Below are 114,346 nucleotides of genomic sequence, written 5' to 3' on the forward strand. Positions count from 1 at the left end.
GAGACGGTCGAGGGTCGCGGCGATCGCCGTGCCGAAGCGGCCGAGGCCGATGACGAGGACGCCCGCGTCCTTGCGCGGGGCCTTCGCCTCGTCCCGGCGCGCGCGCTCCGCGCGGCCGCGCTCGACGATGCGCTGGGCGACGGGGTCCGCGGACGCGCCGTCCTTCCCGTCGGCGGCGCGGGTGAACGGGTCGGTCACGGTGGGGCCTTTCGTCGGTCCGGTGGTGCGGTGTCTGGCGTGTCGGTGAGGTCTCGTGCGGCGGTCGCGTCCGGCCCGACGGCGGTCGCGCCGCCGGGCGGGGCTGCTCACCCGATGATGGGGCGCTCCTCGGGGTAGCGCACGATGCGGCGGCGGTCGCGCAGCGCGAGCGCGGCGGCGAACGTCATGGTGCCCGTGCGCCCGACGAACATGAGCGCGATGAGGACGTACTTCCCGGCGTCGGGCAGGTCGGGCGTGATGCCGGTCGACAGGCCGACGGTCGCGAACGCCGAGATGGTCTCGAAGAGGATGACGTCGAGCGTCTCGCCGGTGATCTCCAGCAGGAGCAGGCTCGACAGGAGCACCGCCGTCGCGCCGACGAACGACACCGCGACCGCGAGCCGGAGGGTGTCGCGCGGGATGCGCCGCCCGAAGGCCTCCATGTCCCGGTCGCCGCGCGCCTCGGACACGATGGCGATGAGCATGACGGCGAGCGTCGTGACCTTGATGCCGCCCGCGGTCGACGCGGAGCCGCCACCGACGAACATCAGCGCGTCGGTGATGAGCCAGCTCGCCTCGTGCATGCCGCCGGTGTCCACGGTCGAGAAGCCGCCGGAGCGCGGCATGACGCCCGCGAAGAGCGACGCGAGGAGCTTCTCGCCGAGGTCGAGCGGCCCGAGGGTCCGCTGGTTCCCCCACTCGACGGCCGCGAAGAGCACCGTGCCGACGACGACGAGCGCCGCGCTCGTCGTGAGCGTGAGCTTGGTGTGCAGGCTCCACTTGGAGGCGCGGCGGCGGTTGCGCATGACGTTGAGGATGACGGGGAAGCCGAGCGACCCGATGAACACGCCGAGGATGATCGGCAGGCACAGCATCCAGTCGCCGACGTACGGGGCGAGGCCGTGCTCCGTCGGGATGAACCCCGCGTTGTTGAAGGCGGAGATGCCGTAGAAGATGCCGTGCCACGCGGCCTCGCCGAACGTCTCCTCCAGCACGACGAACCGCGGCAGCAGGAGCAGCGCGATGAGGAGCTCGAGCGACGTCGAGGTGATGATGACGACCCGCACGAGCGAGCCGACCTCGCCGAGCCGCGTCGTCTTCGTCTCCGACGCGGTGAGGAGCTTCTGCGTGAGGCCGATGCGCCGGGACACGGCCATGCCGAGGATCGACGCGAGCGTCATGACGCCGAGGCCGCCGATCTTGATGCCGAGCAGGATGACGACCTGCCCGTACCCCGACCAGTAGGTCCCCGTGGGGACCACGACGAGACCGGTGACGCAGACGGCCGACGTGGCGGTGAAGAACGCGTCGACGAACGGCGCGGACCGGCCGCTCGCCGTCGCCCAGGGCGCCATGAGCAGGGCGGTGAAGACGGCGATGACGGCGGCGAACACGGTGACGGCGAGGCGGGCGGGGGACTGCCGGGCGAGGCGGTCGACGATCTCCCGCCCCCTGAACAGGCGCCCGGTCATGCTCGTCGGCATGGAGCCTCCCTCACCACTCGCGCCACTCTGCCACGGGCCCGGTGGCCCGTCATGTCGCCGCTCCGGCGCCGGGACATCATGCCCGCTCGCGGGCCCGGACGCCGCACCGGGGGCTCCCGGTGACCCGGCGGTGGCCCGGACCGGCGGCCCCGCGCGGTCCGGCGCGCGGTCGGTGGGGCGGGGGCGCGCCGTCGGGCGTTACCGTGAGCCATGCCCACGACCGACCCGACGTCGTCGCCCGCCCCGACCGGGGCGGCTGCGGCGCCCGGAGCCTGCGTCGTGTGGAGCCCCGAGCTCCTCGGCTACGACTTCGGTCCCGGCCACCCGATGGCGCCGGCCCGGCTCGACCTGACGATGGGGCTCGTGCGCGCCCTCGGCCTGCTCGACGACGACGCGGACCTGCGGGTCGTGCGGCCCGAGCCCGCGCCCGACGACGTGCTCGAGCTCGTGCACGAGCCCGCCTACGTCGCGGCGGTGCGCGCGGCGTCCGAGCACGGCACGCCCGACCCGGCCCGCGGCCTCGGCACCGAGGACGACCCGGTCTTCCGAGGGATGCACGAGGCCGCCGCGCGGATCGTCGCGGGCTCGTACGAGGCGGCGGGCGAGATCGCGGCGGGCCGCACCCGGCACGCGGTGAACGTCGCGGGCGGCATGCACCACGCGAAGGCGGGCGCGGCGTCGGGCTTCTGCGTCTACAACGACGCGGCCGTCGCGATCCGGCGCCTGCTCGACGACGGCGTCGAGCGCGTCGCGTACGTCGACCTCGACGCCCACCACGGCGACGGCGTCGAGGAGGCGTTCTGGGACGACCCGCGCGTCCTCACCGTCTCCGTCCACCAGAGCGGAGCGACGCTCTTCCCCGGGACGGGCCACCCGACCGACCTCGGGGGCCCCGGCGCCGAGGGCACGGCGGTCAACGTCGCGCTCCCGCGCCGCACCGACGGCGCCCGCTGGCTGCGCGCGGTCGACGCCGTCGTGCCGCCCGTGCTGCGCGCGTTCCGCCCCGAGGTGCTCGTCACCCAGCACGGGTGCGACGCGCACGGCGAGGACCCGTTGTCCGACCTCGACGTGTCCGTCGACGCACAGCGCACGGCCACCACCTGGATGCACGGGCTCGCGCACGAGCTGACCGACGGGCGGTGGCTCGCGCTCGGCGGGGGCGGGTACGCGATCGCGCGCGTCGTGCCGCTCGTGTGGTCGGCCGTCGTGGGGGAGGTCGTGCACCGGCCCGTCACCGCGGGCGTGCCCCTGCCCGCGGAGTGGCGCGAGCGCGTCGCGGAGGTCGCCGGGTTCGACGCGCCGCTCGCGTTCGGGCCCGAGGTCGAGGTCCGGCGGTGGAGCAGCGGGTACGACCCGGACGACGACGTCGACCGCGCCGTCGCGGCCACGCGCCGGGCCGTCTTCCCGCTGCTGGGCCTCGACGCGCACTTCGACTGAGACGCCCCGCGACCGGTCGCGTACCGGGGCACGGGCGCGAGCGGGTAGGCTAGGGGGCGGATTTCTCTCGTGTTGGTCGGCTTGCGGCGCCCTCGTGGTCGCCGGGGCCCCGATCAACCGTGGACCACCCGCGGCCGGTCGACCGGTCGCCGACCGACACGCCGCTCGAGCATTGCGAGGACCGTATGGGCTCCGTCATCAAGAAGCGCCGCAAGCGCATGGCCAAGAAGAAGCACCGCAAGCTGCTTCGCAAGACGCGTCACCAGCGTCGCAACAAGAAGTGACGTCGCGCGCGTCCTGACGCGCCGACCCGTCGTCGAGCCCGGCCCCTCCCGAGGGACCGGGCTCGACGCGTCTCCGGGCGCGGCTCGGGCGGGGTCAGAGGCGGGCGATGCGCCGGTCGACGGCGCGGCGCACCGAGCGCAGGACGAGCGCCGCGGCCCAGGCGGCGCCGGCCCAGCTCGCGGTGCGGACGCTGCTGCGGGCGACGCGGCGCCGCCGCCCGCGGAACTCGCGGATGGGCCAGCCGACGTCCTGCGCGTGGCGGCGCAGCCGGGCGTCGGGGTTGATGGGGCACGGGTGCCCCACGGCCTCCATCATCGTGACGTCGTTGAGCGAGTCGCCGTACGCGTACGACGCCTCGAGATCGATGTCCTCGCGCTCGGCGAGCGCCCGCACCCCGGCGGCCTTCGCGCGGCCGTGCATCATGTCGCCGACGAGCCGTCCCGTGTAGAAGCCGTCCGCGTGCTCGGCGACGGTGCCGAGCGCGCCCGTCGTCCCGAGCCGGCGCGCGATGAGCTCGCCGATCTCGACGGGGGTCGCGGAGACGAGCCACACCTGGTGCCCGGCGGCGAGGTGCTCGTCGAGCAGGCGGCGCGTGCCGGGGTAGATGCGCAGCGACAGGACGGTGTCGTAGACCTCCTCGCCGATCGCGGTGACCTCGGCGACGGAGCGCCCGGCGATGAGCGCGAGCGCGCGCGATCGGATGCGGTCGATCTGCTGCTTGTTCTCGCCGAACACGAGGTACCGGGCCTGGTGCACGGCGAAGCGCACGATGTCGAGCGTCGAGAAGAACTCGCGCTGGTACAGGGCACGCGCGAGGTGGAACGACGAGGCGCCGCGGATGATCGTGTTGTCGACGTCGAAGAACGCGGCGGTGCGGTGCGGCGGCCCGGGAGCGCGCGCGGGCGCCTCCTCGGGGAGCGTCGGCCGGGAGGTCGGGTCGGGGCCCGGGCCGGGAGACGTCGCCATGCCTCCACTCTAGGCGGTCGGGCTGCCGGGGCCTCGTACCCTGGGAGGCGTGAGCACCTCCGACGCCCCCGCCCCCGTCCTGCTGTTCGGTCGCGCGGGCTGCCACCTGTGCGACGACGCGCGGACGGTCGTCGAGGCCGTGTGCGCCGACGCGGGCGTCGCGTGGGCGGAGGTCGACCTGGACGCGCCGGGCACGGACCCGGCGCTGCGCGAGCAGTACGGCGAGTACGTGCCGGTCGTCACGGTCGGCGGGGTGCAGCAGGGGTTCTGGCGCGTGGACGCGCGCCGGCTGGCGCGTGCGGTGGCCCGGATTTCGGCGCCGCGCGCGGACCTGGGATGATTCCTCCCGTGGAGCGTGACCGTCGACGAGGACGGTCCCTGGACGACGGAGTGACGGTGGCTGAGCAGGTAGTCGGTGAGGTGACGGCGCCGGGGATCCCGAGCGCGACGGTGGCGCGGCTCCCGTCCTACCTGCGCGCGCTGCGGGACCTCGTGGCGCGGGGCGTCGGGACGACGTCGTCGGTCGAGCTCGCGGAGCTGTCCGGCGTGGGCCCGGCCCAGCTGCGCAAGGACCTGTCGTTCCTCGGCTCGTTCGGCACGCGCGGCGTGGGCTACGACGTCGACTCGCTGGCGCAGTACATCACCGAGGCCCTGGGCCTCGTCGACGAGCACCGCATCGCGATCGTCGGGATCGGCAACCTGGGGCACGCGCTCGCGAACTACTCGGGCTACGAGCAGCGCGGCTTCCACGTGGCGGCGCTCCTCGACGCGTCGCCGGACGTCGTCGGGACGCGGGCCGCGGGCCTCGTCGTCGAGCACGTCGACGCGCTCGAGGAGGTCGTGGAGCGCGAGAAGGTGTCGATCGTCGTCCTCGCGACGCCTGCGGCGCACGCCCAGGCGGTCGCGGACCGCGTGGTCGCGGCGGGGGTGCGCGAGATCCTCAACTTCGCGCCGCGCGCGCTCCAGGTCCCGGCGGACGTCGACGTGCGCGGCGTCGACGTGGGCAGCGAGCTGCAGATCCTCGCGTTCCACTCGCAGGCCCGCGCCCTCGCGGCGTCGCAGGAGCGCTGAGCGGCCCCGGCGCCCGGACCCGGGGACGACGAAGGGCCGCGTGCCGGTGCACGCGGCCCCTCGGGGCGGCACCCCTGCCGGAGGGCGCCGGTCTCGCCCGGGACGTGCCCGGGACGACGGTCAGGCCTGCTTGATGGCCGAGACGTCGAGCGCGATCTTGATCTTGTCGCCGACGAGCACGCCGCCGGTCTCGAGCGCGGCGTTCCAGGTGAGGCCGAACTCCTTGCGCGAGATCTCGGTGGTCGCCTCGAAGCCGGCGCGCGGGTTGCCGAACGGGTCGGTCGCGGTGCCCGCGAACTCCGTCTCGAGCTCGACCGGCTTGGTGACGCCGTTGATCGTCAGGTCGCCGGCCACGACGTAGTCGTCGCCGTCGCCCGTGATGCGCGTCGACGTGAACGTCCACGTCGGCTTGTTCTCCGCGTCCCAGAAGTCGGCGCTGCGCAGGTGGTTGTCGCGGTTCTCGTCGCCCGTGCTCACGGACGCGGCGTCGAGCTGGGCGGTCACGGACGTCGACTCGAGGTCGTCGCCGACGGTGATCGTGCCGTCGGTGATCGCGAGGGTGCCGCGGACCTTCGAGATCCCGGCGTGGCGGACGGTGAACGACGCCTGCGAGTGCGACGCGTCGAGGGCGTAGGTACCGGCGGTGAGGCCGGCGGGCAGCGACGAGGCCATGGGTGCTCCTGCGGGTGGTCGGGGTCCTGGCGGACCAAGTGGTTGAACGTTCAACTTCGGAACGAGCGTATCAACAGCACCCCTCGGTCCGTCTATTCCCGTGGAGTGGAACAATGTTCCGACGCCCCCACGCCCCCAGCCCCTCCCGCACCGCCGAGGACCCATGACCCGCAACGACGTCGACACCCCGACGGCGAGCACCGTCCGCACCCCCGCAGTCCCCGCCGTCGAGCCGCGCTGGCTCGACGCGGAGCAGCAGCGCCTGTGGCGCGCGTACCTCGACGGGACCGTGCGCTTCATCGAGGCGCTCGGCCGGGACCACGAGGAACGGTCCGAGGTGTCGCTCAACGAGTACGAGCTGCTCGTGCGCCTCTCCGAGAGCCCCGACCACACCCTGCGCATGTCGGCGCTCGCGGACGGGCTCGCCCGCTCGCGCAGCCGCGTGACGCACACCGTCGCGCGCATGGAGGCGCGCGGCCTGGTCCGGCGCTCCGCGAGCTCGGGCGACCGCCGCGGCGTGAACTGCGCGATGACGAGCGAGGGCTACCGCGTGCTCGTCGCGTCGGCGCCCGCCCACGTCGCGGCCGTGCGCCGGTACCTGGTCGACGTGCTCACGCCGGAGCAGTTCCGGGCGCTGGGCGAGGCGATGGCGGCCGTCGCGGAGGCGTGCAAGGCCGACCGCGACGCCTGACCACCCGTCCCGGCCCGTCGCGCCGACCCGCGGTGGCGTGCGCTCGCCCCGAGTGCGGGACACTGGTGGGCATGGTCTCCACCATCGTCCACCTCCTGCGCCACGGCGAGGTCCACAACCCCGACGGCGTCCTCTACGGCCGGATCCCCGGCTACCACCTCTCCGAGCGCGGCCACGAGATGGCCCGCCGCGTCGCCGCGCACCTCGCGGGCGAGCCCGGGCCCGACGGCACGTCGCGCCCCCGCGCCGACCTCACGGTCGTCGTGGCCTCGCCGCTGCAGCGCGCGCAGGAGACCGCGACGCCTGCCGCCGAGGCGTTCGGGCTCGAGCTGGGCACGGACGAGCGGCTCATCGAGGCCGCGAACCACTTCGAGGGCAAGACCTTCGGCGTCGGGGACGGCTCGCTGCGGCACCCGCAGCACTGGCCCTACCTGTGGAACCCGTTCCGCCCCTCGTGGGGCGAGCCGTACGTGGAGCAGGTCGCGCGCATGCGGGCCGCCGTCGCCGACGCGCGGGACAAGGCGGCCGGGCACGAGGCGCTGCTCGTCAGCCACCAGCTCCCGGTGTGGCTCACGCGCCTGAGCTTCGAGAACCGCCGGCTCTGGCACGACCCGCGCAAGCGCGAGTGCTCGCTCGCGTCGCTCACGTCGCTGCACTTCGAGGACGACCGCCTGGTCGGCCTGCACTACACCGAGCCGGTCGCGGACCTCCTCCCGGGCGCGGCGACCGTCTCCGGGGCGTGACGTCGGTCATGTCCAGCGCTGTCGCCACGGCCGTCGCGCCCGAACTGCACGGTTCGGGCGTGGCGGAGGTCACGTCTCTCAGGTCCCGTTCAGGAAGCGCGGGCAGGGTGCGTCCCGTGATGCCGTCGTGACCGCCGACTCGCGCGCGCGTGCCGCGCGCCCCCTCTCCGTCGAGGCGCGGGCCGCTGCCCTGCCGTCGCGTCGGCGACCCGTGCGCCGCGCGCTGGCGGGCGCCGTCGTGCTCGCCGCGACCCTCGGTCTCGCGGCGTGCGCCCAGGACTCCGGCGCCACGACCGACGTCGTGGGGCAGGGCTTCGTCTCGGGCGACGGGTCGGTCCGCACGTGGGACGCGGACGAGCGCGGCGACGTCGTCGCGCTCACGGGCACGGACTACGAGGGCGAGCAGGTCGACACGAGCGCGTGGCTCGGGGACGTCGTCGTGCTCAACACCTGGTACGCGGCGTGCGCACCCTGCCGTGCCGAGGCGCCCGACCTCGTGGCGCTCGCCAACGACCGCGCCGACGACGGCGTGCAGGTGCTGGGGATCAACACGACCGACGAGGCGGGCGCCGCTCAGGCGTTCCAGCGTCGGTTCGACGTCCCCTACCCGTCGATCGACGACCGGTCCGGCGAGGTCGTCGCGGCGCTCTCGGGCACCGTCCCGCTCCAGGCCGTGCCGTCCACCGTCGTGCTCGACCGCGAGGGCCGCGTCGCGGCGCGCGTCATCGGGCTCGTCGAGGGGTCGACGCTCACCGCCCTGGTCGACGACGTCCTCGCCGAGAGCTGACCGTGCCCGTCCTCACGCCCCTCGCCGCCGCGGTCCCCGCGGGCGCCGCGTCGAGCATCGGCGACACCTTCGCGACGACCGTGTGGAGCGGCTCGATGCTGCTCGCGGTGCCCGTCGCGGTCATCGCGGGCCTCGTCTCGTTCGCGTCGCCGTGCGTGCTGCCGCTCGTGCCGGGGTACGTCGGCTACGTCTCGGGCATGGCCGCCGCCACCACCGGCGACGGGGGCACGGCGTCCGGGGGCACGACGACGGCCACCCGGGTCGCGGCACCGAGCCGGGGCCGCGTGCTCGCGGGGGTCGGGCTGTTCGTCGCCGGGTTCACGCTCGTGTTCGTGGCGCTCATGTTCGCGGCGGGCGCGATCGGCGTGCACCTGGTCCGCTGGGAGGACGTCATCACGCGCGTGCTCGGCGTGGTCGTCATCCTCATGGGCTTCGCGTTCCTCGGCGCGCTGCCCTTCCTCCAGCGCGAGCGGCGCCTGCACGTGAGCCCGCAGGCCGGGCTGTGGGGGGCGCCGCTGCTCGGCATCGTGTTCGGGCTGGGGTGGACCCCGTGCCTCGGCCCGACGCTCGTCGCCGTCCAGGCGCTGTCGCTCAGCGAGGCGTCGGCGGGGCGCGGCGCGATCCTCGGCGTCGCGTACTGCCTCGGGCTGGGCGTGCCCTTCCTCCTCATCGCGCTGGGGCTGCAGAGCTCGCAGCGCATGCTCGGGTTCCTGCGCCGGCACCGTCTCGCGATCATGCGGATCGGCGGCGGGCTGCTGGTGCTCATCGGTCTGGCGCTGGTCACGGGCCTGTGGACGACGTGGACGACGTCGCTGCAGGGCTGGATCGGCGGATACGTGACGGTGGTGTGAGATGAGCCGGCGGACCGGGGAGCCCGGGAACAGCGAGCAGGCCGAGCAGGTCGAGAAGGCCGAGAAGGCCGGCACGACCGTGCGGACGGGCTACCGCCCCGAGGGCATCGACGACGCGTTCTCCGCGGGCGACGGCCCGGGGGAGCGGACGCCGTCGGGCGGGAAGGGCGGCGCGGGGGGCGACGGCGGCCCGGCGCTCCCGTCGCTCGGGTGGCGCGGTGCGCTGCGCTGGACGTGGCGCCAGCTCACGAGCATGCGCGTCGCGCTCATGCTCCTCATGCTGCTCGCGGTCGCGGCGGTGCCCGGGTCGGTCCTGCCGCAGCGCCCGCAGGACCCGGCGGCGGTGCTGCGCTACCTCCAGGAGAACCCCACGACGGGGGAGTGGCTCGACCGGCTCGGCTTCTTCGACGTCTACGCGTCGGTGTGGTTCTCGGCGATCTACATCCTGCTGTTCGTGTCGCTCGTCGGGTGCATCCTGCCGCGCACCAAGGCGCACCTCCAGGCGCTGCGCTCCCGCCCGCCCCGCACGCCCCGCCGCTTCGACCGGTTCCCCGCGCAGGGCCGCGCTGTCACGGACGCGACGCCCGACGAGGTCGTCGAGGCGGCGAGCACGCACCTGCGCGGCCGTCTGTCCTGGCTCCCGACCTTCCGCGTCGACACCGGCGCCGAGGACGCGACGCCCGCCCGCGGGCGCGCCGCCGCCCGGCCCGCCGCGCGGACGGTGTCCGCGGAGCGCGGGTACCTGCGCGAGACCGGGAACCTGCTGTTCCACCTGTCCCTCGTCGGGCTGCTCGTCGCGGTCGCGACCGGCCAGCTCCTGCACTACCGCGGCCAGGCCATCGTCACCGAGGGCCGCGGCTTCGCGAACGCGGTCGTCGACTACGACACGTTCGAGAACGGCGCCTGGTTCCGCCCGTCGTCGCTCGTCCCGTTCTCCATGACGCTCGACGCGTTCGAGTCGGAGTTCGCGGCCGACGCCGCCGCGTTCGCCCAGTCGCGCGACTTCACGGCGTTCGTCACGGTGCGCGACCCCGACGGCGCCCGCCACGAGGAGACCATCAAGGTCAACCACCCGCTCACCGCGGGCGGCGCGAAGATCTACCTCCAGGGCAACGGGTTCGCGCCCGAGGTGACGGTGCGCGACGCCGACGGCGAGACCGCGTTCTCGGGCCGCGTGCCGTTCCTGCCGGAGGACACGATGTACACGTCGCGCGGCGTCATCAAGGTGCCCGACGTGTCGGACGGCCTCGACCAGATCGGCCTCGTCGGGTACTTCCTGCCGACTGCCGAGATCAGCGAGGACGGCGAGACGGCGGCCTCGATCTACCCGCAGCCCATCAACCCGCTCCTCGTGCTCGAGGTGTACCGGGGCGACCTGGGCCTCGACGAGGGCCTGCCCCAGAACGTCTACCGCCTCGACACCGACGACCTCACGCCGTCGGTCGACGAAGACGGCGAGCGGGTGAAGATCCTCGTCGCGCCCGGCGAGACCGTCGACCTCCCCGACGGGCTCGGCACCATCACGTTCGACTCCCTGCCGCGCTACGTGGCCCTCGACCTGCGGCACGACCCGTCGCTCACGTGGGTGCTCGTCTTCTCGCTCGGCGCCCTGCTGGGCCTCGCCGTCTCCCTGTTCACGCCCCGCCGCCGCGTCTGGGTGCGCGCGTGGCGCGAGGAGGTGCCCGGCACGGGCGACGACGACGCCCCGCGCGAGCGGACCGTCGTCGCCGTCGCGGGGCTCGCCCGGGGCGACGACGCCGGGCTGCAGGGCGAGGTCGACTCGCTTCTCGCCGCGCTCCCGGGCGTGGCACCATCGGACGAGGGCGACCTCACCTCGTCGCCGGGGCGTGCCCCGGCGGACGGCACCTGCCCCACCGGGCGTCCCGCACAGGACCCGACCTCGCGCGACCGCGCACGAAAGGCTGACCGATGACCCTCGCCGAGCTGAGCCAGGACCTCGTCTGGGCCGCAGCGACCGCGCTGACCGTCGCGCTCGTCGCGTTCGCGATCGACCTCGCGCGCCTCGCGGGCCGCGCGGACCTCGAACGGGCCGACGCCCGGGCCGGCGCGCGCGAGCGCTCCGGGGACCGCGCCGAGGTGCTCACCGCTGCGGGCGCCTCGTCGGCCTCTCCGTACGGGCCCGGCACGACGGACGCCGCCGACGCGGACCCGTCGGACGCCGCGCCGCCGTCGCGCAAGGCCGCGAACATCGGCGTCTCGCTGACGTGGCTCGGTACCGCGCTGCTGCTCGTCGCGATCGTCACGCGCGGGGTCGCGGCCGGGCGCACCCCCTGGGCCAACATGTACGAGTTCACGCTCGTGGGCACGTTCGTCGCGCTCGCGGCGTTCCTCGCCGTCTCCCTCAAGCGCGACGTGCGCTTCCTGGGCTCGTTCGTCACGGGGCTGTCGGTCCTGTTCCTCGTGCTCGCCCAGAACGCGTTCTTCGTCGTCGCGACGGGCGTGCAGCCGGCGCTCCAGTCCTACTGGCTCGTCATCCACGTCGGGGTCGCGATCATCGCGACGGGCATCTTCACCGTCGCGTTCGTCACCTCGGTGCTCCAGCTCCTGCGCGACTCGCGCGACTCGGGCAACGCGTTCCTCGGGGCCCGCGGGTGGCGCTGGCTCGACTCGACGCCAGGCGCTCTCCAGCTCGAGGCCCTGAGCTTCCGGCTCAACGCGGTGGCGTTCGTGCTGTGGACGTTCACGATCATCGGCGGGGCGATCTGGGCCGAGCACGCGTGGGGCCGCTACTGGGGCTGGGACCCCAAGGAGGTCTGGAGCTTCGTCGTCTGGATCGTCTACGCGGCGTACCTGCACGCGCGCACGACCCGCGGGTGGTCCGGCCGCCGCGCGGCGTACTTCGTGATCGTCGGCTACGCGTGCGTGCTCTTCAACTTCACCGGCGTCAACCTGCTGTTCAACGGCAAGCACTCGTACTCGGGCCTCAACCCGGGCGACTGACCGACCGCTGCGCAGCACGACGGCGCAGCACGACGAAGGGGGCCGCCGTCCGATCCGGACGGTGGCCCCCTTCGTCATGCCGCGGGCTGGGTGGGGCGAGACTCGTGGTGCTGCGGGCTGGGCGGTGCGAGCGTCGTGGTGTCGCGGACGGCGGTGCGAGCCTCGTCGTCGCGGGAGCCTCGGGTCGCGCCAGGCGCCTCAGCGCGTCGCGTCGTCGCCGTCCTCCGAGGGGTTGCTCGCGCCGGGGCGGCGCGCGTCGCCGTCGTCGGTGCGCTCGTCCCCGGGCGTCGCGTCCGTGGCCGGAGCGTCGTCGGCGGGCGCCGGGGAGTCGTCGCGCGCCTGGCGGCGCTGCTGCTGCTCGAGCCGCCAGAGGAACTCGGGGTCGTCGTCGGGCGCGACGGGCGCGTTGCGCCGACGCCGCGCGCCTCCGGCGGCCGAGCCGGGGCCGGGGCGGCCGGCGGGGCGGGAGCGCGCACCGGACCGCGACGCCGAGCGCTTGACGAGGATCCACGCGATGGGACCGAGGAACGGCAGGAGGATGATGAGCACGACCCACAGCCCCCTGGGGATGCCGCCGCGCTCGTCCTCGTCGCTCGAGGCGAGGTCGACGAGCGCGTAGACGGCGAGACCGACGGCGAGCAGCGGGAGCAGGACGCGGAGCATGGCTCCAGCCTACGGGCCGTACCCTGGAGTCGTGCCTGTCGTCGTCTACTCCGTCCTGCGTCTGCTCCTCTTCGCGGTGGCGCTCGGCGCCCTCTGGTTCGCCGGCCTGCGCGGCTGGCTGCTCGTGCTCGTCGCGGCCGCCGTCGCGCTCATGCTGTCGTACCTGACGCTGAGCAAGCCCCGCGAGGCGGCCTCGCGCTACCTCGCCGCCCGGGCCGAGCACCGCGCCCGCACGGGCGAGCGGTTCTCCCGGGAGATCGAGGACGACGCGGCGGCCGAGGACGCGGCCGTCGACGGCGCCGCGGCTGCCGCCGGGTCCGCGGACCCCGCCGCGGCGGACGGGACGTCCCGCCCCGAGGCAGAGGCCGAGGCCGACGCGACCGGCCGCCCGGGAGCCTCCCCCGCACGCTGACCGGGGACACCGGAGCCGGTCCGGGCCGATCCCGCCCGCCCCGAGCCCGCCCGCCTCGAGCCCGCCCGCCCAGAGCGGGCCGCGCTCAGAGCGCCAGCCCGGCCCCCAGCAGGACGCCGTAGCCGAGCTCGAACAGGCCGGTGCCCGCGAGCACCGGGACGAGCAGCGGTCCGCGCGCACCCGCGACCACCGGGACGGTGAGGAGCGCGGCGGGCAGCAGGAGCACGAGCGTGCCGAGCGCCCACGGCGACGCGAACGCGCACACCACCGCCAGCAGGAGCGGCACCCAGATCATCGCGACGTAGGCGCGACGCGCCCGGAAGTCGCCGAGCCGCACCGCGAGCGTGCGCTTGCCCGCGACGACGTCGGTCGGGATGTCGCGGATGTTGTTGACCATGAGGATCGCGCACGCGAGCAGCCCGACGGCGACCGCGCCGACCGCGGACGGCCACGTGACGACCCCGGCCTGCGTGTACGTGGTGCCGAGCGTCGCGACGAGGCCGAAGAACACGAACACCCCGACCTCGCCGAGGCCGCGGTAGCCGTAGGGGTTGCGCCCGCCCGTGTAGTACCAGGCGGCGAGGATCGCGACGGCGCCGACCGCCAGGAGCCACCAGTGACCCGTGACCGCGCACAGGACGAGGCCCAGCACGCCCGCGACACCGAACGCGGCGAACGCCGCGGCGCGCACCTGCCCGGGCCGCGCGAGCCCGGACGCGGTGAGCCGCAGCGGGCCGACGCGGTCGAGGTCGGTGCCGCGCACGCCGTCCGAGTAGTCGTTGGCGTAGTTCACGCCGACCTGGAGCGCGAGTGCGACCCCGAGGGCGAGCAGCGCGGGCCAGAACGCGAACCCGTCCACCTGGGCCGCGGCGCCGGAGCCCACGATGACGGGCGTCGCGGCGGCAGGGAGGGTGCGCGGGCGTGCGCCCGCGACCCACTGGGTGGTGCTGGCCATGGTGCTCCGTCTCGGTCGTGCGTCTCGGGTCGTGCGGCTCGGTCGTGCCCGGGGTGGTCCGGCCGGCTCAGCCGGGCGGGGTGCGCCCGTGCTCGACGGCGATCCGGGCCACCGCGGCGCGGTCCACCTTGCCGGGCCCGCGCCGGGGGAGGTCCGGGACGACGAGCACGCGGCGGGGTGCGGCCGCCCGCTCCAGCCTATCCGCGACGCGGCCCCGCACGGCGGCGACGAGCTCGGGCGGGGCGCTCGTCACGCCCCCGGCGCCCGCCGTGCCCGCCGTGCTCACGGTGCCCGACGCGGCACCGTCGTCGCGCTGCGCGCCCGCCAGCGTGACGACCGCGACGACCTCCTGGCCCCACTCGGGGTGCGGCACCCCGACGACGCACGCCTCCCCGACGCCCGTGACCTCGCCGACCACGGCCTCGACCGCGGCCGGGGCGACGTTCACGCCGCCCGTGACGATCACGTCGTCCGCGCGGCCGAGGACGACGAGCACCGGCGCGTCCGCGGGGCCGTCGAGCCGCCCGAGGTCGCTCGTGCGGAACCAGCGCGTGCCGTCGTCGTCGGTGCGGAACGCGGCCGCGGTCGCGTCCGGCTCCCCGAGGTAGCCGTGCGCGAGGAACGGGCCGGAGAGCTCGACGACGCCCGCCCCCTCGCCCTCGGTGTCACCGGCCGGGACCAGCCGGACGCGCGCGCCCGGGAGGAGGACGCCGTCGTACACGCAGCCGCCGCACGTCTCCGTCATGCCGTACGTGGTGACGACGCGCGCCCCCGCGGACCGTGCGCGGCGCAGCAGCGCGGGCGGCGTCGCGGCGCCGCCGAGGAGCACGGCGTCGAGCGAGCGGAGCGCGTCGAGTCCCGCGGTGCCGTCGGCGGACCCGGCGTCGGCCGCCTCGACGAGGCGGTGGAGCTGGGTCGGGACGAGCGAGACGTACCGCCGCTCGCCGCGCGGGGCGCGCGCGACGAGCGCCGCGAACCCGCCGGGGGTGAAGGGCTCGCCCGCGGGCGCGACCGTGAGGCCCCGCCCCGCGGCGTGGGCCCGCGCGACGACCTGCACCCCCGCGACGTGCGTCGGGGGCAGCGTGAGGAGCCAGTGTCCCGGGCCGCCCAGCCGCTCGTGCGTCGCGGCGCCCGACGCGCGCAGGGCGTCGGCGCCGAGCAGCACCTCCCGGGGCGCGCCCGTCGAGCCCGACGTGCGCAGCACGAGCGCGGTGCCCGCGGGGACGTCGCCCGCGGCCGGTCCGGAGCCCGGGGGCGGGGGAGCAGCGGGACGGGCGCGACGGGCGGGCCGTCACCGTCGAGCGCGGCCCCGACCGCCGCGACGAGGGCGTCCAGATCGGCGGGGACGACGGCGCGGTTCACCGGATCAGCCTAGGTCGGGTCGTACGGTGGCCGAGGACACAGGTCCGTCGTGGTGCCGGCACGGGCAGGGGCCCCGGGCCGTCGGGAGGTCGAGGGTGACGAGGACGGGACGAGGAGTCCGGGGGAGCGCGCTCGCCGCGGTCGTGGCGGCGGCGGTGGTCGCGCTCGCCGGGTGCGCGGGCGAGCCGACGGCGCCGAGCACCACGACGGTCGAGCCCGACGCGTCGGGCACCAAGGGGGTGCCCCCGACGCCGGACGTCCCCCTCGTGTGGCCGCTCACGGGCGTCGCGGCCGACGAGGTCGCGGACCGGCCGGCGCTCGCGGTGAAGATCGAGAACGCGCCCCAGGCGCGCCCGCAGACCGGGCTCGAGCAGGCGGACGTCGTGTGGGAGGAGGTCGTCGAGGGCGGCATCACGCGCTTCGTCGCCGTCTACCACTCGCAGGTGCCCGAGAGCGTGGGCCCCGTCCGCTCGGTGCGGCCCATGGACCCGGCGATCGTCGCGCCGCTGCACGGCGTCCTCGCGTACACCGGCGGGCAGCAGCCGTTCATCGACGCCGTGGGTGCCGCGGGCGTCCAGTCGGTCGTCATGGACGAGGGCGACGACGGCTTCACGACCACGCGCGCGCGGCGCGCCCCGCACAACGTGTACGGCAGCCCCGACGCGTTCTGGGCCCAGGCCGACGACGACCGCACGTCCCCGCCGCCCGCGCAGCTCGTGTTCGCGCGCGAGCCCGGGACGGCGACCGCGACGGTCGCGGGCGCCGCGGCGACCCGGCTCGACGTGCGCCTCACGCACGCGAGCCGCGCGGTGTGGGAGTGGGACGGCGGCGAGGGCCGCTACGTGCGCAGCGAGGGCGACCGCCCGGCCGTCTCCGCGGACGAGGTGCGGCTGTCGGCGACGAACGTCGTGCTGCTCGCCGCGACGATGGTGGACACGCCGTTCAAGGATCCGGCAGGCGTGCCCGTCCCCGAGACGCAGCTCGTCGGGACGGGCGAGGGCGTCGTCGCGAGCGGCGGCAAGCAGGTCGCGGTGACGTGGTCCAAGGAGGGCGTCGAGGCCCCGCTCGTGCTCAGCGGCGCCGACGGCGCACCCGTCGAGCTCGAGCCGGGCGCGTCCTGGATCGAGCTCGTGCCCACGGGGTCCGGGAGCTGGACGGTGGGCTGACCCTCCGCCGTCGGGCGGACGACGTCCTCCCCACGGCGTACGTCCGCTCCGCCCCGAGGGGGACCGTCCGCCGCGCAGGTCGAGCCGCGGGGCCGACGCGCGGCAGGGGTCCCGGGCGGCACCGTGGAGTCATGGCAACCGTCGTCCCGCACCCCGTCCACCCGTCCCAGCCCCGCACCCCGTCGGAGGGCACCCCGCAGCGCCCGGCCCCGACGTCGCTCCCGCCGTCGTACGCGCCGCGCACGTCGCGCGACGACGAGCCGGGCGCCGCCCGCTCGGCCGTCCCGGTCGTCGTCTCTGTCGGGCTCCTGTTCGGCCTCGCCGTCGCGGCGGCGTTCGTCGGCCGCGGCCTCCTCGAGATGCTGACGAGCCTCGTCGGCGGCTCCTGAGCCGCGGCCTTCAGAACGCGTAGCCGAAGCGTCCCCAGTCCGGGTCGCGCCGCTCGAGGAACGCGTCGCGCCCCTCGACGGCCTCGTCCGTCATGTACGCCAGCCGCGTCGCCTCGCCCGCGAAGACCTGCTGCCCCATGAGCCCGTCGTCCGCGAGGTTGAACGCGAACTTCAGCATCCGGATCGCCTGCGGCGACTTCGTCGCGATCACGCGCGCGTACTCGATCGCGAGCGCCTCCAGGTCCGCGTGGTCCGCGACCTCGTTGACCGCGCCCCACTCGTACGCGTCCTGCGCGGAGTACTCCCGCGCGAGGAAGAAGATCTCCCGCGCGCGCTTCTGGCCCACCTGCCGTGCGAGGTACGCCGAGCCGTAGCCCCCGTCGAACGACCCGACGTTCGCGTCGGTCTGCTTGAACCGCGCGTGCTCGCGGCTCGCGATCGACAGGTCCGCGACGACGTGCAGCGAGTGCCCGCCGCCCGCGGCCCAGCCGTTGACGACCGCGACCACGACCTTCGGCATCGTCCGGATGAGGCGCTGCACCTCGAGGATGTGCAGGCGCCCCGCGCGGCCCGGGTCGACGGCGTCGCGCGTGTGCACGTCCCCGCCGCCGTCGGGCGCGGTCGTGTACTGGTAGCCGGAGCGCCCGCGGATGCGCTGGTCGCCGCCCGAGCAGAACGCCCACCCGCCGTCCTTGGGCGAGGGCCCGTTGCCGGTGAGGAGCACGGTCCCGACGTCGGACGTCATGCGCGCGTGGTCGAGGACGCGGTACAGCTCGTCCACGGTGTGGGGCCGGAACGCGTTGCGCACCTCGGGCCGGTCGAACGCGACGCGGACCACGGGCAGGTCCCGCACGACGGCGCCGTCGGCGTCGCGCTCGACGCCGCGGTGGTAGGTGAGGTCGGTGAGCGCCTCGAAGCCGTCGACCTCGCGCCAGGCGCGGGGGTCGAACGTCTCGGAGACCTGGCGGGGGAGCGCGTGCTCCCGGCGCGCGGGGGCGCGGCTCGCGTCGTCGGGCACGGCGGGGGTGGGGTCGGTGCTGCTCACGCCCGCCACGGTAGCCGGTGCGCGAGCGGGCGGCGTGCGCGCGCCGGGGCGAGGCCGAGCACGAGGCCCGCCCCGACGACGAGCGTCCCGACGACCGACCGCGCGGTCGGCTCCTCGAACCCGAGCACGACCGACGCGACGAGCGCCGCCACGGGCAGCAGGCCCGCGAACAGCCCGGCGCGCGCGGGCCCGATCGTCGCGAGCCCGGAGTACCAGAGGAGGAACGCGACGGCCGTGACGACGACCGCGAGGTACGTGAGCGCGGCGAGCTCGGCGCCGTCGGGCACCGCGAGGAACGGGCTCCCCGACACCTGCTGCCGCACGAGCCCGAGCACGGCGAGCTGCGGCACGGCGAGGACGCACGCGTAGGCGGACACGCGCAGCGCGCCGAGCGTCGGCAGGAGGGGGACGGCGAGGAGCGAGAAGCACACCTCGCACGCGAGCGCGCCGAGCGCGAGCGCGACGCCGACGGGGTCGCCCGCGCCGCCGCCCTCGACGACCACGACCCCGGCGGTCACCACGACGGCGGCCGCGAGCGTGCGCACCCCGAGCCGTCGGGCCCGTAGCGCCCCCGCGGCCGCGAGGACGACGGGCGAGGCGCCCACGACGGCCCCGACGAGCGACGGGTCGGCGCGGCCCGCGCTCTCGACGACGAGGACGCTGAAGCCGACGAGCCCCGTGGCCGCGAGCGCGGTCAGGCGCCCGAGCGCGCGGGGCGAGGGCAGCACCCAGGGGACCCGGCGCACGGCGAGGACGGCGAGCAGGACGAGCGCGGCGACGGCGTAGCGCGCGGCCTGGCCGCCCAGCACCGGGAACCCGGCGAGGGCGGCGGACGCGACGAACGACGAGCCGACGATCGCCATGCCCGCGGCGCAGCGCAGGTCGCCGGTCCGCAAGCTGCCGGGACGGTCGGGTGCGGGTGTCATGCCTCGACGGTAGGAGCGTCGTGGACCAGGGTGCAGGGCCAGGTCGTGCCTGGTTCACTGGGCCAGATGACGACCCGGCTCGCGCCCGAGGCCCTCCTGCTCGTGCTCGGCCCGCGCCCCGCGCGCGACGTCGGCCGCTGGTTGCAGGACGGCCTGCGCGCGGCCGTCGTCGAGGGGCGGGTCGCGGCGGGCACGGTCCTGCCGTCGGGCCGGGACGCCGCCGTCGCGCTCGGGCTCTCGCGCGGCACGGTGACGACGGCGGTCGACGTGCTCGTGGGCGAGGGGCTGCTCGTGTCCCGGCCGCGGTCGGGCGTCGTCGTCGCGGCGCTCCCCGCGGCGCCGTCCCTCCGAGGGGCACCGCCCGCGCGGGGCCCGGGGGCCGGGAGCACCGGGTACGGCACGGCGGGCCCCCGGCCCGTGAGCGTCGGGACCCCGGACCCGGCGCTGTTCCCCCGGGCGGCGTGGGCGCGCGCGGTCCGCGACGGCGTCCGCGGGCTCGCGGACGCCGACCTCGGCTACCCGGACCCCCAGGGCCTGCCCGCGCTGCGCGAGGCGCTCGCGGAGCACCTGCGACGCAGCCGCGGCGCGCACGTGACCGCGCGCGACGTCGTCGTGGTGAGCGGCGTCGCCCAGGCGCTCGCGCTGCTCGCGCGGCTGCTCGCCGCGGGCCGGGTGGCGCCCGGGCCGGGGCCACGGCCAGGGACAGGGACAGGGACAGGGACAGGGCCCGTCACGGTCGCCGTCGAGGACCCGTCGTCGCGGGGCGCGCTCGAGCTCCTGCGCGACGCGGGGACCCGGCCCGCGGGCGTGCCCGTCGACGCCGACGGGCTGCGGACCGACCTGCTCCCCGAGGACGCGCGCGCCGCGCTCGTGACGCCCGCGCACCAGTTCCCGCTCGGCGTCGTGCTCGCCCCGGCGCGCCGTCGTGCGCTGCTCGCGTGGGCCGCCGCGGGGGACCGCCTCGTGCTCGAGGACGACTACGACGCCGAGCTGCGCTACGACCGTCGGCCCGTGGCATCGGTGCAGCCCCTGGACCCCGAGCGGGTCGTGCTCCTCGGCTCCGTCTCCAAGCTCCTGTCGCCCGCGCTGCGGCTCGGCTGGGTCGTCGCGCCGCCGCGCGTCGTCGGGCCGCTCGTCGAGGCCAAGCGTCACGCCGACCTCGGTACGTCCGTCCCGGAGCAGGCGGCGCTCGCGGCGCTCCTCGGCTCCGGCGCGTACCAGCGGCACCTGCGCCGGGCCCGGGTCGTCTACCAGCGGCGGCGCCGCGCGCTGCTCGCCGCGCTCGGCGAGGCCCTGCCCGGCGTCACGGTCGGGGGCGTCGCGGCGGGTCTCCACCTCGTCGTCCCGCTCCCCGGCCCGGCGGCCGAGGACGCGGCGGTCGACGGGCTGCGCGCGGCCGGCGTCCCCGTGGAGCCCCTGAGCGGGACGGGCGTCGAGCGCGTCGAGCCGACCGAGCACGGCGTGGTCGTCGGCACGGCGCGCGTGCGCGAGCCCGACGTCGCGCGGGTCGTCGACGCGCTGCGGGCGGCGGGCGCGGGACGCCCGCCGGCCTGACGAGCGCGCGGCCGGTGCCCTACGGTGTGCGGGTGGGGACGACGCCGACCGAGACCGCCGACCGACGACCCGCACCGCGGCGCCAGGCGCGCGGTGTCGCGCGCCGGGACGCGATCGTCCGCGCCGCCGCGGACCTCATCCTCCAGGACGGCCCCGCGGCGGTGACCCACCGCGCCGTCGCGACGCGCGCCGACGTCCCGCTCGCCGCCACCACCTACTACTTCACCGGCCTCGACGACCTCATGGGGGCGGCCGGCGAGCTCATCGTCACCGGGTGGGCGGAGCACGCGCACGGCGCCGCCGAGCGCGCGGCACAGGGCGGGGACCGGGCTCGGGAGGACGCGCGCGTCCTCGTGGACGCCGTCCTGCCGCCCGGCGGGGAGAGCGAGCTGCGGGGCTTCTACGAGCACCTCGTCGGCGCCGGCCGCTACCCGGCGCTCGCCCGGGCCTACGGGATGGGTCGGCAGGGTCTGGACGACGCCGTCGCGCAGCTCCTCGCCGTGCGGGGCCTCGGCCACGTCGCGGCGTCGCTCCTCGTCGCGGTCGTCGACGGCGCCGCCGTGAGCGCGCTGAGCGAGGGACGTGACGTGCGGGCGCTCGCGGTCCGCCTCGTCGGCGAGCTCGTGGCACCCGGACCGCGCTGAGGACGGGCGCCGCCGCCGGGTAGCCTCCCGGCCCATGACCCGACGCCCGTCCACCGCCCGACCCGCCCTGCGCGACCGCCTCGTCCCCGAGACCACGCGGACCCTCGTCTCGACCGTCGTCGCGCTCGTGACCGGCCCGGTCGTCGTGCTCCTCGCGGAGGGCCCGCTCGGCCTCGACGACCGGACGGTCCCCGTGGCGGCGGGCCTCCTCGTGTGGGTCGTGCTCGCCGGGCTCTCCTGCACGCTGACGTGCGTCGCGTTCGCCGGGCGCCGCGGCCCCGAGCTCGAGCGGGCCCTGCTGCGAGCGCACCCCGACGGGCGCGGCCGCGTCCGCACGCTGCTCCTCGGAGGAGGGTCGACCGCGTGGTCCGTCCAGTTCGCGGTCATGGCGCTGCTCGTCGGGTTCGCCCTGGCCCAGGGCGTCGCGTGGGCCGCGGCCCCCGCGCTGACCGTGCTCGGCGTCGCGGTCATCGTCGTGTCGTGGGTCGCGGTGCTCGTGTCCCACACCGTGCACTACGCCCGCCGCGACGTCGCGGCCGGCGACGGCCTCGGGTTCGCTTTCCCCGGCGAGGGACCGCGCGCCTACGCCGACTACGTGTACCTCGCGGCGGGCGTGAGCACGACCTTCTCGACCGCCGACGTCACGGTGCTCGACTCCGTCACGCGCCGGATGGTCACGACCCACGCCGTCGTCGCGTTCGCGTTCAACGCCGTGATCGTCGCCCTCGTCGTCGTGGTGCTCGTCAACGCGTGAGGGCCGCGCGCTGCGGCCGTGCCCGCGTCGGTGCCGCGGGCCGACGACGACGCGTGGCATAGCCTGGGCGCGTGCCCGACTCCCGCGCCGTCGTCTACCGCACCCGACTCACCACCCGGTTCCGCGGGCTCGACGCGCGCGACGGCGTCCTCCTGCGCGGAGACGCCGGCTGGGGCGAGTTCTCGCCCTTCTGGGACTACGACGACGCCGAGTCCGCCTCCTGGCTGCGCGCCGCGCACGAGGCGGCCGACGACGGCTGGCCCGCCCCCGTCCGCGACCGGGTCCCCGTGAACGTCACCGTCCCCGCGGTCGGGCCCGACCGCGCCCGGGAGCTCGTCGCCGCGTCCGGCGGGTGCCGCACCGCCAAGGTCAAGGTCGCGCAGCGCGGGCCCGACGGCACGCTCGAACCCCTCGACGCCGAGGTCGCGCGCCTCGAGGCCGTGCGCGACGCGCTCGGCCCGGGCGGTCGGGTGCGCGTCGACGCGAACGGCGCCTGGGACCCCGAGGAGGCGCTGCGCCGCCTCCCGCACCTCGACCGCGCGGCGGGCGGCCTCGAGTACGTCGAGCAGCCGTGCCCCGACGTGGCCGGTCTCGCGGCCGTGCGGCGCGGCCAGCGCGGCGACACCGCCGTGCCCGTCGCCGCGGACGAGTCGATCCGGCGCGCCGAGGACCCGCTCGCCGTCGTGCGCGCGGACGCGGCCGACGTCGTGGTGCTCAAGGTGCAGCCGCTCGGCGGCGTGCGCGCGTGCCTCGACCTCGCCGAGCAGGTGCGGCTGCCCGTCGTCGTGTCGTCGGCGCTCGAGTCGTCGGTCGGCATCGCCGCGGGCGTCGCGCTCGCCGCCGCGCTCCCCGCGCTGCCGTACGCGTGCGGCCTCGCGACCGTGAACCTGTTCGCCGCCGACGTCGTGGCCGCGCCGCTCGTGCCCGTCGACGGGGCCCTGCCCGTGGCCCGCCCCGCGCCGAGCGCGGAGGCGCTCGCGGCGACCGCGCCCGACCCGGGCACCGACCGGCGGTGGCGCGCGCGGCTCGACCGCGTCGCCGGCCTCGTGGCCGCCGGGGGCGTGCGATGAGCGCCGCCCCCGACCCGCTGCTCGACGGCCTGGACGCCCAGCCGCCCGCCGTGCGCAGCGCGTTCGCGCTCGTGCACCGCCTCGCGCTCGAGGGCGTCGCGGACGTCGTGCTCGCCCCCGGGTCGCGCAGCGCCCCGCTCGCGTACGCGCTCGCGGCGGCGGCCGAGCTCGGCCACCTCACGCTGCACGTGCGCGTCGACGAGCGCGCGGCCGGGTTCCTCGCCGTCGGGCTCTCGCGCGGCGCGGGGCCGCTCGTGCGCGGCGGCGTCGCGCTGCCCCGGCCCGTCGCGGTCGTCACGACGTCGGGGACGGCCGTCGCGAACCTGCACCCCGCGGTGCTCGAGGCGCACCACACGGGCGTCCCGCTCGTGCTGCTCACCGCCGACCGGCCGCACGAGCTGCGCGGCACGGGCGCGAACCAGACGACCCACCAGGCCGGGATCTTCGGCCCCGCGACGCGGTTCGCCGCGGACGTCCCGGCGCCCGACGGCCGCCCGGGCGAGGTCCGCGACCTCCTCGCCGTCGCGGCGCGCGCGCTCGCCGAGGCCGTGGGCGCACGTTCGGGGCACCCCGGCCCGGTGCACCTCGACCTCGCGTACCGCGAGCCGCTCGTGCCCGTCGGCCTGCCCGGCGCTCCTCCCGACGCCGCGCTCGCCGGGCCCACCGCGCCCGCCGCACCCGACCCGGACCTCCCCGGTGTCCGCCCGGTCGTCGTCGTGCCGGCCGCCTCCGCGGTTGTGCCGACCGCCGTCGCGCCGGGCGACGTCACGGAGCCGCTCGGCACGCCGGTCGCCCCCGTCGCGCTGCCGGTGCCCGGCGAGCGGACGGTCGTCGTCGCGGGCGACGGCGCGGGTCCCGTCGCGCGCGACCTCGCCGAGGCGCGCGGTTGGCCGTTGCTCGCCGAGCCGTCGTCCGGGGCGGCGGGCGGCTCGCGCCTCGTCGTCGCGCACCCGCTCGTGCTCGGGGTGGACGCGCTCGTGGACGACGTGGAGCACGTCGTCGTGCTGGGGCGGCCCACGCTCTCGCGGCCGGTGCAGCGGCTCCTCGGGCGCGGGGACGTCGCGGTGACCGTCGTGGCACCGGGCTCGCGCCCCTGGCCCGACGCCGCGCGCAACGCCTCGACCGTGCTCCCCGTGGTGCCCGCGGGGTGGCTCGAGCCCGCGCCCGCCACGGGCTGGGCCGAGCGCTGGGGGACGGCGTCGGCCGCGGCGGCGGCCGTCGTCGCGGCGGCGACCGACGGGGCCCGGACCGACGGCCCGAGCGTCGCGCGCGCGGTCGCCGCGGCGGGCGGCCCGGACGACCTGCTCGTGATCGGCTCGTCGAGCCCGGTGCGCGACCTGGGCCTCGTGCTCGGCCTCGACGGGCCCGGCCCGCGCGTGCTCGCCAACCGCGGCCTCGCGGGCATCGACGGCACCGTGTCGACGGCGCTCGGCGCGGCCCTCGCGACGGGCCGCGGCCACCGGCGCACCCGCGCGCTGCTCGGCGACCTCACCTTCCTCCACGACGTCGGCGGGCTGCTGCGCGGACCGGACGAGCCGCACGCGGACCTCCAGCTCGTCGTCGTGAACGACGACGGCGGCGCGATCTTCGCGGGGCTCGAGCCCGGGGCGCTGGGGGAGTCGTCCGAGGGCGCGCGCCGCACGTTCGAGCGCGTCTTCGCGACGCCGCACGGCGCGCACCTCGCGCCGCTGTGCGCCGGGTACGGGGTGGACCACCAGCTCGTCCAGGACGTCCCCTCGCTGCGGCACGCGCTCGCGGCGCCGAGCCACGGCGTCCAGGTCCTCGAGGTGCGTGTCGGGCGCGCGGACCGCCGTCGCGACGGCCTGGTCCTGGCGGACGACGTCCGGGCGGCGGTGCGCGCGGCGCTGTCCACGGGCGGCTGAGGGGCGCGAAAAACTCGCAGCAGACTCCCAGGTTCGTTCAAGCGTCGTTCAAGCGCGGCGGTGTGAAGTAGTGGGCAGAAGAAGGAGGCCCACCATGACGAACACCCCGGGCACCGAGCCCACCCCCGTCCCGACGCCCGACGCCACGCAGCCGCTGCCGGCCGCGACCGCGGGCGAGCAGGCACCGGCCCAGCCGTCGGCGCACCCGACCGGCCACCCGACGCAGCCGCTCCCGCCGCACCCCGTGCAGCACCTCACGACGCCGCAGCCCGCCCCGACGGGCCACGCCACCGCACCCGCGGGGCACACGCCCAGCGCTGCGCCGGCGAACCCGTACGCGCGACCCGCGCAGGGCGCGCCCGCCCCCGGCGCGCACACGCCGTCCGGCAGCTTCGGCCCGCCGCCCGCACCGCCGGCCCCGGCCGCCGCCGGGGAGAGCGGCGCCCCGCAGCGCCGCCGCACCTGGGTGCCGGTCGTCAGCGCCGCGGCCGCCGCGGCGCTCCTCGCGAGCGTCGGCACCGCCGGCCTCACCGGCGCGTTCGGCGCCGACCAGGACTCCGCGTCGCTCGCCGACGTCGGCCAGCAGCACGAGACGTCGGCCGCGCCCGTCGCCGACTCGTCGTCGCAGAACCCCGACTGGGAGGCCGTGACCAAGGCCGTCGCGCCGTCGGTCGTGGCGATCCAGGTCCAGACCCCGCAGGGCGGGGCCGAGGGCTCCGGCGTCATCATCGACGACAAGGGCCACGTGGTGACGAACAACCACGTGGTGTCCGGCGCCGAGAACGACACCGTCCAGGTCACGCTCAGCGACGGCCGCCTGTTCGACGCGAAGATCGTCGGGCTCGACCCGGCGACGGACCTCGCCGTCGTGCAGCTCGTCGACGCCCCCGACGACCTCCAGCCCGCGACGCTCGGCGACTCCGACGACGTGACCGTCGGCGAGTCGGTCCTCGCGGTCGGCAACCCGCTCGGCCTCGCGAACACGGCCACGACCGGCATCGTGTCGGCCGTCGACCGCCCGGTGTCCGCGTCCGGCGAGGGCGGCGGCACGTCCGTCGTCACCAACGCGATCCAGATCGACGCCGCGATCAACCCGGGCAACTCCGGCGGCCCGCTGTTCGACGCGCAGGGCCGGGTCATCGGCATCACGTCGTCGATCGCGACGCTGTCGAGCGGCGGTGGCCAGTCCGGCTCGATCGGCCTCGGGTTCGCCATCCCGGTGAACCTCGCCAAGACGATCGGTCAGCAGCTCGTCGACAACGGGACCGCGGAGCACGCGTTCCTCGGCGTGACGCTCGCCGACGCGACCGCGACGGCCGACGGCGTCACGCGCCGCGGCGCCGAGGTCCAGGAGGTGACCGACGGCTCGCCGGCCGCCGACGCGGGCATCCGCTCGGGCGACGTGATCGTCGCCATCGACGGCCACCCGGTCGGCGGGGCGGAGTCGCTCACCGCGTTCGTGCGCGAGCGGGCCGCGGGCGCCGAGTCGAAGCTCACCGTCGTCCGCGACGGCAAGACGCTCGAGCTCGACGTCACTCTCGCGACGCGCCCGGCGGACGACGAGACCACCGGCCAGGGGTCGCAGGACGGCCAGGGGCAGACGCCGGGCCAGGACGGCCAGGGGCAGCTCCCCGGCCAGGGCGACCAGGGCGGCCAGCAGGGCGACCAGGGCCAGCAGGGCGACCCGACCGACCCGGGCAACGTCCCGAACCCGTTCGACTGGTTCTTCGGCGGCCAGGGCTGAGCTGGCGCCGCACCCCGTCCCGCCACCTCCTCTGACCGTGGCGGGACGGTGGGCCGTCGGGGACGTCCCCGCCCCGGCGGCCCACCGCACCGAGCGGCCGGCACGGATCTCCGTGCCGGCCGCTCGTCGTCGTCCTGGGGCGTTGCCGTGCGGTGCCGGTCGTGCGGGACCGGCGCGTCAGGCGCCGAGCGCGTAGCGCATCGGCTCGAGCTTCGCCTCGGACTCGGCGACCTCGGCCGCCGGGTCGGACGCCGCGACGATGCCGCACCCGGCGAAGAGCCGCACCGAGCGCGGGTCGGTGCCCGACAGCTCGGCCGAGCGCAGCGCGATGCCCCACTCGCCGTCGCCGTCGGCGCCCAGCCACCCGACCGGGCCGGCGTACCGTCCGCGGTCCATGCCCTCGATCTCGCGGATGAGGTCGCGCGCGACGACCGTCGGCGTGCCGCACACCGCCGCGGAGGGGTGCAGCGCCGCCGCGAGCGCCAGGCTCGTCGGCCCGGCCGCGGCGCCGCCCGACGTCCCGGGCGCGCTCGCGCCGCGCGCGAGGACGGCCGTCACGTCGGACGCGAGGTGCATGACGTTCGGCAGGTGCAGCACGAACGGGGAGTCGGGGACGTTCATCGACGAGCAGAACGGGGCGAGCGCCTGCGCGACGGACCGGACCGCGTACTCGTGCTCCTCCAGGTCCTTCGACGACCGGGCGAGCTGCGCGGCCCGCAGGAGCGCCTCGTCGTCGGACAGGCCGCCGCGCCGGATCGTGCCGGCGAGCACGCGGGACGTCACGAGGCCCTTCTCGCTGCGGACGAGCAGCTCGGGGGTCGCGCCGACGAGCCCGTCGACCGAGAACGTCCAGCACGCCTCGTAGGCGGAGGCGAGGCGCGCGAGCAGCCAGCGCGGGTCCACGGGCTCGCTCGTGTGGGCGACGACGTCGCGCGCGAGCACCACCTTCTCCAGCGCGCCCGAGCGGATGCGCTCGACGCCCTCCGCGACGACGGCGGCCCAGTCGTCGGCGCCGAGCGCGCCGTCGTGCCACGCCACCTCGCCCGGCGCGCGCACGGGCTCGCGCGGCGTGCGGCGCAGGGCGTCCGTGGGGGAGGAGGACAGGGAGCCGGCGGTGTCGACCGTCGTGAGCCACGCGTGGCCGTCACGTCGCCCGACGACGACGCGCGGCACGACGAGGACCCCGCCGGCCCGCACCGGGTCGTGCGCGTCGTCGCCCGGCGCGGAGTCGTCGAACGCGAACGAGCCGAACGCGACGGGGCCCGTGCCGGGCAGGCCCACCTCGTCGCGCACGACCGCGCGCGCGAGCGTCTCGTGCCACGCGGCCTCGGCGTCGGCGAACCGGCCGGGGCCCCACGTCTCGAGCCGCAGCGCCTCGCCCCAGCCGACGATCCCGTCGCCGCGGCGCACCCACGCGAGGGGCCGCGTGTCCGGCAGGAGGTCGACGAGGGCGTCGAGGCCGCCGGGCAGGTCGGGGATCCGGGTGGTCCTCACGACCAGCGGGTGGGGCTGTGCGGCCGTGGCCGACGGTTCTGCGCTCATCGCCTCCCAGCGTAAGCCGCGGCGGTGCGACCGCGGGCGCGGGGACGTGGAAGCATGGGCGCCATGCCCCGTGCCAACCTGGACAAGAAGCCCTCCGAGGTCGCGTCGATGTTCGACGGGATCGCCTCCCGGTACGACCTGACCAACGACATCCTGTCGCTCGGGCAGGACCGCGCGTGGCGCCGGGCGACGGTCCGCGCGGTCGGTGCGCTGCCGGGCGAGAAGGTGCTCGACCTGGCGGCCGGGACGGGCACGTCCTCGGAGCCGTTCGCCGACGACGGCGTGCGCGTCGTCCCGTGCGACTTCTCCATCGGCATGCTCCAGGTCGGCAAGGAGCGCCGCCCGGACCTCCCGTTCGTCGCCGGGGACGCGACGCGGCTCCCGTTCGCCGACGGCACGTTCGACGCGGTGACGATCTCGTTCGGGCTGCGCAACGTCGTCGACACCGCGGGGGCGCTGCGCGAGATGCTGCGCGTCGTGCGGCCGGGCGGGCGCGTGGTGATCTGCGAGTTCTCGACCCCCACGTGGGCGCCGTTCCGCGTCCTGTACCAGGAGTACCTGGTCCAGGCGCTGCCGCGCATCGCCTCGGCGGTGACGCGCGAGGGCGGGTCGTACGAGTACCTCGCCGAGTCGATCGCCGCGTGGCCGGACCAGCAGGGCCTGGGCCGTCTCCTGCTGCGCGCGGGCTGGGAGAAGGTCGCCTACCGCAACCTCTCCGGCGGGATCGTCGCGCTGCACCGGGGCGTGCGCCCGGCCTGACGCCACACCAGGACGAGGCCCCGCGCGTGCCGCGCGGGGCCTTCTCGGCGACCCCGGCGGCGCGCGGCCGCGTCGGCACGCGTGCGCGGCGCTGACCTGGGACGACGGTGCCCCGGGCGGGCGCGGACGCGCGGGAGGCTAGGCCATCGTGGCGCCGGCCCCCTTGCCCGCGAGTCCTCGTCCCCAGGGTCGGGCGTCGCCGCGTGCCGGGACCTTCGTCACAGGATCTCCCAGGGAAGGGTCGCCTTGCTACACATCTCCCGTCCGCAGTGACTAGAGTAGCGGTGTCCATTGTGACCGACTTCACAAGGACAGTGGGTGCACCGTGTCCCGAGCCGGGCCACGGTGGAGCATCGCACGAGGACTCCGACGACGGGACGGCGAGGTGGGCACGGTGGGCGCGAGGCTCGACGACGCCGACGTGATCGTCGTGGGCGCCGGCCCGGCCGGTTCCGCGGCCGCCCACTACTGCGCCGCCGCGGGCCTGAGCGTCCTCCTCCTCGAGAAGTCCGCCTTCCCGCGCGACAAGATCTGCGGCGACGGCCTGACGCCGCGCGCGGTCGCCGAGCTCGTGCGCATGGGCGTCCCCACGCGCGCCGAGGACGGCTGGATCCGCAACCGCGGGCTGCGCGTCGTCGCGAGCGGCCGCTCGTGGGAGCTCGCGTGGCCGGACCTCGCGTCGTACCCCAGCTACGGCATGGCCCGCGCGCGCCACTCGTTCGACCGCACGCTCGCCGAGCACGCGCAGCGCACCGGCGCCAAGCTGCTCGAGCGCACCGCCGTCACCGGCCCCGTCCTCGACGAGCGCACGGGCCGCGTCGTCGGCGTCACGGCGCGCCCCGTGGACGAGAAGGGCCGGCGCGCCGGGGACGAGGTCACCTACCGGGCGCCCGTCGTCATCGCGGCCGACGGCGTCTCGTCCCGCTTCGCGCTCGCCCTCGGCCTCGCGCGGCGCGAGGACCGCCCGATCGGCGTCGCCGTCCGGACCTACTTCCGCACGCCCCGCCACGACGACCCGTGGATGGAGTCCCACCTCGAGCTGTGGGACGGCAAGCCCCGCGAGTCGAACCTGCTGCCGGGCTACGGCTGGATCTTCTCGCTCGGCGACGGCACGGCGAACGTCGGCCTCGGCTCGGTGAGCTCGACGCCCGCGCGGCAGTCCGCGGCCAACGTCGACTACAAGGACCTGTTCGCCACCTGGATGCGCAACGCGCCCCCCGAGTGGGAGTTCACGGAGGAGAACCGGCTCGCCCCGGTGCGCGGCGCGGCGCTTCCCATGGGCTTCAACCGCACGCCGCTGTACACGCGCGGCGTGCTGCTCGTCGGGGACTCGGGCGGCATGGTCAGCCCGTTCAACGGCGAGGGCATCGCCTACGCGATGCAGGCCGGTCGGGCCGCGGCCGACGTCGTGGCCCAGTCCCGCGTGCGCCTCACCGACGCGGGGCGCGAGCGTGCGCTGCAGACGTACCCGCGCCTCATGCGGCGCGAGCTCGGCGGCTACTACACGCTCGGCCGGTACTTCGTGAAGCTCATCGAGCACCCCGAGATCATGCGGATCTGCACGCGCTACGGGCTCCCGCGCCCGGTCGTCATGCGGTTCGTCCTCAAGCTCCTGTCGGACTGCTACGAGCCCCGCGGCGGCGACTGGGTCGACCGCGTCATCGCCGGGCTGACCAGGGTGGTGCCATCGTCATGAGCCCACGAGGTGGGCCGGCAAGCGCGCACCACGCAGCGCCGGCACTCGCACCACCTGACCGCGGACCCGGACGACGCCGTCCGGGGAGACCCGTCCCGAGCCCCCACTCGAGGAGTCGACGATGACCAACCCGTACGTCCCGCTGCTCGTCCTCATGGGCGTGGCCGCCGTGCTCGCGCTCGGCGGCGTCGCCGCGAGCGCGGTCATCGGCCCCAAGCGGTACAACCGTGCCAAGCTCGACGCCTACGAGTGCGGCATCGAGCCCACGCCCCACGCCGTCGGCGGCGGGCGCTTCCCGATCAAGTACTACCTCGTCGCGATGACGTTCATCGTCTTCGACATCGAGGTCGTCTTCCTCTACCCGTGGGCCGTCGACTTCGCGACGCTCGCGACGTTCGGGCTGGTGGCGATGCTCGCGTTCCTCGCGCTCATCACCGTCCCGTTCGTCTACGAGTGGCGCCGCGGCGGCCTCGAGTGGGACTGACGGTGGCACCCAGCGGGGGCCCCGGCGGGCACCGGCGAGAGAACTAGGAGAGACACCATGGGGATCGAGGAAGCTCCCTCGGGCTTCTTGCTCACCACGATCGAGGACCTCGCGGGGTACCTGCGCAAGGCGTCGCTGTGGCCCGTGACCTTCGGCCTCGCGTGCTGCGCCATCGAGATGATGGCGGCGGGCGCGTCGCGGTTCGACCTGTCGCGCTTCGGCATGGAGGTCTTCCGCGCGTCGCCGCGCCAGGCGGACCTCATGATCGTGGCCGGGCGCGTGAGCCAGAAGATGGCGCCGGTCGTGCGACAGGTCTACGACCAGATGAGCGAGCCCAAGTGGGTCCTGTCCATGGGCGTGTGCGCGTCGAGCGGCGGCATGTTCAACAACTACGCGATCGTCCAGGGCGTCGACCACGTCGTCCCGGTCGACATCTACCTGCCCGGCTGCCCGCCGCGGCCGGAGATGCTCATCAACGCGATCCTCGCGCTGCACGACCAGATCCAGCACGAGCCGCTCGGCGTGAACCGCAAGGAGGCGGCGCGCGCCGCCGAGGCGGCGGCGCTCGAGGCGACGCCCACGTTCCAGATGAAGGGGCTGCTGCGGTGACGGACGAGAAGAGCGGCGCCGGCACGCCGGTGCCGCAGCCGGAGGAGGTGAACGGCCCCCGGTCTGCCGACCTCGTGACCGGTGCCGGGGCGCCCCGCACGCTCGAGGTCGTCGAGGTCCGCGAGGGCATGTTCGGCGTCCACGGCTCGGGCGACACGTCCGGCTACGGCGGCCTGGTGCAGCCCGTCGCGATGCCGGGCGCGAGCGCGCGCCCCTACGGCGGCTGGTTCGACGAGGTCGTGGACGTCCTCGCCGAGGTGCTCGAGGCCTCCGGCGTCGCGTTCGACGCCGCGGTCGAGCGCGTCGTCGTCGACCCGCCCGGCGCGCACGCCGAGCTGACGCTGCACGTCCACCGCGACCACCTCGTCGAGGTGTGCCGGGCGCTGCGCGACGACCAGGACCTGCGCTTCGAGCTGAGCCTGGGCGTGAGCGGCGTGCACTTCCCGCACGACGTCGGCCGCGAGCTGCACGCCGTCTACCACCTGACCTCGATCACCCACGGCCGGCGGCTGCGGCTCGAGGTGTCGGTGCCCGACGCGGACCCGCACGTGCCGACCACGACGTCCGTCTACCCGACGAACGACTGGCACGAGCGCGAGACGTGGGACTTCTTCGGCATCGTCTTCGACGGCCACCCGTCGCTCGCGCGCATCGAGATGCCCGACGACTGGCCGGGCCACCCGCAGCGCAAGGACTACCCGCTCGGCGGGATCCCCGTCGAGTACAAGGGCGCGACCGTGCCCCCGCCCGACACGAGGAGGTCGTACTCGTGAGCACGCACACCACCGGCGCCCCCGGCGGCGCCCCGCACGCCACCCGTCCGCCCGTCGGCGACTTCGACCCCGGCGTCCCGAGCTTCGAGGCGTCCGGCGGCGACTGGGCCGAGATCGCGGAGAGCGCCGTCGCGGCCGCCGCGCTCGGCGAGGAGCGCATCGTCGTCAACATGGGTCCGCAGCACCCGTCGACGCACGGCGTGCTGCGCCTCATGCTCGAGATCGACGGCGAGACGGTCACCGAGGCGCGCTGCGGCATCGGCTACCTCCACACCGGCATCGAGAAGAACATGGAGTTCCGGACGTGGACGCAGGGCGTCACGTTCTGCACCCGCATGGACTACCTCGCGCCGCTGTTCCAGGAGACGGCGTACTGCCTCGCGGTCGAGAAGCTCCTCGGCATCACGGACGACGTGCCCGAGCGGGCCAGCGTCATCCGCGTGCTGATGATGGAGCTCAACCGCATCGCGTCCCACCTCGTGTGCCTCGGCACGGGCGGCAACGAGATGGGCGCGACGACCGTCATGACCATCGCGTTCACCGCGCGGGAGGAGATCCTGCGGATCTTCGAGGCGGTCACGGGGCTGCGCATGAACCACGCGTACGTCCGCCCGGGCGGCGTCGCGCAGGACGTGCCGCCGGACCTCGTCGAGCAGGTACGCCGGGCGGACCCGCTCGTGCGCCGCTACCTCGGCCAGCTCGGCGACCTCATGCTCGCCAACCCCATCTTCAAGGGGCGCCTCGTCGGGGTCGGGCACCTCAACCTCGCGGGCTGCATGGCGCTCGGCGTCACCGGACCGGTGCTGCGCTCGACGGGCCACCCGTACGACGTGCGCAAGTCCGACCCGTACTGCGGCTACGAGACGTACGACTTCGACGTCCCGACCGCGACGGGCGCCGACTGCTACGACCGCGTCGTGCTGCGGCTCGAGGAGTGCTACCAGTCGCTGCACATCGTCGCGCAGTGCCTGGACCGCCTCGAGGCGACGGCGGGTCAGCCCGTCATGGTCGGCGACCGCAAGATCGCGTGGCCCGCGCAGCTCGCGATCGGGAGCGACGGCCAGGGCAACTCGCTCGAGCACATCAAGGAGATCATGGGCTCCTCGATGGAGGCCCTGATCCACCACTTCAAGCTCGTCACCGAGGGCTTCCGGGTCCCCGTGGGGCAGGCGTGGCAGACCGTGGAGCACCCGCGCGGCGAGCTCGGGGTGCACCTCGTGTCCGACGGCGGCACGCGCCCCTACCGGGCGCACTTCCGCGACCCGTCGTTCAACAACCTCCAGGCCGTGGCGGCGATGTGCGAGGGCGGCCAGGTGGCCGACGTCGTGGTCGCGGTCGCGTCCCTGGACCCGGTGCTGGGAGGGGTGGACCGATGACCATCGACGCCGGACCTGCGACGGACGGGACGCCCGCCGGGCGTGCCCGCCCCGGGTACGACGCGGAGACGACGGCGCGCCTCGCCGCCGACGCCGCGCAGATCGTCGCGCGCTATCCCGAGTCCCGCTCCGCGCTGCTGCCGATGCTGCACCTCGTGCAGTCCGAGGACGGCTACGTGTCGCGCGACGGCATCCTGTTCTGCGCGGAGCAGCTCGGGCTCACCGCCGCGGAGGTCTCCGCCGTCGCGACGTTCTACACCCAGTACAAGCGCCACCCCAACGGCACCTACACCGTGGGCGTCTGCACGAACACGCTGTGCGCGATCATGGGCGGCGACGCGATCTTCGACGAGCTGTCGGACCACCTCGGCGTCGGGCACGACGAGACCACCGAGGACGGCGCGATCACGCTCGAGCGCGTGGAGTGCAACGCGGCCTGCGACTACGCGCCCGTGATGATGGTCAACTGGGAGTTCTTCGACAACCAGACCCCCGGCAGCGCGACGGACGTCGTGGACCGGCTCCGTGCCGGCGAGCCCGTCGCCCCGACGCGCGGCGCGGCGAGCGTGTGCACGTTCAAGCAGATGAGCCGCGTGCTCGCCGGCTTCCCCGACGGCCGCGCCGACGAGGGCGTCGGCGCGGGCGAGCCCACCCTCGCCGGCCTGCGGCTCGCGCGCGAGCACGGCTGGACCGCCCCGACCGGCGAGGCGGACGCGGAGGCGGCCCCGGACGGCGGCGCTCCCGCCGGCGGTGCGCCCGACGTCGGCGAGGCGCAGTCGAGCGCCGAGCGGAAGCCGACGACCGACGCCGACGTCGACCCCGGCGGCAAGGCAGAGTCGCCCGGCACGAAGCCCGACCCGTCGAAGGGAGCGGACGCATGAGCGAGCAGCAGAGCACCGAGACCCGCCCGGCGCCGGACCCGCTGACCCCGGTCCTGTCGGACACGTGGGACGCGGACCGGTCCTGGACGCTCGCGTCCTACCTGGACCGTGGCGGCTACGCGGGCCTGCGCGCCGCGCTCGGGCAGGACCCGGGCGACGTCGTCGCGACGGTCAAGGCGTCCGGCCTGCGCGGCCGTGGCGGCGCCGGGTTCCCCACGGGCATGAAGTGGGGCTTCCTGCCCGCGCCCGACGGCGGCCCGCGCTACCTCGTCGTCAACGCGGACGAGTCCGAGCCGGGCACGTGCAAGGACATCCCGCTCATGCTCGCGAGCCCGCAGGCGCTCGTCGAGGGCGTCGCGATCACGTCGTACGCGATCGGGTGCCGGCACGCCTTCATCTACGTGCGCGGCGAGGTGCTGCACGTGTACCGCCGCCTGCTGCGCGCGGTCGAGGAGGCGTACGAGGCGGGCTACCTCGGCAAGGACGTGCTCGGGTCGGGCTTCGACCTCGACGTCACGGTCCACGCCGGGGCCGGCGCGTACATCTGCGGCGAGGAGACGGCGCTGCTCGACTCGCTCGAGGGCCGCCGCGGGCAGCCGCGGCTCAAGCCGCCGTTCCCCGCGGTCGCGGGCCTGTACGCGCGCCCGACGGTCGTCAACAACGTCGAGTCGATCGCGAGCGTGCCGTCGATCGTCGCGCGCGGCGCGGACTGGTTCACCTCGATGGGCACGGAGCGCTCGGCCGGCGTCGGCCTGTTCTCGCTCTCCGGGCACGTGACGCGGCCGGGGCAGTACGAGGCCCCGCTCGGCACGACGCTGCGCGAGCTGCTCGACCTCGCGGGCGGGATGCGCGGGGGCAAGGCGCTGAAGTTCTGGACGCCGGGCGGCTCGTCGACGCCGCTGTTCACCGACGCGCACCTCGACACCCCGCTCGACTACGAGTCGGTCGCGGCGGCGGGCTCGATGCTCGGCACGCGCGCGCTCCAGCTCTTCGACGAGACGACGTGCGTCGTGCGGGCCGTGAGCCGGTGGACCGACTTCTACGCGCACGAGTCGTGCGGCAAGTGCACGCCGTGCCGCGAGGGCACGTACTGGATGAAGCAGGTCCTGGCGCGCATCGAGGCGGGCCAGGGCACGGAGGCCGACCTCGACCTGCTCCTCGACACGTGCGACAACATCCTGGGCCGCGCGTTCTGCGCGCTCGGCGACGGCGCCACGTCGCCCGTCACGAGCAGCATCGCGCTGTTCCGCGACGAGTACGAGGCGCACATCACGGAGCACCGCTGCCCGTTCGACCCGGCGGCCTCGGCGCTCTTCGACTACACGCCCCGCCCGGCCCGCGTCCTGACGGCAGGAGTGCACTGATGACGACCACGACCCCCGCCCCGGGCACCGGCTCCTCGGCCGTCGCGCCCTCGGGCGGCGCGGCCAAGCCCCCGGCCCCCGCGGACCAGGTGACGTTCACGATCGACGACATCGAGATGTCGGTGCCCAAGGGCACGCTCGTGATCCGCGCGGCCGAGCAGATCGGGATCCAGATCCCGCGGTTCTGCGACCATCCGCTGCTCGAGCCCGCCGGGGCGTGCCGCCAGTGCCTCGTCGAGGTCGCGGCGCCCGACCGCGAGGGCAACGTGCGACCCATGCCGAAGCCGCAGGCGTCGTGCACGCTCGAGGCGACGCCGGGCATGGTGGTGAAGACCCAGCGCACGAGCCCGGTCGCCGACAAGGCGCAGCACGGGATCATGGAGCTGCTGCTCATCAACCACCCGCTCGACTGCCCGGTGTGCGACAAGGGCGGCGAGTGCCCCCTGCAGAACCAGGCGATGAGCAACGGGCGCGCGACCAGCCGGTTCGTCGACGTGAAGCGCACGTTCCCCAAGCCGATCGCCGTCTCGACGACGATCCTGCTCGACCGCGAGCGCTGCGTCCTGTGCCAGCGGTGCACGCGCTTCTCCCAGGAGATCGCGGGCGACGCGTTCATCGACCTGCAGAAGCGTGGCGCCGCGCAGCAGATCGGGCGCTTCGACGAGGCCGTGCTCGACTTCGCGCCGCCCGCGGGCCAGGCGCCCGGCGACCGCCCGGTGGGCCTGGCCCTGGAGGACGAGGCGGGCCTCCCGTTCGCGTCGTACTTCTCCGGCAACACCGTGCAGATCTGCCCGGTCGGCGCGCTCACGGGGGCGGCGTACCGCTTCCGGTCCCGCCCGTTCGACCTGGTCTCGACGCCGTCGGTCGCCGAGCACGACTCGTCCGGGTCGGCGATCCGCGTCGACCACCGCCGGGGCGTCGTGCTGCGCCGCCTCGCGGGCCAGGACCCGCTGGTCAACGAGGAGTGGATCACCGACCGGGACCGCTTCGCCTTCACGTGGCAGTCCGCGCCGGACCGCCTCACGCACCCGCTCGTGCGCGACCGCGAGGTCGCGCCCGACGGGACCGTCACGCGCGGCGAGCTGCGCCCGGCCTCGTGGGCCGAGGCGCTCGAGGTCGCGGCCGACGCCCTGACCCGGGCCCGCGACGCGGGCGGGGTCGGCGTCCTGCCGGGCGGGCGGCTCACGGTCGAGGACGCCTACGCGTACGCCAAGCTCGCGCGCACGTGGCTGCGCACGAACGACGTCGACCACCGGGCCCGCGCGCACAGCGCGGAGGAGGCGGACTTCCTCGCGCACGCCGTGGCCGGCACGGGTCTCGGCGTCACCTTCCCCGACCTCGAGAAGGCCCCCGCGGTCCTGCTCGTCGGCCTCGAGGCCGAGGAGGAGGCGGGCGTCGCGTTCCTGCGCCTGCGCAAGGGCGCGCTGCGTCACCGGGTCCGCGTGTTCTCCGTGGCGCCGTTCGCGTCGCGCGGCGTGCAGCGCATGCACGGCACGCTGCTCCCCGCCGCCCCGGGCACCGAGGCCGAGTGGCTCGACGGCATCGCCGCGGGCGACCGGGTCCGCACGCTCGACGAGGCGAGCGGCACCGACGACGTCCTCGCCGACGCGAGCGACGCGCTCCGCCAGCCGGGGGCGGTCGTCCTCGTGGGCGAGCGGCTCGCCGCGACGCCCGGCGGGTACAGCGCGCTGCTGCGCGCGGTCGCCGCGACGGGCGCACGTCTCGCCTGGGTCCCGCGCCGAGCGGGCGAGCGCGGCGGCGTCGAGGCGGGCACGCTGCCCAACCTCCTGCCGGGCGGACGCCCGGTCGCCGACGCCGCGGCCCGCGTGGACGTCGCGACCGTGTGGGGCGCGGCGACCACCGAGGACCACCCCGCGGGGCTGCCCACGGCGCCGGGCCGCGACCTGGGGGAGATGCTCGACGCGCTCTCGGTCGGCCAGCTCGCGGGCATCCTCGTGGGCGGGCTCGAGCTCGACGACCTGCCCGACCCGGCGCACGCGCGCCGCGCGCTCGAGGCAGCGGACGTCGTCGTCTCGCTCGAGGTGCGGCGCTCGGCGGTGACGGAGTACGCCGACGTCGTGCTCCCGGTCGCCCCGCCCGTGGAGCGGGCCGGGGCGTTCGTCAGCTGGGAGGGACGTGTGCGCCCGTTCCCGGCCGCGCTCGCCTCGACCGCGATGCCCGACCACCGCGTGCTCGACGCGCTCGCGGACGCCGCCGGCGCCCCGCTCGGCCTGCCGACGCTCGAGGCCGTGCGCGCCGAGCTCGAGCAGCTCGTGGGCGACGGCGCGTGGGACGGCGCGCGCGCCGCGGCGCCCACGGTCGACGCGACCGAGCCGCCCGCCGTCGCGCCGGGGACCGCGGTCCTCGCGAGCTGGCGCCTCCTGCTCGACGACGCGCGCGGCCAGGACGGCGAGCGGTACCTCGCCGGCACGGCCAAGCGCCCCGTGGCCCGCCTGTCGGCGGCCACGGCCGCCGCGGTCGACGTGTTCGACGGCGAGCTCGTGCGCGTCGTCACCGACCGGGGCGCGGTCACGCTCCCCGTGGTGGTGACCGACATGGTCGACCACGTGGTGTGGCTGCCGCTGCGCTCGCCGGGGTCGTCCGTGCACGCCACGCTCGGCGCGGTGCCGGGCGACCTCGTCCGGCTCGAGCCGGGGACCACCGACGGAGGGGAGGGCGCATGAGCGGCCTGCACGCGCTCCACGCGCTGGCCACCGAGACGCCGGCGGTGCCTGGCATCACGGCGAACTTCTCGCAGGACAACGGCTGGACGTACCTCGTCAAGGCCGTCCTCATCCTCGTCTTCCTGCTGACGAGCGTGCTCTTCGCGATCTGGTTCGAGCGCAAGGTCGTCGCCCGCATGCAGGTGCGGCCCGGCCCGAACTGGCACGGCCCGTTCGGCCTGCTGCAGTCGCTCGCCGACGCGATGAAGCTCCTGCTCAAGGAGGACATCACCGTCAAGGCGGCCGACAAGTTCGTCTACCTGCTCGCGCCGATGATCTCCGTGTTCTGCGCGCTCCTCGTGTTCGCGGTCATCCCGTTCGGGCCCGAGGTGCAGATCCCGTTCACGGACTACGTGACGCCCGCCCAGCTCACCGACTTCCCGGTCGCGACGCTCTACATCCTCGCGTGCGCGTCGCTCGGCGTGTACGGGATCGTGCTCGGCGGCTGGTCGTCCGGCTCGACGTACCCGCTGCTCGGGTCGGTCCGCTCGACGGCCCAGGTCATCAGCTACGAGCTCGCGATGGGCCTGTCGCTCGTCTCCGTCTTCCTCATGGCGGGGTCGATGTCGACCTCGCGCATCGTCGACTCGCAGACGCAGCTGTGGTGGTTCCTCCCGCTCCTGCCGGCGTTCGTCATCTACGTGATCTCCATGGTCGGCGAGACGAACCGCCTGCCGTTCGACCTCCCCGAGGCCGAGGGCGAGCTCGTGTCCGGGTACATGACCGAGTACTCGTCGATGAAGTTCGCGTGGTTCTTCCTCGCGGAGTACATCAACATGCTCAACGTCTCCGCGGTCGCGACGACGCTGTTCCTCGGCGGGTGGCGGGCCCCGTGGCCGCTCTCGGCGATCAACGACGGGATGTTCAACGAGGGCTGGTGGCCCATCCTCTGGTTCCTCGTCAAGGTCTGGGCCGTCATGTTCTTCTTCGTGTGGGTGCGCGGCACGCTGCTGCGCCTGCGCTACGACCAGTTCATGCGCTTCGGCTGGAAGGTCCTCATCCCCTTCGCGCTCGCGTGGCTCGTGCTGCTCGCCGTCGCCCAGGCCGTGCGCCAGTTCCTCGACGTGGACCTGCGCGTGTTCATCGGGATCGCGGTCGCGATAGCGCTCGTCGTCGTGGTCGTCGTCTGGTTCTGGCCCGAGAAGAAGGCGCCACCCGGCGCCGCTCCGCGCGCCGCGGGCACCGCGCCCGAGCCGTTCGACGCGTTCGCCGGCGGCTTCCCCGTCCCGCCGCTGCCCGGCCAGTCGCTCCCGCCCTCGCCGCGCCGTCGGGCCCTCGTGCCCGACGACGCGGGCGCGGCCAGGACGTCCGCACCGGGTGCCGGTGCTCCCCGCGACACACCGCACGACAAGGAGGTCGACCGTGGCTGACGACCAGAAGCCGGACCGGCCGGGCGAGTACGAGGTCCGCCGCCCGCAGGCGAAGGGCTTTCGCGAGCTCGTCGCGCCCGTCGCCGGGTTCGGCGTGACCTTCTCCTCGATGTTCCGGCCGACCGTGACGGAGCAGTACCCGCGCCAGAAGGTGCCGCCCAAGCCGCGCTACCACGGCCGGCACCAGCTCAACCGGTACCCCGACGGGCTCGAGAAGTGCATCGGGTGCGAGCTGTGCGCCTGGGCGTGCCCCGCGGACGCGATCTACGTCGAGGGCGCGGACAACGCCGACCTGCCCGACGGCGGCCACATGTCGCCCGGCGAGCGGTACGGCCGCGTCTACCAGATCAACTACCTGCGCTGCATCTTCTGCGGGCTGTGCATCGAGGCGTGCCCGACGCGCGCGCTGACGATGACCAACGAGTACGAGCTCGCCGGCCCGACGCGTGAGGGCATGATCTGGGAGAAGCAGGACCTCCTCGCGCCGCTGCGCGAGGGCATGCTCGCCGCGCCGCACCCGATGGTGCCCGGGACGTCGGACACCGAGTACTACCGCGGAGAGGTGAGCGGACCGGTGGCCGAGCAGGTGGAGTGGGTGCGCGAGCACCGGCCGGACGACCCGACGCTCCCGCCGGAGCCGGCGGGCCGCGAGCCGGAGGTCCGGCGGGTCACGCAGCCGTCCGGGCGGTCCGCCCGTCCGTCGGCCCGGAAGGGCGCGCGGTGATCGGGGGCGGCGGCGAGGCGGTCCTCTTCTGGGTCCTCGCCCCCCTCATGGTGCTCGCGGCGCTCTCGCTGCTCTTCGCGCGCAAGGCGGTGCACGCCGCCATCGCGGTCATGTTCGTCATGGTCGACCTCGCGATCCTCTACATCGCGCAGGAGGCGCCGTTCCTCGGCGTCGTCCAGGTGGTCGTCTACACGGGCGCCGTGATGATGCTGTTCCTCTTCGTGCTCATGCTCGTCGGCGTCGACGCGTCGGACTCGCTCGTCGAGACGATCCGCGGTCAGCGCTGGATCGGCGTGCTGCTCGGACTCGGGCTCGGGGCCGTGCTGGTCGGCGTCGTCTCGCAGGCGGCGTTCCCGCCCGCGGTCGGTCTCGAGGCCGCGAACGCGGTGACGAACCCGACGGCGCTCGCGCGCGTGCTCTTCGCGGACTACGTGTTCGCGATGGAGGTCGTGGGCGTCCTGCTCATCACCGCCGCGGTCTCGGCGCTCGTGCTCACGCACCGGCGCCGGCTCACCCCGAAGGTCGGCCAGCGCGAGAAGGCGGACGCGAAGGTCGCGGCCCTGCCCTCGGGCGGCCGGCTCACGCCGCTCGCCGCGCCCGGCGTCTACGCGCAGAACAACGCGATGGACACGCCGGCCCTCGACCCGCAGGGGCGGCCCATCGAGGAGTCGGTGTCCCGCATCCTGCGGATCCGTGGCCAGGAGCGCTCGGCCGGCACGATCCTCGAGGCCGAGCGCGACGTGCTCGTCGAGCACGAGCCGCACCGTGCCCTGCCCGCGCTGCGGGCCCAGGACGCGAACGAACGCGTGGTGCAGGCCGCGACGGCCGAGCAGCCCGAGGGCGAGCCGCCCGCCGGCGACGTCGGGGGTCCCGACGACCCGGGCCGGTCCCGCGTGCCCGGCGCGACCCCGGGAGGAGAGGACTGATGGAGCTCACCCACTACCTCGTGCTGGCCGCGATCCTCTTCGCGATCGGCGCGGCGACGGTCCTGCTGCGCCGCAACGCGATCATCGTGTTCATGGGCATCGAGCTCATGCTCAACGCGACCAACCTCGCGTTCGTCACGTTCGCCCGCATCCACGGCGACGTGACCGGCCAGGTCCTCGCGTTCTTCGTCATGGTGGTCGCGGCGGCGGAGGTCGTCGTCGGCCTCGCGATCATCGTGTCCATCTTCCGCACCCGTCGGTCCGCCTCGGTCGACGACGTCAACCTGCTCAAGAGCTGAGGGGCCGGCACCGATGACGATGCTCCTTCCCGCCCTGCCGTCGGCGGGCGGACTGCTGACCGCGACCGACGTCGTGCCCGCGACCGAGACGGTCCCGGGCGCGTTCCTCGCCGCACCGCTGCTCGTGCTGCTCCCGCTCGTCGGGGCGGCGGTCCTGCTGCTCGCGGGCCGCCGTAGCGACCGCTGGGGCGCCTGGTTCGGCGTGCTCATGTCCGCCGCGGCGTTCGTCGTGGGCCTGGTCCTCTTCGTGTCGATGCTCGGCCTCCCGGTCGACGAGCGCGTCGTGGACTACCGCCTGTTCGACTGGATCGCGTCCGGCGGGCTCGACCTCGCCGTCGGGCTGCGGATCGACCCGCTGTCCCTGACGTTCGTGCTCCTCGTGACGTTCGTCGGGACGCTCATCCACGTGTACGCGGTCGCCTACATGGCGCACGACCGCGACCGGCGCCGGTTCTTCGCGTACCTCAACCTGTTCATCGCGGCGATGCTCGTCCTCGTCCTCGCCGACTCGTTCCTCCTGCTGTTCGTCGGCTGGGAGGGCGTGGGCCTCGCGTCGTACCTGCTCATCGGGTTCTGGAACCACAACCGGGCGTACGCGGTCGCGGCGAAGAAGGCGTTCGTCATGAACCGCGTGGGCGACATCGGCCTCATCGTCGCGATGATGCTCATGTTCGCGACGTTCGGCGCGCTCGACTTCAGCACGGTGTTCGCCCGCGTGCCGGAGGCCTCGACCGCGCTGCTCACGGCGACGGGCCTCGCGCTCCTGCTCGCGGCGTGCGGCAAGTCGGCGCAGTTCCCGCTCCAGGCGTGGCTCGGGGACGCGATGGCCGGCCCGACGCCGGTCTCCGCGCTCATCCACGCCGCGACCATGGTCACGGCGGGCGTCTACCTCGTCGTGCGGTCCGCGCCGATCTTCGAGGGCGCGCCGACGGCGCAGCTCGTCGTGGTGATCGTGGGTGCGGTGACGCTGCTCTTCGGGGCGATCGTCGGCTGCGCGAAGGACGACATCAAGAAGGCGCTCGCCGCGTCGACCATGTCGCAGATCGGCTACATGATCCTCGCCGCCGGGCTCGGCCCGATCGGTTACGCGTTCGCGATCTTCCACCTCGTGACGCACGGCTTCTTCAAGGCCGGGATGTTCCTCGGCGCGGGGTCCGTCATGCACGGCATGGACGACCAGGTCGACATGCGCCGGTTCGGCGGCCTCGCGCGGTACATGAAGGTCACGTGGATCACCTTCATGATGGGCTGGCTCGCGATCCTCGGGATCCCGCCGTTCTCGGGCTTCTGGAGCAAGGACAAGATCATCGAGGCCGCGTTCGTCCCCGTCGACGGCGAGCCGTGGCGGGCGTGGGTCTTCGGCGGCGTGGCGCTGCTCGGCGCGGGGATCACGGCGTTCTACATGTCGCGCCTGTTCTTCATGACGTTCTCCGGTCGCCGCCGCTGGAACGACGGCAGCGGCTCCGTGGACGGCCTCGGCCCGCAGGACGGTCCGGTCCAGCACCCGCACGAGTCCCCGCGCCTCATGACGTGGCCGATGATCGTCCTCGCCGTCGGGTCGGTGGCCCTGGGCGGCATCCTCGCCGCGGGCTCGCGCTTCGTCACGTGGCTCGAGCCCGTCACGGGGCACGCCGAGCACCACGAGCCCGTGCTGCCCGTCTGGTCGCTCATCGCGCTGACGCTCCTGCTCGTCCTCGCGGGCGCCGCCCTCGCGTGGCGCCAGTACGCGATGTCGAGCGTCCCGGTCCGCGCCCCGCGCGGCTCCGTGCTCACGCGCGCGGCCCGCCGCGACCTGTACCAGGACGACGTCAACGAGACCGTGTTCATGCGTCCCGGCCAGTACCTCACGCGCTCGCTCGTCTACGCCGACAAGGAGATGGTCGACGGCGGCTGGATGGGCCTGGCGGGCCTCGTCGGCAAGGTGGGGGAGTGGCTCCGCGGGTGGCAGAACGGCTACGTGCGCTCGTACGGCGCGACGATGCTCGGCGGCCTCGTCGTCGTCGTCGCCGTCGTCCTCGCCCTGACCACCGGCTCCGCGAGCTGAGAGGGAGACACCCATGACCACCTCCGTCCCCTGGTTGTCCCTGCTCATCGCCTGGCCCCTGGTGGGTGCCGCGGCGGTGTGGCTCACGGCCGCGGCCCGCACACGCGGCGTCGGCCCGGGCGCGCTGCGTGCCGTGCGCGGCATCGCGCTCGGCGCGGCGCTCGTCGAGCTCGGCCTGCTCGTCGGCGCGTTCACCGCGTTCGACACGTCCGCGGCCGGTACCCACCAGCTCGCCGAGACCTATCGCTGGATCCCGCAGATCGGGGCGAGCTACGCGGTCGGCGCCGACGGCGTCGCGCTCGCGCTCGTCGCGCTGTCGGTGCTGCTGGTCCCGCTCGTCGTGCTCGCCGCGTGGAAGGAGCAGGACGGCGACGTCCGCCGCCTGCGCCACTACCTCGCGCTCGTGCTGCTGCTCGAGGCGTTCATGGTCGCGGTGTTCGTCGCGCGCGACGTGTTCCTCTTCTACGTGCTGTTCGAGGCCATGCTCATCCCGGTCTACTTCATGATCGGCGGGTTCGGCGTCGGTGCGCGGCGGCGCTACGCCGCGGTGAAGTTCCTGCTGTTCTCGCTCGCGGGCGGCCTCATCATGCTCGCGGCCGTCATCGCGCTCTACGTCCAGGTGCCGATCGACCCGGCCACGGGCGCGCGGCCCGAGGACGCGTTCCTCACGACGAACCTCGTGGGGTACTTCGCGGAGAACCCGATGCCGGTCACGATCGAGCGGCTGCTGTTCCTCGGCTTCTTCCTCGCGTTCGCCATCAAGGCGCCTCTCTTCCCCGTGCACACCTGGCTGCCCGACGCCGCTCAGCACGCGCCCGCAGGCACGTCCACGCTGCTCGTCGGCGTCCTGGACAAGGTGGGCACGTTCGGGATGCTCACGCTGTGCCTGCCGCTGTTCCCGAACGCGAGCAGGTGGGCGGCGCCCGTCGTCGTCGTGCTCGCCGTCGTGTCGATCCTGTACGGCGCGCTCATGGCGATCGGGCAGAGCGACCTCATGCGGCTCATCGCCTACACGTCGGTGTCGCACTTCGGGTTCATCGTGCTCGGCATCTTCGCGTTCACGTCGCTCAGCGTGTCCGGCTCGTCGCTCTACATGGTCAACCACGGGATCTCGACCGGGGCGCTGTTCCTCCTGGCGGGCTTCCTCGTCGCGCGGCACCCCGAGCGCTCGCAGCGCATCGCGGACTACGGCGGCCTGCAGAAGGTCGTCCCGGTGCTCGCGGGCACGTTCCTCGTGGCGGGCCTGTCCGCGCTGTCGCTGCCCGGCCTGTCGACGTTCGTCAGCGAGATCATGGTCCTCGTCGGGACGTTCGCGCGCAGCCCGTGGGCCGCGCTCGTCGCGGTGCTCGGCGTCGTGCTCGCCGCGCTCTACGTGCTGCTGACGTACCAGCGGATCTTCACGGGCGGCACGCGCGAGGGGCTCGACCGGCTCCCCGACCTGGGCGCGCGCGAGAAGTGGGTCGTCGCGCCGCTGATCGTCGTCCTCCTGGTCCTCGGCTTCTACCCGGCGCCCGCGCTCGACCTCGTGCGCGAGCCCGCCGAGGTGACGCTCTCCGACCTCGCGGTCGCGGGCGTCGAGGACCCGCCGCGCTCCGACCCGTTCGCCGCGGGGACCGAGCAGGTCGCCTCCTCGAGCCCGGGCACGTCCGTCACTCGTAGCTCCGACGAAGGGAGCGAGTCGTGAACGACTCCTTCGTGGCCCCCACGGTCGACTGGCTGTATCTCGCCCCGGTCCTCGTCGTGCTCGGCGCCGGCGTCGTCGGCGTGCTCGTCGAGGCGTTCGTCCCGGCGCGCGTCCGGCGCACGGTGCAGGTCGTCCTGGCCCTGCTCGCGACCGCCGCGGCGCTCGCGCTCGTCGTCGTGCTGTGGCGCGACCCCGCCGTCCAGGGCACCGACGGCGCCGCCTACGGCGTGCGGGTGCTTGGCGGGTCGATGGTCATCGACCCCTTCGGGCTCGCGATCCAGGGGATCGTCGTGCTGCTCGCGTTCCTGGCGATCCTCGTGATCGCCGACCGGACGTCGACCGGCCAGGACGCGTTCGCGCCGTCCGCGGCCGCGGTCCCCGGCTCGCCGTACGAGGACCTCACGCGGCGCAAGGGGCTGGAGCAGACCGAGGTCTACCCGCTCGTGCTGTTCGCCGTCGGCGGCATGATGATCTTCCCCGCCACGGGGAACCTGCTCGTGATGTTCGTCGCGCTCGAGGTGCTCTCCCTCCCGCTGTACGTGCTGTCCGCGATGTCCCGGCGCCGCCGCCTGCTGTCGCAGGAGGCGTCGTTCAAGTACTTCCTGCTCGGCGCGTTCGCGTCCGCGCTGTTCGTGTTCGGCGTCGCCCTCGTCTACGGGTTCGCCGGCTCGGTGGACCTCGTCGAGGTGTACCGGTCGCTCGCGACGCCCGAGGGCCCGCTCGCGAGCATGCCCGGGCTGGTCGTCGTCGGCGCCCTGCTCGTCCTCGCGGGGCTGCTGTTCAAGATCGGCGCCGCCCCGTTCCACTCGTGGACCCCCGACGTCTACCAGGGGGCCCCGACGCCGATCACCGGCTTCATGGCGGCGTGCACCAAGGCCGCGGCGTTCGGCGCGCTCCTGCGCGTGCTGTACGTCGTGAGCCTCGGCCTCGCGCAGTCGTCGCCGGCGACGCGCGAGGACCTGTTCGTCGCCCTGTGGATCGTCACGCTGCTCACCATGGTCGTCGGGACCGTCGTCGGTGCCGTCCAGACCGACGTCAAGCGGCTCCTCGCGTACTCGTCGATCGCCCACGCGGGCTTCATCCTCGTCGGCGTCCTGGGGTTCTCCCAGCTCTCGCTGCGGGCGACGGTGTTCTACCTCCTCGTCTACGGCCTCGCGACGGTCGGCGCCTTCGCGGTCGTCACGCTCGTCCGCGAGACGGCCCCCGTCCGCGAACGGGTGCCCGCGACCGTCGGGGCGGGCGCCGGGGGAGCCGACGGCTCGGACGCGGCGGACAACGTCACGGACGGCTCGTCCCGGGAGCCCGTCGCCGTGCTCGGCGAGGCCACCCACCTCGCCCAGTGGGCGGGTCTGGGGCGCCGCAGCCCGTGGCTCGCCGGCGTCTTCTCACTCTTCCTGCTCTCCATGGCGGGCATCCCGCTGACCGCCGGGTTCGTGGCGAAGTTCACCGCGTTCGGCGCGGCGATCGCCGGTCCCGACGGGCAGGGCGGCGGCTCCACGTGGGTGCTCGCGGTGGTCGGTGTGCTCGCCTCGGCCGTGGCGGTGTTCTTCTACGTCCGCCTCATCGTGCTCATGTTCTTCACGGCGCCGTCCGGCGGCGTGGGCGACGGCGCGGACGGCGGCGCGGAGGCCTCCGAGGGCACCGGCGTGACCGTCGTGCGGTCGACCGGACCGACGACCGTGGCGATCGCCGTGTGCGCGATCGGGGTGCTCCTCCTCGGTGTGTTCCCCTCCCCGGTTCTCGATCTGGCGGCCGAGGCGGTTAAGTTCGTCCCGTGACCTCCGTGCCTCCCGTCCCCTCCGCGCCCGCCGGGCCCCGCGGCCCGCGCGAGCGGACCGCTCCCGTGACGACCACCGCGATCCCGATCTCGGACCCCGAGCTCGCGGCCGCCCTCACCGAGCGCCTGGCGGAGGTCGAGACCCGGCTCCGGGCCGCCGTCGCGCACGCCGACCCGCTCGCGGACTCGGCGTCGCGGCACCTCGTGAACGCCGGGGGCAAGCGCCTGCGCCCCCTGCTCACGCTGCTCGCGGCCGAGCTCGGGGACGGGGCACGGCCCGAGGTCGCGGAGGCGGCCGTCGTCGTCGAGCTCACGCACCTCGCGTCGCTCTACCACGACGACGTCATGGACTCCGCGCCCGTGCGGCGCGGGGCTCCGTCCGCGCACGCGGTGTGGGGCAACTCCGTCGCGATCATGGTCGGCGACCTGCTCTTCGCGCGCGCCGCGTCGACCGTGGCGGCGCTCGGCCCGGAGGCCGTGCTCATCCAGGCGCGGACGTTCGAGCGGCTCTGCCTCGGCCAGCTCCACGAGACCACGGGGCCGGGCGAGGGCGACGACCCCGTCGAGCACTACCTCGAGGTCCTCGCGGACAAGACGGCGTCGCTCCTGTCGACGTCCGCACGGCTCGGCGCGATGTTCGCCGGCTGCCCGGCTGACGTCGTCGAGACGGTCGCGGCCTACGGCGAGCGGCTGGGGGTCGCCTTCCAGCTCGCCGACGACGTCCTGGACCTGGCGTCCTCCGGCGACGAGTCGGGCAAGACGCCCGGCACCGACCTGCGCGAGAAGGTCCCCACGATGCCGGTCCTCCTGCTGCGCGCGCGCATCGCGCAGGGGACCGCGACGGAGGACGACGCGGCGCTCGTCGAGCTGCTCGACTCCGACCTGACCGACGACGCCGCGCTCGCGGCGGCCGTCGCGGCGCTGCGCCGCCACGAGGTGCTCGCCGAGACGCGTGCCCTCGCCGTCCGGTGGGCCCGCTCCGCCGTCGACGAGCTCGACACGCTGCCCCCCGGGCCGGTGAGCGACGCGCTGCGCTCCTTCGCGGAGGCCCTGGCGGACCGCGCCGCCTGACGCGCCGAGAGGGTGAACTTTCCGGTCGCGGGTGTCGTGGGCGCGAGGGCGTCCCGGTGCCCGGGCCGGTTGCCCGGGACACCCGTCCGGCCCGGCCGGTAGCGGCACACCCGACGGCGGTCCGCGCCGGGGGCCCGGGGCGCGCGGACCGAGAGGGGAGTTCTCCCCATGGGACGGGTGTCGGATCTCACTCGCCCTCCCGTTATCCTCGGTTGCGCGATCGGTGGGGCCGCCTGGCAAGTGCGAGATCGAGGGGGCCGGCGAAGGGGACCGGTCGCCTCCCGATCCGGCACCTCGGAGGACTTGTGGGTTTCCTGGCGCGCCTGCGTGAGCACCGCCGTACCGTCGCGTCCGTGAGCACCGTGTCGGTGTTCTCCACGGCGCTGGTGGGACTCGCGCTGTTCACCGAGGGCGAGGCCACGGCGGACGTGGACCTCAACGACTCGGGCGTGTGGGTGACGAAGACGTCGGCCGGCCTGGTGGGGCGGTTCAACTACGAGTCCCAGGCGATGGACGGCACGCTCAACGCGGGCAGCGCGTCGTTCGACGTGCAGCAGGACGAGGGCCGCGTGCTCCTCGAGGACGCGGGCACCGGGACCGCCTCGCCCGTGGACGTCGCCCACCTCAAGCTCGACGGCCAGGTGCGGCTGCCGGCCGGGGCGCAGGTCGCCTCCGGCGGCGCGACGACCGCGATCCTCGACGGTGAGGAGGGCCTGCTGTGGGTCCTGCCGTTCGACGGCGCCACCTCGTTCGACGCCGAGGAGCTCGACCCGACGGTCGAGGTCGAGGGCGACGGGGACGTCGTCGTCGCGCAGGACGGCACGGTGTTCGTCGCGGTCCCGTCGACCGGGACGCTCTGGACGGTCCGCACGACGGCGCGCGGCGCGGTCTCGGGGGAGCCCGCGTCCACCACGCTGCCCGTGGGGTCGGGTGCCGAGGTCGAGGTGACCGCGGTCGGCGACGAGCCGGTCGTGCTGGACCGCTCCGCGTCGCAGCTCGTGCTGCCCGGCGGACGCACGGTGGCGCTCGAGGACGGCGCGGAGGCGCGGTTGCAGCAGCCCTCGGCGGCGTCCGACGACGTGGTGGTCGCGACGTCGCGCGGTCTCGTCACGCAGCCGCTCGCCGGCGGCGACGCGGTCCGCCGCGCGGCCGAGGGCCGCCCGGCGGCGCCCGTGCAGCTCGGGTCGTGCACGTACGGGGCGTGGGCCTCGACCGGCCAGGTGGTCCGTGACTGCGAGGGCACCGACCGCGACCTGGACACCCGTCTGGAGGGGATCGACCCGCAGGCTCGCCTGGAGTACCGGGTGAACCGGCAGGTGATCGTGCTCAACGACCTGTCGGCGGGGACGTTGTGGATGGCGGCGGACGAGTACCAGAAGGTCGACGACTGGGACGTCCAGATGCCGGAGGAGGCCGAGGGTGAGGAGGCCGACGCGGAGCTGACGAATCCCGAGCAGGTGGACCAGTTCATCGCGGACCGGTCCCAGCCGAACCGGCCGCCGCAGCCGAAGGACGACGCGTTCGGGGTGCGTCCGGGGCGCACGACGATCCTGCCGGTGCTGGGCAACGACGTGGACCCGGACGGGGACGTGATGACGGCGTCGCTCGCCGGGGACTCGCCGTCGAACGCGACCGTGCAGACCATCATGGGCGGCGCCGCCCTGCAGGCCGTGGTCCCCGAGGACGCGACCGGGGAGGGCTCCTTCCGCTACGCCGTCTCCGACGGCCGTGGCGGGACCGCGGAGGCGTCGGTGTCGCTGCGCGTCTCGCCGTGGGGAGAGAACGCCCCGCCGGAGCAGACGGGCGACCCCGTGGTCCGGGTGGAGCAGGGCGGGACGGCGTCGATCAAGGTGCTGCCGTACTTCAAGGACCCGGACGGCGACGACCTGTACCTCGCGTCGGCGGCCGCGACGGTCGCGGGCGACGACGTGCGCTCTCGCCCTGACGGCACGGTCGAGCTGCGCGACGGCGGCGGCTCGACGGGCCGCAAGATCGTCGGGGTCACCGTGGCGGACGGTCAGGGCGGCGTGTTCGAGGGCAAGCTGCTGGTCGACGTGGTGCCCGGTCCGCAGCCGCCGGTCGCGGTGAGCGACCACGTGGTGGTGCCGGCGGGGCAGCCGGTGACGGTGGAGCCGTTGCGCAACGACACCGACCCGAACGGGGACGAGCTGCGCCTGGCGTCGGTCTCGGAGTCGGCCCCGGCGCAGATCACGCCGAACTACGACGCGGGCACGTTCACGTTCCTCTCGATGGAGCCGCGCTCCTACGACCTGACGTACCAGGTGACCGACGGCCCGAACGCGACCACGGGCCTGGTGCGGGTCGATGTCCTGCCGCCGTCCGCGGCCGAGGGCGCCCCGATCGTCGTCACCGACACGGCCCTGCTGCCCACCGGCGGCTCGACCCTGGTCGACGTGCTCGCCAACGACACCGACCCGGCGGGCGGCGTCCTGGTGGTCCAGTCGGTCTCGGTCCCGGCGGACGCGGGCGTCTCCGTGGCCGTCCTGGGGCACCAGATGCTCCGCGTCACGGAGCTGCGGCGGCTCGACGGCCCCGTCAGCATCGCCTACACGGTGTCGAACGGCACGGAGTCGGCCGTGGGCGAGGTGCGGGTGGTGCCGGTGCCGGCGCCGACGCGGCTGCAGCCTCCGAACGCGGTCGCGGACGAGGTGACGGTGCATGCGGGGGACGTGGTGACGGTCCCGGTGCTGAGGAACGACACGCACCCGGACGGGTTGGAGCTGTTCCTGCAGCCCGAGCTGGAGCAGGACGTGGACCCGGCGCTGGGCGAGGCGTTCGTGTCGGAGGACACGCTGCGGTTCAAGGCGGGCTCGGAGGCGGGCACGGCGTACGCGATCTACCGGGTGCGGGACGTCAACGGGCAGGAGGACTCGGCCCAGGTCACGATCCGGATCCGTGACGGCGAGGACAACGCCCCGCCGCAGCCGCGCGAGATCGAGGCCCGGGTGCTGTCCGGGTCCAGCGTGCGCATCGCGGTGCCGCTGGACGGCATCGACCCCGACGGCGACTCCGTCCAGGTGACGGGGGTGGCGGCGCCGCCCGCGAAGGGCTCGGCGAGCGTCGTCGAGGGCTTCCTCGAGTACGCGGCCTCCAAGAACGCGACGGGCCTCGACACCTTCACGTACACGGTCCTGGACGCCCGCGGGGCGACGGCGACCGGGACCGTGCGGGTGGGGATCGCGCGGCCGGGCGAGAGCAACCAGTCGCCGGTCGCGGTGGACGACGAGGTGACGGTGCGCCCGGGGCGCACGGTCTCGGTCGCGGCGCTGGCCAACGACACCGACCCCGACGGCGACCAGGTCGGCCTGGTCCCGGGCGGGATCGAGGACACCCACGACCTGGACGCCGAGGTCGTGGCCGACCGCATCGTGCTGACCTCGCCCGACCAGGACGGCTCGTACACGTTCTACTACCAGATCCAGGACACCTACGGTGCCCGCGCGACCGGTGCGGTCACCGTGAACGTCTCGGCCAACGCGCCCCTGCTGCCCCCGGTCGCGCGCGACGACACCGTGCCCGTGGAGGACATCCTGGGCAAGACCGAGGTCACCGTCCCCGTCCTGGACAACGACGAGGACCCCGACGGCGCCGCGAGCGAGCTTACCGTCACCACCGACGCGAGCACCGCGAGCGTCACCCCCGACGGCGAGCTCACCGTCACCCTCACCGAGGGTCGCCAGGTCATCACCTACACCGCGACCGACATCGACGGCCTGACCGCCAAGGCCTTCGTCAAGGTCCCCGGCCTCACCGACCAGAAGCCCACGCTGCGGCCGGGCACGCAGCTCGAGGTGCTGGCGGGGGAGTCGCTCCCGATCGACCTCACCGAGCACGTGCTCGTCGTGGAGGGCCGCTCCCCGCGCCTGACCACCGAGGACAAGGTCAAGGTCACCGAGGGGGACCGGCAGGTCCCGTCCGTGACCGAGATCGTCTACACGCCCGAAGCGGACTACACCGGCCCGGCGTCGGTGTCGTTCGAGGTGACGGACGGGTCGGGCCCGGACGACCCGGAGGGCCGGACGAACGTCCTGACGATCCCCGTCCAGGTGCTCCCGCCGGAGAATTTGCCGCCCGAGCTGTCGACCCCGACGCTCGACGTCGCGGCGGGCGAGGAGGCCTCGATCGACCTCGCGCGCTTCGCGACCGACCCCGACGGCGACCCCCTGACCTTCAAGGCCACCGGCCAGGCGCAGGGCGTGACCGTGTCCGTCGAGGGCACCACGCTGCGCGCCCAGGCGACCCCGGACGTGCCCAAGGGCTCGGTCGTGCAGGTCCCGATCACCGTCACCGACGGCGAGCACCCCCCGGTCGAGGGCACCGCGACCCTGACCGTCGTGGCCTCCACCCGGCCCTTGGCCCGCGCCAACCCCGACACCGTCGACGACGCCCACCAGGGCAAGGCCACCACCGTGCCCGTCCTCGCCAACGACTCCAACCCGTTCCCCGACCGGCCGCTGACCCTCGTCGACGCCGTGGTGGAGACGGGGCAGGGCACCGCCTCCGTCTCGGGCGACCAGGTCTCGGTCACCCCGCGCGACGACTTCGTCGGGGTCATGGTCGTCCGGTACCGGATCCAGGACGCGACGAAGGACCCCGACCGCGAGGTCGAGGGCCGCGTCCAGCTCAAGGTCCTGGGCAAGCCCGAGGCGCCCGCGACCCCGCAGGTCGTCGAGGTCCGCTCCAAGACGGTCGTGCTCACCTGGGACCCGCCGAACAACAACGGCGCCGACATCACCGGCTACACCGTGCGCTCCCAGAACGGCTACACCAAGGAGTGCGGCACCACCACGTGCACCCTCGACGGCCTGACCAACAACGTCGAGTACACCTTCACCGTCTACGCGACCAACGCCGTCGGCGACGGCCCCGCCTCCCCGGCCTCCGCCGTCGCCCGACCCGACGAGAAGCCCGACCCGCCCGCCGCACCCCGCCTCGAGTTCGGCGACAAGTCCCTCACCGTCACCTGGACCAACAAGACCTACACCGACCGCTCGCCGATCCAGGCCGTCAACCTCGAGATCTCGCCTGCGCCGCCGGGCGGCGCCGTGCAGAAGACGGCCCTGACCGGGACGTCGGTGACGTGGGACGGCCTGCAGAACGGCGTCGCGTACAAGGTGCGCGCCCAGGCCGTGAACCTCGCCCCTGACCCCTCGGACTGGGGCGACTACTCGGCCGCCGAGACGCCGGCGGGCAAGCCGGCGGCTCCCGCCAAGCCGACGGTGCGGCGCACGTCGATCGGCGACACGTCGCAGATGCAGGTCTCCTGGGGCGCCCCGGACGGCAACGGCGCCCCGATCACGCGGTACACGATCGAGGCGCTGCGGGGCGGGAGCGTCGTGCAGACCTCGACCGCCGCCGGCGGCGCGACGTCCGCGACGATCGGCGTCCCGGCGGACACGACGGGCTACGCGTTCCGGGTGCGCGCGCACAACAAGGCGACGGACAAGCTCGGCGACGCCGAGTTCTCGCCGGCGTCGGACCCGGTGCGCGCGTTCGCGAAGCCGGGCGCGGTGTCGAACCTCAGCGCCGACGCGAACGGCACGAACGGCGAGATCCAGCTGTCGTTCGGCGCGGCGTCGGGCAACGGCGTGCGGGCCGACGAGATCACCTACCAGTACGACGCCGGCGGTGGCTGGCAGCCGCTCGGCGCGAACAAGGTCGTCGGCGGGCTGTCGAACGGCAAGCCGTACCGGATCGCGGTGCGCGCCGTCGCGGGGGTCGACGGCGCGCGCGAGCCGGGGGCGGCGGCGACGGCGAACGAGGAGTTGCCCTACGGGCCCATCCCGGCGCCGGTCGTCTCGATGAACGGCGGCGACCGCTCGATCACGTACAGCTGGTCGACCGCGGGCAACGGGCGCGGGTACTCCGTGCAGGTGCGCGGCGCGGTCCAGTCCACCCAGAAGGAAGGCTCCGGGAGCCTCTCGGTCGGCTACTCCGAGACGCGCGAGATCTGCGTCCGGGTCACCCCGACGGAGGGCGCCCCGAAGGAGACGTGCAGGTCGGCGACGTCCGACAAGAAGCCCGAGCCCGTCCTCACGGTGAGCAAGGGGAGCAACCACAAGCTCCCCGACGGGAAGTGGCCGGGCGAGTGCGGGCACTCGTCGTGCGCCGAGCTCTACCTCACCATCAAGGACGGCCCGGCCAACACCTCGTTCCGGGTGACGTGCTATGGCGGCGGTTCGCAGATCGGGTCCGGCAACTACAGCCGCGACGCCCAGGGCCGCGCCCTGCAGACGGACGGGAACGGGAACTACTCCGGCGGCCAGCAGTGCGTCTACGGCCAGCCGGGCGGCTCGGCGCGGATCGAGACGACCATCGGGAGCACGAACACCATGACGTGGTACTAGCGCGGCCCGCGCCCCACCTCGGACAGCACAGCGAACGGAAGCGACGAATGACCACCATGACCCCCGAGCAGGCCACCTGGTTCGCTCAGACCTTCGACCGCCTCGTCGGCAACGTGGGCCAGGCCGTCCTGGGCAAGGCGCACGTCGTGCGCCTGACCCTGACGTGCATGCTCTCCGAGGGGCACATCCTCCTCGAGGACGCGCCCGGCACCGGCAAGACCTCGCTCGCGCGCGCGCTCGCCGCGAGCGTCCAGGGCACGAACAACCGCATCCAGTTCACCCCGGACCTCCTGCCGTCCGACGTCACGGGCGTGACGATCTACGACCAGAAGACGGGGAAGTTCGAGTTCCACCCGGGCCCGATCTTCGCGTCCATCGTCCTCGCGGACGAGATCAACCGCGCCTCGCCCAAGACGCAGTCCGCGCTCCTCGAGGTCATGGAGGAGGGCCGGGTCACGGTCGACGGCGTCGGTCACGAGGTCGGCCGCCCGTTCATGGTCATCGCGACGCAGAACCCCATCGAGCAGGCCGGGACGTACCGCCTGCCCGAGGCGCAGCTCGACCGCTTCCTCATGAAGGCGTCGATCGGCTACCCGGACCACGCCTCGACGGTCGAGATCCTCTCGGGCGCGTCCGTCCGCGACCGGAGCAAGACGCTCCAGCCGCTCATCACGACGCAGGCCGTCACGGAGATGGCCGAGCTCGGCGCGCGCGTGCACGTCGACGGCGCGGTGCTCGAGTACGTCTCCCGGCTCGCCGAGGAGACGCGCAACGCGCCCGAGGTGCGCGTCGGCGTCTCGGTCCGTGGTGCGCTCGCCCTCGTGCGCTGCGCGAAGGTGTGGGCCGCCGCGCACGGGCGCAACTACGTCCTGCCGGACGACGTCAAGGAGCTGGCGCAGCCGGCGTGGGCGCACCGCCTCGTGCTCGACCCCGAGGCGGAGTTCGCGGGCGCGACGAACGAGGCCGTGCTCGGCCGCCTGCTCGCCGACGTCGCGGCGCCGCAGGAGCGCCGCAGCGCCTGACGCGACCGGCGTCCCGCACGCCGGCCGCACGCCGTCCCGCCGCCGGCAGACCGACGGCCCGCACCGACCGAGAGCTCATGCCATGAACGCCACCTCCGGCCCGACGAGCGGGCGCCCCAGCGCCCGCTCCGGCCGCACCGCCAGCGGCGGCCGCCCGGGCGCACCCCGCGCGGGGTCCGCCCTCGCCGGGCTGCTCCGCCCCTGGCCGCACCCCTCGCGCGGGTCACCGCGCCGGTCGGGCGCGCGCTCGCGCCCGCCGCGCGGACGGTCCGGCCCGTGACGTCCGCCGTCAGCCCGTTCGGCTGGGCTGCGCTCGTCGTCACGGTCGCGGCCTGGTGGGCCGGGCTCGCGCTGTCGTGGCTCGAGCTGCTCGTCGTGGCGGTCCTGCTCACGGTCGCGCTGCTCGCGGCCGTCGCGTTCGTGCTCGGGCGCTTCCGGTACGCCGTCGTGCTCGACCTCGCGCAGCAGCGCGTGACGGTGGGGGACCGTGCGGTGGGCCGGCTCGACGTCCGCAACGACTCGGCCCGTCCGCTGCTCCCGTCCGTGATGGAGCTGCCCGTGGGGCAGGGCATGGCGACGTTCCCCGTGCCGCGCCTGCGCCCGCAGGGGAGCCACGAGGAGATCTTCACCGTGCCGACCCACCGGCGGTCGGTCATCTCCGTCGGCCCGGTGCGCTCCGTGCGGGCCGACCCGCTCGGGCTCCTGCGGCGCGAGGTCGTGTGGACCGAGCCCGAGGAGCTCTTCGTCCACCCGCGCGTCAAGAACCTGTCCGGTTCGTCGACCGGGTTCCTCAAGGACCTCGAGGGCCGCGTGACCACCGACATCTCGAACTCCGACGTGTCGTTCCACGCGCTGCGCGACTACGTGCCCGGCGACGACCGGCGCCACATCCACTGGAAGACGACGGCCCGCACGGGCCAGCTCATGGTGCGCCAGTTCGAGGAGACGCGGCGCTCGCACCTCGCGGTGCTGCTCTCGACGCGGGCCGAGGACTACGCGCACGACGACGAGTTCGAGCTCGCCGTGAGCGCGTGCGGGTCCCTCGGGCTCCAGGCGATCAAGGAGGACCGCGGCGTCACGGTCCTCGTCAACGACGGCAACCTGCGCGGCGACCACCGCACGCGCCTCCTCGACGACCTCGCGCGCGTGGAGACGCAGTCGCAGCGCACGTCCCTCGTCGACGTCGCGCGCGTCGCGGGCCTGACGATCACCGACGCGTCCGTCGTGGCGTTCATCGTCGGGAGCCGGGTCACCCCGACGGAGCTCCGTGCGGCGTCGGCGCGCCTGCCGCAGGACGTGCGCGTCATGGCGATCCAGTGCGTGCCCGGCGCGTCCCTCAGCCGGCACGCGATCGCGGAGCTCGTCGTCCTCACCATCGGCGAGCTCGGCGAGCTCCCCCTCGCCCTGCGGAGGCTGAACGACTGATGAGCGCTCCCAGCACCACGACGCGCGGCTCGCGCCGCGCCACGCCGGTCGGCACGCCGGCGCCCTCGTCCGGCACGTCGCAGCGGAACACGACCCGGCTGCGCGGCGCCGACACGCCGCGCGCCCTCACGGCGCTCGGCGCCGTCGACGCGCTCGCGCTCGTCCTCGTCCTCGGTGCCACGGTCGTCGGGTTCGGTCCCGTCTGGGGCTCCTCGGGCTACCTGCTCCCCGCGGCGGGGGGCGCCGTCGTCGGTCTCGCGGTCGCGTGGCTCGGCGCCTGGCGGCGCTGGGCGGCCTACACCGTGCTCCCGGTCGCGGTCCTCGCGTACCTCCTCCTGGGCGGTCTGCTCGCCCTGCCCGCCGACGCGATCGGCGGCGTGCTCCCGTCGCTCACGACGATCGCCGACCTCGCGCGGGGGGCGGTGACGGGCTGGAAGGAGTTCGTCACGACGGTCCCGCCGCTGCACTCGTTCCCGCACCTCGCGGTCGTCCCCTACCTGCTCATGCTCGTCACGGGTCTCCTCGCGGGCACGATCGCGTGGCGCGCGCGTCGTGCCGCGTGGGCGCTCGTGCCCGTGGCCGTCGCGTTCGTGGCGGTCATCCTGCTCGGGACCGTCATCGCGGCGTACCCGGTGGCACAGGGCCTCGTGCTCGGCGGCGTCGGCCTGCTCTGGGCGGGGTGGCGCGTCACCGCCGCGCGGCTCGGCGCGCACCAGATCACGACGGAGGCGAGCCGCGCCGCGACGCGGCGCCTGTGGTGGCACCGCGTGCGGACGGGCGCGGCGATGCTCGTCGTCGGCGGCGTCGCGGCGGCGTTCGCGGCCCCCGCGCTCCTGCCCGACGACCCACGCACCGTCCTGCGCGAGACGGTCGTCCCGCCGCTCGACCTGCACCAGTACGTCAGCCCGCTCACGGCGTTCCGCAAGTACGCGAAGGACATGCGCGAGGACGAGCTGTTCACCGTCCGGGGCCTGCCCCCGGGCGCGAAGGTCCGCCTCGCCGCCCTCGACACCTACAACGGCGTCGTCTACGACGTCTCGAGCGGGCTGCCCGGCTCGGGCGTCTACACGCGCGCGGGCCAGGAGATCGCGACGGTCGCGCCCGGCACGCGGACGCGCCTCGACGTCCAGGTCGGCGACTACACCGGGGTGTGGGTGCCCGACGTCGGCCGGCTCGCGGGCATCACCTACACCGGCGAGCGGGCGCGCGAGCTCGCCGACACGACGTACTACAACGGCACGACCGGCACGGCGCTGTCGACCGCCGGGCTGCGCCCGGGCGACACCTACACGCTCGACGCGCTCGTCACGGCCGAGCCCACCGAGGACGACCTGCGCGCCGGGGCGATCGACCAGTCGGTGCAGGTCCCCACGCCGCCGAAGGGCGTGCTGCCCGCGTCGCTCGCCGGCAAGGCCGCGCAGTTCATGGGCGAGGAGACCGAGCCCGTCGACCAGCTCTACGCGCTGCGCGACGGCCTCGTCGCGAGCGGCATCTTCTCGAGCGGGCTGGACACGCAGCCGCCGTCGCGACCGGGCCACTCGGCGGAGCGGATCGACACGCTGCTCGCCGACGAGGAGATGGTGGGCGACGACGAGCAGTTCGCCGTCGCGCTCGCGCTCATGGCCAACCAGGCCGGCATCCCGGCGCGCGTCGTCATGGGCTTCTACCCCGACCTGGACAAGAACCCGCTCGAGCCGGGCGAGCCGTACACGGCGACCGGGACCGACGTGCACGCGTGGGCCGAGGTGCCGTTCGTCGGGCACGGCTGGGTGCCGATCACGGCGATCCCGGACGAGGACAACAAGATCCAGCCCGAGCCGAAGAGCCTCCAGGTGCCCAAGCCCCCGATCCTCGAGGACCCGGAGCCGCCGGAGGAGCCGGCCGAGGCCGAGGCCGGGAAGATCGACGACGAGGAGAAGGAGAAGGCCGACAGCGACGGGTTCGACTGGGGGCAGGCCGTCCTCATCGGTGTCGCCGTGGTCGTGCCCCTCGCGCTGCTCGCGCTGCCGGTCGTGCTCGTGCTCGCCTACAAGGCGCGGCGCCGGGCCCGGCGCCGCACTGCGGAACGGCCCGTCGACCGCGTGAGCGGCGGCTGGCGCGAGGTGCTCGACGCCGCGACCGACCTCGGGACGCCCGTCCCCGCCGGCTCGACGCGCCGCGAGGGCGCGGGGGTGCTCGCGCAGGCGTACGGCGCGACGGCGACCATCCCGCTCGCGCACCGCGCCGACGCGACCGTCTTCGGCACCGGGGAGCCGACGGAGCAGGAGATCGAGGCGTTCTGGGCGGACGTCGACTCCGTCGTCGGAGGGCTACGCTCCTCCGTGAACCGTCGCGCGCGGGTGCGCGCCGCGCTCTCGCTGCGGTCCGTGCGCGCGGGCGCCGGTTCCGCGGGCCTGCGCCGGTGGCTGCCCGGCCGCCGCGCCGGTGCGCGAGGTGGAGCCGCGCCCCCGGCGGCAGGGTCGTCGTCGGGGCCGTCGAGACGACAGGGAGACGAGTCATGAGCGACGTGACGTGCCCCGCCTGCGGGTCCGCGCAGTCCCCGGGGGCCGCGTTCTGCGCGGTGTGCGGTCAGCCGTTCCCGCGGACGGGCCGGCCCGTCGCCGCGCCGTCGGCCGGGCCGGTCGGCGGCGTCCAGGCCGTCGCGGGCCGCGGTGGGCCGGACCTGCCGTACGCCGCCGTGGCGCACTCGGCGCCGGACACGACGACCGAGCCCGAGGTCTACGCGGCGACGCAGAAGGCCTTCGTCCCGGTCTCGGCCGGGGCGTCGCCGTCGTCCCTCGCCGCCGCGCCCTTCGCCGGGACCGGCCGCCGCTTCCTCGCGTACCTCGTCGACGCGGCGGTGCCGGCCGTCGTCGCGCTCGTCGTCCTCGTGGCGGGTCTCGCGGTCGTGGGCGCGCCGCTCGGCAGCGTGCAGACGGTGACCCAGGAGGAGGCCGCCGCGCTGCTCGGCAAGATCCTCGTGGTCTACGTCGTGGCCGCGGTGCTCGCGCTCGCGTGGTGGGTCGGCGTCTGGTTCTGGGAGGGGTCGACGGGCAAGACGCTGGGCAACCTCGCGACCGGCATCCGCACGGTGGACGCGCGCACTCGCGGGCCGGTCGGGTTCGGGCGCGCGGCGCTGCGCTGGATCATCGTGGGCGTCGTGCCGCTGGGCGGGATCCTCGTCGTGCTGCTCAGCCCGCGCTTCGACTCCTCCGGCCGGTCGCAGGGCTGGCACGACAAGGCGGGCCGGTCGCTCGTGCTCGACGTGCGCGGCGTCGCCCCCACGTCCTCGGGGTACGACGGCGTCGCCTCGCTCGTGGCGGGCGGCCCCGCCGGGGCGTACGGCGCCCCGGCCGCCCCCGGCGCGTACCCCGCCGCCCCGGGCGGCCACCCGGCGTCGTACCCGGCGCCCGACGCCGGGCGCCCGCCCGCCCCGTCGGCGGCGACCCCCGCCGCGTCGTTCGCGCCGCCGCCGTCTCCCGCCTCGCCGGCCCGCCCGGGCGAGGCGTCCGGGGCGGTGCCGGCCGCGCCCGTGCCGGACCCGTGGGCCTTCCCGTCCACGCCCGCGCCCGCGCCCACCGAGGGCGGTCTCATCACGGGCGTCCCCGGCGTCGGGAGCGGAGCGTCCACCCCGCCGCCCGCCGCGCCCCCGCCGGCCGCGGTGCCGGCGCCCGCGCCCGTGCCGACGCCCGCCCCGGCTGCTGCGCGGTCCGCCACCCCGGCGGCGGGCCCCGAGGCCGCCGAGCCCGAGTGGGACAGCACCCGGATGTCCGCGCGCGACGTGCGCGCGATGGACCCCGCGCCCGACGTGGCCGTCGTCCTCGAGCTCGAGTCGGGGGAGCGGCGCACCGTCGACCGCCCGACCCTCGTGGGCCGCAACCCCCAGGCGCCCGACGACGGCCCGTGGACCCTCGTCGCCCTCGACGACCCGACGCGCTCCGTCTCCAAGACGCACGCGGAGCTGCGCGTCGACCCGAGCGGCCTGTGGCTCACCGACCGCGGCTCGACGAACGGCACCGTCGTCTCGGTGCCCGGAGCCCCGCCCCGCGTCGCCGAGCCGGGGACGCGCGTGCGCGTCCCCGTCGGCGCGACCATCCACGTGGGCGACCGTCGCCTCGTCGTCCATCCGGGAGTCTCGTGACCACCGACCAGCCCGCCGAGGTGCACCTGGCCTGGGGCGCGGCGTCGCACCGCGGCGCCCGCCGCCTCCTCAACGAGGACCGCTTCCTCGCCGCGCGCTCCGTCTTCTTCGTCGCGGACGGCATGGGCGGGCACGAGGCGGGCGAGGTCGCGAGCGCGACGGCCGTCGAGGCCCTGCGCCCGCTCGCCGACCTCGAGGTGGTCACGCCCGAGGAGGTGCGGACCCGGATCGCGGTCGCGCAGGAGAACGTGCAGGCGATCGTCACCGAGCCGGGGCGCGGCGCCGGCACGACCGTCACGGGCGTCGTCGTCTCCGAGCAGGACGGCAACCCGTACTGGCTCGTCGTGAACGTCGGCGACTCGCGCACCTACCACCTGGCGGGCGGCCGCCTGGAGCAGGTGAGCGTCGACCACTCCGAGGTGCAGGAGATGGTCGACGCCGGTCTCCTCACCCCGACCGAGGCGCTCACGCACCCGCGGCGCCACGTCGTCACGCGCGCGCTCGGCTCGCGCAACGCCCCGCAGGCCGACTTCTGGTACCTGCCCATCGAGCGGCACGACCGCGTGCTCGTCTGCTCCGACGGCCTCACCGGCGAGCTGTCCGACGAGCGGATCGCGGAGGTCCTGCTCGCCACGCCAGACCCGCAGGCCGCGGCCGAGCGGCTGGTCCACGAGGCCATCGCCGCCGGTGGCCGGGATAACATCACAGTCGTCGTCGTCGACGCGACGGGCGTGTCCGACGACACGAGCGGCGGGAGCACGACGCCGCGGGACCAGGTAGCGGCGCCGGGTCCGGTCGTCGACGAGGACACGCTGCCCAGGGATGTTCGTCTGCAGATCGGGGGTCTGACGTGACGCTGCGCTACGTCACCGGAACGGCACGCACCGTGGTGCGCGGCGGCGCGGTCGTCGTGCTGCCCGCACCGGTGGAGCCCTCGCTCGTCGAGCAGGTGTGGGACCAGCTCGGCACCGACGCGGGCGTCGTCGAGGTCCTCCAGGTCCTCACGGGCGCGTTCGGCTCCAGCCTGCGCACGGTGCCGCCGTTCGTCGTCGCGGTCGTCACCGGCCGCCGCGTCCACGTGGCCGCGCGCGGCCGCCTCTCCGTCACGCTCGAGCTCGACGGCGGCGACCGCGTCCAGGTCGAGGGCGAGGGCGTCACCACCTGGTCGGAGCGGGTGCTGGACGACGTCGTCGAGCTGCTCGTCCAGGCGGACGCGGGCGTGGTGCCCGTCGAGCCCGCACCTCCCGGCGGGCCGCTCCTCGGGGACGCGCTCTCCGTGCCGCTCGAGTCGGGCGTGGTGCTCGCGTCCGCGGTCGCGTGGCCGCTCGTCGAGCGCCCCGAGCAGCCCGTCGCGTCGGGCGGCGAGGACCTCGGCTCCGACGCCGGGCCGGACGACGACCGGCTCGCCGCCTCGGAGGCGAGCGCCCCCGAGGACCGGGCCTCGCAGCCCGGTCCGGGTGCGCGCCACGCCGCCGCGGAGACCGCGACGCTCGCCGAGGCGCCCGCGGTGCCGTCGGCGACGACGGTCCTCGGCGGGCTCGGGGCGACGCTCCGGCTCCCGGAGGAGACGATCGCGCCGCAGCCCGACGCCGTCGAGCCGTCGCCCGTCGTGGAGCCGGTCGCGCCGGTCTCCGAGGCGCCCCCGGAGGAGGACGACGACTACGCCCACCTGTGGGGCTCCACCATCCTGCGGACCGTCGAGGACGCCGCGGTCCGCTCCGCGGAGGACGAGGAGACGGACGAGGTCGACGAGCCCGCGCCGTCGGCCACGGTGCCGCCCGCGCCGCCCGTCCCGGCCGTCCCCGCCCCGCCGGCGGACGAGGCGCCCGTGCCCGCCCCGCCGCCCGCGCCGGACGGCCTCATCGCGGGCGTCCCGCGCGAGTGGACGGGCGCCACGCCCGCCGCCGCGCACCGGGCGGCGACCGTCACGCCCGACGACGAGCCCGCGCCCGTCGCCGGGCTCGACCACGACGGCCACACCGTGCTCTCGTCGGCGATCGCCGACCTGCGCGCGGCGGCCCAGGAGCCGGCGGTCGAGGACGCGCCCGTGCCGCCCCCGGTCCCGTCCTTCAGCCCGCCGCCCGCACCGGGGCAGCAGCAGATCCTCGCGCGCACGTGCCCCGAGGGCCACGCGAACCCGCCGTCGCGCGACACGTGCGCCGTGTGCGACGCGCCGCTCGACGGCGACGCCGAGCTCGCCGTGCGCCCGCCGCTCGGCCGGGTCGTGGTCTCGACGGGCCAGACGCTCGAGCTCGACCGTGCCGTCGTCGTGGGCCGCCGCCCGCGCTCGCCGCGCACGCAGGCCGCGGAGCTCCCGCGCCTCGTCACGGTGCCGAGCCCGCAGCAGGACATCTCGCGCTCGCACCTGGAGATCACGCTCGAGGGCTGGCACGTGCTCGTCAGCGACATGGCGACGACGAACGGGACCACGCTCCTGCGCGGCGGCCAGCCGCCGCGGCGCCTGCACCCGTCCGAGCCGGTCCTCGTCGTCGACGGCGACGTCGCCGACCTGGGCGACGGCGTGACCCTGCGCTTCGAGGGGATCCGGTGAGCAGCAAGCGCGCACCGTCCCCACCACCGGAGATCCGCGGCTTCGAGTACGTCTCGCTCATCGGCTCGGGCGGGTTCTCGGACGTCTTCCTGTACCAGCAGCAGCGCCCGCGCCGCCGCGTCGCGGTGAAGGTGCTGCTGCACGAGTGGTCGAGCCACTCGCAGCGCGCGGCGTTCGACGCCGAGGCCGACCTCATGGCGACGCTCTCGACGCACCCGTCGATCGTCACGATGTACGAGGCGGACATCGCGGACGACGGCCGCCCGTACCTCGCGATGGAGTACTGCTCGCGGCCCAACCTCGGCGCGCGCTACCGCACCGAGCGGCTCCCCGTCGCCGAGGCGCTGCGCACGGCCGTCCAGATCGCCGGTGCCGTCGAGACGGCGCACCGCGCCGGGATCCTGCACCGCGACATCAAGCCCGCGAACATCCTCGTCACCGAGTACGGGCACCCCGCGCTCACGGACTTCGGCATCTCGTCCACGGTCGACGACGCCGCGCGCGCCGAGGGCATGTCGATCCCGTGGTCCCCGCCGGAGTCGTTCGCGGAGCCCCCGCGCAGCGGCATCGCGACGGACGTCTGGGCGCTCGCCGCGACGACGTACACGCTGCTCGCCGGGCGCACGCCGTTCGAGGTGCCCGGCGGGTCGAACTCGAGCGCGAACCTCATCTCGCGCATCGAGGGCTCGCCCCTGCCGCCCACGGGCCGCACCGACGTCCCGGCCTCGCTCGAGCGCGTGCTCGCGACGGCGATGGCGAAGAACCCGGCGTCGCGCTACCCGACGGTCCTCGCGTTCGCGCGCGCCCTCCAGCAGGTCCAGAACGAGCTGTCGTACGCGGTGACGCCGATCGACCTGCTCGACGACTCGGGCCACGTCCAGGAGGAGGAGCCGGACGACGACGCCGGGACGCGCCTGCGCCAGGTCGTCTCGATCGACCCGTCCGGGACCGGGACGTCCGCGGGGCCCGTGGCGCCCGGCCGTCCGACGCAGCCGACGACCCCGCTGCACACCGCCCCGCCCGGTGCGTGGCCCGGGCAGACCGTCGCCCCGGGCACCGCGCCCGGGCAGCCGGCGCCGTACCGCCCCCAGGTGCCGTACGCGCCCGCCGCGTGGGACCAGGGGCCCTCGGCGGGGACGTCCGGCACGGTGCCGACGACCGCCGTCGGGCAGGGCGGCGCGCCCGTCGCGGAGCTCACGGACCCCTCACGGCTGTACCCCGGCCCGCGGCGTCCCGGTGGTTGGGGCACCCCGCCCGTCGAGGACACCGTGCACCGGACGGCCGGGCCGGACCAGGCGCCCGACGACGCGTCCCCGCAGGAGCAGCGATCCGGCCGCGGCGCGCTCTGGGCGACGGTCGCGGGCGTCGTCGGCGTCGCGGTCGCCGTCGGGGGGTTCTTCCTCCTGCGGCCCGACGCGACGCCGGACGACACGGAGACCACCGCGGGCGGCGAGAGCTCGACCGCGCCCGACGACGACTTCGTCCCGTCGGACAACCTCGGCGACCTCGTGCCCCCGGTGAACGACCTCGTCGGCACCTACGACCCGGCGCGCGAGGTCGCGACGTTCACGTGGGCCTACGACTCGGACAAGGCGCTCGAGGACGACTCCTTCTGGTGGCGCAAGATCGACCCGATCGAGGAGACGCCGTTCAAGGAGAACTTCGACAAGACGTCGGTCGAGCTCCGGGCCAAGCCCGGCGAGCAGGTCTGCGTCGAGGTCATCGTCGACCGCGACGGCAAGGTCTCGGCCTCGCCGCAGAAGGCGTGCGTCACGGGGGAGGCGGCATGAGCGAGCTGGCGGTCGAGTTCTGCGGGGAGTGGTTCCGCCCGTCCACCGACGGCGACCCGTTCGACATCGGGCGCGACGGGGACCTCGCGATCGAGGACAACCCGTACCTGCACCGGCGCTTCCTGCGCATCGCGCACGAGGGCGGCATCTGGTGGCTCGCCAACGTCGGGTCGCTCATCTCCGCGACGGTGTGCGACTCGGGCGGCGGCGTCCAGTCGTGGCTCTCGCCGGGCAACCGCCTGCCGATCGTCTTCCCGACGACGTCTATCGTGTTCACCGCGGGGCCGACGACGTACGAGATCACCGCGCAGCTGCGCGGCGCGCCCTACCAGGAGATCCGCTCGGAGGACCCGGAGGCGGGCGGCGCGACGACGATCGGCATGATCACGTTCACGACGAGCCAGAAGCAGCTCATCGTGGCGCTCGCCGAGCCGATGCTGCGGCGCGACGGCACGGGCCTGTCGGAGATCCCGTCGTCCGCCGCGGCAGCGGCCCGGCTCGGCTGGGCGACGACGCGCTTCAACCGCAAGCTCGACAACGTGTGCGACAAGCTCGACCGGATCGGCGTCAAGGGCCTGCGCGGCGGGCCCGGCGCGCTCGCGACGAACCGCCGCGCGCGCCTCGTCGAGTACGCCGTGGCGTCGCGCCTCGTGACGGCGGCCGACCTGCCCCTGCTCGACCTGACCGACGACGGCTGAGCCCGCCCGCTCCTGCGAGCGCGCGCCGCGCGCTCCGGTCGGTCGCGCCCGTCGACCGCTCGCCGTCCGCCGCTGACCACCCGGACCCGAACGAGGAACTCCCGTGCGAATCAAGCTCACGCTGCACCGCCCCGACGCCAGCACGACGAACGTCGCCGTCACGGCCGACGCGACGGCGTCGGTGCGCGACGTCGCCGAGGCGCTGTTCGCGGGCGACCCGACGCGCGCGGGCACCGCCGTCCCGGACCGGCTCACGCTGCAGGTCGGGACGTCGCCGTCGGGCAGCGGCCAGGGCCGCGTGCTGTCGCCGACGAGCGACCTCGTCGAGGCGGGCCTGCGCTCGGGCTCGACCGTCTCGATCGTGCGGGTCTCCGAGCAGTTCGACTCGCCCGGGCAGGACCGCGGGGCCGCGGTCGCCGTGCTGCGCGTGCTGGAGGGCCCCGACGCGGGGCGCGAGTTCTCGCTGCCCGTCGGCACGAGCTACCTCGGGCGCGACCGCAACATGGACATCCGCCTGAGCGACCCGCAGGTGTCGAAGCGGCACGCGCGCATCACGGTCGGCGAGACGATCGAGATCACGGACACGAACTCCGCGAACGGCCTGGTCATGGGCGGTCAGCGCATGCTGCGCTCGACGCTCACGTCCGCGGACACCGTGACGATCGGCTCGACCGTGGTCTCGGTCGTCGCGCTGCACCGCACGACGAGCCTCGCGCCGACGAGCCCCGTCGTGGAGTTCAACCGGTCCCCGCGCGTCGTGGCCCGCTTCGGCGAGCGCAAGCTGCGCGCGCCCAAGCCGCCGCAGCCGCCCGAGCCGCAGCGGTTCCCCTACCTCGCGATGGTCGCGCCGCTCCTCATGGGCGTGATCCTGTACTCCGTCACGCGCAACGTCCTGTCGATCGTGTTCATCGGGCTCAGCCCGATCCTCATGCTCGGCAACTACCTCGACCAGAAGGTGCAGGCGCGGCGCAAGCTCAAGGCGCAGCGCGAGCAGTTCGAGGCTGCCGTCGTCGCGATGCGCGACACGATCGACCGCACGCACGCGGTCGAGCGCGCGGTGCGGCTGTCCGAGGCGCCCTCGGTGGCCGACACGGTCGACGCGGTGCGGCGCCTCGGCGGCCTGCTGTGGACGCACCGCCCGGAGCACGACGCGTTCCTCTCCGTCCGGATCGGTCTCGGCTCCGCGCCAGCGCGCACGCAGCTCGAGCAGCCGAACGAGAACAACACGCTGCCGGAGTACTGGAACGAGCTCGAGAAGCTGCACGCGCAGTGCGCCACGATCTCCGGCGTCCCGGTCGTCGCGCGCCTGCGGACCGACGGCGCGCTCGGCGTCGCGGGGGCGGGCGCCGCGGTCGACGCCGTCGCGCGCGGCGTGCTGGTCCAGCTCGCGGGCCTGCACTCGCCGTCGGAGCTCGTGCTCGCGGCCGTGACGTCGCAGCGCTCGCGCGCGGACTGGGAGTGGCTCGAGTGGCTCCCGCACACCGGGTCGGCCCACAGCCCGCTGGGCGGCGAGCACCTCGCCGACAACCCGGGGGCCGCGCAGTCGCTCCTGTCCCGGCTCGAGGACCTCGTCGAGCTGCGCGGCGCCGACCTCGGCACGCACGCCGAGCTGCGCGGGCCGATCGACCCCGAGGAGGGGGAGGACACCCCCAAGCCGGTCCTGCCGACCGTCGTGGTGCTCGTCGAGGACGACGCCCCGGTCGACCGCTCGCGTCTCACGCGCCTCGTCGAGCGCGGCGCGGACGCGGGCGTGCACGTCGTGTGGGTCGCGCCGTCCGTCGAGCAGCTCCCGGCCGCGTGCCGCACGTTCGTGCTCGTGGACACCGCGGACACCGCCGACACCGCGGGCGGCTCCGCCGGCGCGACGAGCGGCGAGGTCCGCGTCGGGCGTCTGACCTTCCCCGTGGCGTGCGAGACGGTGGACCTCGCGACGGCGCACGAGGTCGCGCGCATCCTGGCCCCGGTGGTCGACGTCGGCGCGCCCGTCGACGACGACTCGGACCTCCCGCGCTCGGTCTCCTACCTCGCGCTCGCGGGCACGGCGCTCGCGGAGGACCCGAGCCGGCTCATCGACGCGTGGCGCGAGAACGGGTCGCTCACGCCGCGCGACGGCTCCCCGCCGGTACGGCGCTCGGCGCCGACCAACCTGCGCGGGCTCGTCGGCCACTCCGGCACGGAGCCCCTGTACCTCGACCTGCGCACGCAGGGCCCGCACGCGCTCGTGGGCGGGACGACGGGTGCGGGCAAGTCCGAGTTCCTCCAGTCCTGGGTGCTCGGCATGGCCGCCGCGCACAGCCCGGACCGCGTGACGTTCCTGTTCGTCGACTACAAGGGCGGCGCCGCGTTCGCGGACTGCGTGAACCTGCCGCACACCGTCGGGCTCGTCACGGACCTCTCGCCCCACCTCGTGCGCCGCGCGCTCACGTCGCTGCGGGCCGAGCTGCGCTACCGCGAGCACCTGCTCAACCGGAAGAAGGCCAAGGACCTCGCGTCCCTCGAGCGCACGGGCGACCCGGACGCGCCGCCGAGCCTGCTCATCGTCGTCGACGAGTTCGCGGCCCTGGTCAACGAGGTCCCCGAGTTCGTGGACGGCGTCGTGGACGTCGCCCAGCGCGGCCGGTCCCTCGGGCTGCACCTCATCCTCGCCACGCAGCGTCCCGCGGGCGTCATCAAGGACAACCTGCGCGCCAACACGAACCTGCGCGTCGCGCTGCGCATGGCCGACGAGGACGACTCGACGGACATCCTCGGCATCCCCATGGCCGCGCACTTCGACCCGTCGATCCCGGGTCGCGGCGCCGTGAAGACCGGCCCCGGCCGGATCACGCCGTTCCAGACCGGCTACGCCGGCGGCTGGACGACGTCGCGCCCCGAGCGTCCCCGGATCGACGTGCAGGAGATGTCGTTCGGCACCGGGGTGCGCTGGGAGCTCCCGGAGCCCGAGGTCGAGGAGGTCACGGACCCCGGCCCCAACGACATCGCGCGCGTCGTCGCGACGATCTCGCGGGCCGCGACCGAGGCCGCCGTCCCGATGCCGCGCAAGCCGTGGCTCGCCGAGCTCGCGCCGACGTACGACCTCGCGCGCCTGCCCAACCCGCGCACGGACACGATGCTGCTGCTCGGCGTGGAGGACGACCCGAAGTCGCAGGCCCAGCCGACGGTGTTCTACGAGCCCGACCGCGACGGCAACATGGCGATCTACGGCACGGGCGGCTCGGGCAAGAGCGCGACGCTGCGGACGATCGCGGTCTCGGCCGCCATCACCGCGCGCGGCGGCCCCGTCCAGGTGTACGCGATCGACGCGGGCGCGAGCGGCCTGCGGATGCTCGAGGACCTGCCGCACGTCGGCGCCGTCATCTCGGGCGACGACGAGGAGCGCGTCCAGCGCCTGCTGCGCACCCTGCGCGACCTCGTGGACGAGCGGTCCGCCCGCTACGCCGCCGTCCGCGCGGGCAGCCTCGACGAGTACCGCCGGCTCGCCGGCGCGCCCGACGAGCCGCGCGTCCTGCTCCTGGTCGACGGCATCGGCGCGTTCCGCGAGTCGTACGAGTTCCGGCCGGCGCACGCGTTCCCCGTGTGGGGCGCGTTCACGGCCGTCGCGACCGACGGGCGCCAGGTCGGCGTCCACGTCGTCGTCGCGGGCGACCGCGCGGCGTCGGTCCCGACGTCGCTCGGCTCGACGATCCAGAAGCGGCTCGTGCTGCGCCTCGCGAGCGAGGACGACTACCTGACGCTCGGCGTCCCGAAGGACGTGCTGTCGCTGACGTCCCCGCCCGGGCGCGGCGTCCTCGACGAGAACGAGGTCCAGGTCGCGGTGCTGGGTGGCGACCCGAACGTCGCGCTCCAGGCGCGCGAGCTCGGCAAGCTCCGCGACGCGATGACGCGGCTCGGCATCCCGCAGGCGCCGGGCGTCGAGCGGCTGCCGGACGGCTTCGCGCTCGAGTCGCTGCCCGAGGTCACGGGCGGGCGCCCCACGATCGGCCTCGACGACCTCGACATCGCGCCCGTGGGGCTCCCCGCGCGCGGCACGTTCATGCTCTCCGGCCCTCCCGGGGGCGGCCGCACGACGGCGCTCGTCACCATCGCGCAGGCCGTGCGCCGGGCGCGCGCGGGCCGGGTCGTGTACCTCTCGCCGCGCCGCACGAGCATCTCCGCGCTCGACGCGTGGGACACCGTCGCGACGTCGCCCGAGGAGGTCGTGACGCTCCTCGAGACGCTCACCCAGGCGATCGAGGGCGGGTCGCTGCGTCCTGGCACGCTCACGGTGCTGGTCGAGTCGGTGACCGAGTTCACCGGCACCCCGGCCGAGCAGCCGCTCGTCGCGTTCGTGCGGGCCGCCACGCGGGCCGAGCAGCTCGTCGTGGGCGAGGCGGAGTCCTCGACGTGGGGCCAGGCGTGGGCGATCGCGCAGCCGTTCAAGGCGGGCCGCACCGGTCTGCTCCTGACGCCCGGCGACCTCGACGGCGACACGCTGCTCGGGACGGGGCTGGGCCGCATCCGCCGCGCGGACTTCCCGCCGGGACGCGGCTTCCTCGTGGTCTCGGGGAGGGCACGCAAGCTGCACGTCGCGCTCCCGCGGTAGCGACGTGACGACCACGGGCACCTCATGGGGACACCTCCCCATCGACGGGGCTCGTGGCCCGATGGTTGAGTACTGCCATCGACAACGGGACGACGTCCACGCAGGGTGGGGGTCGAGACACAGAAGGAGAACACCATGGCTGGTGGCATGTGGGGCGCGAACGTCGAGGAGCTCCGTGGGCTCGGTCAGACGCTGCAGCAGAAGGCGGACGAGATCCGGACGACGATGCAGAACCTGAACTCCCAGATCCAGAGCGTGCCGTGGGAGGGCCCCGACGCCCAGCAGTTCAAGGGCAGCGACTGGCCGGCCGCGCAGACGCAGCTGAACAACGTCGCGCAGACGCTGACGGACGCGGGCCAGAAGGCCACGCAGAACGCGCAGCAGCAGGAGCAGGCTTCGAACAGCTGATCCGGCTGAGCTCCGCCGAGGGCGCGGGACCCCGAGAGGGTCCCGCGCCCTCGGCGTACGCACGCCCGGCGTCGGGTGCGAGACTGCTGACGCGCCCCGTGGCGCCCACCCCCGACGAGAGGACCTGACGCATGACCGAGCTGCGCTACCCGAGCGACGACTTCCCCGCGCCCGTGGGGGTGCGCGTGGTCGCGCCGGAGAGGTGGGTCCCGCTCCCGCACGTGGGCCTGCCGCTCGCGCTCGGCCGCGAGGTCGAGCCGGGGGAGTTCAACCCGAACGTCATCGTCACGGTGTCGCGGATCCGGGCGGAGCAGACGCTCGAGGACGCGCACGCCGAGGTGCTCCGCAAGCTCCGGCCGATGCCGCGCCTGCGCGAGCTCGACGGCGGCGAGGTGGACGTCGACGGCCTGCCGGGGCGCTGGCTGGAGGCGTCGTTCAAGGGGGGCGGGGGCACGGTCCTCGTGCAGGCGGTGCGCACCGTCGTGGTCCCGCGCGGCCCCGTGGCCGACCTCGTGCAGACGACGGGGACGTGCACGCTGACGCAGCACCCGTGGGCCGCGGCGGAGATCCGCGCGGTCCAGGAGAGCCTCCGCGTCGACCGCTGACCCCCGGCGTTACATTCGCCCGGACCGCAAGACGGGGTATCCAGCAGGCGAGACCGGTGTCAGGCTGGTCACGGAGGAGAGGGTCCGAGTGAGGCAACCCTCACCCCAGTCGTACAATCGAGAGGTCTCCTGCGGCCGGTACCCACCGGTCGACGCGGAACGGCCCGTCGGCCGCGCGGGAGAGACCCCCGTCCTCGACCGGAAGGCGCCCTGTCCTGTGAGCAGCATCCGTCCACTGCGCGTCGCGATCGTCGGCGCTGGTCCCGCCGGGATCTACGCCGCGGACATCCTGTCCAAGACCGACCTCGACGTGAGCATCGACCTGTTCGAGCGCCTGCCCGCGCCGTTCGGCCTCGTGCGCTACGGCGTCGCGCCGGACCACCCGCGCATCAAGCAGATCATCGTCGCGCTCCACAAGGTGCTGAGCCGCGGCGACATCCGCCTGCTCGCGAACGTGGACTACGGCGTCGACCTCAAGCTGGACGACCTGCGCCAGTACTACGACGCGGTGATCTTCTCGACCGGCTCGATCCGTGACGCGGCGCTCCCGATCGAGGGCATCGACCTCCCGGGCTCCTACGGCGCGGCGGACTTCGTGTCCTGGTACGACGGCCACCCCGACGTCCCGCGCACGTGGCCGCTCGAGGCCCAGCAGGTCGCGGTCCTCGGTGCCGGCAACGTCGCGCTCGACGTCGCGCGCGTGCTCGCCAAGCACGCGGACGACCTGCTGCCGACCGAGGTCCCGCAGAACGTCTACGAGGCGCTCAAGGCGTCGCCGGTCACCGACGTGCACGTCTTCGCGCGCCGCGGCCCGGCGCAGGCCAAGTTCTCGCCGCTCGAGCTGCGCGAGCTGGGCCACGTCCCGGACGTCGACGTCATCGTCTACCCGGAGGACTTCGAGTTCGACGAGGGCTCGATGGCCGCCATCAGCTCCTCGAACCAGACGAAGCAGGTCGTCAAGACCCTCACCGACTGGACGCTCAAGGACCCGAGCGAGAACACGGCGTCGCGCCGCCTGCACCTGCACTTCCTCCACGCGCCGTCGGCCGTCCTCGGCGACGGCAAGGTCGAGGCGCTGCGGACCGAGCGCACGCGTCTCAACGGCGACGGCACGGTGTCCGGGACGGGCGAGTTCCACGAGTGGCCCGTCCAGGCCGTGTACCGCGCGGTCGGTTACTTCGGCTCGCCGCTCCCGGAGATCCCCTTCGACGAGCTCAAGGGCGTCATCCCCAACCGCGAGGGCCGCGTCGTCGACATCGACGGCGAGCACCTCCCCGGCGTCTACGCGACGGGCTGGATTAAGCGCGGTCCCGTGGGCCTCATCGGGCACACGAAGTCCGACGCGTCCGAGACCGTCCGGCACCTCGTCGAGGACGTCACGGGCGCGGGCGACGGCGGCGACGTCGCGGCGGCCGACCTCACGGCGGGCCGCGTCGCGCCGCTCGGCGAGCCCGAGGCCGTCCTGGACTTCCTGCGCGAGCGCGGCGTCGACCCGATCGAGTGGTCGGGCTGGGAGCTCCTGGACGCGTACGAGCGCTCGCTCGGCGAGCCGCACGGGCGCGAGCGCATCAAGGTCGTGCCGCGCGAGGACATGATCCGCGTCGCGCGCGGCCAGTCGCAGGCCGGCTGACCCGGCCCCGGCCGCACGCCCGACGGCGCCCCACCCGCACCGGGTGGGGCGCCGTCGTCGTCCCCGGGGGTGGTCCGGGGCCTCCCTCGCCGCGGGTGCCCGACGCCGTCGCCCCGCCCGGGAACGGGACGGTCGCCTCGGGCGTTCATCCAGGTGGGCGTCGGCAGGGTCGGCGCCCGTCGGGCGCCCGGCACACCGCGCGGGCGGGCCCGGGGCGCGGAAGGGAGCACAGCGTGGGGCGTCAGCACTTCAACGGTCTCAAGACGGCAGGCCTGTTCGGCGTCATGTGGGCCATCGTCCTGGGCCTGTGGGCCCTGTTCGGCGCGCGCGCGAACCTGCTGTGGGTGTTCGTCGGCATCGGCCTCGTCACGACGTTCTACGGCTACTGGAACTCCGACAAGATCGCCATCCGCGCGATGCACGCGCGCCCGGTGAGCGAGCTCGAGCAGCCCGCCATGTACCGCATCGTGCGCGAGCTCTCGACCGAGGCGCGCCAGCCGATGCCGCGCCTGTACGTCTCGCCCACCCAGGCGCCCAACGCGTTCGCGACGGGTCGCAACCCGAAGAACGCGGCCGTGTGCTGCACCGAGGGCATCCTGCGCCTGCTCGACGAGCGCGAGCTGCGCGGCGTCCTCGGGCACGAGCTCATGCACGTGTACAACCGCGACATCCTCACGTCGTCGGTCGCGGGCGCGCTCGCCGGGGTCATCACGTCGCTCGCGCAGTTCCTGCTGATCTTCGGCGGGGATCGCGACCGCGGCGGCAACCCGCTCGCGGCGATCGCCATGGTGGTCCTCGCGCCGATCGCGGCGATGCTCGTGCAGCTCGCGATCTCGCGCACGCGCGAGTACGACGCGGACGAGGACGGCGCGAAGCTCACCGGGGACCCCCTCGCGCTCGCGTCGGCGCTGCGCAAGCTCGACGCCGGGACGCAGCGCGCCCCGCTTCCGCAGAACCGCGACCTCGTCGACGTCTCGCACCTCATGATCGCCAACCCGTTCCGGGGCGCGGGCGTCGGCAAGATGTTCGCGACCCACCCGCCGATGGCGGAGCGCGTCAAGCGTCTCGAGGCGATGGCCGGCCACGGCCCGGGCTACGGCGGCATCACCTACCACTGACCAGCGCGCACCGGAGTGCGGGGCCTGGAGCCCGGTGGCCGCGCTCAGCGGGCCGTCGACGTCCTCCCGGGTGCGTGGCGCAGTGCCTCGACGGAGTCGAGCAGGACGCGCGCGACGCCGTCGTCGTCGTTCGAGACCGTGCGGTCGGTCGCCGCCGCGAGCACGTCGGGGTGCGCGTTCGCGACGGCGAACGAGCGCCCCGCCCAGCGCAGCATGGGCAGGTCGTTGGGCATGTCGCCGAACGCCCAGACGTCGCGCGGCTCGACGCCGAGACGCGCGCACCAGCGCGCGAGCGCGGCGTCCTTGGTGACCGTGGGGGCGAGCAGCTCGGCGAGCCCCGCCGCGCCGGAGTAGGCGAGGTGGGCGCGGTCCCCGACGGCGGCGCGCACACGCGCGAAGAACGTCTCCTGCGCCGTCGTCTGCCCGTCGGCGACGACGACCGGCTGCGTCGCGGGGGAGTCCTCGACGGGCACGGCGGGGTCGCGCGCGAGGATCTTGCCGACCGGCTGCCGCGTCGCGCCGCTCGGCTGCCGCGTCGCGCCGCCCGGCGCGGAACCGGGGTCGAGCGTCGTCTCGACCACGGCGACGACGTCGGCGTCGTCGTCCGGCGTCGAGCGGAAGCCCGGGTCGAACGTCGGGCCGTCGACGCGCTCGAACGCGAGGGTGACCCCCGGGACCGCGGTGCGCAGGTCCGCGACGAGCGCTGCCGCGTCGTCGTCCGCGAACCCGACCACGTCGAGCGGGCTCGCGGTCGCGAGGTCCCAGACGGCGGCCCCGCCGAGGCAGATGACGTGCCCGTGCCCGCCCACGACGTCGGCCAGCGCGCCGAGCCAGCGCGGCGGCCGGGCGGTGACGAACACCACCTCGACGCCCGCGCGCTCGGCCGCGCGCAGGGCGGAGCGGGTGCGCTCCGAGACGGTGCCGTCGGAGCGCAGGAGCGTGCCGTCGAGGTCCGTCGCGACGACGCGCGGTGGCACGCTCGACGACGCAGCGGGACGGCCCGGCGCGACCGGGCGCGGGCCGCCGTCGGGCAGGGTCACGGTGGCTACCGGTAGTTCGTGAACTGCAGCGCGACGTCGAGGTCGGCGCCCTTGAGCAGCGCGATGACGGTCTGGAGGTCGTCGCGCGACTTGCTCGTCACGCGCACCTCGTCGCCCGTGATCTGGGTCTTCACGGCCTTGGGGCCCTCGTCGCGGATGATCTTGGTGATCTTCTTCGCGTTCTCGCTCGACAGGCCCTCCTTGAGGGTCGCGACGAGGCGGTACTCCTTGCCCGACGCCTTGGGCTCCTTGTCGCCCGTGTCGAGGGACTTGAGCGAGATGCCGCGCTTGATGAGCTTGGTCTCGAACACGTCGAGGATCGCGAGCACGCGCTCGGCCGAGTTGGCGACCATGACGATCGTCTCGCCGCTCCAGGCGATCGACGCGCCGATGTTGCGGAAGTCGTAGCGCTGCGAGACCTCCTTGGCGGCCTGGTTCAGCGCGTTGTCGACCTCCTGGCGGTCGACCTTGCTGACGATGTCGAACGACGAGTCGGCCATGGGTGGTCCTCTCTCGGGCCGGGAACGGTGCTGGGTCCCACCGTAGTCGAGCGTGCTCAGCGGCGGGCCGCGAGGCGCGTCGCGCGGGCGGTGCGCAGACCGTCGACCGACAGCACGACGAGCGCGAGCCAGACGAGCACGAAGCCCGCCCACCGCGTCGGCGACATGGGCTCGTGGAACACGAGCAGGCCGAACAGGAACTGCAGCGCCGGGCCCAGGTACTGCAGGAGGCCGACGACGCTCAGCGGCAGCCGCCGGGCGGCCGCGCTGAACAGCAGCAGCGGCAGGGCCGTGACGACCCCGGCGGAGGCGAGCAGCAGCGCGTGCCCGACGCCCTCGGTGCCGAACGTGCCGGCTCCCGTGGCTCCCAGCCACCCGAGGTAGACGAGCGCGACGGGCGTGAGCACCGCCGTCTCGACGGCGAGCCCCGGGAGCGCCTCGACGGTGCGGCCCACACGGTTCTTCACCAGGCCGTAGAGGCCGAACGAGCCGGCGAGGACGAGCGCGATCCACGGCAGGCCGCCGGCGCCGGTGCTGATGACGACGACGGCGGCCGCGCCGACGCCGACCGCGACCCACTGCGCGGGCCGCAGCCGCTCGCGCAGGACGGCCACGGCGAGGAGCACGGTGACGAGCGGGTTGATGAAGTACCCGAGCGCGGCGTCCAGCACGTGGCCGGAGAGGACGCCGTACACGTAGACCGTCCAGTTCGTCACGATGAGGACGGCGGCGACGGCGAGCGTCCCGAGCGTGCGGGGCGACCGGAGGGCGGCGACGAAGCCCCTGAGCTGGCGCGTCGCGGCGAGCAGCACGAGGCAGAAGAGCAGGCTCCACACGACGCGGTGCGCGATGATCTCGAGCGGTGCGGCCGGCTCCAGGAGCGGGAAGTACAGGGGCATCGCGCCCCAGAGGAAGAACGCGCCGGCACCGAGCAGCAGGCCCCAGCGGTCCGTCGGGGCGGGTGCACCGCGGTCCGTGCCCGACGGCGCGGGTGCCGCGGCGTCGGACGGTGCGGCGGGGACGGACGGGGCGTCGGGGGGCGCGGGCGTCCCGGTGCCGGGGAGGTGGTCCGGCGCGGGCGAGGGGTGGGTCACCGCACCACTGTACGGAGGGCCGCCCACACGCGGATTTCGCACCTGGTCCGCTCGGGCTGTATCGTTGGCTCGCCCGCACGGCAGGGGCTGCACCTGGTGCAGCGACCACCGGCGAGCGACAACTCCACACGGCAGGTTGCCCGAGCGGCCAAAGGGATCTGACTGTAAATCAGACGGCTCAGCCTTCGGGGGTTCGAATCCCTCACCTGCCACCGGAGCGACGGGGCGTCACCGACGGGTGGCGCCCCGTCGTCGTGCCGGTCCGGTGCGTGGGGCGTGCCCCGCGAGCGTGTCGCCGGGCACGGTCCGACGGCCCGGAAACGGCGGAACGACGCCGATTTCTCTCGGCGCCATGTTCCGTGTAGAGTTTTCCGCGCTGCCCCGATAGCTCAGTCGGCAGAGCGTCTCCATGGTAAGGAGAAGGTCAAGGGTTCGATTCCCTTTCGGGGCTCTGTGGTGACGCGGGGTCGTCTTGCTGGAATACTGCAAGGCGACCTCGCGTTCAGTCACGCGGCGGGGTAGCTCAGATGGTTAGAGCGCACGACTCATAATCGTGAGGTCGCGGGTTCGATCCCCGCCTCCGCTACCACTTTCGACAACCTCGTACGGCGGCCGGCGTCGTGCGACCTGCACAGCACATGCGCCCTCCGGAGGCGCGAGAGGTGGCTCACTACCGTGGCAAGCAAGAGCGCTGACGTTCGCCCCAAGATCACGCTGGCCTGCGTGGACTGCAAGGAGCGCAACTACATCACGAAGAAGAACCGTCGCAACGACCCGGACCGCCTGGAGCTCGCGAAGTTCTGCCCGCGCTGCGGCAAGCACACCGCGCACCGCGAGACCCGCTGAGCCTCCGGCTCCGCACCCGCGACCCGCAGTGAGCGTCAACCTGGCCTACGTCGGCCGCGAGTACCCCGCCAACGCGCCGTACTCGGTGGGGCGCGAGAAGCTGCGCGAGTTCGCGGGCGCCGTTGGCGCCACCCACCCCGTGCACCACGACCTCGTGGCGGCGCGGGGTGCTGGCTATCCGGACCTCGTCGCACCTCCGACCTTCGCGGTCGTCGTCGCCCAGCGGGCGGAGGGGCAGCTCATCGAGGACCCGGAGGCGGGCATCGACTTCTCGCGCGTCGTCCACGCGGACGAGCGCTTCACGCACCACCGGCCGATCGTCGCGGGCGACGAGCTCGTGACCGTGCTGCACGTGGACTCGATCGTCGAGCGAGCCGGCCTCGCGATGGTCACCACGCGCTGCGAGATCGCGGCCCTGTCCGACGGCGGCACCGAGCCCGTCGCGACCGTCACCTCGACCCTCGCCGTCCGCGGGGAGGGCGCATGAGCACCGACGTCACCCGTCCCGTCCTCGCCGACCTCTCCGTCGGCGACGTGATCGGCACGCGCACGGTCGAGGTCGACCGCGCCCGCCTCGTGCGGTACGCCGGCGCGAGCGGCGACTTCAACCCCATCCACTGGAACGACGCGTTCGCGGCCGAGGTCGGCCTGCCGGGCGTCATCGCGCACGGCATGTTCACCATGGGTGCCGCCGTCGCGCTGGTGGAGGACTGGGCCGGCGACCCGGGCGCGGTCGTCGACTACCAGACCCGGTTCACGCGTCCCGTGCCCGTGCCCAACCCGGGCGTCGCGACGCTCGAGGTGACGGGCACCGTCGGCGCGATCGACGGCGAGGCGGGCACCGTCCGTGTCGACCTCACGGTGACGTTCGAGGGTACGCGCGTGCTCGGCAAGACGCAGGCCGTCGTCCGCCTCTGACCTGCGGTCGCCCTGGGCGACCATGCGCTCCTGACGCCACGAGGGCGCCGCACCCGGCCGGGTGCGGCGCCCTCGTCGTCTCGTGCGGACTCAGCAGGTCTTCCAGCAGTCGGAGCCGCCGCTCTCGGGGGGCGGCCCGGGGACCTCGCCCTCGTCGAGGTACGTGGTGCGATCCACGACGTGCTGCAGTGCAGCGGCCTCTTCGTCGCCCGACCCTGCGGTCGGGGAGTCGGCGGTGGGCTCGGAGCCGGATGTGCCGAGGTCGACGTCGAAGGTGAGCTCGAGGAGCCGGTGCTCGGCGGTGTCGTAGACGAGGCGCACGATCCGGTTGCTCTGGTCCTGGCCGACCCATTCGAGGCCCTCCCCGGTGCGCCCCTGCGTGTCCTGGACGGCGCCGAGCGGGGTGCGGCCCGTCAGCCCGTTCAGCGTCGCCCAGAGCCCGTCGCGCACGGCGGGCGACGTGGGCCCGTTCTGCAGGAGATTCCACGTCTTCTGGGCGAGCGCGTCCTCGTTCACCGACCCGATCTCCGCCCGGATGCTGTCGCGCAGGAGCGCGTCGAGCTCCGCGGGGTCCGTCGGGAGCGTGGCGAGCGCGTCCCAGCTGAGCCGGACGAACTCGCCGTCGACGACGAGCGACCCGAACGTCGAGCCGGGCGAGGGCTCCAGGGCCTCGTCCCCTTCGAAGGCTCGGTACGAGTCGCCCTCCGGGTCGCGGGCGGTCCAGTACGTGATGCCCTGCGAGCTCTCCTCCGTCCGCCCGTCGCTGGTCGTGTCCGTCGTGGTCGTCAGGGTCCGGATGCGCCAGTACGGCCCGTCGGCCGGGCCGTTGCCCTGCGGCCTCCCGTCGGGGCCCGGGGCCGCGGCGTCGCCGCCGCTCGCCGGGGCGATCTGCGACGGGTGGGTGGGGTCGGGCTCCGCCCAGTAGGACGCCGCACCCACCCCGCCGGCGACGACCGCGAGCGCGCACAGGCCCGAGACGACGGTGCGGCGCCGTCGTCGCTCGCGACGGGCCGTCGGGAGCACGCGGTCGGTGTCGACGTCGATGCGGGGGGCGAGCGTGTCGACCCGTGCGCGCAGCGCGCGGACGAACGTCTCGTCGTCGGTCGGAAGGGTGCCGGTCATGGCTGCCTCCTGTCGGTCCGGTCGGTGGGGCGGTGGTGCGGCGCGCCGGCGGTGCCGAGGACGGAGCGGAGCTGTCCGAGCCCGCGGGACGCCGTGGACTTCACGGTGCCGACGGAGACGCCGAGGTCGTCGGCGACCTCCCTCTCGCTCAGCCCGACGAGGTGGCGCAGCACGACGACCCGGCGCTGGCGGGCCGTGAGCGTCGCGAGCGCGCGGACGAGGGCGTCCCGCTCGGCGTGCCGGTCGGCCCGGGCGTCGCTCGCCGTCTCGGGAAGGTCGAGCGGAGCGACGAGCACCTCCCGTCGTCGGCGGCGCCACGTGTCGACCCGCAGATTGGCGAGGGTGCGGCGGGCGTACGCGTAGGGATCGCGCTCACGGGCCGTGCGCCAGTGCAGGTACGTGCGGGTCAGGGCCTGCTGGACGAGCTCGTCGGCCAGGTGCGCGTCGCCGCACAGCAGCCACGCGGTGCGCGGGAGCCGGGGAGCGGCGCTCGCCATGAAGTCGCTGAACTCCTGCTCGTGCGACGTGACCACCCGGACGACGGGGAGGAGGGCGTCGGGTGGTGGACTCTCGTCGGGCTGGTCGTCGGCCGAGAGGGCGATCGCGTTCACGGTCATGACTGTCACACGCGCGACGGCTCCCGAAGGTTGAGTCTCCGGCGTGCGATGCGGCGCACACCGGGTTCGATACGTCTCGCCTCGGCGCACCCCTTTCGTCGTGAGAGCGCTCCCACTAGGGTGGGTCGCGCCACTCACGACGTCGAAGGAGACGCTCATGACCCAGCTCGACGGCCGCTCTGGACGGCCCGACCTCACCGCGCACGACCCCGGTCCCGCTCGCGGCGTCGACCGACGCACCGTCCTCGCCCTCGGCGGCGCGCTCGCGCTCGCGGGGCTGACCGCGACCCCGGCGGCGGCCCGCTCGGGTGCGACCCTGCCTGCGGCGACGGGCGCCTCCGGGCAGACTGCCGGCGTCCCGGCGCGGGGCCGCGCGGCGTCGGTCCAGCGCGCCCACGGCTTCCTCGCCGCGGCGACCGACGCCTACCCGGAGGTGAACCCCGGCCCGCGGCTCGCGCAGTCCTACGCGGACCAGCTCGGACTGTTCTCCACCGCGTTCGTCTACGACAACGCCCTCGCGATCCTCGCGACGCTCACCGCGGGGCGACGCCACCTCGACCGCGCGCGGGCGCTCGGCGACGGGCTCGTCTTCGCGCTCGAGCACGACCCCGACCACGACGACGGCCGGCTCCGGCAGGCGTACAACGTCGGGCCCTACACGTTCTACGACGGCACGCCGCAGGAGCACGGGCTCGTGCTCCCCGACGGGACGGCGAACGTCGGGTGGCAGTTCGGCTTCCTCGGGACGGCGGTCGGGGACATGGCCTGGCCGGGCATCGCCCTGCTGCACCTGCACGCCGTGACGCGCGAGCGACGCTACCTCGACGCCGCCCGGCGGATCGGCGAGTGGATCGTCGCGAACACGTGGTCGCAGGCGCCCCTCGGCGGGTTCTCGTTCGGCGTGGACGGCGCGAACGTCCCGATCCCCAACGGCTCGACCGAGCACAACGTCGACTGCGTCGCGTTCTTCCGCCAGCTCGGGTCCGTGACGCGCGACCGGCGCTGGAGCCGTGCCGCCGAGCACGCGCGCGCGTTCGTCGACCGCATGTGGGAGCCCGAGGGCGGTTACCTCTACACCGGCACGAACGACGGCACCGAGATCAACCGGGACCCGCTCCCGCTCGACCCGCAGACGTGGGGGTGGCTCGCGCTGCGCGAGCGGCGCTACGCCCGTGCCCTGGACTGGGCGGACGACGCGCTGGCCGCGCGCGACGTCGCGGGCGAGGGGGTGTCGCAGCTCCCGGCGGGCACGGTCGTCGAGGGCGTGACGTTCTCGAGCGCGAGCCTCACGTCCACGGCCTCGTACAACGACCTGCCGGTGCACCCGCAGGGCGTGTGGCTGGAGGGGACGGCGCAGCTCGCGTCGGCCCTCGCGGACCGCGGGGCGCGCGGGCGGGGGAGTCGCGACGACCGGCGGCGGGGACGCCGGGGCTGCGAGCGGGACGACGACCGGGTCCGCGCCGAGGGCCTGCTGCGGGAGGTCCAGGGCGTGCAGGAGGGCGTCGGCGCCGGTCAGACGATCGGGGGCGCGCCGCTGCCCGAGCGCGCGGGCGTCGTCGCGGCGTCGAGCCTGCTCGACTCGGGGTTCGGGTTCGGGTACTTCCAGGTCCAGCACGTCGGCGCGACGTCGTGGTACCTGCTCGCCGCGGCGCGCGCGAACCCGCTCCAGCCGGGCCGGCTGGGCTGACGCGCGGGCTCAGGTGGTGGGGGCGGCGCCCGTCGTCGTCCCCACCACGAGCTCGACGTCGAGCTCGACCGTGGTGGGCGCCTCGCCCGCGAGCTGGCGGATGACGGCCAGCCCGAGCTCGGCGCCCTTGCGCGCGAGCGGCTGGTGCACGCTCGTCAGCACGTCGGGGGCCAGCCACGGGAGGTCGAGCCCGTCGAAGCCCGCGACCGAGACGTCGTCGGGCACACGCAGCCCGAGCTCGCGCGCGGCGAGCAGCGCGCCCGCCGCGAGGAGGTCGGAGTGGGCGATGACGGCGGTCGGTCGGGTCGCGGGGTCGGCCGGCTCGGTCGTCCCGTCGGCCGCGGGGCGGCCGAGCAGGGCGAGCGTGGCGGAGCGGCCGTGCTCGACGAGCGAGGCCTCGGTCTCCCAGCTCGCGACCGGCTCGACGACGTCGCGCACGCCCGCGAGGCGGTTGGCCGTCGGGGTGCGGTCCACCTGCGCGAGCCGCGCGGCGTCGAGCGGTCCGCTGCGGTCGGACGTGTCGAGGGGGAGCGAGACCTCGGCGATGCGCGTGTGCCCGAGCTCGACCAGGTGCCGCACGGCGTCCGCGGTGCCCGCGCGGTCGTGGATGAGGACGAGCGGGGCGCCTTCGACGGGGCGGCCCTCGCCGACGACGACGGGCACGCCGCGCCGCTGGAGCGCGGCGAGCGTCGCGTCGTCCGTGCCGACCCCCCACACGAGCACCGCGACGTCCATGGCCGCGCTCTCGACGAGCGGGTCGACGGCGCGTGCGGGGTCGTCGGACGGGATGCCGGGGATGAGCAGCACACCGAGGCCGTTCTCGCCCAGGGTCGAGACGAGGCCGTCGAGCACCTGGACGGCGACGGGGTCGCGGAACGCGCGGCGGAGCTGGTCGCCGACGACGACCCCCACGACGCCCGACCGGCCCGAGCGGAGCTGGCGGCCCAACGGGTTCGGTCCGGTGTACCCGAGCTCCTTCGCGGCGTCGAGCACGCGCGCGCGGGTCTCCGGGGTGATCGGGCCGGCGCCGGAGAATGCGAGGGAGGCCGTCGAGACGGAGACCCCCGCGAGCTCGGCGACCTTGGCGAGCGTGGGCCGGTGAGCCGGCGCGGCGGGCGCCGCGGGCTCCCGGTTCCCGGGGGTGTCGCTCATCACGCTCCCTGCCTCCCGCGGGCGCGGGATTCTCGATTGACGCGCGGCCAGCGTACCCGCACACTGGTGACCATGCCTCGAATCGATTCGAAGCGCACTCTCGTCCGTCGGATCGAATCGATTCGAGGAGGTGCTGCGCAGTTCCCGTCCGGCCCCGAGTCCGACGCCCGCGCCCTGGCCAGGGCCCGCTGGGTGCTCCTCGGGGTGTTCGCGCTCAACGGCGTCATGATGTCGAGCTGGCTCGCGCGCCTCCCCTCCGTGCGCGACGCGCTCGGCCTCGGCCCCGCAGACCTGGGCGTCGTGCTCCTCGCGGGCGCCGTCGGCGCGCTCCTCACGGTCACCGCGGCCGGACCCTTCGTCACGCGGTTCGGCGGCCGGGTCGCGTTCGCCGTCTCGGCGGGCCTGTTCGGCGTCGCGTTCCTCCTGCTCGGGCTCGGCCCTGCGACCGGGTCGGTCGCGCTCCTCGCCGCGGGCATCTTCGTCAACGGCATGGCGTTCTCGCTCGGCAACGTGCCGATGAACGTGGAGAGCGCGGGCATCGAGCGGCGCGTCGGGCGCACGATCCTGCCCCAGTTCCACGCCGCGTTCTCCGTCGGCGCCGTCGTGGGTTCGCTGGTCGGCGCGGCGTGCGCGCACGCCGAGGTGCCCGTCGTCGTGCAGTTCGTCGCGACCGGGGTCGTCGCCACGGTGTGGCGGCTCGCCGCGATCCCCGCCACGGTCCACGACACCCTCCCGACGCGGACCCCCGCGCCCGGAACCACGGCGCCGGCCCCGGTCGACGCGCTCGGCGACGCCGTCGTCGACGTCGAGACGGCGGGCCTGCGCGCGCGCCTCGCCCGGCGCGGTGCCCGGCTCGGCGCCGCGCTGTCGGCATGGCGCGAGCCGCGCACGCTGCTCATCGGGCTCGTCATCCTCTCGGCCGCGCTCTCCGAGGGCTCCGCCAACGACTGGCTGTCCCTCGCCGTCGTGGACGGGTTCGCGCAGACCGAGGCCGTCGGTGCCGTCGTCTTCGGCACGTTCGTCGCCGCCATGACCGTCATGCGTCTCGCGGGCACGCGCCTCATCGACCGGTTCGGCCGCGTCACCGTGCTCCGCGCGTCGGGCGTCGCGTCGATCGCCGGTCTCGTGCTCTTCGGGTTCGCGCCGACGCTCCCGCTCGCGGCCGTCGGGGTCGTCCTGTGGGGCTTCGGCGCCGCGCTCGCGGTGCCCGTCGGGATCGCCGCGGCGTCCGACGAGCCCCTGCGGGCCGCGAGCCGCGTCTCGGTCGTGTCGGCGTTCTCCTCGATGGCGTCGCTCGCCGCGCCGCCGCTCCTCGGCCTCGCCGCCGAGGCGATGGGCGCGCGCCACGCGCTCGTGCTCATCGTCGCCGCGATGGTCCTCAGCGTCCTCCTCGCGCGCCAGGTCGCACCCCTGGGCACCGCCGCCGCGCGTGCGGCGCGCCCGGCGCGCGGCACCGACGACGCCGCACCCGTCGCGGTGCAGGATGGTCCGGTGGACGTCCTGACCCCCGGCGCGCACGGCGCCCCGGACGCCGTGGGCGCCCCCGCCCCGGCCGACGGCGCCCGTCGCCGCCGCCCGTGGCGCAGCGTCCGCGCGGGCGCCTCCGCCACCGCCCACCGGGCCGCGTCCCGCCGCCCCCGCACCCGCCCGTCGCACCGCCGCGAGGAGACCTCCGCATGACCACCGTCCGCCCCGACCGCCGCGTCGTCGCCCTCGCCACCTGGTCCGTCTTCGCGGTCTTCTTCCTCAACGGGTTCAACTTCGCGACGTGGGCCTCGCGCCTGCCCGCGGTGCGGGACTCGCTCGGCTTCACCGAGGCGCAGATGGGCCTCCTGCTGCTCTTCATGGCGGTGGGGTCGCTGCTCGCGCTGCCGCTGTCCGGGATGGTCGTCCAGCGGCTCGGTGCGTCGAAGGCCGTGACGGTCTTCGCCGTGACCAACGTCGTCGGGCTCGTCACCGCGGTCACGGGCGTCGCGACGGGGGAGGACGTCGTCGTGCGCGTCGGGCTGTTCCTCGCCGGGATCGGCACCGGCGTGTGGGACGCCGCGATGAACCTCGAGGGCGCCGCCGTCGAGCAGCGGCTCGGCAAGGCGATCATGCCGCGCTTCCACGCCGGGTTCTCGTTCGGCACCATGGCCGGCGCCGGCGTCGGTGCGCTCATGGCCGCGCTCCACGTGCCGGTCCAGGCGCACCTCACGGCCGCCGTCGTGCTGAGCCTCGTCGGCGTCCTGTGGTGCGTGCGGTTCTTCCTCCCCGCGGGCAAGGTGGACCACGCGGTCGCCGAGACCGTCGAGGACGCCGCCGGTGCCGACCCCGCCGCCGCGGCCGGGAGCGGGTCGTCGCACGGCACGAGCAAGGACGCGCGCGGGGCCCTCAGCGCGTGGACCGAGCCGCGCACCCTCCTCATCGGCCTGGTCGTGCTCGCGGCCGCGCTCACCGAAGGTGCGGCGAACGACTGGGTGAGCCTCGCCGTCGTCGACGGGTTCGGCACGTCCGACGCGATGGGCGCCGTCGGGCTCGCCGTATTCCTCACCGCCATGACCGGGATGCGCCTGCTCGGGACGGGCCTGCTCGACCGCTACGGCCGCGTCGCCGTCCTGCGCCTGGGCGCCGCGCTCGCGCTGCTCGGCCTGCTCGTGTTCACGCTGTCCCCGAACCTCTGGGTCGCGCTCGTCGGCGTCGTCGCGTGGGGCATGGGTGCGGCGCTCGGGTTCCCCGTGGGGATGAGCGCCGCGTCCGACGACCCGGCGCGCGCCGCCGTGCGCGTGAGCGTCGTCGCGACGATCGGGTACTCCGCGTTCTTCATGGGGCCGCCGCTCATCGGCTTCCTCGCCGAGCACGTCGGGTACCGCGGGGCGCTCCTCGTGATCGCCGTTCCCGTCGTCGTCGGCCTGCTGGTCGTCGGCGCGACGCGACCGCTCCCCACGGCCGCCGGTGCCGCGGGCCAGCAGGCCGCCCAGGGCACGGACCGCGCGGGGCGCGCCGACTGACGGGGAACCCGAACTACGCTGGACGCGTGACCTGCGAACCTGCCGCCCCCGTGGACCGTGACCTGCCCGAGATCGTCGGGACCGCCCCGGGGCTGCGTCCCGAGGCCGTCGGGGCGCCGTCGCTCGCCGAGCTGACGACGCTGCGCGTGGGCGGGCCGGCGGACCGGTACGTCGAGGCGCACAGCGAGGCCGAGCTGCTGGAGATCGTCCGGGCCGCCGACGAAGCGGGGGAGCCGCTCCTCGTGATCGGCGGAGGCTCCAACCTGCTCGTGGGCGACGAGGGTTTCGGCGGCGTCGTCGTGCGCGACCTGCGGCGCGGGATCACCGTCGACGCCGAGGACTCGTGCGGGGGCGCGAGCTTCCACGCCCCAGCGGGCCAGGACTGGGACGAGCTCGTGGCGCGTGCGGTCGCGGAGGAGTGGGTCGGGGTCGAGGCGCTGTCGGGCATCCCGGGCACCGTGGGCGCGGCGCCGGTCCAGAACATCGGCGCGTACGGGCAGGACGTCGCGGGCGTGGTCTCGACCGTGCGCGTCTGGGACCGCGCGCGCTCGCGCGTGCGCACGCTCGCCCTGGGCGAGCTCGCGTTCGGCTACCGGACGTCGCTGCTCAAGCGCAGCATGCACGTGGACGCCGGCGCCGGGTCCGACGACGACGGTCCCTGGTACCCGTCGCCCCGCTACGTCGTGCTCGACGTGGGCTTCCAGGCGCGGCTCGGGTCGTTGTCGGCGCCGGTCGCGTACCCCGAGCTGGCGCGCACGCTCGGGGTCCAGGTCGGGGACCGCGCGCCGAGCGCGGACGTGCGCGCCGCCGTGCTTGCCCTGCGCGCGCGCAAGGGCATGCTGCTCGACGGCGTCGGCCCCGACGTCGACCCCGCGGCGGGGCCCGACCACGACCGTTGGAGCGCCGGGTCGTTCTTCACGAACCCCGTCGTTCCGGCCGAGCAGGCGGACCTGCTCCCGGCCGAGGCCCCGCGGTACCCGGTCCGCACGGCGACCCCGACCCGGACCACCGGCCCGAGCCTCGGCGAGATCGACCCGACGCTCGTCAAGACGTCGGCCGCGTGGCTCATCGAGCACGCGGGCTTCACCAAGGGATTCGGCGTGCACGGCCCGTCGAGTCTCGCGCGGCTGTCGACGAAGCACACGCTCGCGCTGACGAACCGCGGCGGGGCGAGCGCGGAGGACGTCGTCGAGCTCGCCCGCGCGGTGCGCGACGGCGTCGTCGAGGCGTTCGGCGTCGAGCTCGTGCCGGAGCCGGTGCTCGTCGGCGTCGCGCTCTGACCCACCCGACGCGCGGGGCTCAGTAGACGAGGACCGTGGTGCCGGGGTCGGCGCGCCAGGTGTCCCAGAGCCAGTTCATCGCCGAGTTCGCGACACGGACGCACCCGTGCGACGCGGGCCACGGCGGGATCGACCCCGAGCCGTGCACCGCGATCCCGCCGGTGAAGAACTTGGGGCGCCACATGTCGCCGAGCTCGAGGCTGGACGAGTGGTTCCCGTCGACCTGCCGGCCCACCTGGAACGTGCCGCGCGGCGTGCTCGCGCGGTAGGTGCGCCCCTTCGCCTCGTACGACTCGCCGTTCCCGGACGACGCGTTGACCACCGTGACGACGCGACCGTCCTCGACGGCGAGCAGGAGCTGGCGGTCGAGGTCGATCTCGACGACCTTGCCCGACCCGCTGCGCGGCTGCGGCGTGACGCCCTCGTCGAGCGCGGCCTGGGTCGCGGGCCCGACGACGCCGTCGCGCGAGAGGCCCGCAGCCTTCTGCAGGGCCCACACGGCCTGCTGGGTGCCGCCGCCGAAGTCGCCGTCGGGCGCGCCGATGAAGTAGCCGAGGTCGGCGAGGCGCTGCTGGAGGGCGACCACCCGCTCCCCGGTCGCCCCGCGCGCGAGCTCGACCGGCTCGGGCGGTGCCTCGGGGGTCGGCTCCGGCGCGGGCTCGGCGGCGGGCGGCGGGGTGCTGGGCTCAGGCGTCTCGGTGGGCGTCGACTCGGGCTCGGGCGTCTCGGTGGGGGTGGGCTCCGGGGCCGTGGTGGGCGCGGACGGGCTCGGGCTCGTCGGCTCCGGCGAGGTCGGGCTCTCGGAGGCCGACGGCGTCCGCCCAGGCTCCATGTCCGGCAGGCCCGCCTGGCAGCCCGCGAGGGCCAGCGCGGCGGCGAGCGCGGGCACGACGGCGCGCGCGACCGCCCGCCGGACGGGCCCGTGACGGCGCGGTGCCGCCGTCGGTCGCGCGCCGGGCGCGGGTGTGGTCGCGGTCGAGCGGACGGTTCCCTGCTCCACCTGGTCCCCCTTCGTCTGCCGCGGCGTCGCCGCGATGGTCCATCATGCGCCGTCCGCCGCGCCCGGTCGGACGACGGCACCGGTTCTCGGCGGATCGTGACCCGGTCGTGACGCACGGTCCGTGCCGGTGGTCCGTGCCCGGTCGGTGCCGGTGGTCAGTGCGGCGCGCCCCGGTCCGGGCGGTGCGCGTCGAGCAGCGCGCCGCGCAGGACGTCGACGATCGCGTCGTCCGACAGCCCGGCCTCGCGGCCGGTGCGCACGAGCTCGTGCGCGGCGTGGCGCGCGGCGACGTCCGTGGGGGAGACGCCGTCGGCGACGACCGTCCCGGCCCGGCGACGCGTCGTGACGACCCCGGCCGCCTCGAGCTCCCGGTACGCGCGGGCCACCGTCCCGGGGGCGAGACCGAGGTCGGTCGCGAGCGCGCGGATCGTGGGGAGGCGGTCCCCGACGCGCAGCCGCCCGGCCGCGACGTGCGCGACGACCTGGCTCCGGATCTGCTCGTACGGGGCGAGGCCGGTGCGCAGGTCGATCTCGACGCGCAGCTCACCCATCGCGACGCCCGCGACTCGCGGACGCCGGGGCGGCGACCTCCGCGTCGGGGTCGGGGGCGGGCCGCACGCCGACGGCGACCGCCACGAGGGCGATCACGACGGCGACGACCACGAGCACGACCGCTCCGGGGTAGCCCGCTCGGGCGGCGGCGTTCGCGCCGTAGGCGAGCGTGCCGGCCGCGGTGAGTCCGAGCGCGAGCTGGGTGCCGCGCAGGACCCGGTGCGCGGACGCGCGACGCAGCGCGAGGTCCCACCCGGGCTCGACGCGCGGGACGGCGGGGCGGCGCGCGACCAGCCGGAGCAAGCCCTCCGCGCCGGCCACGAGCAGCACGGCGCCGGCCGCGAGCCAGGCGCCGTAGAACCACCCGGGGTAGGGGCTGGTCGTCGACGTGACGTCGCCCAGCACGCGCGTCACGGACCGCCCGTCCGCCCCGGCGGTGAGGCCGCCGACCGCGGTGAGCACGAGCACGAGGGCACCGAGGGCCCAGGTGAGGCGGCGCAGGCCGCGCGGCGCGACGTCGGACACCGTGCGCGGGCGCAGCGTGGCCGCCCGGACCGCCGTGCGCTGGCGCGGCCAGGTGCGCTCGCCGACGGCGTGCGCCCCGAGGAACGCCAGGCCGACGAGCGCGGGGGAGAGCCCCACGAGCACGCCCTCCGCGAGGCCGCCGACGGCGGTCGTCACGGCCTGCACGAGGACGGCGCCCACGAGCGCGGCGGCGGTCGCCGCGGCGACGCTGACGGTCGTCGCGTGCCGTCGGGCGGCGCGGCGCACCGGGTCCCCGTCCGCGAGCCCGTGCAGGGCGGGCGCCGGCTCGCGGGTCAGCGCGCGCACGGCGAGCACCACGAGGGCGCCGACGCCCGCGAGCGCGGCGAGAGCGACGACGCTCCACAGCAGGTCGTACGCGGCGGGGAGGAACAGACTGACCCCGTCCGGCTCCTCGGAGACACTTTGTATCAACACATCGATACATTCCCACGGACCCGACCGCGGGTCAAGGGTGGCCGGGCGGCCCGGTGCGGACTCGATGAGAGGACTCTCATCGCGCTCTCACCCCCGTTCCACGCGCGCACGGTGCCCTGGGCGCATGACGATCGCCCCCGCCGTCCCCGACCAGCGCGCCTGGCTCGACCTGCTCACCGGTCCCGACGCGGGCGGCCTCCTCGACGCGGCGCTCGGGGCCGACGGCGCCGCGCTCGGCACGTGGCGCGTGCACCAGGTGCACGCGCGCCCCGGCGCGGAGGTCACCGTCGGGTACGACGTCGTCGCGCGCCGCACGGTCCCGGCGCGGCCCGGCGGGGCGGTCGCGACCGTCGACGCGACCGCGTACCTGCTCGCCACGACGGCGCCCCTGCCGCCGGACGCCCTCGGGCCGGGCGTCGCGCGCCTGGAGGACGGGCCGCGCGTCGTGCACGTGTGGCGGCACCCGGCCGACCCGGCGCTGCCCGCGCTCGCCGCGGCGTGCGACGCGCCCGGGCTCACGCGCCGCCTGGACGACGCGGGCGTGCTCGCCCCGGGCGAGTCCGTCGAGTCCGTGGCGATGGTCGCCTACCGGCCGCTGCGGCGCGCCGTGCTCCGCGTCCGGACACCCTCGCGCACGCTCTACGTCAAGGTCGTCCGGCCCGGCCGGGCGCGCGCGCTCGCGCGCCGCCACGACCTCCTCCAGGACGGGGCCGTGCGCGCCCCGCGGTGCCTCGCCCGGGACGACGACGGCCTCGTGGTCCTCGAGGAGGCGCGCGGCCCGTCGCTCGCGCAGCACCTCGCGGCGTCGGGGCCGGCCGCGCAGCCCGACGCGATCGACCCGCGCGAGCTGCTCCGTGCGCTCGACGCGCTGCCGGAGCGCGCGACGACGCTGCGCCGTCGGCCCGCGTGGGCGGAGCGCGTGGAGCACTACGCGACGTCGGCGCTCGCGGTCCACGGTCTCGACGCCGAGCGGGTGCGGCGCGTGGCGCGCGCGGTCGGGGACGCGGTCGCGACGCGCGACCCGGGCCCCGTGGTCGCGACGCACGGCGACTTCTACGAGGCGAACGTCCTGCTCGCCGCCGGCGCGGACGCCGACGTCCCGGGGGCGACGGACCGGCCGCGCGTGGCCGCGCTGCTCGACGTGGACACGCTCGGGCCGGGCCACCGCGTGGACGACCTCGCGTGCCTCGTCGGGCACCTCGCCGTCCTGCCCGCGCTCGCGCCGACCGTGTACGGGGGCGTGGACGGGCTCGTCGAGCGGTGCCTCGTGGTGTTCGGGACCGCCGTCGACCCGGTGGGGCTGCGCGCCCGGGCCGCGGGCGTCGTGCTGTCCCTCGTGCCGGGCGCGGGCTCGCGCGAGCTCGCGGAGGCCTGGCTCGCGGTCGCGGACGGGCTGCTCCCGCTTCCTGAGAGCACTCTCATGACGACCTCCTCGGCCTCTCACGCGTGAGCGGGAGGCTCGAGACCTGCACGGCCGAGGGGTCGTGCGCACCATCGGACGAAGGAGAAGCACCATGAAGGCACGCAGCGCATGGATCGTCACCGGGGCGCTCGGCGCGGTCGGTCTCGGGGCCACGATGGCCGCCGCCCAGGGCGCGCTCGACGCCCCCGACGAGGCGGTCGTCTCCCCGTCGGTCCAGGTGACGACGTCCGACGCCGCGACGGCCGCGGCGACCGCGTCGGCCTCCCCGAGCCCGACGGACGTCCAGAACGGGACGTCGATCACGACGGTCACCGCGGGCTCCGCGAACACGTCCGCGTCGCCCACGACGGCGGCCTCCGCCGTGACGAGCCAGACGGCGAACACCGCGAGCACCGCCCCGACGGCCGACACCGCGGGCACCGCGCAGACGGCGAGCTCGCCGGCCAGCCCGGTGACCCCGCCGTCGCCGCAGTCCGCGACCTGACCGGGCCCGGGCCTCGCCGCCCGCGCCCGCACGACGCCCGCCCCGGCCCCCGGGGCGGGCGTCGTCGTCGGTTCAGGAGCGCCGCGGTGCGTCCGCGAGGCGGTAGCCCATCCCGCGCACGGTGACGAAGTGCTCCGCGCCGAGCTTGTTGCGCAGGTACCGCACGTACACGTCGACGACGTTGGAGCCGGGGTCGAAGTCGTACCCCCACACGCGCGACAGGAGCTGCTCGCGGCTGAGGACCTGCCCGGGGTTGCGCAGGAACGCCTCGGCGAGCGCGAACTCGCGCGCGGAGAGGTCGACCTCGCGGTCGGACGTCCGGGCCCGCCGAGTGCGCAGGTCCAGGCTCAGCGCACCGTGCGTGAGCACCGTGACCTCGCCCGCGGGCTCGCTGCGCAGCCGGAGCCGGATGCGCGCGAGGAGCTCCTCGAAGCGGAACGGCTTGGCCATGTAGTCGTCGGCGCCGCCCTCGAGCCCCGCGACGGTGTCCGTGACCGACGTGCGCGCCGTGAGGATGATGACGGGGATCGCGTTCCCGGTCTCCCGCAGCCGGCGCAGCACGGTGAAGCCGTCCTGGTCCGGCAGGCCGAGGTCGAGCACGAGGAGCGCGAAGTCGCCGCTGCTCGCGAGGTCGAACGCCTCGCGGCCCGTCGCGACCGTGGTGCTCGCGTAGCCCGCGGCGCGCAGCCCTTTGGCCACGAACGACGCGATGCGGGTCTCGTCCTCGGCGACGAGGATCTGGCTCACCGGGTGGTCCTTCCGTCGGGGTCGGTGCCGGTCTCGGTGCTGCTCCGGGCGCCGTTGTCGGCGCCGTTCTCGGTGCCGCTCCGGGTGCCGGTCGGGGTGCGGGTCTCGGAGCCCGCCCCCGGGCTGGTCGGCTGCGCGTCCGGCGTGTCCGGCGGCAGCTCGGGGGTCGCGGCGGACGGCGCCGTGGGTGCGGTCGGCGCGGTCGCCCCGTACGGGGTCGCGGCGTCGGTCGTCGCGGGGGCCGCTCCCGGGACCGGCACGAGCGGCAGGTCGAGCGTGAACGTCGACCCGACGCCAGGCGTCGAGGCGACGTGGACGCGGCCGCCGTGGCCGTCGGCGATCGCCGCGACGATCGCGAGCCCCAGCCCGGCGCCCTCGGGGTGCGCCGCGCCGGGCGTGGTGGCCTGCGCGAACCGCTCGAAGATCCGTTCCTGCTGCTCGGGGGCGATCCCGACACCCTCGTCGCGGACCCAGACGCGCACGCGCGCGCCGTCGTCGGACACGGCCGAGCCGAGCGCGACGGCCGACCCGGGCGCCGAGAACTTCACCGCGTTGGCCGCGAGCTGGAGGAGCGCCTGCGTGAGGCGCTGCGCGTCGGCCCGCACCGCGACGTCCGCGCGCGCGTCGACGAGCCACCGCCGGTCGCCGAGCGTGCGGACCTTGTCGTGGACGTCGTCGAGCAGGCGCCCGAGGTCCGTGTCGAGGGGGCGCACGAAGTCCGGTCGCCCGGCGGTCGCGAGCGTCACGAGGTCGTCCACGAGGCGGTTCATGCGGTCGAGCTCGTCGAGCGCGAGGTCGCGCGTCTCGGTCGCGTCGGTCGCGTCGTGCGGGTCCATGAGCTCGAGGTGACCCCGCACCACGGTGAGGGGCGTGCGCAGCTCGTGCCCGACGTCGTCGATGAGCCGGCGCTGCGAGTCGAACGCGCCCTCGAGCCGGTCGAGCATGCCGTTCACGGTGCGGGACAGGTCGGAGAGGTCGTCGTTGCCCGTGACCGGGATCCGCGCGGAGAGGTCGGTCTCGCCGATGCGCTGCGCGGTGCGCGAGAGCGTGCGGATCGGGAGCAGGAGCCGGCCGGCCACGACCCAGCCGACGACGCCGATGAGCACGAGCGCGCCGAGCGCGACGACGGCGTACGTGCGGAAGACCTGGGCGAACTCGGCGTGCTCCGCCGAGCGGTCGTAGGCGAGGACGAGCGCCGCGGGCGGCCCGGCGCCGTCCGCCCCGGTCGCGCGCACGGGTGCGACGAGCGCGCGGTAGTCCGCGGTCGCCGTCCCGACCGAGCGCAGCACCACGTGGTCGCCCGCCACGAGCGGCGACAGCGCGGCGACGAGCTCGGCGTCCTCCTCGAGGCGCAGGCGCACGTCCTGCTGCGACACGAGCGGCGTGCGACCCTCGCGCAGCCCGAGCACGCCCTCGTTCTGGGCGGGCACGGTGAGCTGGATCGATGCGACGACGACGTCCTCGGCGGACCGGAACGGCTCGCCCGTCACGGGGTTCACGCCGGAGCCCGCGATCCGCCGGAGCTCGTTCGCGCTCCGCACGAGGCTCTCGTCGATGCGCGCGTCGAGCTGGCCGCGCTGCAGGAACCACGCCGCGCCGCCCGCGAGGAGGAGCGCGAGGGCGGACAGGCCGAGGAACGCCGCGAGCATCCGGGTGCGGACCGTGAGCCCCGCGCCGCGCGCCCGGCGCCTCACCCGTCGCCCCGGTCGGGGCCGTCGCGATCGTCGTCCTGGTCGTCGGTCGCGTCGTCGTCGGAGTCGTCCCCCGCGCCGTCGTCCTGGTCGTCGTCGCTCGACGGCGGGGCGGGCGTGACGCGGTCGTCGTCCGGGTCGTCGTCGCCGCCGTCGTCGTCGGTCTGGCTGGGCGTCGGGGCCGGCGTCGTCGGCGTCGCGGCCGGGGGAGCGGGCGTCACGACGACGGCCACGCCGACGTCGCGGTCCTGCGGCCGCGCGGCGAGCGCGCCCGCCGCGGCGGCGCCGGCGAGGACGAGCACGAGCGCCCCCACGAGCCACGCGACGGTCCGGCGAGTCATGGACCCAGTATCGGAGAGCCGGATGAGACGCACATGAGAGTCCGCGAGACGAGCCGGGAGGACGTGTGTATCTTGATGTCAAGATTGTTGACGTCTAGATACTGCGACAGGACGGAGCCGTCATGCCACGCGACTGGGACCCTGCCCTCTACCTCCGCCACGCCGACGAGCGCACGCGCCCGATGGCCGACCTCGTGGCGCGCGTCCCCGTCGACGCGCGCACGGTCGTCGACCTCGGGTCCGGCCCCGGCCACCTGACCCCGCTCCTGCACGCGCGCTGGCCCGACGCCGCGATCACCGGGATCGACGCGTCGCCGGCCATGGTGGCCGCCGCCCGGCGCGACGCGTCAGCGCCCTGGGTGCGGTACGAGCTCGCGGACGTGCGCTCGTGGGCGCCGCCCGCGCCCGCCGACGTCGTGGTGAGCAACGCGACGCTCCAGTGGGTGCCCGGCCACCTCGACCTGCTTCCCCGGCTCGCCGACCACGTCGCCCCGGACGGCGCGCTCGCGTTCTCGGTCCCCGGCAACCACGACGCGCCGAGCCACCGGCTCCTGCGCGAGCTCGCCGCCCGACCCCCGTACGCGGCGCACGCCGCGGGCGTCGAGCGCCCCGCGGCGCACGACCCCGAGGTGTACCTCGACGCGCTCACCACCCTCGGCTGGACCGTCGACGCCTGGGAGACGACGTACGTCCACGTGCTCCAAGGCCCGGACCCCGTGCTGCGCTGGGTCTCCGCGACGGGCGCCCGCCCCGTGCTCCAGGCCCTCCCCGACGACCTGCGCGACGCGTTCGTCGCGCAGTACGCCGCCGCGCTGCGGGACGCGTACCCGGAGCGCGGCGCAGGCACGCTCCTGCCGTTCCGTCGCGTCTTCGTCGTCGCGACGCGCTGAGCCACGCGGCGAACCCCGGCCCCGGCCCGCGCGCACGCCGGCGTCAGCCCGCCGCGAGCCAGTCGTCCACGCCCGCGAGCAGCCGTCGCTTGGTGCCCGACGACGCCCGGCTCGCCCGGATCGACGACCGCGCGAGGTCGGCGAGCTCCGCGTCGGAGAACCCGTGCTCGCGCCGCGCCGTCTCGTACTGCCCCACGAGCCGGGACCCGAACAGCAGCGGGTCGTCCGCGCCGAGCGCGACCTGCGCGCCCGCGTCGACGAGCGCGCCGAGCGGGACCTGCCCCGCCTCCTCGTAGACGCCGAGCGAGACGTTCGACGCCGGGCACACCTCGAGCGCGATCCCCCGGTCCACGACGTCGTCGAGGACGCGCCGGTCCTCCGCCGACCGCACCCCGTGGCCCAGGCGGTCCGGGACCAGCTCGCGCACGACCTCGTGCACGTGGCCCGGGCCCAGGAGCTCGCCGCCGTGGGGCACCGACGCGAGCCCCGCCCGTCGCGCGATCGCGAACGCGCGCGCGAACTCGGCCGTGTCGCCGCGCCGCTCGTCGTTGCTCAGGCCGAACCCCACGACCTCGCCCGCGCCCTCGCCCGCGTACTGTGCCGCGAGCCGCGCGAGGGTCCGCGCGTCGAGCGGGTGCCGCGTGCGCGACGCCGCGACGACCACCGCGACCTCCGTCCCCGTCGCGGCGCTCGCGGACCGGGCGGCGTCGAGCACGATCTCCACGGCCGGGGTGATGCCCCCGACGAACGGCGCGTAGGACGTCGGGTCCACCTGGATCTCGAGCCGCCCCGACCCCTCCGCGGCGTCGTCCTGCGCCGCCTCGAGCACGATGCGCCGCATGTCGGCCTCGGACCGCACGCACGCGCGCGCCGCGTCGTACAGGCGCTGGAACCGGAACCAGCCGCGCTCGGTGGGCGGCAGGCGCAGCGGGTCGCCGTCGACGAGCGCGTGGGGGAGCCGCACGCCGTACTGCGTGGCGAGGTCGCGCAAGGTGTCGGGCCGCATGGACCCCGTGAAGTGCAGGTGCAGGTGGGCCTTCGGGAGCGTCGCCAGGTCTCGCACAGCGGGAGTCTGTCACGGGCGCACGGCGCCCGCCGTCGGGCGCGGGTCGACCGCGGCGCAGGTCCCGCCGCAGGTCGGGGTGCCGACGGCGCCCGCGCGCGTCACGCCCCGGGGAGGAACCCGCGCTGCATCGCGACCGTCACGGCGGCGGTGCGGTCGTCCACGCCGAGCTTGGCGAAGGCCCGCAGCAGGTGCGTCTTCACGGTCGCCTCGGCGATGAACAGCTCGCGTCCGACGGCCGCGTTCGACAGCCCGCGCGCCACGAGCCGCAGCACCTCGACCTCCCGGTCCGTGAGCCGCTCCGTCCCGCGCACCGACGTCACGAGCCGCGTCGCGACGCTCGGCGCCAGCACCGTCTGCCCCCGCGCCGCGGCGCGCACGCCGGCGACGAGCTCCTCGCGCGGGGTGTCCTTGAGCAGGTAGCCGGTGGCGCCCGCCTCGACGGCTCGCAGGATGTCGGCGTCGGTCTCGTAGGTGGTCAGCACGACGACGCGCGGCCCCGCGGCCCCGCGCCCGCGGCCCGGTGCGCCGAGGATCGCCGCGGTCGCGCCCACGCCGTCGAGCACGGGCATCCGCAGGTCCATGAGCACGACGTCGGGCGCCAGCTCGCGCGCGAGCTCCACCGCCTGCGCGCCGTCGCCCGCCTCCCCGACCACCGCGAGGTCGGGCTCGGCGGCCAGCATCCCCACGATGCCCGAGCGCACGACCGGGTGGTCGTCGACCACGAGCACCCGCACCGCGCCGTCCCGGCCGGTCGTCCCCGTCACCGCACCGCTCCTCGCCTCGTCGGGGCCGTCCGGCCCGTGCCCACGCCCGTCGCGGGCAGCCGCACCGCGACGCGCGTGCCCCCGCCCGGCGCGGGCCCGACCTCGAGGCTGCCGCCCTCCGCGGCGACGCGCTCGCGCATGCCCCGCAGACCGTAGCCCTCGGCCGCGTCGTCGGGCAGCCCGCGACCGTCGTCGCACACCTCCAGGAGGGTCCCGTCCGCGTCGTGGCGCAGCCCGACCCGCACCGTGCCCGCCCCGGCGTGGCGCCGCACGTTCGTCAGCGCCTCCTGGGCCGAGCGCAGCAGCACGACTTCCTCGGCGCTCGACAGCCCCGGGACGTCGTCGGCCGCGAGCTCCACGCGCGTCCCCGTCTCCTCGGTGAAGCGCGTCGCGAGGCGGCGCAGCGCCTCCCCGAGCGTGCTGCCCTGCAGCGGGGCCGGCGCGGAGGCCGCGACCAGGGCCCGGGCCTCGGCGAGGTTGTCGCGCGCCGTCGACTCGACGAGCGCGAGGCGCTCGCGCGCCGCGTCCCGGGCGCCCCTGTCCAGGTCGGCGCCCGCGGCCTGCGCCAGCATGACGACGCTCGTGAACCCCTGGGCGAGCGTGTCGTGGATCTCCTGGGCGACCCGCTCGCGTTCCGCGAGCACGCCCGCCTCGTGGTGCGAGCGCGCGAGCTCGGCCTGCGTCGCGCGCAGCGCGTCGACGAGGCGCGCGTGCCGCTCCGACTGCCGCATCGTGTGCGCCGTCCACAGCCCGAGGCTCAGCGCGAACGCGAGCGCGACGCCCATCTGGGGCGCGGCGCTCGCGAGCTCGTCGGGCTCGACGCGCCCCGTCGCCGGGTCGAACGCGAGCGCGAGCGCGGTACCGGCCGCGAGCGCGACGCACAGCACGACCTGCGCCCAGAGGTGCTCCGAGAGCATCCAGATCTGCGTGAAGACGGCGAACAGCAGCAGCGTGCCGAGCGCGTCCTGCCCGACGACGACGAGCGTCCCGGCGATCGCGACGACGAGGTAGAGGTGCGCCGGCACCTGGGCGCGCGTGCGGGCCGCGCGCCGCCCCCACGCGAGGTAGGCCAGGAGGATCGTCCCGAGCGCGGCGAGCGACACGAGCAGGGCCGTGCCGGCGACGCCCGCGGTGAGCAGCGCGAGCGCGCTGAGCACGGCGATGACGTAGAACGCCACGTCCCACCAGCGCACGTCGCGCGCCCAGGCGCCGTCGAGCTGGGCCGTGGCCGGGGCTGCACCGTCCCCGGCCCCGTCCTCGATCCCGGCTCCGGCATCGGCCGCCGGGAGCCCGCCCGCGGGCGACGGCGGGTCAGCCGTCGTCACGGCGCCGCCACCGGAACGACCGCGCGCCCACCACGAGCCCCAGGACCAGCCATGCGACCAGTACAGCAGCGGTCGCGCCGTGCTGCCACGACCCGGACGGCTCGAGCGCCGCGGCCTGCTCGGGGAGGAAGACCGAGCGCATCCCCTGGGCCATCCACTTGAGCGGGAACACCGAGGCGACGGTCTGCATCCACGCGGGCAGCGCGAAGAACGCGAAGAACACCCCCGAGATGAACTGCAGCACGAGCACGACGGGCGTGACGACCGCCGTCGCGGAGCGGCCCGAGCGCGGCAGCGACGAGAACGCGACCCCGCACACGGCGCCCGCGGCGCACCCGAGCACGAACACCCACGCGAACGTCGTGAGCCGGGTCGCGGCGTCGGGCATGTCCCAGGGCATCGGGACGTCGTACACGACGGCCGCGAGGAGCAGCAGGAGCGCCGTCTGCACGATCGAGGTCGCGAGGACCAGGCCCACCTTGCCGTAGAAGTACGCCGACGCGGGCAGCGGGGTCGCGCGCAGGCGCTTGAGCGCGCCGTCGTCACGCTCGACCGCGATCGAGATCGCGAGCGACTGGAAGCTCGTGAGCATGACGCCCGTCGCGATCATGCCCGGCAGGAAGTACTGCGCGAAGGGCACGGAGTAGCCCGCGTCGCCCTGGTCCTGCCCGTCGAACACGGTCGCGAAGATCGCGAGCATGATGAGCGGGTACGTGAAGATGAAGACGACCGCGTCGCGCTCGCGGAAGAACCCGCGCAGCTCGGCGCGCGTGCGCTCGATGCCGAGGCGGGCGGCCCCGGGCAGGGCGGCGCGCGGGGCGCGCGTGGGCGGGGCGACGGTCACGGTCGGGCCTCCTCGGGGACGACGACGGTCGCGTCGTCGGGCGTGCGGGCCGCGGCGGGTGCGCCGGGCCGGTCGGGGGCGGGGGCCGGGTCGCTCGACGCGACCGGCTCGCCGATGAGCTCGAGGTAGACGTCCTCGAGGCTCGGGCGCGTCACCTCGAGCCCGGGGACCTCGCCGTCGGGGTACCGCGCGGCGAGCGCCGCGACGACCGCGGTGGGGGAGTCCGTGCGCTCGGAGCGCCGGGTGCCGCCGTCGAGCCACCGCACGACGGGGCGGCGCGCCTCCGCGCCCCCGAGGCGGTCGGGCGCGTCGAGCGCGACGACCTGCCCCGCCCGCACGACGGCCGCGCGGTCGGCGAGGTGCGCCGCCTCGTCGAGGTAGTGCGTCGTGAGCAGGATCGTCGTGCCGTCCTCGCGCAGCGACCGGACGAGCGCCCAGAACGCGCGGCGGGCCTGGGGGTCGAACCCCGTCGTGGGCTCGTCGAGGAACAGCAGCTCCGGCCGGCCGACGATCCCGAGCGCGACGTCGAGCCGTCGGCGCTGCCCGCCGGAGAGCTGGCGCGTGCGCGTGCGGGCCTTCTCCCGCAGGCCGACGGCGTCGATCACCTCGTCGGGGTCCCGCGGCGTCGGGTAGAACGTCGCGAAGTGCCGGACGAGCTCGGCGACCGTGAGCTCGGCCTGGTCGCGCGAGTCCTGGAGGACGACGCCGAGGCGCGAGCGCCAGGCGCGGCCCGCGGTCTGGGGGTCCTCGCCGAGCACGCGGACCTCGCCCGCGTCCCGGCGGCGGAAGCCCTCGAGGATCTCGACCGTGGTGGTCTTCCCGGCCCCGTTGGGGCCGAGGACCGCGAAGATCTCGCCGCGCTCGACGCGCAGGTCGATGCCGTCCACGGCCTGCTTGGGGCCGTAGCGCTTGCGCAGGCCGCGCACGTCCACGGCCGGTCCGCTCTGCCCGGCGCCGGGGCCGGAGCCGGCACCGCGGGGGCCGGCGGGGAGGGGTGTCGTCGTCATGGGACCAGCGTGTCGGCGCGGGGCCCCGGCCCGCGACGCCCGTTCGTCCGGACCTCGTGTCCACCGATCGGTGGACGGTGGTTCGACCAGGGGCGCCGCGTCGCGTACAGTGATCCCTCGGTGGTTGACGCCCGCCACGCTGGTCCGCGCCCGTGAGACGACTTTCGTCCAGGGAGCGAGGCCGTGCAGGGCGCCGTCGGCACGAAGGGTAGTGGCGCAATTGGTAGCGCAGCGGTCTCCAAAACCGCAGGTTGCAGGTTCGAGTCCTGTCTACCCTGCACGGCGTGGCTCTCGCGGGACCTTCCCGGGATCCGCGCGCGGCCCGGCACCGGGTCGCACCGAGGGTTCGAGCAGGTCCCGTACGTGAGCGATGGGGAAGATCGAGTGAGCGAATCGCCGTCAGAGGCCGTGGGCGCAGGCGGTGCACGCGCCGACGAGGTGAAGAAGAAGGGCGGTCCGTCCGCGGACAAGAAGCCCAACGTCTTCGCGCGCATCGCCCTGTTCGTGCGCCAGGTGGTCGCCGAGCTCCGCAAGGTCGTCACGCCGACGCGGTCCGAGCTCATCACCTACACGACGGTGGTCCTCGTCTTCGTGGTCGTGGTCATGGCGTTCGTGACCGTCCTCGACCTGGGGATCGGCCAGGCCGTCCGGTGGGTCTTCGGCTAGCGCACGACCTTCCCCGGCCAGGCCGGGTCAGCACGGCAGCCGGCGCCTCTCGGGGCGCCGTCGGCGCTTCCAGAAGAAGTCTTCGAGCAGTTCGTTGAGAAAGCAGGTTCGTTCGTGTCCCAGGAGTCGCTGGACCAGACGGAGAACGTCGACCCGACGCAGCCCGAGGGTGCCCAGGACGACGTCGACGAGACCACGGACGTCCCGGCGGTCGACGGAGCCGACGAGGCCCTCGACGCCGCTGACGAGGCCGACGACGACGCGACGGACGACGCCGCTGACGAGACCGACGACGCGTCGGACGACGACGAGGCCGACGAGGTCCGCCCGGCCGACGAGGACGGCGACGTCATCGAGGACCCGGTCGCGGAGTTCAAGCGCACGCTGCGCTCGCAGCCGGGCGACTGGTACGTCATCCACTCCTACGCGGGCTACGAGAACCGTGTGAAGGCCAACCTGGAGAACCGCATCCAGAGCCTGAACATGGAGGACTACATCTTCCAGATCGAGGTCCCCATGGAGGAGGTGGCCGAGATCAAGAACGCGCAGAAGAAGATCGTCCGACGCGTCCGCATCCCCGGCTACGTCCTCGTCCGCATGGACCTCACCGACGAGTCGTGGGGCGCCGTGCGCCACACGCCCGGTGTCACCGGCTTCGTCGGGCACACCCACCAGCCGGTGCCGCTGACGCTCGACGAGGTCTTCTCGATGCTCGCGCCGATGCTCACCCCCGCCCCTGAGGCAGGCAAGCCCGCGCAGGCCGCGGCGAAGGCTCCCGTCGAGGTCGACTTCACGGTCGGCGAGTCGGTCACCGTCACGGACGGCCCGTTCGACACGCTGCCCGCCACGATCTCCGAGATCAACGTCGAGAACCAGAAGCTCAAGGTCCTCGTCTCCATCTTCGGCCGGGAGACCCCGGTCGAGCTGTCGTTCAACCAGGTCGCCAAGATCTGACGCGTGGGCGGCCCGAGCCGCCCCGCGTGAGCGCAGTACTGCAACCGGGTCATCGCCCACGGCGTCGGCCCACGAGAAGAAAGCCAGGGAAGAGTCATGCCTCCCAAGAAGAAGGTCTCCGGCCTCATCAAGCTCCAGATCCAGGCCGGTGCGGCGACGCCCGCGCCGCCGATCGGCCCCGCGCTCGGTCAGCACGGTGTGAACATCATGGAGTTCTGCAAGGCCTACAACGCGGCGACCGAGTCGCAGCGCGGCAACGTCATCCCCGTCGAGATCACGGTCTACGAGGACCGCTCGTTCACCTTCGTGACGAAGACCCCGCCGGCGGCGGAGCTCATCAAGAAGGCCGCGGGCGTGCAGAAGGGCTCGGCGACGCCGCACACCACCAAGGTCGCGAAGATCACCGCGGACCAGGTGCGCGAGATCGCCCAGACCAAGCTCGAGGACCTCAACGCGAACGACCTCGACGCCGCGTCGAAGATCATCGCCGGCACGGCCCGCTCGATGGGTATCACGGTCGAGGGCTGACGAAGGACCGAGGCCTGGCCGGTGTGCCGGCCTCGTGCACGACGTCGCTCCGCACCCCGCGGGCGACGGTGGCAGGGTCCGCGCGGACCCGCTGACCACGACTGCAGAAGGAGAAGCAGATGGCAACGCGCAGCAAGGCGTACCGCAACGCCGAGGAGAAGATCGACCGCGAGCGTCTCTACGCGCCGCTCGAGGCGATCCGTCTCGCCAAGGAGACGTCGACCGTGAAGTACGACGCGACCGTCGAGGTCGCGTTCCGCCTCGGTGTCGACCCGCGCAAGGCGGACCAGATGGTCCGTGGCACGGTCAACCTCCCCCACGGCACGGGCAAGACCGCCCGCGTCATCGTCTTCGCGAACGCGGCGAAGGCGGAGGAGGCCCGTGCGGCCGGTGCCGACGAGGTCGGCGGCGACGACCTGATCGAGAAGGTCGCCGGTGGGTACACCGACTTCGACGCCGCCGTGGCGACGCCGGACCTCATGGGCAAGGTCGGTCGTCTGGGCAAGGTGCTGGGCCCCCGTGGTCTCATGCCGAACCCGAAGACCGGCACCGTGACGATGGACGTGGCGAAGGCCGTGTCGGACATCAAGGGCGGCAAGATCGAGTTCCGTGTCGACAAGCACGGCAACCTGCACTTCATCATCGGCAAGGTCTCGTTCGACGAGAAGGCGCTCGTGGAGAACTACGCGGCGGCCCTCGAAGAGGTCCTGCGTCTCAAGCCGTCGTCCTCGAAGGGCCGGTACATCACCAAGGCCACGCTGGCGACGACGATGGGCCCCGGCATCCCGCTGGACCAGTCCAAGACGACGAAGCTGCTCGAGGACGACGCCGCCTGACGGCAGTCCTCCCCGCGGACGGTCCTCCGTCCGCACCACGCACGACGGCGCGGCACCCGACCAGGGTGCCGCGCCGTCGTCGTCTCAGCAGGTCGCCCGAGGGCGTGCCGGCCGGGTCAGCAGGCGCCGAGGTCCTTCCAGACGCCCCACTGCCCGCTCTGCGCGGGGTTCTCGTTGGTGGTCCACCACTTGGCCTCGTAGGTGCGGCCCTGGTGGGAGACGCGGGCGCCACCGGTGTAGACGGCGGAGGCCGACCACGCGGTCGCGGTGCAGGTTCCGGGGTTGGTGGGGTTCGTCGGGTTGGTGGGGTTGGTCGGCTCGGTGGGGTTGGTCGGCTCCGTGGGCGTGGTCGGACCGCTCGCGAGGCGGCCGCCGATCACGGACGCGACCTGGTAGCCGTTGGTCTTGTCCCAGTTGATCGACCAGGTCATGACGCCGCCGATCTTGCCGTACGGCTTCGCGGGCTTGAAGGCGCCGCAGCCGGTGCCGACCTCGAGGCAGTCGACGGCCTTGACGACGTTCGCGAGCGGCTGGTAACCGCCGCCCGCGGCGCGCGGCACGGCCGGGACGCCGATGCCCACCTGGTCGGGGCGCAGGCCCATCTCGAGCTGGATGCAGGTGAGCGCGGTGAGGAAGTCGACCGTGCCCTGCGAGTAGACCTGCTGGTTGCAGCCCATCATCGAGCCGGAGTTGTAGTACTGGGTGTTGACGATGGTGAGGATGTCCTTGATCGCGAGCGTGAGCTGGTAGTACCCCATGCTCGTCGCCTGGTAGTCGATCGTCTGCGGCGCCATGGTGAGGATCAGGCTCGGACCGACCTTCGCCGCGAGCTGGTGGAGGGCGCTCGACATGTACGTGGCGTTGATGCCGTGCTCGAGGTCGATGTCGACGCCGTCGAACCCGTACTTCTGCATGAGCGCGTACGTGGTGTCGGCGAAGTTCTTCGCCTCGGTCGCGTTCGAGACGATGACGTTCCCCTTCTCGCCGCCTACGGAGATCACGACCTTGCGGCCCTGTGCCCGGATGGCCGCGACGTCGGCCTTGAACTGGGCCTCGGTGTAGCCGCCGAGCTCCGCGCTCGCGAGGTTGAACGTGATGCCGCCGGGGGTCCCGGCGAGGTTGTCCGCGAAGGCGATCGCCACGAGGTTGTACGCCTGCGGGACCTCGGACAGGCGCATCGTCACGGAGCCGTTGTCGAAGTTGTGCCAGTAGCCGGTGAGCCACTGCGTGCTGCCCGACGGCGCGGCGGCGCTCACGGGAGCGGCGGGGGCGGCGGACGGCGCCGCGGCGGTCGCGGGCGCGGCGGCGAGCGCGCCGCCCGCGACGACGGTCGCCGCGGCGACGACGGAGGCGAGGGCGCGCAGCGCGCGCCCGGTGAGGCCGCGCGTGCGGCCGGGGAGGACTGTTCTCACGGAGGTGCTCCTCGTGCTCGGGCGGGGCGCGTCGTCGCGCCTCGCCGGTCCGCACCCGCGGTGTGGGTGCAGGGGTCGCTCCCGACGCTAGGCCCGGTGCCCGCCGCGCGGCATGAGGGATTCCCCGGAACTTCGGGCCCCGCGGTTACGGGAGAACTCGTACCCTCCGGGAGGCGTGGCGACGCTCCGGGCGCAGCCGCCGTCGGGCCCTCACGGCGCGGTGCCGGGCCCGCCGTCGTGGCCCGCGCCGTGCCCCGGCAGGTGCCCCAGGGCGGGCAGGTGGGACCCGTGCGGGACGGCGTGCCGTGCGGCGTCGGTCCCGCCGAGACCGAACGTCGCGACGGCGGCGACCACGACGGACACCGAGAACAGCGCGACGAGCCGCGCCCCGGCGCGCGCCGGCGGGCCGTCGGCGGGGACGCGCGCCGGGCGGGCGAGGACGCACGCCGTCGCGACCCGCAGGGCGGCCGCGGCGGCCGCACCCGCGGAGAGCGGCACGCCGGACGCGACGGGCACGGCCATCCCGGCGACGGTCGCGACGAGGAGCAGGGCGATCCCGACGCGCGGGACCGCCGTCGCGCGACCGGGCCGCGGTCCGCGGGCGAGGAGCACGAGCGCGATGACGAGCTCCCCGGCCCCGGTGGCCAGCGCGAGCAGGCCGGACGGCGCCGGGAACGCGCCCCGGACGAGCCCGAGGTCGACGATCCCGGCGCCGAGCAGCGCGAGCGCGGCGCCGACGCGGCGGGTCGGGACGGGCGTCGTCATGCCGTGACGGTGCGGCCCGCGTCCTCGCGGTCCGCGGCGAGCCCGACGCCGAGGAGCAGCAGCGCGCTGGCGAGGTGGAGCACGTTGTCGGCGCCGTTGAGCGCGATGATGTTGGCGCCGGTGTCGACGAGGAACAGCCCCACCACGCCGACGAGGAGGTACACCGCGCCGATCGCGACGTTCGTGCCGCGCGCGGCCCGGACGCTGCGCGACGCGAGCAGCAGCGCCGCCCCGATGCCGAGGTGGACGATGTTGTGCAGGGGGTTCACCTCGAACAGCAGGAGGTTGCGGCCCTCGGTGGCGGCGAAGCCGACCCCCGACGTCACGACGAAGCCGGCGAGGCCGACCAGCAGGTAGACGGTGCCGAAGACGGCTGCGAGCAGGCGGTTCGGGGACGAGGTCATGGTGGTCTCCGCTCGGTGGTCGCGCGGCCTCTCCGCGCGTCGCCCCGGGTTCGGAGCGGTGCGCGATCCGGACGGGTCCGTCGGTGCGGGTCTCGGGCCGGGATCGCTCCGGACGGAGCCGACCGCGATGTATCAGACGGGCGGTCCGCCCCTCTCGTCCGGGTGGAGGAGCGCCGACCAGACGCTCCCGCCCGTGTGCCGGAGGGACGAGATGCGACGCAACCGCACGAGCCGGGAGGGGTGTGACCAGTGACGATGGTTGTCGACCCCACCGGCCCGGCCGTAGAATCAGGCGCTTCCGGGGACCCCCCGCTGATGCCTGACCGGACGAGCGTGCCGAGGACAGTGCGCCCCATGACCAGAACGACCGACGAGGTGGCCGACACCGGCGAACCGGGCCTCAGCCTGGGGGACCGGGGTGCGTTCGCGCTCCTGGAGTACCGCGACGGCCGCCCGGAGGCGCTCGGGGACTTCGTCCGTGAGGCGTCCCCCCTCCTGTGGCACACGGTGCGCGCGCAGGGCGTCGAGCGCGAGCAGGCCGACGACCTCGTCCAGACGGTGTGGGTCGCGCTCGTGCGCAACGCGATGACCATCAAGGAGCCGCACGCCGTCCTCAAGTGGCTGCTCATCACGGCCAAGCGCGCGGCCTGGGAGGCCGTGCGCAAGCACCGCGACGAGGCCCGACGGCGCACCGAGCTCCCGGACGACACCGACGAGGGCGTCCCCGAGCTCCCGTCGGGCGACCCGACGCCGGACGTCGAGGTGCTCCGCAACGAGCGCGACCGCTCCCTCTGGGCCGCGCTCGACCGGCTGCCGGAACGCTGCCGCCAGCTCCTGCACCTCGTGTCGCTCGCCGACCGTCCGGACTACAAGGCCATCTCGGCCGCCATCGGCATGCCCGTCGGGAGCATCGGCTCCACGCGGGGCCGCTGCCTCGCCAAGCTGCGCGACATCATCGACGACCAGGGGGAACCGTGGGAAGCATCATGAGCACCGAGCCGACGCACAGCCCCGACGAGCCGCTCGACGCCGTCGACCTCGCCCTCCTGGCCGACCTCGCGCGGATCGCCGAGGAGATCGACCCCGTCCCGGACGGCCTCGTCGAGCGGTCGCTCTTCGCGATCACGCTCGCCGGGCTCGAGGCCGAGGTCATGGAGCTGGAGTACGTCCAGGCCCCCGCGACGTCCGTGCGCGGCGACGCGCCGCCCGTCGAGGCGCGCACGATCACGTTCACGTCCGAGTCCGTCACGGTGATGATCTCGCTGTCCCCGACGGACGACGGCCGCATCCGGATCGACGGCTGGGCCGCCCCCGCGACGGCGCTGCGCGTCGAGCTGCACCGCCCCGGCGTGGTGAGCGAGACGACGAGCGACGACGACGGCCGCTTCGTCTTCGAGGCCGTCGACCGCGGCCCGGCGAGCCTCGTGGTCCGCCGCGCCGACGGCGCCGGCGGTGCCGTGAGCACGCCGGTCGTCGAGCTCTAGCACCCGGTGGGCCGCGGGCGACGCCCGCGGCCCACCGACCGCACCACCACCAGCAACCCTTCCCCGCGCAGCGGTGCGCGGGCGGCCGCCCGTCGACGACGACGCGCGCGGCACCGGACGAACGTCATCTCCCGAGGAGGAGCACGTGAGCGAGACCCCTGAACCCCCGCAGCGGCGGACCCCGGCTTCTTCGGCGACCGGCCGAGCCGGCTCCAGTGGCGCACCCGCACGATCGACCCGGTCGCCGCGCAGCGTCGCGCCGGGCAGCAGTCCCCGCACCCGACCTGGTACGTGGGCGACCGCATCCTCATCCCCGAGTCGCCGTTCGACCGCGAGGGGAACCGCTCGCTGCGGTGGCTCGAGCGCGCGGCCGAGCGTCTCGGCCTCCGCGTGGAGGTGCAGCAGGAGAGCATCGACGACGCCGAGCTCGTCCGTGAGGCGGGCCTCGACCCGGAGACGACGACCGACCTGCTCCGCACGTTCGGCTACTCCGTGCGCCTGCGCTACCGCGACGACGCCCAGGGACAGCTCCCGGACGCCTGGCACCTCGTCGAGGAGCTGCGTGGACGGCTGTGCCCCGACGACCGGCACAGCCCGCGGCTCGCGCTCGACCACATGGTCGCGCCGACCCCGTTCATCGGCGGCCAGCCGTACACCCAGCCGTTCCCGTACACGCAGCCGCACCCGTACACCCAGCCCCACCCCTACACGCAGCCGCACCCGTACACCCAGCCCCACCCCTACACGCAGCCGCACCCCTTCGCGGGCACCGCGGAGTACTCCCTGCCGGGCTCGGGCGGCCGCACGCCCGTGAGCTGGATCGGGCCCGTGCCGCGCCGCGCGCTGCCCGCGGGGGACACGCCGTGGGTCGCGGGCGACGGTGTCCGTCGCCCCGTCGTCGCCGTGCTCGACACCGGCGTCGGCGAGCACCCGTGGTTCGACGACGACCTCGAGACGCGCGGCACGATCGTCGTGCGCGACCCCGAGCTGCTCGGTCAGCCGCTGTCGACGCTGCCGCCGACGGAGTACCCGTACGAGGACCCGGAGATCGGCGGCGTGTCCGTCTCGCCCCTGACCGGTCCGCTCGACCCGGTCGCGGGCCACGGGACGTTCATCGCGGGCCTCGTGCACCAGCTCTGCCCGGACGCCGTCATCCTCGCCCCGCGTCTCTACGGCGGGTCGGGCATCGTGCCGGAGCGCGACCTGCTGCGGACGCTGCGCCGCGTGCTCCTGTGGCACGTGCTCGGCCTGTCCGGTCGCGACGGCTACGCGCCGATCGACGTGCTCGTGCTCTCGCTCGGGTACTACCACGAGCGCCCGGAGGACGCGGACTTCGACGCCCCGTTCGGGGCGCTCGTCCGCGCGCTGCGCCGGTACGGGGTCGTCGTCGTGGTGTCGTCGGGCAACGACGGCCAGACCCGCCCGACCTATCCTGCGGCGTTCGCCCCGCGGATCAACCGGAAGGCGGAGCCGCCCGTCCCGCTCGAGGGAGTGACGCTGCTCCTCGACGAGCCGCCGGTCCTCACGGTCGGTGCGGAGAACCCCGACGGGACGGTGTCGCTCTTCAGCAACGACGGCCCCTGGATCACGTGCACCCGCCCGGGCGCGGCCCTCGTGTCCACGATCCCGCGCACGATCGACGGCGCCGTCGCGCCCTCGCGCCACGTGCAGGAGCTGTGGGGCCCGGGATACCGCGCCACGATCGACCCCGAGGGGTTCCAGGGCGGGTTCGCGACGTGGAGCGGGACGTCGTTCGCGGCGCCCGTCCTCGCGGGCGAGCTCGCGGCGTCCCTGCTCGAGCGGATCGCCGACGACCCGACGGACCCGGGCGTCCTGCAGCCCGGCCAGGGCGCGCCGGACCGCTGCGCCTGGCTGTGGCCGTCCATTACCCTGGCGACGGGTCTGGTCCCGACCCCGGGTGACGACGCATGAGGTGATGAGCGGTGGTGCGCAGCGGCCGGGAGGTGCTCGAGGCCCGGCTGGCCGCTGCGCAGGCCGTGAACGCGCGCGGCCAGCACCGGCGCGCGAGCCGCGCGTTCGCGCAGATCGTCCAGGACGTCGACGCCGTGGGCGAGGGCGCGAGCCGGGACGACGCCTACCTGGCCGCGCGCGCCCTGCTGGGGCTCGCGCTCGCCGAGTTCGAGCTGACGGGCGACGTCGACGGCGCCTACGAACGGCTCGCCGAGGTCGAGGCGCGCGGCGCCGCGCTGGCCAGGCGCGACCTGGCTCTCGTCGTACGGTCGCAGCGCGGGCTCCTGCGGCTGCGGACCGGCGACGTCGCCGCCGCGCTGGACGAGATGGAGACGGCGGCCGAGGTCATCGACGACGCGCGCCCCCTCGACGCGGCCGTCCTGCTGCTCAACCTCGGCTCCCTGCGCCTCGAGCTGGGCGACGCCGAGGGGGCGAGCCGCGACCTGGACGACGCCGTCCACCGGGCCACCGCGCTCGGGGACCAGCTCCTGGTGTCCAAGGCCCGGCACAACCTCGGGTACGCGGAGTACCTGCGCGGCGACCTGCCGGTCGCCCTGCGCGCCATGGACGAGGCCGCGGCGCAGGCGCCGGACCGGCACGCCGCCGTCGGGCTCATCGACCGCGCGCAGGTGCTGCTCGACGCCGGCCTGCTCACGGAGGCGGACGAGGCGCTGAGCGAGGCGCGCGAGCACCTCTCCCGCTACCGCATGCTGCGCGACCTCGCGGAGGTCGAGCTGGTCCGGTCGCGCGTCGTGCTCGGCCTGCGGCGGTACGCCGAGGCGCGGCGCCTCGCCCGCTCGGCGTCGCGCCGGTTCGACCGCCTCGGCAACAGGCCGTGGGTGCTGCGCGCCCGTGTCGCGGAGCTCCAGGCGGCGCTCACCGAGCACCGCGCGACACCCGTGGGCCCGGCGCGCGCCCGCCGGCACGCGACCTGGGCGCTCGACCTCGCGCACGACGGCGAGACCCTGGGCAGCGTCTCGGGTCTCGGGATCACGGTCCCCGCGCGACTCCTCGCCGTCGAGTGGCTCGTGTCCGCGGGAGACGTGCGCGGTGCGCAGGAGGTCCTGCGGGCCGTGCCCCCGCGGCTCGGCCGCGCGCCGCTCCCCGTCCGGCTCCAGCACGAGGCGGTCCTCGCGCAGCTCGCGTTCGTGGCCGGCGACCGGCGCGCCGGCGTCCGCGCCGTGCGGCGGGGCCAGGCGGCGCTCGCGGACCACCGCGCGCGGCTGGGGTCCGTGGACGCGGTGACGGCGTCCGCGGTGCACGGCGTGCGGCTCGGCAACGTCGACGTCGAGGCGGCGCTGCGCACCCGGCGCCCCGGGACGATCTTCGACGCCGTCGAGCGTGGCCGGGCGGCGTTCGCCGGGACGGGCCGCGTGCGCCCGCCCGCGGACCCGGTCCTCGCGGACCTCCTCGCCGCCGCCCGGCGCGAGGTCGAGGCGGCCCGCGCGCTGGGGGCGCCCTCGGACGCGGCCAGCCTCGCGCGCAGGCAGGACCACCTCCAGGCGGCGCGGCGCCTCCAGGACGACGCACGACGGCGCTCCTGGCAGCACGGGGGAGGGGCCGCCGCCCCGGTCCCCGCGTCGGAGCGGCGGCTGCGCGCCACGCTGGCCGATGTCGGGTCCGACGCGGTCGTGGCCGACCTCATGCTGGACGGCGACGACGTGCTCGCCGTCCGCGTCAGCGCCCGGGGTTCTCGGCTCGTGCGCCTCGCGTCGCGCGCAGCGGTCGCCGAGCAGGTGCGCCGTGCGCGCGCGGACTTCGCGGTCCTGTCGAACGTGCTCATCCCGGTCCCCATGCGCGAGGCCGCCGTCGGCTCGCTGTCCCGGACGCTGGCCGCGCTCGACGACGCGCTCGTCGTCCCGCTCGAGGCGGACGGCGACCTCCACGTCGCTGCGCGCGACCTGCTGCTCGCGCTGCCGTGGGCCTCGCTGCCCTCGCGGCGCGGGCTGCGCACGTGGGCGAACTCGTGGGTGGACCTGCGCGACGGCGAGCCGGTGCGTCGGACGGACGAGGCGCTCGTCGTCGCCGGACCGGGCCTGCGCTTCTCCGGCGCCGAGGCGAAGCTCGTCGCGTCCGTCTGGGAGGGAGCGGAGGCTCTCGCGGGGGAGGAGGCGACGTGCGAGGCCGTCGTCGACGGGCTGCGCACCGCGGGGGTCGTGCACCTGGCCGCGCACGGCACGCACGAGACCGACAACCCGTTGTTCTCGTCGCTGCGGCTCGCCGACGGCCCGCTGTTCGCGCACGAGCTCGACGGCACCGACCTGCACGGTGTGGTCGTCGTGCTGTCGGCGTGCGAGGTGGGGCTCTCGACGCCGCGCATCGGCGGCGAGTCGCTCGGCCTGACGAGCGTCCTGCTGCGGCTCGGCGCCCGCGCGGTGATCGCGAGCGTGGCCCCGCTGCGCGACGACGTCGCGGCGCGCGTCATGCCGTCGCTCCACGCCGAGCTGCGCGACGGCGCCATGCCGGGGACGGCGCTCGCCCGGGCCGTGGCCGACGAGCCCGAGCCGGTACCGCTGGTCTGCTTCGGCCCGCTGGTGCACTGACGGCACGGGCCGTGGTTTGGAGCACGCGCCGTCGTCCCGTACGATGAGCGTGTACCCAAGACCGCCGGTCGTCCGACGCTGCCCGCAGACTCCGTCTGCAGGACGTGACGGACCGAAGTCCCGCCCACGAGGTGGAGGCCAGCGCAGGTAGCGAATCGACGACGTCCGCCCGGCCCCGCCGCGCGTGCGACTGCGAGCCCCGCGCCTGCGCGGGGCTCTTTCTCGTTCCGGGACGGACGCCGGTGGTACCACCACCGGAAGGATTGCCATGGCGAGGCCGGACAAGGCAGCCGCAGTCGCCGAGATCTCGGACAAGTTCCGCGACTCGAACGCTGCCGTGCTGACCGAGTACCGCGGGCTCACCGTCGCGCAGCTCAAGCAGCTGCGTCGGTCGCTCAGCGGCAACGCAACCTACGCCGTGGTGAAGAACACGCTGACCGCTATCGCGGCCAAGGAGGCCGGTGTCGAGGGACTCGACGCCGACCTGCAGGGCCCGTCGGCAATCGCCTTCGTCACCGGGGACCCGGTCGAGGCTGCCAAGGGTCTGCGTGACTTCGCCAAGGCGAACCCCGCGCTGGTCATCAAGGGTGGTGTCCTCGACGGGCGCCCCCTGACCGCCGCGGAGGTCACGAAGCTCGCGGACCTCGAGTCCCGCGAGGTCCTGCTGGCCAAGGCGGCCGGCGCGATGAAGGCCAAGCTCTTCCAGGCTGCCTACGTCTTCACCGCGAACACCGCCCAGGCCGCCCGCGTCATCGATGCCCTGCGTCAGAAGCAGGAATCGGAGGGCGCTGCCGCCTGATCCCGCGCCCGGGGCACGCCCCGGTCTCGTGATCCACGCAGCGCAAGCACACACCCCGCTTCTGGCAGGCCCGCACCGGGCCGCTGCCGAGCACCGACCGAAAGGAACGCCATCATGGCGAAGCTCAGCACCGACGAGCTCATCGAGCAGTTCAAGGAGCTCACCCTCATCGAGCTCAACGAGTTCGTGAAGGCCTTCGAGGAGACCTTCGAGGTCACCGCCGCCGCCCCCGCCGCCGTCGCGGTCGCCGCCCCCGCGGGTGGCTCGGGCGACGCCCCGGCCGAGGAGGAGAAGGACGAGTTCGACGTCATCCTCGAGGCTGCCGGCGACAAGAAGATCCAGGTCATCAAGGAGGTGCGCGCGCTCACGTCCCTCGGCCTGAAGGAGGCCAAGGACCTCGTGGACGGTGCCCCGAAGCCGGTCCTGGAGGGCGCGAACAAGGAGACGGCCGAGAAGGCCAAGGCTGCCCTCGAGGGCGCCGGCGCCACGGTCACCCTCAAGTGATCCCACCG

Annotated in this window: 100 protein-coding genes and 4 tRNA genes (1 of these 104 cut by a window edge); 74 read left to right on the forward strand and 30 right to left on the reverse strand. The window is 75.1% G+C overall.

All coding sequences use genetic code 11. The features are described from left to right. Together BJP59_RS02520 and BJP59_RS02525 are read right to left on the reverse strand one after the other, a co-directional pair. Positions 1 to 129, reverse strand: partial view of a potassium channel family protein gene (locus BJP59_RS02520; RefSeq protein WP_043655776.1) — the 5' portion only. 576 nt of this gene lie to the left of the window's left edge; 129 of the gene's 705 nt are visible here — the first part of the coding sequence; its start codon is at positions 127 to 129; the stop codon falls past the left edge of the window. Between the two features lie 176 nt (positions 130 to 305). Next, the gene (locus BJP59_RS02525) at positions 306 to 1,682 is read right to left on the reverse strand and encodes a TrkH family potassium uptake protein (RefSeq protein WP_021483424.1); all 1,377 of its coding nucleotides are present in this window, start codon (positions 1,680 to 1,682) and stop codon (positions 306 to 308) included. Between the two features lie 210 nt (positions 1,683 to 1,892). Here BJP59_RS02525 and BJP59_RS02530 point away from each other — a divergent pair, with 210 nt between their 5' ends. Together BJP59_RS02530 and BJP59_RS02535 are read left to right on the forward strand one after the other, a co-directional pair. Further along, the gene (locus tag BJP59_RS02530) at positions 1,893 to 3,119 is read left to right on the forward strand and encodes an acetoin utilization protein AcuC (RefSeq protein ID WP_076403238.1); all 1,227 of its coding nucleotides are present in this window, start codon (positions 1,893 to 1,895) and stop codon (positions 3,117 to 3,119) included. A 185-nt stretch (positions 3,120 to 3,304) separates the two neighbouring features. Further along, on the forward strand, positions 3,305 to 3,403 hold the full coding sequence (locus BJP59_RS02535) for a 30S ribosomal protein bS22 (protein ID WP_003792170.1): 99 nt from the start codon (positions 3,305 to 3,307) through the stop codon (positions 3,401 to 3,403). Positions 3,404 to 3,497: 94 nt separating this feature from the next. On the opposite strand, the gene BJP59_RS02540 is transcribed toward BJP59_RS02535, so the two are convergent. Next, the gene (locus BJP59_RS02540) at positions 3,498 to 4,370 is read right to left on the reverse strand and encodes an HAD family hydrolase (protein WP_194522128.1); all 873 of its coding nucleotides are present in this window, start codon (positions 4,368 to 4,370) and stop codon (positions 3,498 to 3,500) included. 49 nt (positions 4,371 to 4,419) lie between these two features. Between BJP59_RS02540 and BJP59_RS02545 the strand changes: the two genes are divergently transcribed. Together BJP59_RS02545 and BJP59_RS02550 are read left to right on the forward strand one after the other, a co-directional pair. Continuing rightward, positions 4,420 to 4,710 carry a glutaredoxin family protein gene (locus BJP59_RS02545; RefSeq protein ID WP_228485241.1) on the forward strand — a complete coding sequence of 97 codons (291 nt, stop codon included), beginning with the start codon at positions 4,420 to 4,422 and terminating at the stop codon, positions 4,708 to 4,710. Positions 4,711 to 4,766: 56 nt separating this feature from the next. Next, on the forward strand, positions 4,767 to 5,441 hold the full coding sequence (locus BJP59_RS02550) for a redox-sensing transcriptional repressor Rex (RefSeq protein WP_021482510.1): 675 nt from the start codon (positions 4,767 to 4,769) through the stop codon (positions 5,439 to 5,441). Between the two features lie 120 nt (positions 5,442 to 5,561). Here the strand turns inward: BJP59_RS02550 and BJP59_RS02555 are convergent, their stop codons facing one another. After that, entirely contained in the window at positions 5,562 to 6,113 is a 552-nt protein-coding gene (locus BJP59_RS02555) for a YceI family protein (protein ID WP_009862579.1), read from the reverse strand. Positions 6,114 to 6,276: 163 nt separating this feature from the next. Between BJP59_RS02555 and BJP59_RS02560 the strand changes: the two genes are divergently transcribed. The 6 genes from BJP59_RS02560 to ccsB all read left to right on the forward strand — a co-directional run bounded on the left by BJP59_RS02560 (position 6,277) and on the right by ccsB (position 12,146). Beyond that, entirely contained in the window at positions 6,277 to 6,804 is a 528-nt protein-coding gene (locus BJP59_RS02560) for a MarR family winged helix-turn-helix transcriptional regulator (protein ID WP_171467534.1), read from the forward strand. A gap of 71 nt (positions 6,805 to 6,875) precedes the next feature. After that, positions 6,876 to 7,547 (forward strand): histidine phosphatase family protein, encoded by a 672-nt coding sequence (locus tag BJP59_RS02565; RefSeq protein WP_043655743.1) that lies wholly within the window; start codon positions 6,876 to 6,878, stop codon positions 7,545 to 7,547. Between the two features lie 211 nt (positions 7,548 to 7,758). Further along, positions 7,759 to 8,334: a TlpA family protein disulfide reductase gene (locus tag BJP59_RS02570; protein ID WP_194522899.1), complete on the forward strand. Its 576-nt coding sequence runs from the start codon at positions 7,759 to 7,761 to the stop codon at positions 8,332 to 8,334. A 56-nt stretch (positions 8,335 to 8,390) separates the two neighbouring features. Continuing rightward, positions 8,391 to 9,185, forward strand: a complete 795-nt coding sequence (locus BJP59_RS02575; protein ID WP_031316924.1) for a cytochrome c biogenesis CcdA family protein — start codon at positions 8,391 to 8,393, stop codon at positions 9,183 to 9,185. A gap of 1 nt (position 9,186) precedes the next feature. After that, positions 9,187 to 11,118 (forward strand): cytochrome c biogenesis protein ResB, encoded by a 1,932-nt coding sequence (resB, locus tag BJP59_RS02580; RefSeq protein ID WP_081600074.1) that lies wholly within the window; start codon positions 9,187 to 9,189, stop codon positions 11,116 to 11,118. Next, a complete protein-coding gene (gene ccsB, locus BJP59_RS02585) occupies positions 11,115 to 12,146 on the forward strand; it encodes a c-type cytochrome biogenesis protein CcsB (RefSeq protein WP_194522129.1) in 1,032 nt (343 codons plus the stop codon). The genes resB and ccsB overlap by 4 nt, the downstream gene beginning before the upstream one ends. A gap of 198 nt (positions 12,147 to 12,344) precedes the next feature. On the opposite strand, the gene BJP59_RS02590 is transcribed toward ccsB, so the two are convergent. Beyond that, positions 12,345 to 12,809, reverse strand: a complete 465-nt coding sequence (locus BJP59_RS02590) for a PLD nuclease N-terminal domain-containing protein (RefSeq protein WP_194522130.1) — start codon at positions 12,807 to 12,809, stop codon at positions 12,345 to 12,347. A gap of 31 nt (positions 12,810 to 12,840) precedes the next feature. Here BJP59_RS02590 and BJP59_RS02595 point away from each other — a divergent pair, with 31 nt between their 5' ends. After that, complete coding sequence (locus BJP59_RS02595) at positions 12,841 to 13,221, forward strand: DUF4229 domain-containing protein (RefSeq protein WP_194522131.1); 381 nt, start codon at positions 12,841 to 12,843, stop codon at positions 13,219 to 13,221. 85 nt (positions 13,222 to 13,306) lie between these two features. On the opposite strand, the gene BJP59_RS02600 is transcribed toward BJP59_RS02595, so the two are convergent. Both BJP59_RS02600 and BJP59_RS02605 read right to left on the reverse strand, forming a co-directional pair. Further along, entirely contained in the window at positions 13,307 to 14,176 is an 870-nt protein-coding gene (locus BJP59_RS02600; protein WP_194522132.1) for a 1,4-dihydroxy-2-naphthoate polyprenyltransferase, read from the reverse strand. A 67-nt stretch (positions 14,177 to 14,243) separates the two neighbouring features. After that, entirely contained in the window at positions 14,244 to 15,380 is a 1,137-nt protein-coding gene (locus BJP59_RS02605) for an AMP-binding protein (protein WP_228485242.1), read from the reverse strand. A gap of 253 nt (positions 15,381 to 15,633) precedes the next feature. Here BJP59_RS02605 and BJP59_RS02610 point away from each other — a divergent pair, with 253 nt between their 5' ends. Both BJP59_RS02610 and BJP59_RS02615 read left to right on the forward strand, forming a co-directional pair. Continuing rightward, positions 15,634 to 16,704, forward strand: a complete 1,071-nt coding sequence (locus tag BJP59_RS02610) for a DUF3048 domain-containing protein (protein ID WP_194522133.1) — start codon at positions 15,634 to 15,636, stop codon at positions 16,702 to 16,704. 131 nt (positions 16,705 to 16,835) lie between these two features. Next, positions 16,836 to 17,093: a hypothetical protein gene (locus BJP59_RS02615; protein WP_034655574.1), complete on the forward strand. Its 258-nt coding sequence runs from the start codon at positions 16,836 to 16,838 to the stop codon at positions 17,091 to 17,093. A gap of 10 nt (positions 17,094 to 17,103) precedes the next feature. Here the strand turns inward: BJP59_RS02615 and BJP59_RS02620 are convergent, their stop codons facing one another. Both BJP59_RS02620 and BJP59_RS02625 read right to left on the reverse strand, forming a co-directional pair. Further along, on the reverse strand, positions 17,104 to 18,111 hold the full coding sequence (locus BJP59_RS02620; protein ID WP_137281597.1) for a 1,4-dihydroxy-2-naphthoyl-CoA synthase: 1,008 nt from the start codon (positions 18,109 to 18,111) through the stop codon (positions 17,104 to 17,106). 23 nt (positions 18,112 to 18,134) lie between these two features. Next, positions 18,135 to 19,064 (reverse strand): DMT family transporter, encoded by a 930-nt coding sequence (locus BJP59_RS02625; protein ID WP_194522134.1) that lies wholly within the window; start codon positions 19,062 to 19,064, stop codon positions 18,135 to 18,137. A gap of 66 nt (positions 19,065 to 19,130) precedes the next feature. Between BJP59_RS02625 and pdxR the strand changes: the two genes are divergently transcribed. The 6 genes from pdxR (at position 19,131) to BJP59_RS02655 (ending at position 26,713) form a co-directional block, all read left to right on the forward strand. Next, positions 19,131 to 20,618, forward strand: coding sequence for a MocR-like pyridoxine biosynthesis transcription factor PdxR (pdxR, locus tag BJP59_RS02630; RefSeq protein WP_194522135.1), 1,488 nt, complete (start codon positions 19,131 to 19,133; stop codon positions 20,616 to 20,618). Between the two features lie 32 nt (positions 20,619 to 20,650). Beyond that, positions 20,651 to 21,262, forward strand: a complete 612-nt coding sequence (locus BJP59_RS02635) for a TetR/AcrR family transcriptional regulator (RefSeq protein ID WP_085388436.1) — start codon at positions 20,651 to 20,653, stop codon at positions 21,260 to 21,262. A 34-nt stretch (positions 21,263 to 21,296) separates the two neighbouring features. Continuing rightward, on the forward strand, positions 21,297 to 22,016 hold the full coding sequence (locus BJP59_RS02640) for a DUF1345 domain-containing protein (RefSeq protein WP_051028631.1): 720 nt from the start codon (positions 21,297 to 21,299) through the stop codon (positions 22,014 to 22,016). Between the two features lie 71 nt (positions 22,017 to 22,087). Beyond that, positions 22,088 to 23,086, forward strand: coding sequence for an o-succinylbenzoate synthase (locus BJP59_RS02645; RefSeq protein WP_085388435.1), 999 nt, complete (start codon positions 22,088 to 22,090; stop codon positions 23,084 to 23,086). Continuing rightward, entirely contained in the window at positions 23,083 to 24,969 is a 1,887-nt protein-coding gene (gene menD, locus BJP59_RS02650) for a 2-succinyl-5-enolpyruvyl-6-hydroxy-3-cyclohexene-1-carboxylic-acid synthase (protein WP_194522136.1), read from the forward strand. The genes BJP59_RS02645 and menD overlap by 4 nt, the downstream gene beginning before the upstream one ends. Positions 24,970 to 25,063: 94 nt before the next feature. Then, the gene (locus BJP59_RS02655) at positions 25,064 to 26,713 is read left to right on the forward strand and encodes a S1C family serine protease (RefSeq protein WP_194522137.1); all 1,650 of its coding nucleotides are present in this window, start codon (positions 25,064 to 25,066) and stop codon (positions 26,711 to 26,713) included. A gap of 177 nt (positions 26,714 to 26,890) precedes the next feature. On the opposite strand, the gene BJP59_RS02660 is transcribed toward BJP59_RS02655, so the two are convergent. Beyond that, a complete protein-coding gene (locus BJP59_RS02660; RefSeq protein ID WP_061269253.1) occupies positions 26,891 to 28,255 on the reverse strand; it encodes an isochorismate synthase in 1,365 nt (454 codons plus the stop codon). 63 nt (positions 28,256 to 28,318) lie between these two features. Between BJP59_RS02660 and BJP59_RS02665 the strand changes: the two genes are divergently transcribed. The 31 genes from BJP59_RS02665 (at position 28,319) to htpX (ending at position 75,132) form a co-directional block, all read left to right on the forward strand. Beyond that, entirely contained in the window at positions 28,319 to 29,014 is a 696-nt protein-coding gene (locus BJP59_RS02665) for a demethylmenaquinone methyltransferase (RefSeq protein WP_086149607.1), read from the forward strand. Positions 29,015 to 29,408: 394 nt separating this feature from the next. Continuing rightward, the gene (locus BJP59_RS02670; protein WP_228485243.1) at positions 29,409 to 30,710 is read left to right on the forward strand and encodes a geranylgeranyl reductase family protein; all 1,302 of its coding nucleotides are present in this window, start codon (positions 29,409 to 29,411) and stop codon (positions 30,708 to 30,710) included. A gap of 121 nt (positions 30,711 to 30,831) precedes the next feature. Further along, positions 30,832 to 31,194, forward strand: coding sequence for an NADH-quinone oxidoreductase subunit A (locus tag BJP59_RS02675; protein WP_021481795.1), 363 nt, complete (start codon positions 30,832 to 30,834; stop codon positions 31,192 to 31,194). Between the two features lie 57 nt (positions 31,195 to 31,251). After that, positions 31,252 to 31,803, forward strand: coding sequence for a NuoB/complex I 20 kDa subunit family protein (locus BJP59_RS02680; RefSeq protein WP_021481794.1), 552 nt, complete (start codon positions 31,252 to 31,254; stop codon positions 31,801 to 31,803). Further along, positions 31,800 to 32,576, forward strand: a complete 777-nt coding sequence (locus BJP59_RS02685; RefSeq protein WP_021481793.1) for an NADH-quinone oxidoreductase subunit C — start codon at positions 31,800 to 31,802, stop codon at positions 32,574 to 32,576. Before BJP59_RS02680 ends, BJP59_RS02685 begins: the two co-directional genes overlap by 4 nt. Then, positions 32,573 to 33,952: an NADH-quinone oxidoreductase subunit D gene (locus BJP59_RS02690; protein WP_074808817.1), complete on the forward strand. Its 1,380-nt coding sequence runs from the start codon at positions 32,573 to 32,575 to the stop codon at positions 33,950 to 33,952. Before BJP59_RS02685 ends, BJP59_RS02690 begins: the two co-directional genes overlap by 4 nt. Then, positions 33,949 to 34,833 (forward strand): NADH-quinone oxidoreductase subunit NuoE, encoded by an 885-nt coding sequence (nuoE, locus tag BJP59_RS02695; protein ID WP_194522138.1) that lies wholly within the window; start codon positions 33,949 to 33,951, stop codon positions 34,831 to 34,833. Before BJP59_RS02690 ends, nuoE begins: the two co-directional genes overlap by 4 nt. Beyond that, positions 34,830 to 36,197, forward strand: coding sequence for an NADH-quinone oxidoreductase subunit NuoF (nuoF, locus tag BJP59_RS02700; RefSeq protein WP_051027979.1), 1,368 nt, complete (start codon positions 34,830 to 34,832; stop codon positions 36,195 to 36,197). Before nuoE ends, nuoF begins: the two co-directional genes overlap by 4 nt. Then, on the forward strand, positions 36,197 to 38,881 hold the full coding sequence (locus BJP59_RS02705; protein WP_194522139.1) for an NADH-quinone oxidoreductase subunit G: 2,685 nt from the start codon (positions 36,197 to 36,199) through the stop codon (positions 38,879 to 38,881). Before nuoF ends, BJP59_RS02705 begins: the two co-directional genes overlap by 1 nt. Beyond that, positions 38,878 to 40,290: an NADH-quinone oxidoreductase subunit NuoH gene (gene nuoH / locus BJP59_RS02710; protein WP_168946164.1), complete on the forward strand. Its 1,413-nt coding sequence runs from the start codon at positions 38,878 to 38,880 to the stop codon at positions 40,288 to 40,290. Before BJP59_RS02705 ends, nuoH begins: the two co-directional genes overlap by 4 nt. Continuing rightward, complete coding sequence (nuoI, locus tag BJP59_RS02715) at positions 40,283 to 41,014, forward strand: NADH-quinone oxidoreductase subunit NuoI (protein WP_076403183.1); 732 nt, start codon at positions 40,283 to 40,285, stop codon at positions 41,012 to 41,014. Before nuoH ends, nuoI begins: the two co-directional genes overlap by 8 nt. 47 nt (positions 41,015 to 41,061) lie before the next feature. Further along, a complete protein-coding gene (locus BJP59_RS02720; protein WP_442861541.1) occupies positions 41,062 to 41,940 on the forward strand; it encodes an NADH-quinone oxidoreductase subunit J in 879 nt (292 codons plus the stop codon). Beyond that, entirely contained in the window at positions 41,940 to 42,239 is a 300-nt protein-coding gene (gene nuoK / locus BJP59_RS02725; protein WP_021482715.1) for an NADH-quinone oxidoreductase subunit NuoK, read from the forward strand. Before BJP59_RS02720 ends, nuoK begins: the two co-directional genes overlap by 1 nt. 13 nt (positions 42,240 to 42,252) lie before the next feature. Further along, positions 42,253 to 44,283: an NADH-quinone oxidoreductase subunit L gene (gene nuoL, locus BJP59_RS02730; protein WP_228485244.1), complete on the forward strand. Its 2,031-nt coding sequence runs from the start codon at positions 42,253 to 42,255 to the stop codon at positions 44,281 to 44,283. Between the two features lie 13 nt (positions 44,284 to 44,296). Continuing rightward, positions 44,297 to 45,967 carry an NADH-quinone oxidoreductase subunit M gene (locus BJP59_RS02735; protein ID WP_194522141.1) on the forward strand — a complete coding sequence of 557 codons (1,671 nt, stop codon included), beginning with the start codon at positions 44,297 to 44,299 and terminating at the stop codon, positions 45,965 to 45,967. Then, complete coding sequence (gene nuoN, locus BJP59_RS02740; RefSeq protein ID WP_194522142.1) at positions 45,964 to 47,745, forward strand: NADH-quinone oxidoreductase subunit NuoN; 1,782 nt, start codon at positions 45,964 to 45,966, stop codon at positions 47,743 to 47,745. The genes BJP59_RS02735 and nuoN overlap by 4 nt, the downstream gene beginning before the upstream one ends. A 65-nt stretch (positions 47,746 to 47,810) precedes the next feature. Next, positions 47,811 to 48,815, forward strand: coding sequence for a polyprenyl synthetase family protein (locus BJP59_RS02745; RefSeq protein WP_114553204.1), 1,005 nt, complete (start codon positions 47,811 to 47,813; stop codon positions 48,813 to 48,815). 353 nt (positions 48,816 to 49,168) lie between these two features. After that, a complete protein-coding gene (locus BJP59_RS20205; RefSeq protein ID WP_263858642.1) occupies positions 49,169 to 55,183 on the forward strand; it encodes an Ig-like domain-containing protein in 6,015 nt (2,004 codons plus the stop codon). 47 nt (positions 55,184 to 55,230) lie between these two features. Then, positions 55,231 to 56,205: an AAA family ATPase gene (locus BJP59_RS02755; RefSeq protein WP_076405057.1), complete on the forward strand. Its 975-nt coding sequence runs from the start codon at positions 55,231 to 55,233 to the stop codon at positions 56,203 to 56,205. A 276-nt stretch (positions 56,206 to 56,481) separates the two neighbouring features. Further along, positions 56,482 to 57,630 (forward strand): DUF58 domain-containing protein, encoded by a 1,149-nt coding sequence (locus BJP59_RS02760; RefSeq protein ID WP_228485245.1) that lies wholly within the window; start codon positions 56,482 to 56,484, stop codon positions 57,628 to 57,630. Continuing rightward, entirely contained in the window at positions 57,630 to 60,131 is a 2,502-nt protein-coding gene (locus BJP59_RS02765) for a transglutaminase-like domain-containing protein (RefSeq protein ID WP_194522143.1), read from the forward strand. Before BJP59_RS02760 ends, BJP59_RS02765 begins: the two co-directional genes overlap by 1 nt. After that, positions 60,128 to 61,750 carry an RDD family protein gene (locus BJP59_RS02770; RefSeq protein ID WP_194522144.1) on the forward strand — a complete coding sequence of 541 codons (1,623 nt, stop codon included), beginning with the start codon at positions 60,128 to 60,130 and terminating at the stop codon, positions 61,748 to 61,750. Before BJP59_RS02765 ends, BJP59_RS02770 begins: the two co-directional genes overlap by 4 nt. Beyond that, the gene (locus BJP59_RS02775) at positions 61,747 to 62,604 is read left to right on the forward strand and encodes a PP2C family protein-serine/threonine phosphatase (protein ID WP_021483309.1); all 858 of its coding nucleotides are present in this window, start codon (positions 61,747 to 61,749) and stop codon (positions 62,602 to 62,604) included. Before BJP59_RS02770 ends, BJP59_RS02775 begins: the two co-directional genes overlap by 4 nt. Beyond that, complete coding sequence (locus tag BJP59_RS02780) at positions 62,601 to 64,301, forward strand: FHA domain-containing protein (protein ID WP_194522145.1); 1,701 nt, start codon at positions 62,601 to 62,603, stop codon at positions 64,299 to 64,301. The genes BJP59_RS02775 and BJP59_RS02780 overlap by 4 nt, the downstream gene beginning before the upstream one ends. Further along, a complete protein-coding gene (locus BJP59_RS02785) occupies positions 64,298 to 66,091 on the forward strand; it encodes a serine/threonine-protein kinase (protein WP_076405061.1) in 1,794 nt (597 codons plus the stop codon). Before BJP59_RS02780 ends, BJP59_RS02785 begins: the two co-directional genes overlap by 4 nt. Next, entirely contained in the window at positions 66,088 to 66,789 is a 702-nt protein-coding gene (locus tag BJP59_RS02790; protein ID WP_043654136.1) for a hypothetical protein, read from the forward strand. Before BJP59_RS02785 ends, BJP59_RS02790 begins: the two co-directional genes overlap by 4 nt. A 103-nt stretch (positions 66,790 to 66,892) precedes the next feature. Continuing rightward, positions 66,893 to 71,371 carry an FtsK/SpoIIIE domain-containing protein gene (locus BJP59_RS02795; protein ID WP_194522146.1) on the forward strand — a complete coding sequence of 1,493 codons (4,479 nt, stop codon included), beginning with the start codon at positions 66,893 to 66,895 and terminating at the stop codon, positions 71,369 to 71,371. Positions 71,372 to 71,506: 135 nt separating this feature from the next. Further along, on the forward strand, positions 71,507 to 71,779 hold the full coding sequence (locus tag BJP59_RS02800) for a WXG100 family type VII secretion target (protein ID WP_021482523.1): 273 nt from the start codon (positions 71,507 to 71,509) through the stop codon (positions 71,777 to 71,779). Between the two features lie 131 nt (positions 71,780 to 71,910). After that, positions 71,911 to 72,384, forward strand: a complete 474-nt coding sequence (locus BJP59_RS02805; RefSeq protein WP_194522147.1) for an LpqN/LpqT family lipoprotein — start codon at positions 71,911 to 71,913, stop codon at positions 72,382 to 72,384. Between the two features lie 217 nt (positions 72,385 to 72,601). Beyond that, entirely contained in the window at positions 72,602 to 74,014 is a 1,413-nt protein-coding gene (locus BJP59_RS02810) for an FAD-dependent oxidoreductase (protein WP_034653179.1), read from the forward strand. A 233-nt stretch (positions 74,015 to 74,247) separates the two neighbouring features. Next, positions 74,248 to 75,132 (forward strand): zinc metalloprotease HtpX, encoded by an 885-nt coding sequence (gene htpX / locus BJP59_RS02815; RefSeq protein ID WP_086148980.1) that lies wholly within the window; start codon positions 74,248 to 74,250, stop codon positions 75,130 to 75,132. A gap of 44 nt (positions 75,133 to 75,176) precedes the next feature. On the opposite strand, the gene BJP59_RS02820 is transcribed toward htpX, so the two are convergent. The 3 genes from BJP59_RS02820 to rarD all read right to left on the reverse strand — a co-directional run bounded on the left by BJP59_RS02820 (position 75,177) and on the right by rarD (position 77,766). Continuing rightward, positions 75,177 to 76,109, reverse strand: coding sequence for an HAD family hydrolase (locus BJP59_RS02820; protein ID WP_194522902.1), 933 nt, complete (start codon positions 76,107 to 76,109; stop codon positions 75,177 to 75,179). A gap of 68 nt (positions 76,110 to 76,177) precedes the next feature. After that, entirely contained in the window at positions 76,178 to 76,672 is a 495-nt protein-coding gene (locus BJP59_RS02825; protein WP_021483527.1) for a YajQ family cyclic di-GMP-binding protein, read from the reverse strand. 56 nt (positions 76,673 to 76,728) lie between these two features. After that, positions 76,729 to 77,766, reverse strand: a complete 1,038-nt coding sequence (gene rarD, locus BJP59_RS02830; RefSeq protein ID WP_194522148.1) for an EamA family transporter RarD — start codon at positions 77,764 to 77,766, stop codon at positions 76,729 to 76,731. A 130-nt stretch (positions 77,767 to 77,896) separates the two neighbouring features. Here rarD and BJP59_RS02835 point away from each other — a divergent pair. From BJP59_RS02835 to BJP59_RS02860, 6 genes are all read left to right on the forward strand, one after another. After that, a tRNA-Tyr gene (locus tag BJP59_RS02835) sits at positions 77,897 to 77,978 on the forward strand. Between the two features lie 166 nt (positions 77,979 to 78,144). Then, positions 78,145 to 78,217, forward strand: a tRNA-Thr gene (locus BJP59_RS02840). A 61-nt stretch (positions 78,218 to 78,278) separates the two neighbouring features. Further along, positions 78,279 to 78,355, forward strand: a tRNA-Met gene (locus BJP59_RS02845). 86 nt (positions 78,356 to 78,441) lie between these two features. Beyond that, positions 78,442 to 78,612 (forward strand): 50S ribosomal protein L33, encoded by a 171-nt coding sequence (rpmG, locus tag BJP59_RS02850; protein ID WP_021482899.1) that lies wholly within the window; start codon positions 78,442 to 78,444, stop codon positions 78,610 to 78,612. 28 nt (positions 78,613 to 78,640) lie between these two features. Continuing rightward, positions 78,641 to 79,099, forward strand: coding sequence for an FAS1-like dehydratase domain-containing protein (locus BJP59_RS02855; RefSeq protein ID WP_085388415.1), 459 nt, complete (start codon positions 78,641 to 78,643; stop codon positions 79,097 to 79,099). Then, on the forward strand, positions 79,096 to 79,530 hold the full coding sequence (locus BJP59_RS02860; protein ID WP_194522149.1) for a MaoC family dehydratase: 435 nt from the start codon (positions 79,096 to 79,098) through the stop codon (positions 79,528 to 79,530). The genes BJP59_RS02855 and BJP59_RS02860 overlap by 4 nt, the downstream gene beginning before the upstream one ends. Before the next feature lie 90 nt (positions 79,531 to 79,620). On the opposite strand, the gene BJP59_RS02865 is transcribed toward BJP59_RS02860, so the two are convergent. Both BJP59_RS02865 and BJP59_RS02870 read right to left on the reverse strand, forming a co-directional pair. After that, on the reverse strand, positions 79,621 to 80,652 hold the full coding sequence (locus BJP59_RS02865) for a hypothetical protein (protein ID WP_194522150.1): 1,032 nt from the start codon (positions 80,650 to 80,652) through the stop codon (positions 79,621 to 79,623). After that, positions 80,649 to 81,263: a SigE family RNA polymerase sigma factor gene (locus BJP59_RS02870; RefSeq protein WP_228485246.1), complete on the reverse strand. Its 615-nt coding sequence runs from the start codon at positions 81,261 to 81,263 to the stop codon at positions 80,649 to 80,651. The genes BJP59_RS02865 and BJP59_RS02870 overlap by 4 nt, the downstream gene beginning before the upstream one ends. Before the next feature lie 163 nt (positions 81,264 to 81,426). Between BJP59_RS02870 and BJP59_RS02875 the strand changes: the two genes are divergently transcribed. Continuing rightward, entirely contained in the window at positions 81,427 to 82,956 is a 1,530-nt protein-coding gene (locus BJP59_RS02875) for a Tat pathway signal sequence domain protein (protein ID WP_194522152.1), read from the forward strand. 9 nt (positions 82,957 to 82,965) lie between these two features. Here BJP59_RS02875 and BJP59_RS02880 read toward each other — a convergent pair whose 3' ends face one another. Continuing rightward, positions 82,966 to 84,108 carry a LacI family DNA-binding transcriptional regulator gene (locus tag BJP59_RS02880; RefSeq protein ID WP_171467560.1) on the reverse strand — a complete coding sequence of 381 codons (1,143 nt, stop codon included), beginning with the start codon at positions 84,106 to 84,108 and terminating at the stop codon, positions 82,966 to 82,968. A gap of 192 nt (positions 84,109 to 84,300) precedes the next feature. Here BJP59_RS02880 and BJP59_RS02885 point away from each other — a divergent pair, with 192 nt between their 5' ends. The 3 genes from BJP59_RS02885 to BJP59_RS02895 all read left to right on the forward strand — a co-directional run bounded on the left by BJP59_RS02885 (position 84,301) and on the right by BJP59_RS02895 (position 88,378). After that, positions 84,301 to 85,788 (forward strand): MFS transporter, encoded by a 1,488-nt coding sequence (locus BJP59_RS02885; RefSeq protein ID WP_228485247.1) that lies wholly within the window; start codon positions 84,301 to 84,303, stop codon positions 85,786 to 85,788. Beyond that, the gene (locus tag BJP59_RS02890) at positions 85,785 to 87,098 is read left to right on the forward strand and encodes an MFS transporter (protein WP_194522154.1); all 1,314 of its coding nucleotides are present in this window, start codon (positions 85,785 to 85,787) and stop codon (positions 87,096 to 87,098) included. The genes BJP59_RS02885 and BJP59_RS02890 overlap by 4 nt, the downstream gene beginning before the upstream one ends. A 62-nt stretch (positions 87,099 to 87,160) precedes the next feature. Further along, positions 87,161 to 88,378 carry a UDP-N-acetylmuramate dehydrogenase gene (locus BJP59_RS02895; RefSeq protein ID WP_442861542.1) on the forward strand — a complete coding sequence of 406 codons (1,218 nt, stop codon included), beginning with the start codon at positions 87,161 to 87,163 and terminating at the stop codon, positions 88,376 to 88,378. 19 nt (positions 88,379 to 88,397) lie between these two features. On the opposite strand, the gene BJP59_RS02900 is transcribed toward BJP59_RS02895, so the two are convergent. The 3 genes from BJP59_RS02900 to BJP59_RS02910 all read right to left on the reverse strand — a co-directional run bounded on the left by BJP59_RS02900 (position 88,398) and on the right by BJP59_RS02910 (position 90,890). After that, positions 88,398 to 89,378: a L,D-transpeptidase family protein gene (locus BJP59_RS02900; protein WP_228485248.1), complete on the reverse strand. Its 981-nt coding sequence runs from the start codon at positions 89,376 to 89,378 to the stop codon at positions 88,398 to 88,400. Between the two features lie 155 nt (positions 89,379 to 89,533). After that, the gene (locus tag BJP59_RS02905; RefSeq protein ID WP_085388410.1) at positions 89,534 to 89,929 is read right to left on the reverse strand and encodes a GntR family transcriptional regulator; all 396 of its coding nucleotides are present in this window, start codon (positions 89,927 to 89,929) and stop codon (positions 89,534 to 89,536) included. Next, positions 89,922 to 90,890 (reverse strand): hypothetical protein, encoded by a 969-nt coding sequence (locus tag BJP59_RS02910; protein WP_194522155.1) that lies wholly within the window; start codon positions 90,888 to 90,890, stop codon positions 89,922 to 89,924. Before BJP59_RS02910 ends, BJP59_RS02905 begins: the two co-directional genes overlap by 8 nt. A gap of 124 nt (positions 90,891 to 91,014) precedes the next feature. On the opposite strand from BJP59_RS02910, the gene BJP59_RS02915 reads away from it, so the two are divergent. Beyond that, positions 91,015 to 92,340, forward strand: a complete 1,326-nt coding sequence (locus BJP59_RS02915) for an aminoglycoside phosphotransferase family protein (protein ID WP_194522156.1) — start codon at positions 91,015 to 91,017, stop codon at positions 92,338 to 92,340. A gap of 64 nt (positions 92,341 to 92,404) precedes the next feature. Further along, complete coding sequence (locus tag BJP59_RS02920; protein ID WP_194522157.1) at positions 92,405 to 92,797, forward strand: hypothetical protein; 393 nt, start codon at positions 92,405 to 92,407, stop codon at positions 92,795 to 92,797. A 72-nt stretch (positions 92,798 to 92,869) separates the two neighbouring features. On the opposite strand, the gene BJP59_RS02925 is transcribed toward BJP59_RS02920, so the two are convergent. The 3 genes from BJP59_RS02925 to BJP59_RS02935 are packed head-to-tail and all read right to left on the reverse strand — an operon-like array spanning position 92,870 to position 95,576. After that, the gene (locus BJP59_RS02925; RefSeq protein WP_034654727.1) at positions 92,870 to 93,544 is read right to left on the reverse strand and encodes a response regulator transcription factor; all 675 of its coding nucleotides are present in this window, start codon (positions 93,542 to 93,544) and stop codon (positions 92,870 to 92,872) included. Next, on the reverse strand, positions 93,541 to 95,193 hold the full coding sequence (locus BJP59_RS02930; RefSeq protein WP_194522158.1) for a sensor histidine kinase: 1,653 nt from the start codon (positions 95,191 to 95,193) through the stop codon (positions 93,541 to 93,543). Before BJP59_RS02930 ends, BJP59_RS02925 begins: the two co-directional genes overlap by 4 nt. Before the next feature lie 41 nt (positions 95,194 to 95,234). Continuing rightward, positions 95,235 to 95,576: a hypothetical protein gene (locus BJP59_RS02935; RefSeq protein WP_194522159.1), complete on the reverse strand. Its 342-nt coding sequence runs from the start codon at positions 95,574 to 95,576 to the stop codon at positions 95,235 to 95,237. A gap of 122 nt (positions 95,577 to 95,698) precedes the next feature. On the opposite strand from BJP59_RS02935, the gene BJP59_RS02940 reads away from it, so the two are divergent. Beyond that, positions 95,699 to 96,466 (forward strand): methyltransferase domain-containing protein, encoded by a 768-nt coding sequence (locus BJP59_RS02940; RefSeq protein ID WP_194522160.1) that lies wholly within the window; start codon positions 95,699 to 95,701, stop codon positions 96,464 to 96,466. Between the two features lie 43 nt (positions 96,467 to 96,509). Here the strand turns inward: BJP59_RS02940 and BJP59_RS02945 are convergent, their stop codons facing one another. From BJP59_RS02945 to BJP59_RS02965, 5 genes are all read right to left on the reverse strand, one after another. Beyond that, entirely contained in the window at positions 96,510 to 97,529 is a 1,020-nt protein-coding gene (locus BJP59_RS02945; protein ID WP_034654722.1) for an adenosine deaminase, read from the reverse strand. Between the two features lie 101 nt (positions 97,530 to 97,630). Beyond that, positions 97,631 to 98,296, reverse strand: coding sequence for a response regulator (locus tag BJP59_RS02950; RefSeq protein WP_082774644.1), 666 nt, complete (start codon positions 98,294 to 98,296; stop codon positions 97,631 to 97,633). Further along, positions 98,293 to 99,621 (reverse strand): sensor histidine kinase, encoded by a 1,329-nt coding sequence (locus BJP59_RS02955; RefSeq protein ID WP_228485249.1) that lies wholly within the window; start codon positions 99,619 to 99,621, stop codon positions 98,293 to 98,295. Before BJP59_RS02955 ends, BJP59_RS02950 begins: the two co-directional genes overlap by 4 nt. Next, positions 99,608 to 100,465, reverse strand: coding sequence for an ABC transporter permease (locus tag BJP59_RS02960; protein WP_194522161.1), 858 nt, complete (start codon positions 100,463 to 100,465; stop codon positions 99,608 to 99,610). The genes BJP59_RS02955 and BJP59_RS02960 overlap by 14 nt, the downstream gene beginning before the upstream one ends. Further along, positions 100,462 to 101,472: an ABC transporter ATP-binding protein gene (locus BJP59_RS02965; RefSeq protein ID WP_194522162.1), complete on the reverse strand. Its 1,011-nt coding sequence runs from the start codon at positions 101,470 to 101,472 to the stop codon at positions 100,462 to 100,464. The genes BJP59_RS02960 and BJP59_RS02965 overlap by 4 nt, the downstream gene beginning before the upstream one ends. Positions 101,473 to 101,677: 205 nt before the next feature. Between BJP59_RS02965 and BJP59_RS02970 the strand changes: the two genes are divergently transcribed. From BJP59_RS02970 to rplA, 5 genes are all read left to right on the forward strand, one after another. Then, positions 101,678 to 101,750 (forward strand) — tRNA-Trp (locus BJP59_RS02970). 160 nt (positions 101,751 to 101,910) lie between these two features. Next, positions 101,911 to 102,138 carry a preprotein translocase subunit SecE gene (gene secE, locus BJP59_RS02975; protein WP_034653782.1) on the forward strand — a complete coding sequence of 76 codons (228 nt, stop codon included), beginning with the start codon at positions 101,911 to 101,913 and terminating at the stop codon, positions 102,136 to 102,138. Positions 102,139 to 102,252: 114 nt separating this feature from the next. Beyond that, positions 102,253 to 103,092, forward strand: a complete 840-nt coding sequence (gene nusG, locus BJP59_RS02980) for a transcription termination/antitermination protein NusG (protein WP_194522163.1) — start codon at positions 102,253 to 102,255, stop codon at positions 103,090 to 103,092. A gap of 96 nt (positions 103,093 to 103,188) precedes the next feature. Next, complete coding sequence (rplK, locus tag BJP59_RS02985; RefSeq protein ID WP_021482529.1) at positions 103,189 to 103,620, forward strand: 50S ribosomal protein L11; 432 nt, start codon at positions 103,189 to 103,191, stop codon at positions 103,618 to 103,620. Positions 103,621 to 103,739: 119 nt separating this feature from the next. After that, positions 103,740 to 104,456 (forward strand): 50S ribosomal protein L1, encoded by a 717-nt coding sequence (gene rplA / locus BJP59_RS02990; RefSeq protein WP_074808882.1) that lies wholly within the window; start codon positions 103,740 to 103,742, stop codon positions 104,454 to 104,456. A 116-nt stretch (positions 104,457 to 104,572) separates the two neighbouring features. Here rplA and BJP59_RS02995 read toward each other — a convergent pair whose 3' ends face one another. From BJP59_RS02995 to BJP59_RS03005, 3 genes are all read right to left on the reverse strand, one after another. Further along, positions 104,573 to 105,868 (reverse strand): glycosyl hydrolase family 18 protein, encoded by a 1,296-nt coding sequence (locus BJP59_RS02995; protein WP_061268501.1) that lies wholly within the window; start codon positions 105,866 to 105,868, stop codon positions 104,573 to 104,575. Between the two features lie 210 nt (positions 105,869 to 106,078). Next, entirely contained in the window at positions 106,079 to 106,633 is a 555-nt protein-coding gene (locus BJP59_RS03000; RefSeq protein WP_194522164.1) for a hypothetical protein, read from the reverse strand. Beyond that, the gene (locus BJP59_RS03005) at positions 106,630 to 107,037 is read right to left on the reverse strand and encodes a DUF4383 domain-containing protein (RefSeq protein ID WP_043659485.1); all 408 of its coding nucleotides are present in this window, start codon (positions 107,035 to 107,037) and stop codon (positions 106,630 to 106,632) included. The genes BJP59_RS03000 and BJP59_RS03005 overlap by 4 nt, the downstream gene beginning before the upstream one ends. Before the next feature lie 354 nt (positions 107,038 to 107,391). Here BJP59_RS03005 and BJP59_RS03010 point away from each other — a divergent pair, with 354 nt between their 5' ends. The 6 genes from BJP59_RS03010 (at position 107,392) to rplL (ending at position 114,338) form a co-directional block, all read left to right on the forward strand. Beyond that, complete coding sequence (locus BJP59_RS03010; RefSeq protein ID WP_034653623.1) at positions 107,392 to 108,027, forward strand: RNA polymerase sigma factor; 636 nt, start codon at positions 107,392 to 107,394, stop codon at positions 108,025 to 108,027. After that, entirely contained in the window at positions 108,024 to 108,521 is a 498-nt protein-coding gene (locus tag BJP59_RS03015) for a hypothetical protein (RefSeq protein WP_034653625.1), read from the forward strand. Before BJP59_RS03010 ends, BJP59_RS03015 begins: the two co-directional genes overlap by 4 nt. Before the next feature lie 291 nt (positions 108,522 to 108,812). Continuing rightward, positions 108,813 to 110,453: a S8/S53 family peptidase gene (locus BJP59_RS03020; RefSeq protein WP_194522165.1), complete on the forward strand. Its 1,641-nt coding sequence runs from the start codon at positions 108,813 to 108,815 to the stop codon at positions 110,451 to 110,453. A gap of 11 nt (positions 110,454 to 110,464) precedes the next feature. After that, complete coding sequence (locus BJP59_RS03025) at positions 110,465 to 113,035, forward strand: CHAT domain-containing protein (protein ID WP_194522166.1); 2,571 nt, start codon at positions 110,465 to 110,467, stop codon at positions 113,033 to 113,035. Positions 113,036 to 113,303: 268 nt separating this feature from the next. Next, positions 113,304 to 113,834 (forward strand): 50S ribosomal protein L10, encoded by a 531-nt coding sequence (rplJ, locus tag BJP59_RS03030; protein WP_021483443.1) that lies wholly within the window; start codon positions 113,304 to 113,306, stop codon positions 113,832 to 113,834. Between the two features lie 114 nt (positions 113,835 to 113,948). Next, complete coding sequence (rplL, locus tag BJP59_RS03035) at positions 113,949 to 114,338, forward strand: 50S ribosomal protein L7/L12 (RefSeq protein WP_021483444.1); 390 nt, start codon at positions 113,949 to 113,951, stop codon at positions 114,336 to 114,338. Positions 114,339 to 114,346: the final 8 nt, after the last annotated feature.

The sequence above is a fragment of the Cellulosimicrobium sp. JZ28 genome, assembly GCF_015327065.1.
GTDB classification, from domain to species: Bacteria; Actinomycetota; Actinomycetes; order Actinomycetales; family Cellulomonadaceae; genus Cellulosimicrobium; species Cellulosimicrobium funkei.

Bases quoted from the DNA above. Each gene is read 5' to 3' on its own strand.
- BJP59_RS02600 (WP_194522132.1), bottom strand. From the start codon at position 14,176: ATGGCCAGCACCACCCAGTGGGTCGCGGGCGCACGCCCGCGCACCCTC.
- BJP59_RS02665 (WP_086149607.1), top strand. From the start codon at position 28,319: ATGCCCCGTGCCAACCTGGACAAGAAGCCCTCCGAGGTCGCGTCGATG.
- nuoF (WP_051027979.1), top strand. From the start codon at position 34,830: ATGAGCGAGCAGCAGAGCACCGAGACCCGCCCGGCGCCGGACCCGCTG.
- BJP59_RS02770 (WP_194522144.1), top strand. From the start codon at position 60,128: ATGAGCGACGTGACGTGCCCCGCCTGCGGGTCCGCGCAGTCCCCGGGG.
- BJP59_RS02920 (WP_194522157.1), top strand. From the start codon at position 92,405: ATGAAGGCACGCAGCGCATGGATCGTCACCGGGGCGCTCGGCGCGGTC.
- BJP59_RS02930 (WP_194522158.1), bottom strand. From the start codon at position 95,193: ATGCTCGCGGCGTTCCTCGGCCTGTCCGCCCTCGCGCTCCTCCTCGCG.
- BJP59_RS02540 (WP_194522128.1), bottom strand. From the start codon at position 4,370: ATGGCGACGTCTCCCGGCCCGGGCCCCGACCCGACCTCCCGGCCGACG.
- BJP59_RS02875 (WP_194522152.1), top strand. From the start codon at position 81,427: ATGACCCAGCTCGACGGCCGCTCTGGACGGCCCGACCTCACCGCGCAC.
- nuoL (WP_228485244.1), top strand. From the start codon at position 42,253: ATGACGATGCTCCTTCCCGCCCTGCCGTCGGCGGGCGGACTGCTGACC.
- BJP59_RS02755 (WP_076405057.1), top strand. From the start codon at position 55,231: ATGACCACCATGACCCCCGAGCAGGCCACCTGGTTCGCTCAGACCTTC.
- BJP59_RS02675 (WP_021481795.1), top strand. From the start codon at position 30,832: ATGACCAACCCGTACGTCCCGCTGCTCGTCCTCATGGGCGTGGCCGCC.
- BJP59_RS02660 (WP_061269253.1), bottom strand. From the start codon at position 28,255: ATGAGCGCAGAACCGTCGGCCACGGCCGCACAGCCCCACCCGCTGGTC.
- BJP59_RS02880 (WP_171467560.1), bottom strand. From the start codon at position 84,108: ATGAGCGACACCCCCGGGAACCGGGAGCCCGCGGCGCCCGCCGCGCCG.
- pdxR (WP_194522135.1), top strand. From the start codon at position 19,131: ATGACGACCCGGCTCGCGCCCGAGGCCCTCCTGCTCGTGCTCGGCCCG.
- nuoE (WP_194522138.1), top strand. From the start codon at position 33,949: ATGACCATCGACGCCGGACCTGCGACGGACGGGACGCCCGCCGGGCGT.
- BJP59_RS02525 (WP_021483424.1), bottom strand. From the start codon at position 1,682: ATGCCGACGAGCATGACCGGGCGCCTGTTCAGGGGGCGGGAGATCGTC.
- BJP59_RS02560 (WP_171467534.1), top strand. From the start codon at position 6,277: ATGACCCGCAACGACGTCGACACCCCGACGGCGAGCACCGTCCGCACC.
- ccsB (WP_194522129.1), top strand. From the start codon at position 11,115: ATGACCCTCGCCGAGCTGAGCCAGGACCTCGTCTGGGCCGCAGCGACC.
- BJP59_RS02720 (WP_442861541.1), top strand. From the start codon at position 41,062: ATGGTGCTCGCGGCGCTCTCGCTGCTCTTCGCGCGCAAGGCGGTGCAC.
- BJP59_RS02915 (WP_194522156.1), top strand. From the start codon at position 91,015: ATGACGATCGCCCCCGCCGTCCCCGACCAGCGCGCCTGGCTCGACCTG.
- nuoK (WP_021482715.1), top strand. From the start codon at position 41,940: ATGGAGCTCACCCACTACCTCGTGCTGGCCGCGATCCTCTTCGCGATC.
- BJP59_RS02965 (WP_194522162.1), bottom strand. From the start codon at position 101,472: ATGACGACGACACCCCTCCCCGCCGGCCCCCGCGGTGCCGGCTCCGGC.
- BJP59_RS03010 (WP_034653623.1), top strand. From the start codon at position 107,392: ATGACCAGAACGACCGACGAGGTGGCCGACACCGGCGAACCGGGCCTC.
- BJP59_RS02625 (WP_194522134.1), bottom strand. From the start codon at position 19,064: ATGACACCCGCACCCGACCGTCCCGGCAGCTTGCGGACCGGCGACCTG.
- BJP59_RS02565 (WP_043655743.1), top strand. From the start codon at position 6,876: ATGGTCTCCACCATCGTCCACCTCCTGCGCCACGGCGAGGTCCACAAC.
- BJP59_RS02940 (WP_194522160.1), top strand. From the start codon at position 95,699: ATGCCACGCGACTGGGACCCTGCCCTCTACCTCCGCCACGCCGACGAG.
- BJP59_RS02680 (WP_021481794.1), top strand. From the start codon at position 31,252: ATGGGGATCGAGGAAGCTCCCTCGGGCTTCTTGCTCACCACGATCGAG.
- BJP59_RS02655 (WP_194522137.1), top strand. From the start codon at position 25,064: ATGACGAACACCCCGGGCACCGAGCCCACCCCCGTCCCGACGCCCGAC.
- BJP59_RS02805 (WP_194522147.1), top strand. From the start codon at position 71,911: ATGACCGAGCTGCGCTACCCGAGCGACGACTTCCCCGCGCCCGTGGGG.
- BJP59_RS02535 (WP_003792170.1), top strand. From the start codon at position 3,305: ATGGGCTCCGTCATCAAGAAGCGCCGCAAGCGCATGGCCAAGAAGAAG.
- rplA (WP_074808882.1), top strand. From the start codon at position 103,740: ATGGCAACGCGCAGCAAGGCGTACCGCAACGCCGAGGAGAAGATCGAC.
- BJP59_RS03015 (WP_034653625.1), top strand. From the start codon at position 108,024: ATGAGCACCGAGCCGACGCACAGCCCCGACGAGCCGCTCGACGCCGTC.
- BJP59_RS02865 (WP_194522150.1), bottom strand. From the start codon at position 80,652: ATGACCGGCACCCTTCCGACCGACGACGAGACGTTCGTCCGCGCGCTG.
- BJP59_RS02765 (WP_194522143.1), top strand. From the start codon at position 57,630: ATGAGCGCTCCCAGCACCACGACGCGCGGCTCGCGCCGCGCCACGCCG.
- BJP59_RS02825 (WP_021483527.1), bottom strand. From the start codon at position 76,672: ATGGCCGACTCGTCGTTCGACATCGTCAGCAAGGTCGACCGCCAGGAG.
- BJP59_RS03005 (WP_043659485.1), bottom strand. From the start codon at position 107,037: ATGACCTCGTCCCCGAACCGCCTGCTCGCAGCCGTCTTCGGCACCGTC.
- BJP59_RS02860 (WP_194522149.1), top strand. From the start codon at position 79,096: ATGAGCACCGACGTCACCCGTCCCGTCCTCGCCGACCTCTCCGTCGGC.
- rplL (WP_021483444.1), top strand. From the start codon at position 113,949: ATGGCGAAGCTCAGCACCGACGAGCTCATCGAGCAGTTCAAGGAGCTC.
- BJP59_RS02735 (WP_194522141.1), top strand. From the start codon at position 44,297: ATGACCACCTCCGTCCCCTGGTTGTCCCTGCTCATCGCCTGGCCCCTG.
- BJP59_RS02905 (WP_085388410.1), bottom strand. From the start codon at position 89,929: ATGGGTGAGCTGCGCGTCGAGATCGACCTGCGCACCGGCCTCGCCCCG.
- BJP59_RS02800 (WP_021482523.1), top strand. From the start codon at position 71,507: ATGGCTGGTGGCATGTGGGGCGCGAACGTCGAGGAGCTCCGTGGGCTC.
- BJP59_RS02530 (WP_076403238.1), top strand. From the start codon at position 1,893: ATGCCCACGACCGACCCGACGTCGTCGCCCGCCCCGACCGGGGCGGCT.
- BJP59_RS02935 (WP_194522159.1), bottom strand. From the start codon at position 95,576: ATGACTCGCCGGACCGTCGCGTGGCTCGTGGGGGCGCTCGTGCTCGTC.
- resB (WP_081600074.1), top strand. From the start codon at position 9,187: ATGAGCCGGCGGACCGGGGAGCCCGGGAACAGCGAGCAGGCCGAGCAG.
- BJP59_RS02615 (WP_034655574.1), top strand. From the start codon at position 16,836: ATGGCAACCGTCGTCCCGCACCCCGTCCACCCGTCCCAGCCCCGCACC.
- BJP59_RS02555 (WP_009862579.1), bottom strand. From the start codon at position 6,113: ATGGCCTCGTCGCTGCCCGCCGGCCTCACCGCCGGTACCTACGCCCTC.
- BJP59_RS02890 (WP_194522154.1), top strand. From the start codon at position 85,785: ATGACCACCGTCCGCCCCGACCGCCGCGTCGTCGCCCTCGCCACCTGG.
- rplK (WP_021482529.1), top strand. From the start codon at position 103,189: ATGCCTCCCAAGAAGAAGGTCTCCGGCCTCATCAAGCTCCAGATCCAG.
- rplJ (WP_021483443.1), top strand. From the start codon at position 113,304: ATGGCGAGGCCGGACAAGGCAGCCGCAGTCGCCGAGATCTCGGACAAG.
- menD (WP_194522136.1), top strand. From the start codon at position 23,083: ATGAGCGCCGCCCCCGACCCGCTGCTCGACGGCCTGGACGCCCAGCCG.
- BJP59_RS02590 (WP_194522130.1), bottom strand. From the start codon at position 12,809: ATGCTCCGCGTCCTGCTCCCGCTGCTCGCCGTCGGTCTCGCCGTCTAC.
- nuoH (WP_168946164.1), top strand. From the start codon at position 38,878: ATGAGCGGCCTGCACGCGCTCCACGCGCTGGCCACCGAGACGCCGGCG.
- BJP59_RS03000 (WP_194522164.1), bottom strand. From the start codon at position 106,633: ATGACGACGCCCGTCCCGACCCGCCGCGTCGGCGCCGCGCTCGCGCTG.
- BJP59_RS02790 (WP_043654136.1), top strand. From the start codon at position 66,088: ATGAGCGAGCTGGCGGTCGAGTTCTGCGGGGAGTGGTTCCGCCCGTCC.
- BJP59_RS02640 (WP_051028631.1), top strand. From the start codon at position 21,297: ATGACCCGACGCCCGTCCACCGCCCGACCCGCCCTGCGCGACCGCCTC.
- BJP59_RS02705 (WP_194522139.1), top strand. From the start codon at position 36,197: ATGACGACCACGACCCCCGCCCCGGGCACCGGCTCCTCGGCCGTCGCG.